Annotated in this window: 106 protein-coding genes, 6 pseudogenes and 1 riboswitch; of the genes and pseudogenes, 63 read left to right on the top strand and 49 right to left on the bottom strand. The window is 66.1% G+C overall.

The window, feature by feature from the left end:
- Nucleotides 1-146 precede the first annotated feature (146 nt).
- On the bottom strand, nt 147-677 hold the full coding sequence (locus tag AWC14_RS10005) for an alkyl hydroperoxide reductase (protein ID WP_045378709.1): 531 nt from the start codon (nt 675-677) through the stop codon (nt 147-149).
- On the bottom strand, nt 674-1,261 hold the full coding sequence (locus tag AWC14_RS10000; protein ID WP_045378706.1) for a peroxiredoxin: 588 nt from the start codon (nt 1,259-1,261) through the stop codon (nt 674-676). The genes AWC14_RS10005 and AWC14_RS10000 overlap by 4 nt, the downstream gene beginning before the upstream one ends.
- Nucleotides 1,262-1,369: 108 nt before the next feature.
- On the opposite strand from AWC14_RS10000, the gene AWC14_RS09995 reads away from it, so the two are divergent.
- The 4 genes from AWC14_RS09995 (at nt 1,370) to AWC14_RS09980 (ending at nt 4,528) form a co-directional block, all read left to right on the top strand.
- Complete coding sequence (locus AWC14_RS09995) at nt 1,370-2,305, top strand: hydrogen peroxide-inducible genes activator (protein WP_045378703.1); 936 nt, start codon at nt 1,370-1,372, stop codon at nt 2,303-2,305.
- Between the two features lie 48 nt (nt 2,306-2,353).
- Nucleotides 2,354-2,983 carry a PaaI family thioesterase gene (locus AWC14_RS09990; RefSeq protein WP_045378700.1) on the top strand — a complete coding sequence of 210 codons (630 nt, stop codon included), beginning with the start codon at nt 2,354-2,356 and terminating at the stop codon, nt 2,981-2,983.
- The gene (locus AWC14_RS09985) at nt 2,983-3,678 is read left to right on the top strand and encodes an EthD domain-containing protein (protein WP_045378697.1); all 696 of its coding nucleotides are present in this window, start codon (nt 2,983-2,985) and stop codon (nt 3,676-3,678) included. The genes AWC14_RS09990 and AWC14_RS09985 overlap by 1 nt, the downstream gene beginning before the upstream one ends.
- A 94-nt stretch (nt 3,679-3,772) precedes the next feature.
- On the top strand, nt 3,773-4,528 hold the full coding sequence (locus AWC14_RS09980; protein ID WP_045378693.1) for an enoyl-CoA hydratase/isomerase family protein: 756 nt from the start codon (nt 3,773-3,775) through the stop codon (nt 4,526-4,528).
- Nucleotides 4,529-4,535: 7 nt separating this feature from the next.
- On the opposite strand, the gene AWC14_RS09975 is transcribed toward AWC14_RS09980, so the two are convergent.
- Nucleotides 4,536-4,718, bottom strand: coding sequence for a (2Fe-2S)-binding protein (locus AWC14_RS09975; RefSeq protein ID WP_081968140.1), 183 nt, complete (start codon nt 4,716-4,718; stop codon nt 4,536-4,538).
- Nucleotides 4,719-5,065: 347 nt separating this feature from the next.
- On the opposite strand from AWC14_RS09975, the gene bfr reads away from it, so the two are divergent.
- From bfr to AWC14_RS09935, 8 genes are all read left to right on the top strand, one after another.
- Nucleotides 5,066-5,548 (top strand): bacterioferritin, encoded by a 483-nt coding sequence (bfr, locus tag AWC14_RS09970; RefSeq protein WP_045378690.1) that lies wholly within the window; start codon nt 5,066-5,068, stop codon nt 5,546-5,548.
- 16 nt (nt 5,549-5,564) lie between these two features.
- On the top strand, nt 5,565-7,652 hold the full coding sequence (locus AWC14_RS09965; protein ID WP_045378687.1) for an MDR family MFS transporter: 2,088 nt from the start codon (nt 5,565-5,567) through the stop codon (nt 7,650-7,652).
- Entirely contained in the window at nt 7,627-8,121 is a 495-nt protein-coding gene (locus tag AWC14_RS09960; protein ID WP_045378684.1) for a carboxymuconolactone decarboxylase family protein, read from the top strand. Before AWC14_RS09965 ends, AWC14_RS09960 begins: the two co-directional genes overlap by 26 nt.
- 10 nt (nt 8,122-8,131) lie before the next feature.
- On the top strand, nt 8,132-9,484 hold the full coding sequence (locus AWC14_RS09955) for a type I glutamate--ammonia ligase (RefSeq protein ID WP_045378681.1): 1,353 nt from the start codon (nt 8,132-8,134) through the stop codon (nt 9,482-9,484).
- The gene (locus tag AWC14_RS09950; RefSeq protein WP_142281644.1) at nt 9,472-10,590 is read left to right on the top strand and encodes an amidohydrolase family protein; all 1,119 of its coding nucleotides are present in this window, start codon (nt 9,472-9,474) and stop codon (nt 10,588-10,590) included. The genes AWC14_RS09955 and AWC14_RS09950 overlap by 13 nt, the downstream gene beginning before the upstream one ends.
- A 31-nt stretch (nt 10,591-10,621) precedes the next feature.
- The gene (locus tag AWC14_RS09945) at nt 10,622-11,455 is read left to right on the top strand and encodes a lysophospholipid acyltransferase family protein (protein WP_045378675.1); all 834 of its coding nucleotides are present in this window, start codon (nt 10,622-10,624) and stop codon (nt 11,453-11,455) included.
- A complete protein-coding gene (locus AWC14_RS09940) occupies nt 11,455-11,895 on the top strand; it encodes an SRPBCC family protein (RefSeq protein WP_045378672.1) in 441 nt (146 codons plus the stop codon). The genes AWC14_RS09945 and AWC14_RS09940 overlap by 1 nt, the downstream gene beginning before the upstream one ends.
- Nucleotides 11,896-12,152: 257 nt before the next feature.
- Entirely contained in the window at nt 12,153-12,500 is a 348-nt protein-coding gene (locus AWC14_RS09935; protein ID WP_142281643.1) for a DUF3592 domain-containing protein, read from the top strand.
- A 5-nt stretch (nt 12,501-12,505) separates the two neighbouring features.
- Here the strand turns inward: AWC14_RS09935 and AWC14_RS09930 are convergent, their stop codons facing one another.
- Together AWC14_RS09930 and AWC14_RS29960 are read right to left on the bottom strand one after the other, a co-directional pair.
- Nucleotides 12,506-12,949 (bottom strand): nuclear transport factor 2 family protein, encoded by a 444-nt coding sequence (locus tag AWC14_RS09930; protein WP_045378669.1) that lies wholly within the window; start codon nt 12,947-12,949, stop codon nt 12,506-12,508.
- Complete coding sequence (locus tag AWC14_RS29960) at nt 12,939-13,067, bottom strand: hypothetical protein (RefSeq protein ID WP_268811711.1); 129 nt, start codon at nt 13,065-13,067, stop codon at nt 12,939-12,941. The genes AWC14_RS09930 and AWC14_RS29960 overlap by 11 nt, the downstream gene beginning before the upstream one ends.
- Nucleotides 13,068-13,344: 277 nt before the next feature.
- Here AWC14_RS29960 and AWC14_RS09925 point away from each other — a divergent pair, with 277 nt between their 5' ends.
- Nucleotides 13,345-15,108 carry a CocE/NonD family hydrolase gene (locus AWC14_RS09925; protein ID WP_045378738.1) on the top strand — a complete coding sequence of 588 codons (1,764 nt, stop codon included), beginning with the start codon at nt 13,345-13,347 and terminating at the stop codon, nt 15,106-15,108.
- A gap of 100 nt (nt 15,109-15,208) precedes the next feature.
- Here AWC14_RS09925 and AWC14_RS09920 read toward each other — a convergent pair whose 3' ends face one another.
- From AWC14_RS09920 to AWC14_RS09910, 4 genes and pseudogenes are all read right to left on the bottom strand, one after another.
- Nucleotides 15,209-16,525, bottom strand: a complete 1,317-nt coding sequence (locus AWC14_RS09920; protein WP_045378666.1) for a cytochrome P450 — start codon at nt 16,523-16,525, stop codon at nt 15,209-15,211.
- On the bottom strand, nt 16,522-16,695 hold the full coding sequence (locus tag AWC14_RS28610; RefSeq protein ID WP_156419158.1) for a hypothetical protein: 174 nt from the start codon (nt 16,693-16,695) through the stop codon (nt 16,522-16,524). The genes AWC14_RS09920 and AWC14_RS28610 overlap by 4 nt, the downstream gene beginning before the upstream one ends.
- Nucleotides 16,692-17,202: pseudogene (locus tag AWC14_RS09915) on the bottom strand (SRPBCC family protein). The gene AWC14_RS28610 and the pseudogene AWC14_RS09915 overlap by 4 nt, the downstream one beginning before the upstream one ends.
- Before the next feature lie 85 nt (nt 17,203-17,287).
- Nucleotides 17,288-17,716 (bottom strand): DUF6188 family protein, encoded by a 429-nt coding sequence (locus AWC14_RS09910; RefSeq protein WP_045378661.1) that lies wholly within the window; start codon nt 17,714-17,716, stop codon nt 17,288-17,290.
- Nucleotides 17,717-17,940: 224 nt separating this feature from the next.
- Between AWC14_RS09910 and AWC14_RS09905 the strand changes: the two genes are divergently transcribed.
- Both AWC14_RS09905 and AWC14_RS09900 read left to right on the top strand, forming a co-directional pair.
- Complete coding sequence (locus AWC14_RS09905; RefSeq protein WP_069601512.1) at nt 17,941-18,411, top strand: hypothetical protein; 471 nt, start codon at nt 17,941-17,943, stop codon at nt 18,409-18,411.
- Nucleotides 18,412-18,441: 30 nt separating this feature from the next.
- On the top strand, nt 18,442-19,011 hold the full coding sequence (locus AWC14_RS09900) for a hypothetical protein (protein ID WP_193393810.1): 570 nt from the start codon (nt 18,442-18,444) through the stop codon (nt 19,009-19,011).
- Here the strand turns inward: AWC14_RS09900 and AWC14_RS09895 are convergent.
- Nucleotides 19,005-19,232, bottom strand: coding sequence for a DUF1918 domain-containing protein (locus AWC14_RS09895; protein WP_045378658.1), 228 nt, complete (start codon nt 19,230-19,232; stop codon nt 19,005-19,007). The genes AWC14_RS09900 and AWC14_RS09895 overlap by 7 nt on opposite strands.
- Before the next feature lie 148 nt (nt 19,233-19,380).
- The gene (locus AWC14_RS09890) at nt 19,381-20,367 is read right to left on the bottom strand and encodes an esterase family protein (protein ID WP_045378656.1); all 987 of its coding nucleotides are present in this window, start codon (nt 20,365-20,367) and stop codon (nt 19,381-19,383) included.
- A gap of 326 nt (nt 20,368-20,693) precedes the next feature.
- On the opposite strand from AWC14_RS09890, the gene AWC14_RS09885 reads away from it, so the two are divergent.
- The gene (locus AWC14_RS09885; protein WP_142281642.1) at nt 20,694-21,902 is read left to right on the top strand and encodes a DUF7159 family protein; all 1,209 of its coding nucleotides are present in this window, start codon (nt 20,694-20,696) and stop codon (nt 21,900-21,902) included.
- Between the two features lie 14 nt (nt 21,903-21,916).
- On the opposite strand, the pseudogene AWC14_RS09880 reads toward AWC14_RS09885, so the two are convergent.
- From AWC14_RS09880 to AWC14_RS09860, 5 genes and pseudogenes are all read right to left on the bottom strand, one after another.
- A pseudogene (locus AWC14_RS09880) lies at nt 21,917-23,545 on the bottom strand (fatty acyl-AMP ligase); the annotation flags it as partial.
- A gap of 221 nt (nt 23,546-23,766) precedes the next feature.
- Entirely contained in the window at nt 23,767-24,465 is a 699-nt protein-coding gene (locus tag AWC14_RS09875) for a DUF4389 domain-containing protein (protein ID WP_045378650.1), read from the bottom strand.
- Between the two features lie 120 nt (nt 24,466-24,585).
- Nucleotides 24,586-25,143, bottom strand: coding sequence for a YceI family protein (locus AWC14_RS09870; protein WP_045378648.1), 558 nt, complete (start codon nt 25,141-25,143; stop codon nt 24,586-24,588).
- Nucleotides 25,140-26,150, bottom strand: a complete 1,011-nt coding sequence (locus tag AWC14_RS09865; protein ID WP_045378646.1) for an alcohol dehydrogenase catalytic domain-containing protein — start codon at nt 26,148-26,150, stop codon at nt 25,140-25,142. The genes AWC14_RS09870 and AWC14_RS09865 overlap by 4 nt, the downstream gene beginning before the upstream one ends.
- A 9-nt stretch (nt 26,151-26,159) precedes the next feature.
- Nucleotides 26,160-27,422, bottom strand: a complete 1,263-nt coding sequence (locus AWC14_RS09860; RefSeq protein ID WP_045378644.1) for a cytochrome P450 — start codon at nt 27,420-27,422, stop codon at nt 26,160-26,162.
- A gap of 149 nt (nt 27,423-27,571) precedes the next feature.
- On the opposite strand from AWC14_RS09860, the gene AWC14_RS09855 reads away from it, so the two are divergent.
- Nucleotides 27,572-28,006 carry a hypothetical protein gene (locus AWC14_RS09855; protein WP_045378730.1) on the top strand — a complete coding sequence of 145 codons (435 nt, stop codon included), beginning with the start codon at nt 27,572-27,574 and terminating at the stop codon, nt 28,004-28,006.
- Between the two features lie 3 nt (nt 28,007-28,009).
- On the opposite strand, the gene AWC14_RS09850 is transcribed toward AWC14_RS09855, so the two are convergent.
- Nucleotides 28,010-30,004 (bottom strand): YhgE/Pip domain-containing protein, encoded by a 1,995-nt coding sequence (locus AWC14_RS09850; protein WP_081968136.1) that lies wholly within the window; start codon nt 30,002-30,004, stop codon nt 28,010-28,012.
- Between the two features lie 14 nt (nt 30,005-30,018).
- The gene (locus AWC14_RS09845) at nt 30,019-30,711 is read right to left on the bottom strand and encodes a P-loop NTPase family protein (protein WP_045378638.1); all 693 of its coding nucleotides are present in this window, start codon (nt 30,709-30,711) and stop codon (nt 30,019-30,021) included.
- A 99-nt stretch (nt 30,712-30,810) separates the two neighbouring features.
- Here AWC14_RS09845 and AWC14_RS09840 point away from each other — a divergent pair, with 99 nt between their 5' ends.
- Nucleotides 30,811-31,032 (top strand): Rv1893 family protein, encoded by a 222-nt coding sequence (locus AWC14_RS09840; RefSeq protein ID WP_045378728.1) that lies wholly within the window; start codon nt 30,811-30,813, stop codon nt 31,030-31,032.
- Nucleotides 31,033-31,075: 43 nt separating this feature from the next.
- Here AWC14_RS09840 and AWC14_RS09835 read toward each other — a convergent pair whose 3' ends face one another.
- Nucleotides 31,076-32,206 carry a nitronate monooxygenase gene (locus tag AWC14_RS09835; protein ID WP_045378635.1) on the bottom strand — a complete coding sequence of 377 codons (1,131 nt, stop codon included), beginning with the start codon at nt 32,204-32,206 and terminating at the stop codon, nt 31,076-31,078.
- Between the two features lie 121 nt (nt 32,207-32,327).
- Between AWC14_RS09835 and AWC14_RS09830 the strand changes: the two genes are divergently transcribed.
- Both AWC14_RS09830 and AWC14_RS09825 read left to right on the top strand, forming a co-directional pair.
- Nucleotides 32,328-33,401 carry an NAD(P)H-dependent amine dehydrogenase family protein gene (locus AWC14_RS09830; RefSeq protein ID WP_045378632.1) on the top strand — a complete coding sequence of 358 codons (1,074 nt, stop codon included), beginning with the start codon at nt 32,328-32,330 and terminating at the stop codon, nt 33,399-33,401.
- Between the two features lie 11 nt (nt 33,402-33,412).
- The gene (locus AWC14_RS09825) at nt 33,413-34,150 is read left to right on the top strand and encodes a glucose 1-dehydrogenase (protein ID WP_045378629.1); all 738 of its coding nucleotides are present in this window, start codon (nt 33,413-33,415) and stop codon (nt 34,148-34,150) included.
- 13 nt (nt 34,151-34,163) lie between these two features.
- Here the strand turns inward: AWC14_RS09825 and AWC14_RS09820 are convergent, their stop codons facing one another.
- The 5 genes from AWC14_RS09820 to dtd all read right to left on the bottom strand — a co-directional run bounded on the left by AWC14_RS09820 (nt 34,164) and on the right by dtd (nt 38,276).
- The gene (locus AWC14_RS09820) at nt 34,164-34,919 is read right to left on the bottom strand and encodes an HAD family hydrolase (RefSeq protein ID WP_045378726.1); all 756 of its coding nucleotides are present in this window, start codon (nt 34,917-34,919) and stop codon (nt 34,164-34,166) included.
- A 5-nt stretch (nt 34,920-34,924) separates the two neighbouring features.
- Complete coding sequence (locus tag AWC14_RS09815; RefSeq protein WP_235215900.1) at nt 34,925-35,818, bottom strand: class I SAM-dependent methyltransferase; 894 nt, start codon at nt 35,816-35,818, stop codon at nt 34,925-34,927.
- Between the two features lie 104 nt (nt 35,819-35,922).
- On the bottom strand, nt 35,923-36,780 hold the full coding sequence (locus AWC14_RS09810; protein WP_052425578.1) for an MEDS domain-containing protein: 858 nt from the start codon (nt 36,778-36,780) through the stop codon (nt 35,923-35,925).
- Entirely contained in the window at nt 36,777-37,724 is a 948-nt protein-coding gene (locus AWC14_RS09805; RefSeq protein WP_045378624.1) for a sensor histidine kinase, read from the bottom strand. The genes AWC14_RS09810 and AWC14_RS09805 overlap by 4 nt, the downstream gene beginning before the upstream one ends.
- 120 nt (nt 37,725-37,844) lie before the next feature.
- Nucleotides 37,845-38,276 (bottom strand): D-aminoacyl-tRNA deacylase, encoded by a 432-nt coding sequence (gene dtd, locus AWC14_RS09800; protein ID WP_045378620.1) that lies wholly within the window; start codon nt 38,274-38,276, stop codon nt 37,845-37,847.
- Between the two features lie 32 nt (nt 38,277-38,308).
- Here dtd and AWC14_RS09795 point away from each other — a divergent pair, with 32 nt between their 5' ends.
- Nucleotides 38,309-38,608: an MTH1187 family thiamine-binding protein gene (locus tag AWC14_RS09795; protein ID WP_045378618.1), complete on the top strand. Its 300-nt coding sequence runs from the start codon at nt 38,309-38,311 to the stop codon at nt 38,606-38,608.
- Here AWC14_RS09795 and AWC14_RS09790 read toward each other — a convergent pair.
- Nucleotides 38,596-39,093: a macro domain-containing protein gene (locus AWC14_RS09790; protein WP_045378615.1), complete on the bottom strand. Its 498-nt coding sequence runs from the start codon at nt 39,091-39,093 to the stop codon at nt 38,596-38,598. The genes AWC14_RS09795 and AWC14_RS09790 overlap by 13 nt on opposite strands.
- 18 nt (nt 39,094-39,111) lie before the next feature.
- Here AWC14_RS09790 and AWC14_RS09785 point away from each other — a divergent pair, with 18 nt between their 5' ends.
- The 5 genes from AWC14_RS09785 to AWC14_RS09770 all read left to right on the top strand — a co-directional run bounded on the left by AWC14_RS09785 (nt 39,112) and on the right by AWC14_RS09770 (nt 43,652).
- Nucleotides 39,112-40,371, top strand: a complete 1,260-nt coding sequence (locus AWC14_RS09785) for a competence/damage-inducible protein A (protein WP_045378612.1) — start codon at nt 39,112-39,114, stop codon at nt 40,369-40,371.
- A gap of 33 nt (nt 40,372-40,404) precedes the next feature.
- Nucleotides 40,405-41,673, top strand: coding sequence for an HNH endonuclease signature motif containing protein (locus tag AWC14_RS09780; protein ID WP_235215898.1), 1,269 nt, complete (start codon nt 40,405-40,407; stop codon nt 41,671-41,673).
- 358 nt (nt 41,674-42,031) lie between these two features.
- Nucleotides 42,032-42,169, top strand: coding sequence for a hypothetical protein (locus tag AWC14_RS29175; RefSeq protein WP_162267187.1), 138 nt, complete (start codon nt 42,032-42,034; stop codon nt 42,167-42,169).
- A complete protein-coding gene (locus AWC14_RS09775; RefSeq protein WP_045378609.1) occupies nt 42,170-43,015 on the top strand; it encodes a hypothetical protein in 846 nt (281 codons plus the stop codon).
- 43 nt (nt 43,016-43,058) lie between these two features.
- Nucleotides 43,059-43,652, top strand: coding sequence for a sensor domain-containing protein (locus AWC14_RS09770; protein WP_081968129.1), 594 nt, complete (start codon nt 43,059-43,061; stop codon nt 43,650-43,652).
- A gap of 113 nt (nt 43,653-43,765) precedes the next feature.
- Here AWC14_RS09770 and AWC14_RS09765 read toward each other — a convergent pair whose 3' ends face one another.
- Complete coding sequence (locus AWC14_RS09765; RefSeq protein ID WP_045378722.1) at nt 43,766-43,948, bottom strand: YegP family protein; 183 nt, start codon at nt 43,946-43,948, stop codon at nt 43,766-43,768.
- A gap of 76 nt (nt 43,949-44,024) precedes the next feature.
- On the opposite strand from AWC14_RS09765, the gene AWC14_RS09760 reads away from it, so the two are divergent.
- From AWC14_RS09760 to AWC14_RS09750, 3 genes are all read left to right on the top strand, one after another.
- Nucleotides 44,025-44,384: a DUF732 domain-containing protein gene (locus tag AWC14_RS09760; RefSeq protein WP_045378603.1), complete on the top strand. Its 360-nt coding sequence runs from the start codon at nt 44,025-44,027 to the stop codon at nt 44,382-44,384.
- A 90-nt stretch (nt 44,385-44,474) separates the two neighbouring features.
- Nucleotides 44,475-45,029 (top strand): DUF732 domain-containing protein, encoded by a 555-nt coding sequence (locus AWC14_RS30185; protein ID WP_158089882.1) that lies wholly within the window; start codon nt 44,475-44,477, stop codon nt 45,027-45,029.
- Between the two features lie 566 nt (nt 45,030-45,595).
- A riboswitch (SAM riboswitch) is annotated at nt 45,596-45,709 on the top strand.
- A 34-nt stretch (nt 45,710-45,743) separates the two neighbouring features.
- Entirely contained in the window at nt 45,744-46,148 is a 405-nt protein-coding gene (locus AWC14_RS09750; RefSeq protein WP_057003234.1) for a hypothetical protein, read from the top strand.
- Here the strand turns inward: AWC14_RS09750 and AWC14_RS09745 are convergent.
- From AWC14_RS09745 to AWC14_RS09735, 3 genes and pseudogenes are all read right to left on the bottom strand, one after another.
- A pseudogene (locus tag AWC14_RS09745) lies at nt 46,143-47,249 on the bottom strand (alpha/beta fold hydrolase); the annotation flags it as partial. The gene AWC14_RS09750 and the pseudogene AWC14_RS09745 sit on opposite strands and share 6 nt — an antisense overlap.
- Before the next feature lie 9 nt (nt 47,250-47,258).
- Entirely contained in the window at nt 47,259-48,536 is a 1,278-nt protein-coding gene (locus tag AWC14_RS09740; protein WP_081968127.1) for a sialate:H+ symport family MFS transporter, read from the bottom strand.
- A complete protein-coding gene (locus AWC14_RS09735; RefSeq protein WP_045378597.1) occupies nt 48,533-49,447 on the bottom strand; it encodes an alpha/beta fold hydrolase in 915 nt (304 codons plus the stop codon). Before AWC14_RS09735 ends, AWC14_RS09740 begins: the two co-directional genes overlap by 4 nt.
- Before the next feature lie 62 nt (nt 49,448-49,509).
- On the opposite strand from AWC14_RS09735, the gene AWC14_RS09730 reads away from it, so the two are divergent.
- The 5 genes from AWC14_RS09730 (at nt 49,510) to AWC14_RS09710 (ending at nt 54,563) form a co-directional block, all read left to right on the top strand.
- Entirely contained in the window at nt 49,510-50,577 is a 1,068-nt protein-coding gene (locus AWC14_RS09730) for an amidohydrolase family protein (RefSeq protein ID WP_045378595.1), read from the top strand.
- A 90-nt stretch (nt 50,578-50,667) separates the two neighbouring features.
- Nucleotides 50,668-52,155 carry a glycoside hydrolase family 183 protein gene (locus AWC14_RS09725; RefSeq protein WP_057003233.1) on the top strand — a complete coding sequence of 496 codons (1,488 nt, stop codon included), beginning with the start codon at nt 50,668-50,670 and terminating at the stop codon, nt 52,153-52,155.
- Nucleotides 52,156-52,258: 103 nt separating this feature from the next.
- On the top strand, nt 52,259-53,134 hold the full coding sequence (locus tag AWC14_RS09720) for a Rieske (2Fe-2S) protein (RefSeq protein ID WP_045378589.1): 876 nt from the start codon (nt 52,259-52,261) through the stop codon (nt 53,132-53,134).
- Nucleotides 53,135-53,228: 94 nt separating this feature from the next.
- Nucleotides 53,229-53,798 carry a hypothetical protein gene (locus tag AWC14_RS09715; RefSeq protein ID WP_045378586.1) on the top strand — a complete coding sequence of 190 codons (570 nt, stop codon included), beginning with the start codon at nt 53,229-53,231 and terminating at the stop codon, nt 53,796-53,798.
- 48 nt (nt 53,799-53,846) lie between these two features.
- On the top strand, nt 53,847-54,563 hold the full coding sequence (locus AWC14_RS09710; RefSeq protein WP_045378583.1) for a hypothetical protein: 717 nt from the start codon (nt 53,847-53,849) through the stop codon (nt 54,561-54,563).
- A 19-nt stretch (nt 54,564-54,582) separates the two neighbouring features.
- Here AWC14_RS09710 and AWC14_RS09705 read toward each other — a convergent pair whose 3' ends face one another.
- Nucleotides 54,583-55,800: an acyl-CoA dehydrogenase family protein gene (locus AWC14_RS09705; protein WP_045378580.1), complete on the bottom strand. Its 1,218-nt coding sequence runs from the start codon at nt 55,798-55,800 to the stop codon at nt 54,583-54,585.
- An 85-nt stretch (nt 55,801-55,885) separates the two neighbouring features.
- On the opposite strand from AWC14_RS09705, the gene AWC14_RS09700 reads away from it, so the two are divergent.
- Nucleotides 55,886-57,115 (top strand): alpha/beta hydrolase, encoded by a 1,230-nt coding sequence (locus tag AWC14_RS09700; RefSeq protein ID WP_249026325.1) that lies wholly within the window; start codon nt 55,886-55,888, stop codon nt 57,113-57,115.
- Here the strand turns inward: AWC14_RS09700 and AWC14_RS09695 are convergent.
- The 5 genes from AWC14_RS09695 to AWC14_RS09675 form a co-directional block, all read right to left on the bottom strand.
- Nucleotides 57,112-57,792 (bottom strand): alpha/beta hydrolase family protein, encoded by a 681-nt coding sequence (locus AWC14_RS09695; RefSeq protein ID WP_045378574.1) that lies wholly within the window; start codon nt 57,790-57,792, stop codon nt 57,112-57,114. The genes AWC14_RS09700 and AWC14_RS09695 overlap by 4 nt on opposite strands.
- 7 nt (nt 57,793-57,799) lie before the next feature.
- Entirely contained in the window at nt 57,800-58,330 is a 531-nt protein-coding gene (locus AWC14_RS09690; protein ID WP_045378572.1) for an Rv1352/Rv1906c domain-containing protein, read from the bottom strand.
- A gap of 36 nt (nt 58,331-58,366) precedes the next feature.
- Complete coding sequence (locus AWC14_RS09685) at nt 58,367-58,825, bottom strand: STAS domain-containing protein (RefSeq protein ID WP_045378569.1); 459 nt, start codon at nt 58,823-58,825, stop codon at nt 58,367-58,369.
- A 215-nt stretch (nt 58,826-59,040) separates the two neighbouring features.
- Nucleotides 59,041-61,218 (bottom strand): catalase/peroxidase HPI, encoded by a 2,178-nt coding sequence (gene katG / locus AWC14_RS09680; protein WP_193393808.1) that lies wholly within the window; start codon nt 61,216-61,218, stop codon nt 59,041-59,043.
- Nucleotides 61,219-61,253: 35 nt separating this feature from the next.
- Nucleotides 61,254-61,676, bottom strand: a complete 423-nt coding sequence (locus AWC14_RS09675; RefSeq protein WP_081968126.1) for a Fur family transcriptional regulator — start codon at nt 61,674-61,676, stop codon at nt 61,254-61,256.
- A 187-nt stretch (nt 61,677-61,863) separates the two neighbouring features.
- Between AWC14_RS09675 and AWC14_RS09670 the strand changes: the two genes are divergently transcribed.
- Together AWC14_RS09670 and AWC14_RS09665 are read left to right on the top strand one after the other, a co-directional pair.
- On the top strand, nt 61,864-63,105 hold the full coding sequence (locus AWC14_RS09670) for an acyltransferase family protein (protein ID WP_081968125.1): 1,242 nt from the start codon (nt 61,864-61,866) through the stop codon (nt 63,103-63,105).
- An 88-nt stretch (nt 63,106-63,193) separates the two neighbouring features.
- A complete protein-coding gene (locus AWC14_RS09665; protein WP_045378562.1) occupies nt 63,194-63,895 on the top strand; it encodes an Rv0518 family GDSL lipase in 702 nt (233 codons plus the stop codon).
- A gap of 17 nt (nt 63,896-63,912) precedes the next feature.
- Here AWC14_RS09665 and AWC14_RS09660 read toward each other — a convergent pair whose 3' ends face one another.
- A complete protein-coding gene (locus AWC14_RS09660) occupies nt 63,913-64,887 on the bottom strand; it encodes a GlxA family transcriptional regulator (RefSeq protein ID WP_045378715.1) in 975 nt (324 codons plus the stop codon).
- A 116-nt stretch (nt 64,888-65,003) separates the two neighbouring features.
- On the opposite strand from AWC14_RS09660, the gene AWC14_RS09655 reads away from it, so the two are divergent.
- A complete protein-coding gene (locus AWC14_RS09655; protein ID WP_081968132.1) occupies nt 65,004-65,756 on the top strand; it encodes an HD domain-containing protein in 753 nt (250 codons plus the stop codon).
- Between the two features lie 25 nt (nt 65,757-65,781).
- Nucleotides 65,782-66,309, top strand: coding sequence for a cupin domain-containing protein (locus AWC14_RS09650; RefSeq protein WP_045378559.1), 528 nt, complete (start codon nt 65,782-65,784; stop codon nt 66,307-66,309).
- A 7-nt stretch (nt 66,310-66,316) separates the two neighbouring features.
- Here AWC14_RS09650 and AWC14_RS09645 read toward each other — a convergent pair whose 3' ends face one another.
- The gene (locus tag AWC14_RS09645) at nt 66,317-67,123 is read right to left on the bottom strand and encodes a GntR family transcriptional regulator (RefSeq protein WP_045378557.1); all 807 of its coding nucleotides are present in this window, start codon (nt 67,121-67,123) and stop codon (nt 66,317-66,319) included.
- 47 nt (nt 67,124-67,170) lie between these two features.
- Here AWC14_RS09645 and AWC14_RS09640 point away from each other — a divergent pair, with 47 nt between their 5' ends.
- Entirely contained in the window at nt 67,171-68,058 is an 888-nt protein-coding gene (locus tag AWC14_RS09640; protein ID WP_045378554.1) for a class I SAM-dependent methyltransferase, read from the top strand.
- A 205-nt stretch (nt 68,059-68,263) separates the two neighbouring features.
- Nucleotides 68,264-68,701, top strand: a complete 438-nt coding sequence (locus AWC14_RS28955; RefSeq protein ID WP_057003232.1) for a hypothetical protein — start codon at nt 68,264-68,266, stop codon at nt 68,699-68,701.
- Between the two features lie 8 nt (nt 68,702-68,709).
- Here AWC14_RS28955 and AWC14_RS09630 read toward each other — a convergent pair whose 3' ends face one another.
- The gene (locus tag AWC14_RS09630; protein ID WP_045382641.1) at nt 68,710-69,153 is read right to left on the bottom strand and encodes an SRPBCC family protein; all 444 of its coding nucleotides are present in this window, start codon (nt 69,151-69,153) and stop codon (nt 68,710-68,712) included.
- Between the two features lie 74 nt (nt 69,154-69,227).
- On the opposite strand from AWC14_RS09630, the gene AWC14_RS09625 reads away from it, so the two are divergent.
- On the top strand, nt 69,228-70,385 hold the full coding sequence (locus tag AWC14_RS09625) for an LLM class flavin-dependent oxidoreductase (RefSeq protein ID WP_045382644.1): 1,158 nt from the start codon (nt 69,228-69,230) through the stop codon (nt 70,383-70,385).
- Nucleotides 70,386-70,446: 61 nt separating this feature from the next.
- Here the strand turns inward: AWC14_RS09625 and aceA are convergent, their stop codons facing one another.
- Entirely contained in the window at nt 70,447-72,750 is a 2,304-nt protein-coding gene (aceA, locus tag AWC14_RS09620; RefSeq protein ID WP_045382646.1) for an isocitrate lyase ICL2, read from the bottom strand.
- Nucleotides 72,751-73,069: 319 nt separating this feature from the next.
- Here aceA and AWC14_RS09615 point away from each other — a divergent pair, with 319 nt between their 5' ends.
- Nucleotides 73,070-74,086 carry an NADP-dependent oxidoreductase gene (locus AWC14_RS09615; RefSeq protein WP_045382648.1) on the top strand — a complete coding sequence of 339 codons (1,017 nt, stop codon included), beginning with the start codon at nt 73,070-73,072 and terminating at the stop codon, nt 74,084-74,086.
- A 7-nt stretch (nt 74,087-74,093) separates the two neighbouring features.
- On the opposite strand, the gene AWC14_RS29530 is transcribed toward AWC14_RS09615, so the two are convergent.
- On the bottom strand, nt 74,094-74,588 hold the full coding sequence (locus AWC14_RS29530) for a hypothetical protein (protein ID WP_235215991.1): 495 nt from the start codon (nt 74,586-74,588) through the stop codon (nt 74,094-74,096).
- Nucleotides 74,589-74,687: 99 nt separating this feature from the next.
- Here AWC14_RS29530 and AWC14_RS09605 point away from each other — a divergent pair, with 99 nt between their 5' ends.
- Genes AWC14_RS09605 through AWC14_RS09580 form a run of 6 tightly spaced genes read left to right on the top strand, consistent with a single transcriptional unit; the run spans nt 74,688 to nt 80,138 of the window.
- On the top strand, nt 74,688-75,470 hold the full coding sequence (locus tag AWC14_RS09605; protein ID WP_045382659.1) for a hypothetical protein: 783 nt from the start codon (nt 74,688-74,690) through the stop codon (nt 75,468-75,470).
- A gap of 60 nt (nt 75,471-75,530) precedes the next feature.
- A complete protein-coding gene (locus AWC14_RS09600) occupies nt 75,531-75,878 on the top strand; it encodes a hypothetical protein (protein WP_045382662.1) in 348 nt (115 codons plus the stop codon).
- A gap of 21 nt (nt 75,879-75,899) precedes the next feature.
- Nucleotides 75,900-76,541 (top strand): hypothetical protein, encoded by a 642-nt coding sequence (locus AWC14_RS09595; RefSeq protein ID WP_045382665.1) that lies wholly within the window; start codon nt 75,900-75,902, stop codon nt 76,539-76,541.
- Nucleotides 76,541-77,401, top strand: a complete 861-nt coding sequence (locus AWC14_RS09590) for a helix-turn-helix domain-containing protein (RefSeq protein WP_045382668.1) — start codon at nt 76,541-76,543, stop codon at nt 77,399-77,401. Before AWC14_RS09595 ends, AWC14_RS09590 begins: the two co-directional genes overlap by 1 nt.
- Nucleotides 77,402-77,408: 7 nt before the next feature.
- Nucleotides 77,409-78,230 (top strand): SAM-dependent methyltransferase, encoded by an 822-nt coding sequence (locus AWC14_RS09585; RefSeq protein ID WP_045382671.1) that lies wholly within the window; start codon nt 77,409-77,411, stop codon nt 78,228-78,230.
- Nucleotides 78,231-78,290: 60 nt separating this feature from the next.
- On the top strand, nt 78,291-80,138 hold the full coding sequence (locus tag AWC14_RS09580) for a fatty acyl-AMP ligase (protein WP_045382674.1): 1,848 nt from the start codon (nt 78,291-78,293) through the stop codon (nt 80,136-80,138).
- On the opposite strand, the gene AWC14_RS09575 is transcribed toward AWC14_RS09580, so the two are convergent.
- Complete coding sequence (locus AWC14_RS09575; protein ID WP_045382677.1) at nt 80,113-80,712, bottom strand: dihydrofolate reductase family protein; 600 nt, start codon at nt 80,710-80,712, stop codon at nt 80,113-80,115. The genes AWC14_RS09580 and AWC14_RS09575 overlap by 26 nt on opposite strands.
- 154 nt (nt 80,713-80,866) lie before the next feature.
- Here AWC14_RS09575 and AWC14_RS09570 point away from each other — a divergent pair, with 154 nt between their 5' ends.
- Nucleotides 80,867-81,868: a sigma-70 family RNA polymerase sigma factor gene (locus AWC14_RS09570; RefSeq protein ID WP_142281647.1), complete on the top strand. Its 1,002-nt coding sequence runs from the start codon at nt 80,867-80,869 to the stop codon at nt 81,866-81,868.
- Between the two features lie 7 nt (nt 81,869-81,875).
- Here the strand turns inward: AWC14_RS09570 and AWC14_RS09565 are convergent, their stop codons facing one another.
- A complete protein-coding gene (locus AWC14_RS09565) occupies nt 81,876-82,979 on the bottom strand; it encodes an NAD(P)/FAD-dependent oxidoreductase (protein WP_081968250.1) in 1,104 nt (367 codons plus the stop codon).
- A 7-nt stretch (nt 82,980-82,986) separates the two neighbouring features.
- Between AWC14_RS09565 and tenA the strand changes: the two genes are divergently transcribed.
- A complete protein-coding gene (tenA, locus tag AWC14_RS09560; protein ID WP_052425651.1) occupies nt 82,987-83,652 on the top strand; it encodes a thiaminase II in 666 nt (221 codons plus the stop codon).
- Here the strand turns inward: tenA and AWC14_RS09555 are convergent.
- Complete coding sequence (locus AWC14_RS09555; RefSeq protein ID WP_057003237.1) at nt 83,649-84,812, bottom strand: glycosyltransferase; 1,164 nt, start codon at nt 84,810-84,812, stop codon at nt 83,649-83,651. The two genes, tenA and AWC14_RS09555, sit on opposite strands and share 4 nt — an antisense overlap.
- A gap of 58 nt (nt 84,813-84,870) precedes the next feature.
- On the opposite strand from AWC14_RS09555, the gene AWC14_RS09550 reads away from it, so the two are divergent.
- The 4 genes from AWC14_RS09550 (at nt 84,871) to AWC14_RS09535 (ending at nt 88,319) form a co-directional block, all read left to right on the top strand.
- Nucleotides 84,871-85,872: a LacI family DNA-binding transcriptional regulator gene (locus AWC14_RS09550; protein WP_057003231.1), complete on the top strand. Its 1,002-nt coding sequence runs from the start codon at nt 84,871-84,873 to the stop codon at nt 85,870-85,872.
- 104 nt (nt 85,873-85,976) lie between these two features.
- Nucleotides 85,977-87,434, top strand: a complete 1,458-nt coding sequence (locus AWC14_RS09545; RefSeq protein ID WP_057003230.1) for an aldehyde dehydrogenase family protein — start codon at nt 85,977-85,979, stop codon at nt 87,432-87,434.
- 120 nt (nt 87,435-87,554) lie between these two features.
- Entirely contained in the window at nt 87,555-87,833 is a 279-nt protein-coding gene (locus AWC14_RS09540; RefSeq protein WP_045375288.1) for a hypothetical protein, read from the top strand.
- Between the two features lie 192 nt (nt 87,834-88,025).
- Nucleotides 88,026-88,319, top strand: a complete 294-nt coding sequence (locus AWC14_RS09535) for an ANTAR domain-containing protein (protein WP_045375289.1) — start codon at nt 88,026-88,028, stop codon at nt 88,317-88,319.
- A gap of 15 nt (nt 88,320-88,334) precedes the next feature.
- Here AWC14_RS09535 and AWC14_RS09530 read toward each other — a convergent pair whose 3' ends face one another.
- The gene (locus AWC14_RS09530) at nt 88,335-89,159 is read right to left on the bottom strand and encodes an alpha/beta fold hydrolase (protein ID WP_045375292.1); all 825 of its coding nucleotides are present in this window, start codon (nt 89,157-89,159) and stop codon (nt 88,335-88,337) included.
- A gap of 112 nt (nt 89,160-89,271) precedes the next feature.
- Nucleotides 89,272-89,685: a hypothetical protein gene (locus tag AWC14_RS09525; RefSeq protein ID WP_045375294.1), complete on the bottom strand. Its 414-nt coding sequence runs from the start codon at nt 89,683-89,685 to the stop codon at nt 89,272-89,274.
- A gap of 241 nt (nt 89,686-89,926) precedes the next feature.
- Between AWC14_RS09525 and AWC14_RS09520 the strand changes: the two genes are divergently transcribed.
- Together AWC14_RS09520 and AWC14_RS09515 are read left to right on the top strand one after the other, a co-directional pair.
- Complete coding sequence (locus tag AWC14_RS09520; protein WP_081968014.1) at nt 89,927-91,975, top strand: glycoside hydrolase family 172 protein; 2,049 nt, start codon at nt 89,927-89,929, stop codon at nt 91,973-91,975.
- Nucleotides 91,976-92,038: 63 nt separating this feature from the next.
- On the top strand, nt 92,039-92,941 hold the full coding sequence (locus tag AWC14_RS09515) for a lytic transglycosylase domain-containing protein (RefSeq protein WP_249026324.1): 903 nt from the start codon (nt 92,039-92,041) through the stop codon (nt 92,939-92,941).
- 18 nt (nt 92,942-92,959) lie between these two features.
- On the opposite strand, the gene AWC14_RS09510 is transcribed toward AWC14_RS09515, so the two are convergent.
- Nucleotides 92,960-94,489 carry an LCP family protein gene (locus tag AWC14_RS09510; RefSeq protein ID WP_045375298.1) on the bottom strand — a complete coding sequence of 510 codons (1,530 nt, stop codon included), beginning with the start codon at nt 94,487-94,489 and terminating at the stop codon, nt 92,960-92,962.
- 90 nt (nt 94,490-94,579) lie between these two features.
- Between AWC14_RS09510 and AWC14_RS09505 the strand changes: the two genes are divergently transcribed.
- Complete coding sequence (locus tag AWC14_RS09505; protein ID WP_045375299.1) at nt 94,580-95,008, top strand: pyridoxamine 5'-phosphate oxidase family protein; 429 nt, start codon at nt 94,580-94,582, stop codon at nt 95,006-95,008.
- 118 nt (nt 95,009-95,126) lie between these two features.
- Here AWC14_RS09505 and AWC14_RS09500 read toward each other — a convergent pair whose 3' ends face one another.
- Nucleotides 95,127-95,456 carry a type II toxin-antitoxin system PemK/MazF family toxin gene (locus AWC14_RS09500; protein WP_045375310.1) on the bottom strand — a complete coding sequence of 110 codons (330 nt, stop codon included), beginning with the start codon at nt 95,454-95,456 and terminating at the stop codon, nt 95,127-95,129.
- Nucleotides 95,453-95,710: pseudogene (locus AWC14_RS09495) on the bottom strand (type II toxin-antitoxin system antitoxin MazE5); the annotation flags it as partial. The pseudogene AWC14_RS09495 and the gene AWC14_RS09500, both read right to left, overlap by 4 nt.
- Before the next feature lie 116 nt (nt 95,711-95,826).
- On the opposite strand from AWC14_RS09495, the pseudogene AWC14_RS29525 reads away from it, so the two are divergent.
- Nucleotides 95,827-96,156, top strand: a pseudogene (locus AWC14_RS29525) (cellulose binding domain-containing protein); the annotation flags it as partial.
- A 60-nt stretch (nt 96,157-96,216) separates the two neighbouring features.
- On the opposite strand, the pseudogene AWC14_RS09490 reads toward AWC14_RS29525, so the two are convergent.
- Nucleotides 96,217-96,738 (bottom strand): annotated as a pseudogene (locus tag AWC14_RS09490) (peroxiredoxin); the annotation flags it as partial.
- Nucleotides 96,739-97,080: 342 nt separating this feature from the next.
- Between AWC14_RS09490 and AWC14_RS09485 the strand changes: the two are divergent.
- The 4 genes from AWC14_RS09485 (at nt 97,081) to AWC14_RS09470 (ending at nt 102,035) form a co-directional block, all read left to right on the top strand.
- On the top strand, nt 97,081-97,689 hold the full coding sequence (locus AWC14_RS09485) for an LGFP repeat-containing protein (RefSeq protein WP_045375303.1): 609 nt from the start codon (nt 97,081-97,083) through the stop codon (nt 97,687-97,689).
- A 731-nt stretch (nt 97,690-98,420) separates the two neighbouring features.
- The gene (locus AWC14_RS09480) at nt 98,421-99,161 is read left to right on the top strand and encodes a TnsA-like heteromeric transposase endonuclease subunit (protein ID WP_081968016.1); all 741 of its coding nucleotides are present in this window, start codon (nt 98,421-98,423) and stop codon (nt 99,159-99,161) included.
- 97 nt (nt 99,162-99,258) lie between these two features.
- Nucleotides 99,259-101,256 carry a Mu transposase C-terminal domain-containing protein gene (locus AWC14_RS09475; RefSeq protein WP_081968017.1) on the top strand — a complete coding sequence of 666 codons (1,998 nt, stop codon included), beginning with the start codon at nt 99,259-99,261 and terminating at the stop codon, nt 101,254-101,256.
- The gene (locus AWC14_RS09470; RefSeq protein ID WP_045375306.1) at nt 101,253-102,035 is read left to right on the top strand and encodes an ATP/GTP-binding protein; all 783 of its coding nucleotides are present in this window, start codon (nt 101,253-101,255) and stop codon (nt 102,033-102,035) included. The genes AWC14_RS09475 and AWC14_RS09470 overlap by 4 nt, the downstream gene beginning before the upstream one ends.
- Nucleotides 102,036-102,822 lie beyond the last annotated feature (787 nt).

Here is a 102,822-nt window from a genome sequence, read left to right as displayed (position 1 = left end):
CATTCCAACACCACCCGCTCCACCAGCCCTGCGGGCCGCTTCACGCCGTCACCTCACCGTGGGTATTTTCCGGTCAGCGTGCGCGGTTGTACACCGACACGCCGTTCAGCGCGTACAACCACGCACGCTCGCGGCAAAGGAGGACATCAGGCCGCCAGCGTCTGCGCCGTGGTGATCGCCTGCGCCACGCCGGCCACGATCGCGGCGGCCTTGAGCGCTTCGAAAATCGTCTCCCGGTCGACGCCGGCCTCCCGCAGCGTGTGCTCGTGGGCGACCACGCAGTGCGAACACCCGTTGATGGAAGACACCGCAAACGACCACAGCTCGAAGTTGGCCTTGTCGACACCCGGGTTGCCGATGATGTTCATCCGCAACCCGGGCCGCAGGTCGTCGTACTGGCCGTCCAAAAAGCCGCGGCCACGGTAGAACACGTTGTTCATGCCCATGATCGATGCGGCACCCAGCGCGGCCTGGTATGCCTCGGCCGACAGATAATCCGCGGCCTCGGCGCCAATCTCGCTGAGCACCCGGTCATTTCGGGTGGCCGCGGCGCTGGCCAGCAGCGTGCCCCACAGCTGCTCCTCGCTCAGCGCCGTGCTGCGGGTGATCGAGCCCAGGTTGAGCTTGAGGTCCTTGGCGTACTCGGGCAGGGCCTCTTTGAGGTTGTCGATGCTCACGCCGACTTCCTCAGCTCTTCGCCCGCGTCGATCGTCGGGTCGCCCTTGCGCCAGTTGCAGGCGCACAGCTCGTCGGACTGCAGCGCGTCGAGCACCCGCAGCACCTCGTCGACGTTGCGGCCCACCGAACCGGCGGTCACCGAGACGAACTGGATCTCGTTGTTCGGGTCGACGATGAACGTCACCCGGTCGGCGACACCGTCTTTGTTGAGCGCGCCGGTGGCCTCGACGAGCTCGCGCTTGATGTCCGACAGCATCGGGAACGGCAGCTTCTTCAGGTCCTCGTGCTGGGCGCGCCACTGGAAGTGCACGAATTCGCTGTCCACCGAGACGCCGAGCACCTTGGCGTCGCGGTCCTCGAACTCGTCGTTCAGCTTGCCGAACGCGGCGATCTCCGTCGGGCAGACGAACGTGAAGTCCTTCGGCCAGAAGAAGATCACCCGCCACTTGCCTTCGTAGTCGTCGCTGGTGATGGTGGTGAAATAGTCGCCCGGCTGCTTGGCGTCGACCTTCGACAGGTCACCGCCGATGAGGGCGGTCAGCTGGTAGGCCGGGAACTGGTCACCGATGGTCAGCAGTGCCATGTCACTCCTTTGGTCACGATCGGGTCTAAGTGGGACTTCTGTCTCAGAACCATCGTGCCCAAAGTCAACCTAGAATTAAAGGTGATATTTCCCACTATACTAATAGGTATGACCGATAAGAGTTATCAACCGACGGTCGCCGGCCTGCGGGCGTTCGTCGCGGTGGCGGAGAAACAGCATTTCAGCAGTGCCGCAACGGCTCTCGGCGTCAGTCAGTCGACGTTGTCGCAAGCCCTCTCGGCGCTGGAGACCGGACTGGGCGTGCAGCTGGTCGAGCGCTCGACCCGGCGTGTCTTCTTGACAGCCGAGGGTCGGCAGCTGCTGCCGTACGCGCAGACGGCGATCGAGGCCGTCGAGGAGTTCGCCGCTGCGGCGGCGGGCGCGTCCGACCCGCTGCAGGGCACCATGCGGCTGGGACTCATCCCGACCGTGGCGCCCTACGTGCTGCCGACGGTGCTGTCGGGATTGGCCGACCGGCTTCCCGGGCTCACCCTGCGGGTGATCGAGGACCAGACCGAACGGCTGCTGGCCGCATTGCGGGAAGGTTCGGTGGACGCCGCGTTGATCGCCCTGCCGTCCGAGGCGGCCGGGGTGACCGAGATCCCGATCTACGACGAGGACTTCGTGCTGGCGCTGCCGCCCGGGCATCCGCTGTCGGGCAAGCGGCGGGTGCCGCCGACCGCACTGGCGCAGCTCCCGTTGCTGCTGCTCGACGAGGGTCACTGCCTGCGCGACCAGGCGCTCGACGTCTGCCGCAAGGCGGGTGTGCGCGCCGAGCTCGCCAACACCCGGGCCGCCTCACTGGCCACCGCGGTGCAGTGCGTGACTGGCGGGCTGGGCGTGACGCTGATCCCACAGAGCGCGGTCTCGGTGGAGGCGGCCCGCAGCCGGCTGGGGCTGGCGCAGTTCGCCACACCCCGCCCGGGACGACGGATCGGGCTGGTGTTCCGCTCGTCGAGCGGGCGTGAGGCGCCGTACCGGCAGCTGGCCGCGATCATCGGGGAGTTGGTCAGCGCCGACCAGCAGGTACGCCTGGTCCGCTAGCAGCCGACCCGATCGTGGGCCCGCAATGAGAACATGTTCTAGTTGGTCATGCTGGACTTCACACTGGAGAACCTCAGCGCTGCCGAGGTCGAGCGGTTACGGGCCGTCTACGAGCCGCTGGCCTCCTCGGTGCGCGAGCTGATCGACGCCACGGTCCGCACCGAAGTGGACGCCGAAGCGGTCGCGGCGGCCAAGGCCGAAATCGACTCGGCGACAGCACGTTTGCGCCAAAAGCAGCTCGACGGCACATACGGGGTGCGCTATCTGGCCACCGGTGAGCGGATGGCGTGGGGCAACGTCGCGATCGGGGTGCGCAACCCCGTCGCGCCGCCGTTGGTAATGCAGCACGACCCGTCGTCGGGCAAGGTCTGGTGCGACTTCGAGCTGGGTGCCGCGTACGAAGGCCCGCCCGGTCACGTGCATGGGGGAGTCGCGGCCCTGGTGCTCGACCATGTGCTGGGCGAGGCGGCCAGTGACGGCGTCAATCCGCGGTTCACCGGCACCATCACGTTGCGCTATGTGCGGGCCACCCGGCTGGGCCGCCTGCATGCCGAGGCAAGCACCACCCGCGTCGACGGCGTGAAGACGTTCGCGGCGGGCCACCTCGCCGACGACGAGGGCGTCACCGTCGAAGCGCAGGGCGTGTTCATCCAGCCGCGGTGGGCCCGGGAGCAGTAGTGGAAAAGGTCATCGCCCTACTGCGGGCCGCCGAGTGCGACGACGACTGGTGCGCCCGTCAGCGCGGACCGGTCGCCGACGCCATTCTGGCGCTGGGGGTGCCCGGGCTGGCGGTCAACGTCCGCGACAGCGCGGTGCGTGACTCGCTGATGACATTGACCACGCTCGACCCGCCGGTGGTCGCGGTGGTGAGCCTGTGGACGCAGCAGTGCTACGGTGATCAGACCGCCGCCGCGCTCACGCTGTTGGACGCCGAGTGCGACCAGCTCGCCGCGTATCTGGTCACCGAGTCCGTTCCGCTGCCGGCGCCACTCGAACTCGGCGGCCGCACAACGGGTTTGGCTAACGTCGCGCTGCTGCGACGACCCGCCGGGCTGGACCAGGACAGCTGGCTGGCCCGCTGGCAGCGCGACCACACCCCGGTCGCGATCGAGACCCAGGCGACGTTCGGCTACACCCAGAACTGGGTGGTGCGCACGCTGACCCCCGATGCGCCGCCCATCGCAGGCATCGTCGAGGAGCTGTTCCCGGCCGGGGCCACCACCGATCTGAAGGCCTTCTTCGGGGCCGCCGACGATGCCGACCTGCAGGACCGGGTGAGCCGGATGGTGGCCAGCACGTCGGCGTTCGGCGCCAACGAGAACATCGACACCGTCCCCACCAGCCGCTACGTGCTGAAGACACCGTTTGTGTGACCAGTTTGATCGCGAAACAGAAGCTATGGCTGCGATCGCCGCGACATCACAACCGTGGCTTCTGTTTGGCGACAAAGAGGCTTAGGAGGTAGCCGTGATATTGCAGATCGACGACGCCAACAAGGTGCGCACGCTGACGCTGAACCGCCCGGAGGCGCTCAACGCGTTCAACGAAACGCTCTACGCCGCCACCGCCGAGGCGCTGTCGGCCGCGGCCGACGACCCCGACGTCGCGGTCGTCGTGTTGACCGGGGCCGGACGCGCGTTCAGTGCCGGCAATGACCTCAAGGAGATGCAGGCGCGGATCAGCGACCCCAGCTTGGGCGGAGAGTCCAACTTCACTGCGCTGATCGACGCGCTGACCCGGTTTCCCAAGCCGCTGATCTGCGCCGTCAACGGTGTCGGGGTAGGAATCGGCGCCACCATCCTCGGCTACGCCGACCTGGCGTTCATGTCCTCCACGGCCCGGCTGAAGTGCCCGTTCACCAGCCTGGGCGTCGCGCCGGAGGCGGCCTCGTCGTACCTGTTGCCGCAGCTGGTCGGCCGGCAGAACGCCGCCTGGCTGCTGATGTCCTCGGAGTGGGTGGACGCCGACGAAGCCCTGCGGATGGGCCTGGTTTGGAAGGTGTGCGAGCCGGCCGATCTGCTCACCGAGGCTCATCGGCACGCAGAAATCCTTGCCTCGCGGCCGATTTCGAGCCTGATAGCGGTCAAGCACACGATGGTGGAGCCGCTGCGCCCGGGAATCGCCGCCGCGAGCGCCCGGGAAAACGCGCACTTCGCCGAGCTGATGGGTTCGCACGCCAACGCCGCGGCGCTGGCCGACTTCACCGGCCGGCGCGGGAGCTGATCGACGACTACGAGGCGCTGGTTTCGAGTTGGCGGGCCGCCGCGATGATCGCCCGCAGGTTGTGTCTGCAGCGCCCGCAGTCGGCGCCTGCTCCGCAGGCTGCGGCCACTTCCTTGGACGTAGAGGCACCACGGGCGACACACTCGGACACGGTGTGGCTGGTGGCGCCGACGCACAGGCAGACGTACATCAACACACCCCCGGCGCGGTAGCGCGGTGGACTCCGAGGTGAACGGGCCTCATGTTAGTGGAGTCTAACCTAAGTCGGTTAGCGAAGTCTAACCTAAGTCCGCGGCCGGCGAGTCGGCCCGCCCGGGGCGCCCGCGGGCCAACCCAGACCGCCGCGCCGACGAACTTCTACTGAGCGGTCGCGAGGCGATTTCCCGATAATCGGCAACGGGCTTTGCGCGCGTTCAACATAGCCTTGCTTTACTTAGGGAAAGCTGACCGAAGTGAGTATTACCTTGGGTGACAAGGGTTTTGACCTGTTGTAGCGTTAGCCGTCGGTACGCACGGCACGCTGTATGAGGAGTGACAATGCAAGGTGACCCCGATGTTTTGCGCCTGCTCAACGAGCAATTGACCAGTGAACTCACCGCTATCAACCAATATTTTTTGCACTCCAAAATGCAAGAAAACTGGGGTTTCACCGAACTGGCGTCGCACACGCGCGCGGAGTCGTTCGACGAGATGCGACACGCCGAAATGGTGACCGACCGCATTTTGCTGCTCGACGGTCTGCCCAACTATCAGCGCATCGGCTCGCTGCGGGTCGGCCAGACGCTGCGCGAACAATTCGAGAGCGACCTGGCCCTCGAGCTCGAGGTGGTCAACCGCCTCAAGCCGGCGATCGTGCTGTGCCGGGAGAAGCAAGACAGCACCAGCGCCACCATCTTCGAAAAGATCGTGGCCGACGAGGAAGACCACATCGACTACCTCCAAACGCAACTCGAGCTGATGGATAAGCTCGGCGAAGCCCTCTACAGCGCACAATGCGTCGCCCGACCGCCGACGACATGAGGTAAGAAAGGCTGGTATGACGGCACCGACTGCTCCGGCGACGGCCGGCGCAGACGCGGTGCCGGGGGGCGCGCTGATCAGCCCGAAGCGGCGCAATCTGATCTTTCTGGCGATTGTGCTCGGCATGCTGCTCGCCGCGCTGGACCAGACCATCGTGGCGACGGCGCTGCCGACGATCGTCGCCGACCTCGGCGGGGCCGGACATCAGTCCTGGGTGGTCACCAGCTATCTGCTGGCCTCCACGATCGTCACCGCGCTGGTCGGCAAGCTCGGGGACCTGTTCGGCCGCAAGACGGTGTTCCAGGCCGCCGTGGTGTTCTTCGTCGTCGGCTCGATCCTGTGCGGACTGTCGCACTCGATGGTCATGCTGGTGCTGGCCCGCGCCCTGCAGGGCATCGGCGGCGGCGGCCTCACGGTGACCGCCACCGCGCTGATCGGTGAAGTGATTCCGCTGCGCGAACGCGGCCGCTACCAGGGCGCCCTGGGCGCGGTATTCGGCGTCACCACGGTGGTCGGTCCGCTGCTGGGCGGCTACTTCACCGACGACCTGACCTGGCGGTGGGCATTTTGGATCAACGTGCCGGTGTCGGTGGTGGTGTTCTTCGTGGCCGCGGCGACCATCCCGGCGCTGGCCGAGCGCGTCAGGCCCGTAATCGATTATGCCGGAATCGTTTTCGTCGGACTCGGCGCCGCGGGCCTGACGCTGGCCACCAGCTGGGGCGGCACCACCTATCCGTGGGGATCGGCGACGATCATCGGGCTGTTCGCCGGCTCCGCCGTCGCGCTCGGCGTCTTCGTCTGGGTGGAAAGCCGTTCGGCGGCACCGATTCTGCCACTGCGGCTGTTCGCCAGCCCGGTGTTCACCGTGTGCTGTGTGCTGTCGTTCGTGGTCGGATTCGCCATGTTGGGTGCGCTGACCTTCTTGCCGACCTACATGCAGTTCGTGGACGGCGTGTCGGCGACGACGTCGGGTCTTCGCACGCTGCCGATGGTCCTCGGCATGCTGACCACCTCGATGAGCAGCGGTGTGCTGGTCGGCCGGACCGGGCGGTACAAGTTCTTCCCAATCGCCGGCACCGCGGTGATGGTGCTCGCGTTCGTGCTGTTGTCGCGCATGGGGCCGTCGACGTCGACATTGCTGCAGTCGCTGTATCTGGTCATCCTGGGCGCCGGGATCGGGCTGTGCATGCAGGTGCTGGTCCTGATCGTGCAGAACACGTCGAGCTTCGACGACCTCGGCGTCGCCACGTCGGGCGTGACGTTCTTCCGCACGATCGGCAGCTCGTTCGGTGCGGCGATATTCGGCTCGCTGTTCATGAACTTCCTGCACAGCCGGCTTGGCCCGGCGCTGGCGGCCAGCCGAACCTCTGCCGCCGCGGCGAGTTCGCCGGAACTGCTCCACCGCCTGCCGCATGACGTCGCGGCCCCGATCGTCGCGGCCTATGCCGATTCGCTGTCCAAGGTGTTCCTGTGGGCGGCGCCGGTCGCCGCGGTCGGGTTCGTGTTGGCGCTGTTCCTGCGGGAGGTTCCGCTGCGCGATATCGGCAACAGGGCCGCCGACATGGGCGACGGATTCGCGATGCCGACCGCCCAGACGTCTGAGGAACTGCTGGAGTCCGCGATCGGGCGCATGCTGCAGGGGACCCCCGGTATGCGGCTGCGCAGCATTGCCATGCGCCCGGATTGCCGACTCGACGTGGCCGGCCTGTGGGCCGTGTTGCGAATCCACCGGTATGCCCGGATATTCGGCGCGGCGCGGCTGACCGACATCGGCGACGACTTGGGGGTGCCCTACGAAGTTCTCGAGCCGGTCTTCGACGCCGTGGTGCGCGCCGGTTACGCGGCACGCGATATCGACCGGCTGTGGCTCACGCCGGCCGGTGTCCAGCAGGTCGAGTTCGTGTCGAAACTGATCCGGGACTGGGTCATCGACAAACTGGCCCGGGTTCCCGGCTTCGAGGGCCGGCCGGACCGCGCGCAGGTCGAAGCGGCCCTCGATCGGATCGCACACCGGGTTGTCGCCCAACGTGATTGGCATGAGGGCCGCCGACAACTCACCGGTGGCGTACCATCCCGCCATGAGCCGAATCGGAACATTCCCTGACGACGACCTGGCCGGCTGGATCCTCAAATCACCCGAACTCGGCGCCGCCATCGGAGCATTCAGCGACGCCGTGTACAACCGCAGCCGGCTGCCGATGCGCACCCGCGAACTCGCGCGGACGGTGATCGCGCACGACAACGAATGCGAGGTCTGCGTCAACACCCGCGACGCCGACGGACCCACGGCCGGGGTGGACGAAGAGCTGTACGCGCACGCCTTGGAGTGGCGGACCTGGCCGGGATACAGCGAGCAGGAGCGGTTGGCCGCAGAATTCGCGCACCGGTTCGCCACCGAGCACACCGTGCTGCGCGACGACGAGGACTTCTGGCAGCGCTGCCGCGAGCACTTTTCCGACGAGCTGCTCGCCGACCTGGCGTTGTCATGCGCGCTGTGGGTCGGGATGGGGCGTGTGCTGCGAACCCTGGACATCGGGCAGACCTGCAAACTGACGCTGCCCAGCCGAGCCTGATCCGCCGCGCGTGACCACCGCCCCGCTTGCCGCCGCCGCAATCGCGCAGCTGGAGGCCGAAGGGGTGGATGCGGTCGTCGGCACCGTCGTCAACCCGGCCGGGCTCATCCTGGCCAAGGCGGTGCCGATACGTCGCACCAACACATTCGCCGTGCCGGGCATGGGCGCCAGCCTGGTCTGGCATGCCTTCGCCATCGACCAGACCGGCATCGCGTTCACCGACCGCATCGGCGTGGTCGGTGATCAGCGTGTCCGCATCGATCCGTCCGCGCTGCGCATCATCGGCGACGGGCTGGCCTGGGCACCGGCCGGATTCTTCGAGCAGGACGGCACGCCGGTTCCGGCGTGTAGTCGCGGGACGCTGCAGCGGGTCGAGGCAGCGCTGGCCGAGCAGGGCATCAACGCCGTCGTCGGGCACGAAATCGAATTCATGTTGGTCGATCCCGACGGCGGCAGGCTGCCGTCCACGCTGTGGGCGCCCTACGGTCTGGCTGGTGTCCTCGAGCGCGAGGCGTTCGTTCGTGACGTGTCCGCCGCCGCCACCGTGGCCGGTGTGGGAATCGAGCAGTTCCATCCCGAGTACGGCGTCAACCAGTTCGAGATCTCGTTGACGCCGCAATCGCCTGTGGCGGCCGCCGATCAGTTGGTGCTGACCCGGATTCTCATCGGCCGGGCGGCTCGGCGGCACGGGCTGCGGGTCAGCTTGTCGCCGGCGCCGTTCGCAGACAGCGTGGGATCCGGTGCACACCAGCATTTTTCGCTGACAACCAGCGAGGGGCCGCTGTTCTCCGGCGGGAGCGGCGCGCATGGCATGACGGCGGCCGGCGAGAGTGCGCTGGCCGGTGTGCTCGACGGATTGCCGGAGGCACAGGGAGTCCTGTGCGGCTCGATCGTGTCCGGTTTGCGGACCCGGCCCGGCAATTGGGCCGGCGCTTACGCGTGCTGGGGCGCCGAGAACCGGGAAGCGGCACTGCGTTTCGTCGCCGAGGGCCCGGCCAACCCGTACGGCGGGAACGTCGAAGTGAAGGTGGTCGACCCGTCGGCCAACCCGTATTTCGCGTCGGCGGCGATTCTCGGGCTGGCACTGGACGGAATTACCCGCAACGCGACACTGTCGCCGGAAACCACGGTGGACCCGGCGGCACTCTCGGATTCCGACCGCAACCGCGACTGCGTCGTCCAGCTGCCCCAGGCACAACCGGAAGCCATTGCCGCACTGGACAATTCAGCTCGGATGCGGACCATTCTGGGCGACCCCGCAGTCGACGTGATTGTCGCCGTCCGCCGTCTCGAGCACGAGCGCTACGCGCACCTGGATCCCGCGGAGCTGGCAGACAAGTTCCGGATGGCTTGGAGCGTGTGAGCGTGTCTGAGCTGGCGCGGCATGTGGCCGACGTGCCGCTGGTCGATCAGCATGTCCACGGTTGCTGGCTGGCGGCGGGGGACCGGGCGCGGTTCGAGAACGGCCTCAACGAGGCCAACACCGAACCGCTGGCCGATTTCGACTCCGGATTCGACTCGCAACTCGGGTTTGCGGTGCGTGCCCACTGCGCGCCGCTTCTCGGCTTGGCCAAACACGCTGGCGCCGACGAGTATTGGGAGCGACGGTGCCAGTTCAGCGAGCTCGAGCTGGCCGGTATTTTCCTGCGGGCCGCCGGCGTATCGGACTGGCTGGTGGACACCGGGTACGCCGAGGGTGTCGCCGACGTACAACGGCTCGCCGACCTGTCCGCAACACGCGCGCACGAGGTGGTACGTCTGGAGCAGGTGGCCGAGCAGGCCGCGCAGGCGCCCGGCGACTACGCTTCGGCGTTCGAGGAGATCCTGCACCGGCGCACGGTGACTGCCGTCGGCACCAAATCCATCCTGGCTTACCGCGGCGGATTCGCCGGTGACTTGACCGAGCCGTCGGCTGCGGAGGTCAGCGACGCCGCGGCCCGGTGGCGTCAGCGCGGCGGCACCCGACTGCGCGACCGGGTCCTGCTGCGGTTCGGGCTGCACCAGGCGCTGCGGCTGGGCAAGCCGCTGCAGTTCCACGTCGGGTTCGGCGACCGGGACTGCGATCTGCACCTGGCCAACCCGCTGTATCTGCTGGACTTCCTGCGCCGGTCGGGTGACACGCCGATCGTGCTGCTGCATTGCTATCCCTACGAGCGCGAAGCCGGCTATCTGGCGCAGGCGTTCAACAACGTCTACCTCGACGGCGGGCTCTCGATCAACTACCTGGGGGCCCGCGCTCCGGCGTTCATCGCCCGGCTGCTAGAGCTGGCGCCGTTCCGCAAGATCGTCTACTCGTCGGACGGGTTCGGTCCGGCGGAGCTGCATTTTCTCGGTGCGGCGTTGTGGCGCAGGGGTATTGGCCGGGTATTGAGTCGTTTCGTGGCTGACGACGTGTGGAGTGAACGCGACGCGATCCGGGTGGTCGACCTGATCGGGCATGCCAACGCGGCACGCATCTACGGCGTTTGACGTGACGCGAGGCTGGGTATAAACGGCGGTTATGGCCGGACTCGGCGATGTGCTGGAGTGGGTCCGCACGCAGGTGGCGTCGCGAGTGCCCACGGCCGACCTCGACCAGCGCGATCCCGACTACATCCGCGACCAGCTGCCCGGGACCTGGCTGCTGGCGTCGCTGTATTTCCGGGCCGACGTGCGCGGCCTGGACCGCATCCCGGCCGAGGGGCCGGTGCTGCTGGTCGGCAACCACAGCGGCGGCAATGTGCCGCCCGACACGTTCGTGTTCACGCTGGCGTTCTGTTCGTACTTCGGCGTCGAGCGGCCCTTCTACCAGCTGGCCCATAATCTCGTCGTCTCGGCGCCGCCGCTGGGCTGGCTGCGCAAGTTCGGCACCGTCGCCGCCAATCCCGAAAACGCTCGCCTGGCACTGGAATCCGGGGCGGCGTTGCTGGTCTATCCCGGTGGCGACTACGAAGTGTTCCGGCCGTCCTGGGAACGCCACACCGTCGACTTCGGCGGGCGGATGGGATACGTGCGGCTGGCGCGTGAGACCGGTGTGCCGATTGTGCCGGTCGCCAGCGTCGGCGGCCAGGAGACCGCGCTGTTCCTGTCCCGCGGGCAGTGGCTGGCCAAGCTGCTGATGACGGATAAACTGCTGCGGCTCAAGAGCATTCCGATCTCGCTGGCGTTGCCGTGGGGGCTGAACATCAGCGACCTGGCCGGGCACATTCCGCTGCCGGCCAAGATCGCGGTCGAGGTGCAAGAGCCCATCGACGTCGACGGCGACGATCAGGCTGTGCACGACAAGGTGATGGCGAGCCTGCAGGCGGGCGTGGATCGGCTTGCTGCCGAACGTCGATTCCCGGTGCTCGGCTGATGCGTGTCGAACGCCGTTGCGTGATCGACGCCGAACGGGGCGCGGTGTGGAAGGTGGTCAGCGACCCCGACTGCTACCCGTTGTTCATGACCAGCCTGGAGCGCTGGGAGACCGCCAACGAGCAACCGCCCGGTGTCGGCGCCCGCTACACCGTGCACTGGAAGATCGGCTCGGTGCCGGTCGGCGGCCTGGTCGAGGTGGTCGAATTCGACGAGGCCCGCGATCTGGCCTGGGTAGGGATCACCGGGGTGAGCCTGCGCGGCCGGTTCCGGCTGCGCGACGCGGGGCAGGGCCGCACCAAAGTGGTCTTCCGGCTGTCCTATCAGGCGCCGGGCGGGCTCCTCGGCTACATCGCCGATCGGGTCGCGGTGCGGCAGGTGGGCCGCAATGCGGCGCAAACCCTCAAGCGCCTCAAGGAGCTGGTCGAGGCCAAGGGCTAATCGGCCTGGTTGGTGCCCGAGGGTAAGTTATTCAGCGTGGGCCGGATCAAGGATCTTCCGACCGGCTGCGAGGATGCGATCACCACCAGCGGCATGGTCAGCCGAGCCCCGCGTCTGGACGTGCACGGACGGCACGAGAAGTGAGACAGACGTGGCCGCCCTTGCCGCCGGAGCGAGCAGAGATCTCCTCCTTCTGGACGCGGCTGGCGTGGTGCCACAGCTCGCTGCAATGGATGGTCCCAGTCACCCTTTGCAGCGTGTTCCTGTGGCTTGTCGTCGGCAGGAGTTTCTTTTTCCTCCTGCTTGCGCTCCTTTGCGGCGCTCCGTGCCTTTGGACGCTATGGCGAGCCGCGCGCGCGAACTGGCTTGCGCGCCATGGGCAATCGGCTGCGGGTGCAGTCACCCGGATTACGACGCGCCGAGGCGCGACACCGAGCACCACCGTCTATCGCGTCTTCTATTCGTTCCAGGACCAGCAGGGCCGACCCTTCACCGGCAAGCTGTGTTCGACGCGAGCAACCAACTGGATGTTTTATGACGGTAAGCCCGTCGAGGTGCGGTACGCGCCGCGTGATCCGCGGCGAAATACGCTGACCTCAATCTGAGCAGCTCAGATCAGTGCTGTCGCATCAAATATCCAGCTGGTATCCGCCGTCGCCAGATCCTCCAACCAGGTAGGCGGCGCCTGCGCGGTCATGCTGCCCATGTCCCAATAGTCTTTCCACAGCGTCACTTTGCCGTCGTCGACGCGGTGCACGCTGACGAACTTGAGCAGCGCTGTCTCGCCGCTGGCCCATTTCCACGTCTCGGAGTGCTCATACATCGCGTCCACGCCGTTAGATACCAGCAGCCCGTCGTGGTTTTCGTAGTGCGCCAACGGTTCCAGACCGACCTTGAGGCGTTTGACGATGTCGTCGGGACCGCGCGCCGCCAGGGCCGGCCCAACCGGCATGTCCACGTAGATGCAGTCCGCCGACAGGAAGGTCTTGACCGCATCCCAGTCCCGATCCGACAACGCCTGCCACAGCCCGCGTACGGCGTCCTCAACTGGCATGGGCCAACTCACCTTTCGTCGGGGCCGCCACGGTCTTGGCGCGCAGGAAGCTGCCGGTGCGCCGCTTGCCGAGCACCGCGGTGGATGCGCCGTTGCGAATGATCGTGTCGAAGGTCACAGCCGGCAATATAACCAAGCCGCTGGACACGTGTCCATTAATGGGCACGCTCTAGAGTCTGGGAAGCCGACGATGTGGGAGGAAAACGATGCCCAAGACAAGGGGGCTGCGGCTGGCGCGCCGGGCAGGGTTGGCGCTAGCGGCTCTCGGCGCGACGGCGGTGGCCGGCCGGGCCGCTACGGTGCGCGCCCGCAAAGCGAGTCCTTCGCCGTTCTCGCCCTGGACGCCGGGGCCCGCGGTCTACGGGCATGCTGTGCGGCACAACGTCGAAATCCCGATGAGCGACGGCGTCGTGCTGCGCGCCGACATCCATTACCCGACCGACCTCGACACCGGGCGGCCCGCCACCGGGCCGTTTCCCGTGCTGCTGTCGGTGACGCCGTACGGCAAGAAGGCCCCGCCGCCGGCCGCGCAGATCGGCGGCGGCGCGACGCCGTATCTGATCAAACGCGGCTACATCGAGGCGATGGTCGACGTCCGCGGCACCGGCGCGTCCGGCGGTTCGTTCCAGATGTTCGGCGACAAGCAGACCCAAGACGGTGTCGAGCTGGTGAACTGGGCGGCGACGCTGCCCAACTCCAGCGGCCGGGTCGGCATGTTCGGTATCTCCTACCTGGCGATCAACCAGCTATTCACCGCCGCCGCCGTCGGGCCGGATTCGCCGCTGAAGGCCATCTTCCCGGTGATGGCCGCGAACGACTTCTACCGCGACGCGGCGGCGATGGGCGGGGTGCCGCACTTGCGGACCATCCGGGCCTACGGCGCCGTCTACACGCTGCTGAATGTCGTCAACCCGACGCTGGAGCTGTTCACCCCCGGTGGGCATCCCCGGCCCCGATCCGGAGGGCTCACCGCGGTGCGGCAGCGCGGTCGCGACCAGCGCCGCTACTTCGGCCCGCTGGTCGCGGACGCCATGAAGGGCGGCGAGGTGGCGTACGACGGGACCTTCTGGGACGCGATGCGGCCGGGTGCCGTCATCGGGGATATCGCCGCCAACGGTGTAGCGGTGTTCCTGGTCGGCGGCTGGCACGACGCCTTCCAACGGGGGGCCCCGCTCAACTACGCCACACTGCAGAACGCTTTCGCCGGCCGGCCGCAGCGCTCGCCGATGGAACCGGGCCAGTCGGTGTCCGACAAATTTCGGCTGCTGATGGGGCCGTGGTATCACGTTTCGAATTTCGGTGGCCTGCACCTGAATTCACTGCAGCTGCGCTGGTTCGACCACTGGCTCAAGGACGATCCCGACGCGGCGTTGACGGGATCGCCGTTCACCTTCCAAGCGATCGGCAGTTCGCAGTGGTGTCACGCCCGTGAATATCCGGTTGCCGAGGCGACGCCCACTCGCTTCTATCTGTCCCCGGAAAGCCGCCTGACCCGCGAACCCGTCGACGACGAATGCGCCGTGACACTCAACTACAAGGCGCGGGGCCCGCTGGCGGGCCGCAGCCTGGAGCAGTGGACCCTGGGCTTGAACAGCTTCTTCGCGGCCCAGCGCGGCGGGCGGATCCGCTACGACCTGGACAGTCGGCGGCTACAGCGTGGGGCGCTGACCTACACCACCGAGCCGTTCGGCTCGCCCACACTGGTGGCCGGGCCGATCACGCTGACCCTGCACGCGACGGCCAACACGACGGAGACGCTGTGGGTGGCCTACCTGGATGACGTCGCGCCCGACGGCGCCAGCCGGCCGATGACGCAGGGCGCGCTGCTCGGCTCGCATCGTGCGCTGGACCCGGATCGCACCTGGTATCTGGACGACGGCACCGTGCTGCGCCCGCACCACCTGAGCACCCGCGCCGCCGTCGAGCCCGTCGTCCCGGGCGAGGTGACCCGCTACGACGTCGAGATATTTCCCACCGCCGCGTTGATCGCCCCCGATCACCGGTTGTGTCTTACGTTGACCACCTACGACTTTCCGAACCTGGTGCCCACCAAGCCGTCGCGTCGGGCCCTGGCCGGTGGTCGCTATCAGGTCCATCAGGGTGGGGCCACCCCGTCGCACATCGTGATCCCGCTGGCCGACCCGGACAGCCTCGCGTGACGAGGTTGGCCATATCGAGACTGCGCCCACTGCGTCCTGCTCGCGAAAAACCAGCAGTGGACGCAGTTTCGGCGCAGTACGGGCAGTCTCGCGGCGATAGTTAGCGCGCGGCCATCGACCGCGCCGGGCCCAGCGCCACCGGCAGCGACGACCAGCCTCGCAGCACCCGGGTGTCGCGTCGACTGCCCGCCCCGGCCGGCCGCACCTCGGGGAAGCGCTCGAAAAAGGTCCGCAACCCGACCTCCCCCTCGGCTCGGGCCAGCGCTGCTCCAAGGCAGAAGTGGCGCCCACCGGAAAACGCGAGATGCCGGTTGGCATTGGCCCGTTCGAGGTCGAAGCGGTCGGGCTCGTCGAATACCGCCGGGTCGCGGTTGGCGGCACCGAGATAGATCACCACCAGCGCGCCGCGCATGACGGCCGTTTCGGCCACTTCGGTGTCCTTGACGGCCACCCGCGCGGTGAGCTGAACCGGCGATTCCAGCCGCAGGATTTCCTCGACCGCGTTGGGCCACAGGTGCGGATGCTGCTGCAGCGTCTGCAGATGCTCGGGCGCATCAAGTAGCAAACGAATTCCGTTGCCCAGCAGGTTCACCGTGGTTTCGAAGCCGGCCGCCAACACCAGCCCGGCCGTGGCTTGAAGTTCGTGTTCGTCCAAATAGGTTTCTGCTGAACCACTTTCGGCCGTCTGGATCAGTTGGCTCATCAGATCGTCGCCGGGTGATCGCCGCAGCTGGCGCAGATGCTCGGCCAGCCAGCGGTTGAAACCCGCGATGCCCGCCTGCACCTGCCGGTATTGCTGCCAGGAGAGCCCGAAATCCAAACTGGGCGCAGCCAACTCACCGAACTCCAGGATGTGGCCCCGGTCCTGTGCGGGCACGCCCAAGATGTCGCTGATGATCGCGACCGGCAGCTGCGAGCAATACCGCTCGACGATGTCGACGACACCCGGCTCGCCGGCAAGCTGGTCCAGGAGCGCGCTCGCGGTCTCTTCGACGCGATCCCGCAATGCGGCCACCGCCCGAGGCGTGAAGACCGACGACACGGTCTTGCGGTAGCGAGTGTGCTCCGGCGGTTCGACGGCCAGCAACGACGGCGGCCGCAGCGGGTGCAGCAGGTCGTCGCGGGCGCGGCGCTCCAGCCAGCGCAGCGGCGCCGGCAAGTTGGACCCGATCGAGAGCACCCGGAAGTCGTCCGATCGCAGAAGCTCATGTGCCACTGCGTGATCCGCGGTGAGATGGCCGATGCGGGTTCGCACCAACGGGCCGCGCCGCCGGATCTCCTCGTAGAACGGCACGGGATTCGCCTTCACCGCGGGATCGGCGATCAGCCGCGACTGCAGATCACCTCGCCGGGCGGCGACGGAGGCGACTCCGCGGACAAACCCGTGCAGCGCCAGCCAGTGCACCCTGCCTTTCACCTCGAACCTCCGTCGCCGGCAGCGCCGATCCTGGGCAGCGCCTTGACAATCCGGCCGCGCACCAACTCCGGGCTGATGCCCTCGAGACGGTCGATCCAGCGGATGCTCCCGCCTTCACGGCCGATGCCGCTGCCGGCGCCGGTGATGAAGACCGATTTCTCGACCGTCACTCGCTCTCGGCCACTTCCTTGATGCGTTGCAGCGTCTTCGTCATGTCCCGGATGTTGCGGCGCTGACGCAGCCAGCCGCCGAACACCCAGTAGTACACGGTGGTCAGCGGCGACGAAGCGAGCCGGAACGACTCGGTCACGTCGGTGCCGTCCCCGCTGGGCGACAACCGGTAGTGCCAGGTGTTCACGGGCCGGTCACCGACGAGCACCTCGAAGCCGAACTCGCGCCCGGGATCACAGGCGGTGACCCGGCAGGTGGTCCAGTACACCGGCCCAATCTCGTTGCGCCGGACATGTCCGCGGAATCGCGCGCCGAGCGCGGGACCGGTGGCGCCGTCCAGCCACTCGGCTTCGAACGTCTCGGGGGAGAACCGCCCGGTATTGCGGACGTCTGCAATCAGATTCCAGATCTTCTCCGCTGGTGCTGCCATATGAACTGTCGCCGACCCTTGCATGGGGCTGATCCAAGCATGTCTTGCGCCGATCGGCGACCCATTGTGCGGCGATAAAACGTCACCACAAACAAAATGAGGTTTGCGCCGCGAATGTCCACCGGCGCGCTGCCGCGGAGTGCCGACGCAAATCCACCGGGCTACTCCTCGCCGAAATTCTCCGGCATGTCGTGGCGCACTACCCGCACTTTCCCGCGGGCCAGGCAAGCGGCATACCCGTGGTACTTGCCGTAGAGTTCCCACGCGGTCACGGTCTCGTCGGGCGGCACGTCGATCTGGTGGCCGTCGGAAAACTCTAGGTGCAAATCCCCCGCGTCGTCCCAGAGCACCTCGGTGCATGTCGCCCCGGCGAAATCAAACAGCGGTCGCTCCTGCTCAGCCGGGTCATTCGGGTCGATCGAAACGACCTCGCTCGGTGCGGTGGGGGTGGCCGGCAGAGTCAGCCGTAGCGGCGCGGAGATGACGAGTTCGTTGTAATCCTCGAGATTCAGGACAAGACCGTCGCGGAACATGATCCGCTGCACCGTACAGCCCTGAATCCAGTGCTCGATCAATTTCTGGTCCGTCATATATTCACTCTGGCCGCTATAAGGCACCTGCACAAGAGCGGAAATCCGGCCCGAACTTGTAAACAAACTTCTCGGCGTTCGGCGCAATCGCCGGCCGGATAGCGCCCCGGCGGTGCCGACCCTTGTATCGACGCTCCAGACGCGCTAGCGTTTCGACGTCCTCCACCACGCTCAACGTGGAGTGATCACCATCGACACGGAGATTCAGTGAGGCCCCAGACACCATGAATCGATTCAAGGCCGACGGCGCGCTGGATGACGGTGAGGCACCCGTCATTGTCAGCTTGGTCGAGGCGGCAATGCAGATGTTCACCGCGTCGATCGAGGCCCTGCCGGACTCCAGCGATCCAGAGTTCGCCGGCCGCGCCGGGGTGATTCTGTCCGGTCTGCGCAAGCTGCAGACGGCGCTCACCGAGGCGGCGTCCCGAGGCCGGTCGACACCGTCGGTCATCGTGGCGCTCAGCGGGGTTCGCACCCAATACGACGAGCTGATGGAGCGGGTCGCGGAAGGACCCGGCGCGACATTGGGCCAGCAGCTGTACGTCACGCGCCGCCGGGCCAAGCTGTCCGCGCAGGAGACCGCCAACGGCGCCGGGCTGACGGCGGAACTTCTCGACGCGCTCGAAGCCGACGAGCAGCCCACCGACGAAGAGGCGGCCAAGATCAAGGAGCTCATCGCGGCGCTCGGCGGCTAACCGGGTCGGCGATACGAGTTAGCCTGAGGCGTGGCCGCAGTTCAACCCGCATGGCTTCGGTCGCCGGCCGCTCGAGCCCTGCTTGCCGCCGCGTTATCGATTTCGCTGGTGCTGGGCGGAGCATTCCTGGCGATAGGTCGGCTTCATTCGTCGCCTGCCGATCTCGACCGGCCCGCCAAGCCGGTGTCCGACGAGCAAAGCGAGAACGAAGTCGTCGAGCAGGCAAGGCATCTCGTCGACGTCGCGCATTTGCAGAAAGCCACCGCGGGCTACCTGTTGATGTCCTGCAAAGACCGCGACAACCCGCCGTACCAGGGTGCGGTGTACCTGAACTTCACCGTGCCCGCCGACGCGCGCGCCGACACCTACTTCCAGGACATCGGCACGGCGATGGTGGCCCACGGCTGGACCGAAGGACAGCCACCCAACCAGCACCTGTTCGGTAAAACCCTGAACAAAGACGGCGTCACCGCGATCGTGTACCGCGACGACGACTACCCCAACCTCGGGGTCGCGCGTCTATACGGTCAGTGCCGCAACATGCACGACCACCGCCGCGATACGACGGCCTGGGTCGACGTCACCGACCGGGTTCAGTGAACCCGGTGTGCGGCCCGGGTGTCGGCGGCGTCCATCTCCTGTGACGACACGACAAGAGCGTCGGGACCCGGAAACACCGTCGCCACATGGTCGCTGGCCCACTGCACGACGTAGGGCGGCGACCCGTCGGGGGAGCGCACCTCGGTGATCAAGCCACGATGGTCCGGCTGTGCAACTGTCGTTCCCTTGATGACCAGCCAATCGCCAACCTTGGCTTTCATCGCACAGAACCTTCCTTCTTGGTCGAGCATGATTCCTGGCGTATTCCGATTGTGCGCGCCTTGACGGCGTTCGGAAAGGGGAGCGGCGCAACAGAAAAACTGCGCTTGACGGATCACCGTCAAGCGCAGTTTTCAGCTCGCGCGTGGTTTAGCCGCCGCCTCCGCCGGCACCCAGGCTGCTTTGCAGATCGGGCTTCATCGCCTGCAACTGCGCGCCCCAGTACTCCCAGCTGTGTGTGCCGTAAGGCGGGAAGTTGAACACCGCGTTGTGGCCGCCCGCAGCAATATAAGCTTCTTGGAACTTTTTGTTGACACCGATCATGAAGTTGCTCTCCAGGAACGTGGCCGGCAGGTTGGCGCCGCCCAGTTCGTTCGGCGTGCCGTTGCCGCAGTACACCCAGAGCCGGGTGTTATTGGCGACAAGTTTGTCGACATTGACCAGGGGGTCATTGCGCACCCATGCGGGGTCGTTGTCGGGCCCCCACATGTCTTCCTTCTTGTAGCCGCCGGCATCGCCCATTGCTAGGCCTATCCAGCCCTGCCCGGTGGACGGGCTGAGATAGCCTGACAGCGACCCGGCGTAGATGAATTGCCCCGGGTGGTAGATCGCCAGATTCATTGCCGACGCACCCGCCATCGAGATCCCGACCGCAGCGCTGCCCGTCGACTTGACGTTCTGGTTGGCGGCTAGATATCCGGGCAGTTCGCTGGTCAAGAACGTTTCCCACTTGTAGGTCTGGCAGCCGGACTTGCCGCACGCCGGGTTGTACCAGTCGGTGTAGAAGCTGGACTGCCCACCGACCGGCATCACGATCGACAGACCGGACTGGTAGTACCACTCAAAAGCCGGGGTGTTGATGTCCCAGCCGTTGTAGTCGTCCTGGGCACGCAAACCGTCGAGCAGATAGACAGCCGGGGAATTAGGTCCACCGCTCTGGAACTCCACCTTGATGTTGCGGCCCATGGCGGCGGACGGTACCTGCAGGTAGTCGACCGGCAGACCTGGCCGGGAGAAGGCTCCGGCGGTCGCGGCTCCACCCACCAGGCCAACCAGGCCGGGCAGTGCCGCAGCCGCAACGGCGGCGATCGTCAGCCGCCGCGCCCAACCGCGTACCTGCTTGCTCACGTCTGTCATACCGTGCCCCTTGTCGTATGCCGTCGCACCCTCGGCAGAACTTACCGTGTGGTAGTGCATATGTCGATCACGGCGCAACCATGTCCCGATTCTGCATCGGCGAGTACCACCTGCTCAGCGCCCGTGCTAGGCGACGCGCAGCGGCTGCCGTGGCTACACGTGCCGCGCCGCGCTGGGACACCCGTTCGGGAGACGTCTTGGCGCCCGCGTAAGCTCACCCCGGGTACGCCGACGACGACCACATTGCTCCGGTCCCGTTCGGGCGCTGCGAACCACCGCGATTAAGTCGGCAACGTCGCAGGTAGGGGCACGATTGAGGTGCGAATTTGGATACGGTACTAGGGCTGTCGCTGACACCGACGGCCGGCGGCTGGGTGCTGGTCGAAGGCCGCCACGCCGACGGCGCCGTCACCGATCACGACGACTTCGCGGTACGCACCGGCGGCGGGATGCGCGCGGCCGACACCTCGGAGCAAGCGACCGCGGCGGTGTTAGAGGCCCAGGCCGCGGCGGCGCGGCGCGATCAGCGGCTTCATGTCGTGGGCGTCACGTGGACCGACGACGCCGCGGCCGAGGCCGCGCTGCTGTTGGAGTCATTGACTGAGGCGGGGTTCGACAACGTCGTGCCGATTCGGTTGGTCGAGGCCGCTGAGATGCTGGCGCGCGGTATCGCCTCCGTCGTCGGCCGTGACAAGGCCGCGGTGTGCCTCCTGCAGGGCGACTCGACAACCGTGGTGATGGTCGACGACTCCGATGACCAGGGCAAAACCGCCGTCAAACAGCTGGACGGCGGCGCCGAGCGGCTCACTGCGTGGCTGACCGCGATGTTCGACCGGAGCACCTGGCAACCCGGTGGCGTGGTGGTCGTCGGCCCCGACCACGACCTCGATGCGCTCTCATGGCAGCTGGAGAAGGCCCTGCCGGTACCGGTGTTCACCCAAAGCGGCACGCCGCTGGCCCTGGCCCGCGGCGCGGCCCTGGCGTCGGCGCAGACCACCGACTTCACTGATGCCCCGCTGATCGAGTCGATCGAAGAAGTCAGCGCGGCGCCCGTGCCTTCGCGGCCGCGGGGTTACGCCGGCGCGTTGACCATGCTGGTTGCCGGTGCGGTGACGCTGGTGGCGTCGGTGTCGCTGGCGATCGGCCCGCGGCTGCTTCCCGACAAGCCCGCGGCACCGGTGAAGCAGGCGGTCCACAGGACGACACCGGCCCCGGTGGCCAAGGCGCCCGCTCCACCGCCGGCCAAGGTTCAGCCGCCGGCGCCGCACGCGGCGCCGCAACCGGAGCCGCCGCAGGAGCCGACCGTCGCCGCGGCGCCCGCCGAGCCGCAAACCGTGGTGTCGGCAGAGCCGCCGGTCAACGTGCCGGCCGCCGAGCCGGCCCCGGTGCCACCGCCGCCTGTCGCGCCCCCGCCGGAGCCCGATCCGCACCCGCTATTGACAAAGCTGCTCAACCGCCTGCACGGGGTACCTGACGATGCCGCTCCGGCACCTGCCCCGCCGCCGCCTCCCAACCCCGGGGCGCCGTCGCCGTAACCGGCCCATCGACCCACGAGCGAGAGCGCGTAGGACCGACGCAGCTTGCCCGACGGCGTTTTGGGAATGGTTCCCGGAGCAACCACCGCCACCTTGCGTGGCCGCACGTCGACCTCGGCGACCACCTCGTGGGCCACCTGGCGCTCGATGCGCCGCGCCTCGGCGGGCATGTCGTAGGCGCTCGACTCGACAGCGACCGCAAACGTTTCGCGGGCCAGTCCCGCGTAAAGCCGCACCGCGGCCGCGCAACCGGGACGAACGCCGTCGACGCGCTCGGCTGCCCGCTCGATATCGTTCGGGTAGATGTTGCGACCGGCCATGATGATGACGTCTTTGACCCGGCCGCACACCACGATGTGGCCTTTCTCGGTCAGGTAGCCGAGATCGCCGGTGTCATACCAGCCTTGGTCGTCTCGTGCGGCGACAAAACCTGCCGCCGTGGTGTAGCCGGCCGTGACCGGCTGGCCGCGGACCTGGATCACTCCGACACAGCGGGCAGGTAACACGTTGCCGTCGTCGTCGACGATGCGTGCCTCCAGGCCCGCCAGTAACGGGCCCAGACACGCGAGCCGGCGCGTCTTGCCCTTGGTCGCCGGAACTGCGTGGCGCAGAACAGCAAGCAAATCGGCGTCGACCTCGTCGACCTTCAGGCCGGCGCCGCACTCCGAAAACGACACCGCCACCGTCGTCTCGGCCATGCCGTAGGCGGGCACGATGGCCTCGGGCCGCAGCCCGAAGGGCGCTCCGGCCGCACAGAAATCGTCCACGTCGTCCGGTTCGACGTGTTCTGCGCCCGACAGCGCCCACCGCAGGCTCGACAAGTCGAATTGGCCGGGTGTGCTCTGCATGCGTAATCGCTTGGCCAGCAACGAATAAGCGAAGTTGGGGGCGGCTGTCATAGTGCCTTTGTACTTGTCGATCAGCCTGGCCCACAGCAGTATGTCGCGCAGGAAGTCCATCGGGGTGATCTTCACCAGCTCTGCACCGAAATACATTGGCACGGCGAGGAACCCGGTCATACCCATGTCGTGGAACAGCGGCAACCAGCTCACGATGACGTCGTTGTCGAGGTCGTACCGCGCGCCGCTGAACATCGCCTCGGCATTGGACACCACGTTGCGGTGGGAGATTTGGACCGCTTTCGGCAAGCCTGTCGAGCCAGATGTCAGCTGCAGTAGGGCCACGTCCTCGTCACACGTATGCACGGGATCGACCGGATCTGCCGCAAGCAGTTGGTCGACGCGCAGCACCCTCATTCCCAACTCGGTCAGCAGGGGAGCCGCCGCCATGAACGGATCGGAGATGACCACGGCCCGAGCCCCGATCACGCCGATCACCGCCGCCGTCTCGATCGCCCAGGACTGCAGATCGGTGCGCGGCGTGGGCTGGTGGAGCATCGTGAGGCTGGCGCCGCGCATCCACAGCGCCTGCGCCGTTGGCGCGATTTCGACGGGTGCGCCTGCCAATACCGCGACGGCGTCACCATGCCCGACGCCGGCGGCCGCCAAACCGCCCGCCGCCCGGCGCGCCTGCTGGTGTACCTGGGCCCAGGTATGCCGGACCGGCGCAGCGGGTTCGCCGGTCGTCATCCCGTTGCGACTGGTCAGGGCATTGGCGAACATTCTGTCGGTAAAGCTGCTCACGTCGACCTCCCGTGCACCTTGCTTGGCACGCAAAGGTTGTCTGCCATCGGCGACGCTCCATCACTAAGACGCGCTATCGCAGATGGCTGCCCATCGGCGGGCCTCCGACGAACCTACGATCGTCGAACAGTAGCGCCCGAAGGCACTGCATTCGCCCGCGAAACGCGTGTGCCGCGGTTTTGTTGTCAACCTGTCACAGGACGTTGTCTACGGCCTGCGGCTCAAGGGGTTTCGGTCACCGCCGTCGGCTCCACTTCGCGCGCGCCCATGTCGAGGCGGAACGGCGGATACTCGTCGCGCATCAGCGCGCTGTAGGCCCGGACCCGAATGGCCCACCGGTTGATCCCGATCACGAAGTCGTACAAGCCTTTCGGGTAGCGGCCGGTGAACAGCAGGCCCAGCACGGAGATCACCAGCAGTATCGCTATGAGCGGCGGCAGGTCGTAGCCGACGACCTCGTTCGGGTCGACCATGAGAAACCGCCAGCCTCCGGTGAAGAAGGCCAGCAGTATCAGGTAGTGCGGAATGGCCAATAGCCACCATTTGACGAGCACCAGGCCGCGGCTCAGCCGCTGCGGATAGTCGACCTCCAAATCGGCCGGGTACTCGGCGTTGGGCTGCAGGCTGAACGGCGGGTACTTGTCGGTGCCCAGCGCGGTCAGCGCGTAAAACGTGACCCGCCAACGCCACCGCTTGACGCCGACACTGAAGTCGAACAACGCGCGGGGATATTTGCCGGTGATCAGGATCGCGAAGAATGCGATCACCGTGACTACCAAGACGGCGATGTGCAAGAAGAACAGAACGATGTAGTGCGGGATGGCCAGAATCCATTTGACCAGCCATTGCCATCGCGACAGGCCGGGGTCGAGGTCGCCTCGCACGCGGACGGGATAACGGTTGGCTTCGGGTTGCGTCATCGACGGCTCCTCACGCGGGTTCGGCTAGAGAATGAGCCGTCGCCGCCGTTTTGGCAAGCCTCGCCGCCAAATCGGCCGTCGAGCGCTCCAGGTGCTTCGACCGAGGCCCGCATACGCCTCCTAATGTTTGGTGTGCTGTGCGGTGAACGACACGCTGACCTTGTCGGCGACCTTCAGCGAGCCCATGAACAACGAGTACGGCTTGACACCGAAATCGGACTGCCGGACGGCGGCTTGCGCAGACATCCGCCAAGTGTCGCCGAGATCCGTTGTGCCAAGGTCGATTACCTGCTTGCGGGTCTTGCCGTGGATCTGCAGTGGCCCGGTGAGGTGGTAGCCGTCGGTGCTCTTTTCGATGTCTTCGGCGGTGAAAGTGATCTCGGGATACCGGTCGGCGTCCAGCGAGCGCAGTGCGTTGGACCGCACCAGCGACTTCTCCGCTCCGGACAACGGCGTGACGCCCCCTTCGCCGCGCACCACGTCCAGTGAAGACACGTCGACGGCCAGTTCCGCCGCGGCCGGTTCATCGCCGGCCCACCTCACCATGGCCTGCCATTGCCGCATCACGATCGTGAGGCGATGGCCCATCCTCGCGGCGCGGCCGGTGACCCCGGTGTGAACGACCAACTCGCCGTGGGATGCGTTCAGGGTCCAGACGGCTGGATTGTGCTCAGTCACATGGTCAGGACGGTCCGGTAGTGCGCCCGTCCCTGCACCAGGGCCGCGTAACCGTCGGCAGCCTGCGACAGCGGCAGTTCCTCGATCCATGCCCGCACACCCGACAGGACGGCGAATTGCATTGTTTCCTCAACCTCTTTGGCGGTCCCGGACGGATGGCCGACGATGGACAGCCCCGGATTGATCAACTGTAGCGGGCTGATCGGCAGCGGCTCGGGCGTGACGCCGATCGTGACCAGTTCGCCTTGGGGCGCCAAGCCGCCGACGGTTGCGGCCATTGCCTGCGAGTTGCCCGCTGTGGCCAGCACGACCGCAACGCCGCCCAAGGCTTTCAGCGCGTCGGACACATCGCCGGTGGCGTCGATGTAGTGGTGAGCGCCCAGCTCGCGGGCGTCGTCCGCCTTGGCAGTGCCGCGATTGATCGCGATGGTCTCGAAACCCATTGCCCGGGAAAACTGCACACCGAGATGGCCTAGCCCGCCGACGCCGAGGATCGCTACCCGGTCGCCGGGTAGCGCCTTGGTGTGCCGCAGCGCGTTGTAGGTCGTGACACCGGCACACCCCATCGGTGCGGCTTCGGCGTCGGACAGCTCGGGGGGAATTCGAGCCAGTGCGGTGGCCGGTACCGTCACCGACTCGGCGTAGCCGCCGGGATAGTGCCAGCTCGGCACCTTGCCGTTGACGCAGTGGATGAAAAGGCCCTTGCGACACGGGTCGCAGTGGTTGCAGTTGCCGCCGAACCATCCGACGGCGACTCGATCGCCCACCGCGAAGTCCTCGACGCCCGGCCCGATCTCGGCGATTTTGCCGGCGATTTCATGGCCCGGAGTCAGCGGCCAGGACAGGCCGGGGAATGCACCGCCGACGAAGTGGGCGTCGGTGCCGCAGATGCCGCAGGCGCCGACATCGATGCGCACTTCGCCGCGCCCAGGCGACGTTGTCTCGACATCGGCGATCGCCAACGGCGCGCCGGCGGACTTCACGTGGACCGCTTTATGTGAGGGCATGGGCGCAGCTTAATGCGCGACAGGGCATTTCGCGCCAGCGCTGGTGTGATAGTCGACCTGCCAGTGCTTGATGCCGTTGAGCCAGCCCGAGCGCAGCCGCTCGGGCTTACCCAGCGGCGTCAGGTCGGGCATCTGATCGGCGATCGCGTTGAAGATCAGGTCGATCGTCATCCGCGCCAGGTTGGCCCCCATGCAGTAATGCGCGCCGGTGCCGCCAAATCCCACGTGCGGGTTGGGATCCCGCAGAATTTTGAAGGTGAACGGGTCTTCGAACACGTCCTCGTCGAAGTTGGCGGAGCGGTAGAACATCACCACCCGCTGGCCTTCCTTGATCTGCACGCCCGACAGCTCGTAGTCGCGCAGCGCGGTGCGCTGGAATGACGTCACCGGCGTTGCCCACCGCACGATCTCGTCGGCGGCCGTGGCGGGCCGCTCCTTTTTGAACAGCTCCCACTGATCGGGGAAGTCGGTGAATGCCATCATTCCCTGGGTGATGGAGTTTCGGGTGGTCTCGTTGCCGGCGACGGCCAGCAAGATGACGAAGAAGCCGAACTCGTCCTCGGAGAGCTTGTGCCCGTCGACGTCGGCCTGGATCAACGTGGTGACCAGGTCCTGCCCCGGGTTCTTGGCCTTCTCGGCGGCCATCTGCATGCCGTACATGATCAGCTCGACCGACGCGGTGATGGCGTCGTTGCCGGCGAACTCGGGGTCCTGGTCGCCGACCATTTGGTTGGACCAGTGAAACAGCTTCTTGCGGTCTTCCTGCGGCACGCCCATCAGCCCGGCGATGGCCTGCAGTGGCAACTCGCACGAGACCTGTTCGACGAAGTCGCCGGCGCCCTCGGCGGCGGCTGCTTGCACGATGCGCTGGGCCCGCTCGTTGAGCTCGTCGCGCAGCCGTTCGACGGCCCGGGGAGTGAATGCCCGCGAGACGATCTTGCGCAGCCGGGTGTGCTGCGGCGCGTCCATGTTGAGCAGGACGAACTTGCCGCGCTCGATCTGCTCGCCGACGGTGCCGTCCTTGTATCGCGGCAACGCGGTCTTTTTCAGGCTGGAGAAGACGTCGCTGCGCAGCGAGATCTCCTTGACGTCCTTGTGCTTGGTGACCACCCAAAAGCCGCCGTCGTCGAATCCGCCCGCACCGAGCGGCTGCTCGTTCCACCAGATCGGTGCGACGCGACGCATCTCGGCCAGCTCCTCGACCGGCAACCGCTCGGCGTAGATGTCGGGGTCGGTGAAATCGAATCCGGGGGGAAGATTCGGGGTCGGCATCGGCACTCCTCGAGTACGGCCTGCAAAGGACATCCCTGGGTCAGTAAAGCACCGGGACCGCGGAATTGGAACGTGTTCTCACTGGATTGCCGACGGCCGGCCCAGCGAAACCAGCGTGTGCCGTCGTCGCCATGGTTATGCTGCGGATCATGATTCGCCAACTCTGCATCGCCGCTGCGATCACGGGCGCCGCCGTCGGCACCGCGCCGGCTGCCCTCGCCGACCCGCAGCATTACGACGGCGACGTTCCGGGGATGAACTACGACGCGTCGCTGGGGGCGCCGTGCGACAACTACGAGCGGTTCATCTTCGGGCGCGGCCCGGGTGGTCAGGCCGAGGCGTGCCACTTCATCATCAACCAGTTCCCGGCCGCGCAGTCGGGCTACTGGGTGATCACCTACCCGCTGAACGGTGTCCAGCAGGTGGGTGCGCCGTGCCCTAATCCCCGTGGCGCATCCGCGCAGTCTCCCGACGGGTATCCGATGCTGTGCACCGAACACGGCTGGCAGATCGGGCAACTGACCGGCGGCGGGTTCCCGATCGTCGGCGGGGGATTCCCGTCCGACACCGGCGTCACCGGCTAGGTCTCACACTTCGATCGGCGGGTGCAGCCGCTCCATCGTGTACTGCCGGTTGCGCCGGGCCGCCCACGCGCTGGCGGCCAGCGACGCCGCCAGCACACCGCCGAGCACCACGACGGCGATCCACAATCGCGAATCCACGCCGCCGACGATGACCTCTCGTAAGCCGTTGACCGCGTAGGTCATCGGGTCGAGCGGGTGCAGGATCTGGAACGGTTTCGCCGTGGTCTCGACAGGATAGATGCCGCCGGCCGACACCAGCTGGAACATCAGGAACGCCAGCGTGACCACGCGGCCGACCGCGACGCCGAACACCGCGTTGAACGCCTGGATCAACGCCAGGAACGCCGCGGCGATCAAGAGCAGGAACACCACCGTCGCCACCGGATGCCTGGCGTGCAGACCGACACCGGCATGCACGACGGCATACATCACGACCACCTGGCACGCCGCGACGAGCAACCCGGGCCACAACGACGCCAGCACCACCCGCACCGCGCCGAGCCCGTTGACGATGGGACGAGTTTGCAACGGGGTCAACAACATCCAGATGATCAGGGCGCCGATGAACAAGGCCAGCGGCAAGAAGAACGGTGCGAAACCGGTGCCGAACGTCGCGGCCCGATGCATGAAATGCATGTCCAGCGTGACCGGGTCAGCCATGGTCTTGGCGACGTCGTTGCGCTGCCGGTCGGTCCAGGACGGCACCTGGCGGGCGCCCTCGTCGAGCTTGGTGGCCAGCTCGTGCGCGCCGTCGTCCAGCCGCCTGGTGCCGTCGGCCAAGTTGGCCGCGCCGTCGGCCAACCGGGCACTGCCGTCGGTCAATTGGACCAGTCCGCCGCTGAGCTTCTGGGCCCCGGCGTTCAGGTCGTTGGCGCCGTTGCGCAGCCTGATGACGTCGGACTTCAACTCGCCGTTGAGCAACCGGGTGAGAAAGACTCGCAGGTTGCTGTTCGGGTCGCCCAGCTCGTCGGCGAACTGGTCGGCTTTATCGCGCAGCCGGGCCAGGCCCTCGTCGGTGGTGGGATCCATGCCCTTGGATTCGAGGATTCGTTGCGCCCCGGCCAGCACATCGCCGAGGTTGCGCGCCGTCGGATCGGCGTTGGCGCGCAACCCGTTTACCACCTGGTCGACGATCGCGGCCGCCTGCGCGTGGTCGACGTGCAACGCGGCGATCCGGTCCGCGGCGGTCTCGACGGTCTGGCTCAGCCGGGTCGCGGTCTCGCCGACCTGGTCGGGGTCGAGTTGCAACATCTGCACGCGGTCAAGGACTTTGACCACGGGGTCGGTCGCCTGGGTGATCGCCGTCGAGAGCTGGCGGGTACCTGCGGCAAGCGCGGCCGAGCCGTCGCGGGCGGTCACCATGCCCTCGGCGAGTGTCCGGGCGCCGGTGGCCAACTCGTGGGCTCCGTTGTCCGCGGTGTCCAGCCCGGCGGCCAGTTGGCCCGCGCCGGCGGCGGCCTTTTTCAGCCCATCGCCGGCCTGCTGCACGCCGATCAGCACCTGTCCGACGACCTGTTGACCGATTTTGGCGCTGACCTGGTTGAGCACTTCGCGCGCGGTGTTCTGCCCGATGATCGAGGCGAGGTAGTTGTTGGCGTCGTTGAACGTGAACCGGATCTGGGCCTGGCGGGGGTGCGGGCCCGACGGCGACGCGACGGCAGCGCTGAAATCCTCGGGCAGCGTGATCGCGAAGTAATAGCTGCCGTGCGCAACGCCTTTCGCGGCTTGATCGGCCGACATCGGTATGAGGTTCAGTTCGCCGGACTTCAGCAGCGCATCGGCGACCTGGTCGCCGGCGCGCAGGTTCTGCCCCTGCCCGATAGTTCCGCGGTCCTCGTTGACCAAAGCGACCGGGACCTTGTTCACTTCGGCGAACGGATTCCAGAAGGCCCACAGGTACATCGCGCCGTAGAGCAGCGGCAGCAGGACGACGGTCGCCAGCGCGATGCGGGGGAGGGTTCCGCGGGAGTACCGCTTGAGGTCGGTGCCCAGCGACATTCCGGCAAGCATGCTCAGTCGGCGCCTTTCTGCTCCACGGGAATCTCGGCGCGCACGCCCAGACCGGGGGGTATCGGATTCACTGATGCGGTGACCACGGTTTGCCGCGTACCGAGCTCAACCAGGCGGCGCAGCAACGCTTCTCGGTCGGCGTCGCTGACGACCTCGTCGACGCCGCCGACGACGAGGACCGGGGGGCGCCGGGTGTTGGCCAGCGCGATCCGCAGCAGCAGGCCGTCGAGTTGGGAGAGTTCCTCGGCGTATTCGGTGAGCGGGGGTAGCGGCAGCTCCCCGAAAACCGGCGCGCACATCGCCGTCAGGTCGTCCCCGTCGGCGCGGCGAACCAGCCGATACCAGTTCGCATCCCAGCGCCGCTGTTCGGTGATCAGATCCCGGACGGTCACCGACTCGGCGATGTTGTCCAGCTCCTCGATGCCGGCGAGCGCGGACACGGCGAAGATGTCGGCCGCGCGGATTCGGCCCAGCACCGTCACGGTCCCGGCGACCGGTTTCATCCGCCCCGCCAATGTCATCAGCAGCGCGGTTCGCGCGGACCCGGGCGGGCAGTGCAGCACCGTCACACCGCCGGCGTCGACGTCGAGGTCGATCGGGCCGTAGACCGGACCCCACGGGCCCGTCATGGTGATACCGCGTGCCGTCAGCGCAGGTTGTGGCCGGTCCGGCTGCGGCAGACCTGCATCGCCCATGTGCTCACCCCCGTGCGGTCTTCCGTAGTCAAACATGACCAGGGCGGTCCCCGCGGTCTACAGTCGCACGAAAGCATCCGCAACGAACAGGAGATTGTGATGGCCTTCAACCCGAATGAAGCGCTCGGCGCCGTCAGGGACATCGCGGCCAACGCGGTCGAAAAGGCCTCCGACATCGTCGAGAACGCCGGTGACATCATCCGCGGCGACATCGCCGGCGGCACCGGTGACATCGTGCACAACTCGATCGAGATCTTCACCTATGCCGTCGACAGAGCCAAAGAAGTCTTCACCGGCGTCGGCGCCGACGACGTCGAGTAACCAGAAGCGTTGCGGCGGATCGCTTTTCAGCGACCGCCGCTGACTACGCGCTGGCGGCGGCGTTGAGTTCGTCGAGCCGGTTCGTCGCCTCCAGGTACTCCTGCACCCAGCGCTCGATGACGGTGGACGTCTTTTCCACCTTGGTGAATTGGCCGACGACCTGCCCGACCGGGTTGAACGCGACGTCGACGGTCTCGTTCGGGTACTTGTTCGTGGCGCGCACGGCGATGCCGGAGACCATGTACTGCAGCGGCATGCCGAGCGGCTTGGGGTTCTCCGGTTTCTCCCAGGCCTCGGTCCAGTCGTTGCGCAGCATCCGGGCCGGCTTGCCGGTGAACGAGCGACTACGGACGGTGTCGCGGCTAGAGGCCTTCGCATATGCGGCTTGCTGCACCGGGGTGTTCGATGCTTCCTCGACCATCAGCCACTGCGAGCCGGTCCATGCTCCCTGAGCGCCGAGCGCCAGGGCCGCGGCGATCTGCTGGCCGCTGCCGATGCCGCCGGCGGCCAGCACCGGGACCGGCGCCACCTCCTTGACGACCTGCGGCCACAGCACGATCGAGCCGACCTCGCCGCAGTGGCCGCCGGCCTCGCCGCCCTGGGCGATGATGATGTCGACGCCCGCGTCGGCGTGCTTGCGGGCCTGTGACGGTGACCCGCACAGCGCGGCGACCTTGCGGCCTTCGTCGTGGATGTGCTTGATCATCTCGGCGGGGGGAGTGCCGAGCGCGTTGGCGATCATCGCCACCTTCGGGTGCTTCAGCGCGACCTCGACCTGCGGGGTGGCGGTCGCCTCCGTCCAGCCCAGCAACTGCAAGGCATCCTCGTCGGCGTTCTCCACCGGAACACCGTGGTCGGCGAGGATCTTCTTAGCGAAGTCCAGGTGCTCCTGCGGCACCATCTTGCGCAGCGACTCGGCCAGCTCCTCGGCGGACAGGTGCGAGTCCATGCCCTCGTACTTGTTGGGGATCACGATGTCGACCCCGTACGGGTGGTCGCCGATGTTCTCGTCGATCCAGTTCAGCTCGATTTCCAGCTGCTCGGGGGTAAAGCCGACCGCGCCAAGCACGCCGAAACCGCCGGCCTTGCTCACGGCGACGACGACATCGCGACAGTGCGTGAAGGCGAAGATCGGGAACTCGATGCCGAGTTCGTCGCAGATGGGAGTGTGCATGGTTGTTCCTTACTAGGGCCGGTCGAAGAATTGGAACGTGTTCTAGTTTAGTACATCGCACGATACCGTGTCGCATGGCGGCCGCGCCGTATGAGACCCCATAGTCCGCAAGGAGGCAGCCATGACGATCCGCGTCGCGCACATCGGCACCGGGAACGTGGGCCGTCTGGCCCTGAGCCAGCTGATCACCGACCCTCGGTTCGAGCTGACCGCGGTGTGCGTCTCCTCGGCCGCCAAGGTCGGCAAGGATGCGGGGGAGCTGGCCGGGCTCGACGTCTCCACCGGCATCACCGCGACCACCGACATGGACGCGCTGCTGGCCACCCAGCCGGACTGCGCTGTCTACTGCGCGATGGCCGACAACCGTCCCGTCGAGGCGATCGGCGACTGCCTGCGCATCCTGGCCGCGGGCGTGAACGTCGTGGGCTCCGCGCCCGGCGTGCTGCAGTACCCGTGGCAGCTGATGCCCGACAAGTACATCGCGCGCGTGGAAGACGCTGCACGGCTGGGCAATTCGAGCCTGTTCATCACCGGCGTCGATCCGGGGTTCGCCAACGACCTGATCCCGTTGGCGTTCGCCGGCACCTGTCAACGCGTCGAGCAGGTGCGCTGCATGGAAATCGCCGACTACGCCACCTATGACGGCGCGACGGTGATGTTCGACGTGATGGGCTTCGGCAAGCCGCTCGACGAACTTCCGATCCTGTTCCAACCGGGTGTGCTGAGCATCGCGTGGGGCACGGCGATCCGGCAACTGGCGGCCGGGCTGGGCATCGACATCGACGACATCACCGAATCCTGCGAACGCGAACCGGCGCCGGAGGCCTTCGACATCGCGGCCGGCCATATCCCGAAGGGCAGCGTCGCCGCGATGCGCTTCGAGATCCGAGGCATGGTCGATGGGCGGCCGGTCATCGTGATCGAGCACGTGACCCGGCTGCGGGAGGACCTGCGTCCGGACTGGGCCCAGCCCGCGCAGCCCGGCGGCTCGTACCGCGTCGAGATCACCGGCGAGCCGTCCTACGCCGTCGACATCTGCCCGGCCAGCAGCAACGGCGACCACAACCACGCCGCGATCGTGGCCGCGGCGGGGCGGATCGTGAACGCCATCCCCGCGGTGGTCGCGGCCGAGCCCGGCATCCGCACGACGCTGGACCTGCCGCTGATCCCCGGCACCTGTCCGACGCTGCGGTAGCCTGACCCGTCATGGGACGCGTGGACGGCAAGGTTGCACTGATCAGTGGCGGCGCTCGGGGCATGGGTGCTGCCCATGCCCGGCTGCTTGTCGACGAGGGTGCCAAGGTGGTGATCGGCGACATCCTCGACGACGAGGGCAAGGCGCTGGCCGACGAACTCGGCGACGCGGCGCGCTATGTGCATCTCGACGTCACCGAGCTCGAGCAGTGGGAAGCGGCGGCCGCCACCGCGGTCCAGGAGTTCGGCAAGCTCAACGTGTTGGTCAACAACGCCGGCATAGTCGCGCTCGGCCAGATCCACAAGTTCGATATGGCCAAGTGGCAGAAGGTCATTGACGTCAACCTCACGGGCACGTTTTTGGGCATGCGGGTAGCGGTCGAGCCGATGATCGCCGCCGGCGGCGGGTCGATCATCAACGTGTCGTCGATCGAGGGGCTGCGCGGCGCCCAGATGGTGCACCCCTACGTGGCGTCCAAGTGGGCGGTGCGCGGGCTGTCCAAATCCGCGGCGTTGGAGCTGGCGCCGCACAACATCCGGGTCAACTCGATTCACCCCGGCTTCATCCGCACCCCGATGACCAAGCATTTTCCCGACGACATGCTCAAGATTCCGCTCGGTCGTCCCGCCGATTCGAGTGAGGTGGCGACGTTCGTGCTGTTCTTGGCCAGCGACGAGTCGTCGTACTCCACCGGCAGCGAGTACGTGATGGACGGCGGCCTGATCGTCGACGTGCCGCACAAGCTCTAGCGGACCACGCCAGTCACTGCCCGCCGAGTCCGGCCAGCAAGCGCCGGCCCCGCCTGCTGCCTGCGTGGGCGACCCGCAGCACCGGCCAGCCCCGCTCGGCGGACACCGCCGCAAGCCGCGAGCGCGGGTTGACCGGCCGGGGGTTGCCGACCAACGACATCAGCGCCACGTCCTCGTCACCGTCGGCGTAGAAGTAGCTGTCGGACAGCTCGATACCGTTGGCGGCGCAAAAGTCCTGCGCCGCAGCGGCCTTCTTCGGACCCCAGACGATGGGCCGGGTGATGTCGCCGGTCAGCAGGCCACGGTCGTCGAGCTCGAACTGGTTGCACAGCACGTGGGTGATGCCCAGAAAGCGGGCCACCGGCCGCGCGTGGATGGTCAGCGCCGACGAGCTGAGCACCACGGTGTGCCCGCGCTGCTGATGGGCCGCCACGATGTCGCGCATCCCGGGGAAGACCCGTGCCGCGATGCGTTCGACGAAAAGGCGCTCTCCGAGCTGGTCGAGTTCGGCCAGGGACTCACCGCGCAGATAGCCCGCGCCGCGCACGACCAGCCGCTCGAATTCCATGCGCCCGAACCGGTATCGCATCATCGCTTCTGCCACACCGAGGACTTCGCCGATCCTGGCCTGCCGGCTCCGGATCCGGTGGCCGGCGTGGGCGGTGGCGGTGAACCCGGCCACCAGGGTGCCGTCGAGGTCGAAGAATGCGCCCACCTGCGGGCCGGGTGGGCTCGCGGCGATTTCGGCGACGGCCTCGGACGTGTGCATGCGGCTCACCGCCTTGCTGTGACGTATTCGGAGTGCATGATGGCGTCGATCTGCGCGTCCACCTCCGGCGGAGTCCGGCCGTACTCGACTTGCAGCTGGAGCGTGTTACGCACCGGATCCACGGCCCAGCCGTGCTCGGTGAGCCACTGCGCCGGCTTGGTTTTGGCCGCGTCGTCGTAGGTCAGCGCGGAGAAGTCGACGTCACCGGACATGTTCAGTCCGGGGTAGCTCGCTTCCAAAGCCGAGAGCCGGTCTCGGTCGAGACACGACCCCAGCGCGCCGATCGCGATACGACTAGCGGGCGCCGAGAGCTGGTCGACGCGGGTGAACAACGCGTCTTGGGCTTGGCCGGTCAGGTAGGGCAGCAGACCCTCCAACGACCAGGCGGTGGGCTTGCCCGGATCGAAACCGGCGGTGCGCAATGGTATCGACCAGTCGTCGCGCAGATCCGCGGCGACCTCCACGCGCCGCGCAGCCGGCTCGGCGGGCTGCTCGGCAAGCACCCGGGATTTGAACTCGAGTACTTTCGGCTGATCGACCTCGAAAACTGTTGTTCCGCTTGGCCAGTCGAGCCGGTAGGCACGCGAGTCCAATCCGGCCGCGACGATCACGGCCTGACGTATACCGTGGCAGGTCGCCGCGACGAAGAATTCGTCGAAGAACCGGGTCTGCACCCCGTAGAGCCTCGGAAACGCGGTCGCGGTCTCCGACGTCGGCGGATTCGCCAGCACCCCGGTCAGATACGGATCCGCCGACGCGGTGATGAAGAGCTTGGCGTAGTCGTCTCGCGCCAGCGGGTCGGGACTGGTGGCATGAACGGCGCGCCAGCCGGCCACCAGCAGCGCGGTGTAGCCCACGCTGCTGACGATGTCCCACTCGTCGTCGTCGGAGCGGGTCACCGGTCGCCCCACCGGCTACGAAGTTCAGCGGCGCAGGCGTCGCGTTGCTCGGCTGGCTCACGAGTGTCGCGCAGCATCCGGCTCCCTTTCGGTCACCGGCAAGCCTACGATGCGGCGTCCGCCCGCACATGGGTGAGACCGAGCACCTCGATCAGCCGGATGATCGTCGGTCGATTGGTCGTCAGCACCACTTTGCGATCGTCCTCGCGGGCGCGCTCCTCGAGCGCGCACAGCTGTCTGTGACTGAAAAATTCGAGCTTCTTGGCGCCGATCCGCACCGTATTGCCACGCTGCAACGGCCAGACGCGTCGCAGCGTCAGGTCGAACAACTCGTCGGAGGCGGCGTCGACCTCGCCGGCCAACGCGAAATCCAGCTCGGCGTCGGGGTCGGCGTAGATCCGAAACATCGCCGATTTGTTGCTGACGAACGGGTGCAGGCAGATCAATTCGCCTGCCGCGCCGCCAAGTTGGTCGATGTCGTAGGCGCACAGGGCCGAAAACGGCAGCACCGCCATCTGCTGGTCGACGAGATACTCCAAGCGCGCCAGGGCGTCACGCTGTTCGGGGGTTCGGGCCGCCGGTGTGACATCGCTGACCGCGCGAAACCCGCTGTAACCCTTGGCAATTGCCTGCTTGACGGCGTCGAGGTATTTGGCCACCGCGCTGTCGGCGTCGATGATGTCGGTGCCCGGACAATAGACGTAGTAGTCACTGGTCGGCCACGCCTCGATGCGACCGGAGTCCAGATACTGCCCGACGCCGGGCATCGCCGCCAGTTCCGCGCGCAGCTCGTCGCGGCTTCTGTCGGCGGCGTAGGCGATGTACTGGTTTTGCCGCAGACCGTCGGCGATGTATTCCGCTGCGCGGCTGAGCAATTCGGCCCGGCTGTGGTAGCCCCAGGCCAAATGTCCGAAGGGGACCAGGCCGGCGGCCGAATCGACCACGGCATGCCGCCGCATCATGCCGTCCCTTCCACCCTGATGTAGGCGTGGATGGTTGTCTCGCCCGGACAGCTGTGTATGCGCACCAAATCGGCGACGGCGTTGACGACATACAGGCCTGGGCCGCGGCCGGAGTCGCGGTCATAGGGTCGCCGCCCGGCGAGCGGGTCGTCGAGATGCCCGCCGTCGCGGGCTTCACAGACCAGGTGGCCGTCCTCGTGCCACAAGGCGAGCTGGCACGGTCCGCCGGAATGCATCAGGCTGGAGGTGGCCAGCTCGTTGATGACCAGTTGCAGATCCGCGATCCGGCCGGACGGCAACCCGAACCACCGGCCGTAGCCGGCAACGAAATTGCGTGCACCGCTGAGGTCGGCGAGTTTGCGCGCCGTGTACCGCACCGCGGCATCATGCGTCGACAATGGCTGGTTGTAGCGTGCCCACACCGCATCCGGGGCGTACGCGGGGCTTTGTTGCTCGGGCGATCCGGGCTGCCAGAGCACCGGGTGGGTACATCGGGCGTCGGCGATGACGTCGGGGGCAAGGTGGGCGACGTCGTAGGGACAGACCACGGTGACGTCGCGGCCGGTGAACGCGTGGTTGATCAGCGCCTCGTGCTGCACGCAGGCGGGATACTCGACGTGTGATCGGGTCGGCCAAATCGGTTCGCCGATCATGCGAACCGGCTCGCCGTGATGCTTCTCGACGAAGCTGCCGAGGACTTCGCCCAGGATCCGACCGGGATTGCGCCCAGCTTCGGTCATGTCGGCCATCACCACGTGTGCCGCCGACCGGCCCAACCCATCACACAGCGCCGCCAGATTCGGTCCGGGCACGGCAACCAGCACCGGGTTGCCCGCGTCCAGCGCGTCCGAGATGAACGGCAGCAGACAATCGAGGTACTCCTGCTGGGTGCGATAGAAGAGCGCAGGGTGGGCGAAGGCGCCCTGCTCCAGTGCATCGGTCATCTCAGCCGCTCCATCACTTCCCGGCGGATACTGAGATACCCGCGCTGGTAGTACCCGAATCACCGCAGCCCCCGAGCCGGTACCCGGACAGGCTACAACCGGGCGCGCCGGCCCCCGTAGTCACACTTCGAGCAGAAGAGTCACCGGGCCGTCGTTGATCAGCTCGACCTTCATGTGCGCGCCGAAAACGCCGGCTTCGACCTGCGCACCCAATTGCCGAAGATCGTTCACAAACGCCTCGACCAGTGGTTCTGCCACCGCGCCGGGGGCGGCGGCATTCCAGGACGGCCGCCGGCCCTTAACAGTGTCGGCGTACAGGGTGAACTGGCTGACCACCAGGATCGGCGCGCCGATGTCGGCGGCGGATTTTTCGTCGTCGAGTATGCGTAGCTGCCAGAGCTTTTCGGCGAGCCGGCGCGCTTTGCCGGCGTCGTCGTCGTGGGTGACGCCGACGAACGCGACGAGCCCCTGACTTTCCGGTCGAATCGCTCCCACTACCCGGCTGTCCACCGACACCGTCGCCGAGGAGACCCGCTGCACCAGAACTCGCATGGACCGATGCTGCCACCCCTTATGGTCGAGCTATGTCAGTGCTGGTCGCCTTCTCGGTCACGCCGCTGGGCGTGGGCGAAGGGGTCGGCGAGCTGGTCGCCGAAGCGGTGCGGGTGGTCCGCGCCTCCGGCTTGCCGAACAAGACCGACGCGATGTTCACCGTCATCGAGGGCGATTCCTGGGACCAGGTGATGGCCGTCGTGCAGCGCGCCGTCGAAGCCGTGCAGGCCCGCGCGCCCCGAGTCAGCGTGGTGATCAAGGTCGACTGGCGCGCCGGTGTCACCGACGCGATGACCCACAAAACCGAATCGGTGGAGCGCTACCTGTCCTGAACCGCGGCTTCGAACGCCCGCTCGGCGTCGTCGCCGTGGACGGCGAACACCACCCGCTGCAGCGAGCTGGGCTGGTGCTGCCGAACGGCGTCGACCATCAACCGGGCCGCCTGGTCGAGCGGGAAGCCGCCGACGCCGGTGCCGAACGCCACCAAAGCCAGTGAGCAGCAGCCGAGTTCGTCGGCCTTACGCAATGTGGATCGGGTTGCGTCGGCGATGATTTCGGCCGACGTCGGGCCGCCGAGTTCCATCGTGGCCGCGTGGATCACATAGCGGGCGGGCATGTCGCCGGCCGTGGTCTCGACGGCTTCGCCGAGCCCGATCGGCGCCTTTTCGTTGGATTCCCGCTGCACTTGTGGGCCGCCGGCGCGAGAGATGGCCTTGGCGACGCCGCCGCCGTGCTTGAGTTCGGTGTTGGCCGCGTTGGTGATCGCGTCGACCTCGAGCTTGGTGACGTCGGCCTGAAGCACTTCGATTTCGATCATGACCTTAGTGTCGTACCAGTGAGCGCACGCGCGGGCATTGTTGTCACCGGGACCGAGGTGTTGACGGGGCGAGTCGCCGACCGCAACGGGCCGTGGCTCGCCGATCGGCTGCTGGAGCTGGGGGTCGAGCTCGCGCACATCACGATCTGCGGCGACCGGGCGGGCGACATCGAGGCGCAGCTGAGGTTCATGGCCGATCAAGGTGTGGACCTGATCATCACCAGCGGTGGGCTGGGCCCGACGGCCGACGACATGACGGTCGCGGTCGTGGCGCAGTTCTGCGAGCGGGAGCTGGAGTTGGACGCCGAGCTGGAAGGCAAGATCGCGGCGATCCTCAAGTCGCTGATGGCGCGCATCGGCGGCGACTTCGACGCCGTGCGGGCCGCCAACCGTAAGCAGGCGATGGTGCCGGCCGGGGCGGTGGTCCTCGACCCGGTGGGAACAGCGCCGGGCGTCGTCGTGCCCGGCACGCCGACCGTGGTGGTGCTGCCCGGACCGCCGCGCGAGCTGCAGCCGATGTGGCGCACCGCGGTGCAGACGCCCGCTGTCCAGGACGCGATTGCCGGGCGGACCGTGTATCGCCAGGACACCGTGCGGATGTTCGGGCTACCGGAGTCCGGGCTGGCCGACAGTTTGCGCGACGCCGAGGAACGCCTGCCTGGTTTCGAGTCGCTGGAGATCACCACCTGCTTGCGGCGCGGGGAAGTCGAGATGGTCACCCGCTATGAGCCCGACGCCGCCGACGTGTACCGGCAACTGGTCGAGTTGCTGCGCGAAAAGCACGGGGAGCACGTCTTTTCCGTCGACGGCTCGAGTGTGGACGATCAGGTGGCGCAGCTCTTGACCGGCCGCCGGATCGCAACGGCAGAGTCATGCACCGCCGGGCTATTGGCGGCGCGGCTGACCGATCGGCCCGGTTCGTCGGACTACGTCGCCGGGGGAGTGGTTGCCTATGCCAACGAGGCGAAAATCCAACTGCTGGATGTGGATTCGGCGTTGATCGAGACCCACGGGGCGGTGTCAGAACCGGTGGCCGAGGCGATGGCGGCGGGCGCGTTGCGCCGCTTCGACGCCGACACCGCAGTAGCGATCACCGGGATCGCCGGGCCCGGTGGGGGAACCGAGGACAAGCCAGTTGGCACGGTGTGCTTCACGGTGGCGCTGGCCGACGGAAGGTCGATGACCCGGACCATCCGGTTGCCCGGTAATCGCGCCGACATTCGCGAGCGCTCGACGACGGTGGCGATGCACATGCTGCGGCGGATGCTGACCGACTAACCCCTGTCGGTGGAGCCCTGTAGTATCAAAACTATGTTCGATATAGGCCCATCGCTTCAGGTCACAGGCTGTTTTGCCGATGCGGATGACGCCGCTGTGATTGATGCGATCACGTCGGCGGCGCGGGCGCAGAACGCGATGTGTGGGCGGGAGTTGGCTGCGATCGGTGAGTTGTACGCGCGGCGGGCGCCTGAGGACGATGTCGACCGGCAAAACTGGGCCATCGACGGGCATGAGAACGTGGTGGCCGAAGTGGCCGCGGCGTTGGGGATCAGCCGTGCCGTGCCCGTGGGCGGCTGCGGTACGCGATTGTGTTGCGTGAGCGGCTGCCTCTGGTGGCTGAGGCTTTCGCGGCGGGGTGCTATCGATTTTCGGGTGATGGCGGCAGTGGTCTGCCGCACTGAGTTGGTTGAGGATCCAGTGTTGATCGCCAAGATCGATGCTGCGATCGCCCGTCATGGACACAGGTGGATGCGCCTGTCGGAGCCCAAGCTGTTCGAGCGCATCGACATGTGGGTCGCCCGATTTGATCCGGCCGCGCAGCGGGTGCCTGGGGAGCGCAACCAGGATCGTTATGTCGAAATCGGGCCCGTCCAAACGGGGTTGGCCGGAATCTGGGCCCAGGTTCAGGCTCACGACGGCGCCGCGTTGGATCACAAGCTGGATGCACTGGCCTCCACAGTGTGCCCGAATGACCCGCGCACCAAGGCGCAGCGACGTGCCGATGCGCTGGGTGCCCTGGCCGCCGGACTCGACGTCATGCGGTGCGAATGTGGGTCAGTGGATTGTGCTGCGGCAGCGCGGAACCCGGGCGCGGACGTGATGATCCATGTGTTCGCCGATCAGTCCTCCGTAAAAGGTGAGTCGCAGGCGCCGGGCTTTCTGCCGGGGTTTGGACCAGTTCCCGCACCGGTGCTGCGCAACTTGGCCGCTACCGCCAAACTCAAGCCGGTCGTGAAGCCTTCCGCAGATCCGGAGCCGGGTTATCGCCCGTCGGCGGCTTTGGCCGAGTTCGTACGGCTGCGGGATTTGACCTGTCGCTTCCCCGGTTGCGATCTGCCAGCCGAATGCTGCGACATTGACCATACGGTCCCATTTCCGCTTGGGCCCACGCATCCGTCGAATCTCAAGCTGCTGTGTCGTTACCATCAACGATTGGCTAGAGAACACTTCAGAGTCTGGGCTGGTCAGAGCTGGTCAGCGCCACCGGCCCGCCACCGTGCCACCAGGCCGCAGTATCTGATAGCTGAAGTCGTACTTCACCGTCGTGCTGCTGAGGTCGGTCGCGACGCCTGGACCTAACTGCAAGGCCTCGACACTCTCACCCTCCCCTAGGTTGGCTTCGGCCTCAGCGTTCGCCAGTGCCCGCCGCCTCACTTCGTTGTGGGGCGTTCCATGGGGCACCAGGATCGTGCCATGTCGGACATCGGGTTCTGTCATGGCTGTAAGGCTAAGCGTCACTGCGGATAGTTTCCGCAGTTCAGCCCCACCCGATCCCGGTAGACTCCCGCTCATGCAACCGCTGCGAGTGAGCACCGACGACATGCGGTCACGGGCCACCGGGTGCGCGGAGTTGGCAGCCAAGCTGAACGCTACCGATTTACCCTCGGCAGACTCAGGATTGCCGTGTCAGCCCAGCACGGCGGCAATAGGGGCACTGTTGACCGATGCCGAGGCGGCACGGGCAGCCGTAGCCAACCGGATAAAGGACACATCGGTGGAAGTCGCTTCTGCCGGTACTGCGTATGCGAATGCCGATGCTGACGGCGCAGCCAAGCTTGGTGGTCAGGTGGTGTAGGTGGGCGCGACCGTCGCCGGTGATTCGGCACTGCCCAGCCTCTCGGAGTTGCGGGCATGGCCCACCGATCACTTCAACGCGATTGCAGATTGGTGCGACGCCGAAGCCGACCGGTGGGAAAACAGTTTCACCGAAGCCCATAAGCAAGTTCGCGAGGCCGACTGGGAGGGTCAGGCTCACGACCAAGCGATGCAGCGCATGGAAACCGACTTGGCAAAGGCTCGCGGCGGGGGCAGCGCATTACGTGACACGGCGAAAATCCTGCGTATTGGTGGTGAGAATGAGGGCTTCGCCAAAGCCGCTTTACTGCGGGCGGTCAACGAGGCTAAGGCAACCGGATATGTTGTGGGAGAAAACCTTTCGTTCACCGACACGGTGAAGTACACGTCGTGGGATCAGGCCCAGGCCCGCCGTGCCTTGGCTCGTGAGTTCGCCGCCGAGACCCACGCTCAAGCCGCCTCCCTAATGCGGATCGACCAAGACATCGCCAAGCGCTTGCCGCCGATTTCAGCTGCGTTGCGGGGGGTTAGGTTTGCACCGTTGACTCCGACAACAACGACCACGACTCCGACGCCTCCGCTGCCGAAATGCGATCCACAGGAGGAGATTCCGAAGCTCACCAAGGAACTGGCGGAAGTCAACAAAGAGATTGAGGACCAAAAGGCGAAGCTCAAAGAGATTGAGAAACTGCCGCTTACCGATCCGCGACGGTTGGAGTTTGACCGGGAGTCGGCCCGTATCAACGCGAAGCTGGCCGGGATTATCAATAGTGCGCTGGAGTGCGGCTACAAAATTGTCTACGACCCTGACCACGGTTGGGAGATCGTTCCGGGGCCAGGACGCTGAAAAGGGAGGGGACGCACCGCAATTGCGCATACTAACTAGGACGTTGGCCGTCATCTGGTGTTGTGTTGCGGTGTCGGCGTGCGCCCACAAAACCAGCAACGGGCCATCGCATATTAATGCCGATGCCTTGATTGTCAGCGTCGACGATGTGCGCCGCATCGCTGATTTCGACGGACTGGCACCGGAGCCTGCGTTGGATTTGCACCAGCCGGGCCACTCTGATGCTGACGCACCGCCGCCGTGTCGGGCAGTGTTCGACCAACAAGCCACGTTTGGCGGCGGCTGGACGCAGTTTCGTTCGGTGACCTACAACGGGCAAGCCAACCAACCGGGTCAGGCTCCGGTGCTAAACGGGGTCGATCAAGCTGTCGGCGTCTACACAGACGACGCAGCGGCGCGCAGCGCGTTTGATCGACTGGTTCCGTCGCTGACAGCATGTTCTGGACTCCACGACGAAAACTACGCCTTCACCGTGAACAGGCCCGACCCTTCAACGGTAGCTCTGGATAGTGAGCAGTTCGCTTCGATGTACCGGGTGAAATCATCTGTGCTGGTTGAAGTCAGCGTGTCGGAGTTTTCGCAACGAGACCGTATCGCCGGTTCTGTGCTGCAAACGATCACCGAGCGCATCAAGTAGTGCCGCCGGATTCATCACCGAAGGACGGCGCTGCTGCACGCCGCACGCTATCGCATTCTTTGGTGCGTGATTCCCGCCGTTCAAAGGGTGACATGCGGGCTGGGACTGCACCGTTACGCTTCGGCATCCACCACCGTGGCACCAGGCGCATTGGTCTGTACCGATTTGATGCCGTTCTCCGCGCTGGCCTTCGACTTGTAGCCCTCACTGGTGGCGATGACCTCCCCATTGGGCGCCTTGAGGTGGAAGCGGAACTCGCCGCGCTTGTCTTTGAACAATTCAAACTTGCCCGCCATCTCCGTCTCCTTCGGTTCCAACGGTGCGAACGGTCCTCACGGTAACTCACCCTGTCGGAATTTCACCGAATCCCCAGTGATCAAGGGCGTAGGTGAGCTACGCTCCCGTCACCCGGCTGGCTACTGGGACACCTTAAGGGCTGCGAAGGTGAAGATCTGGATAGCTGCCGCGATAGCGGCGATAACTCTCGTCGCGGCTACGCCCCAAGCGCGCGCCGACGATGATGCGTTTCTTGATGTGCTTTCGGACACTTACTTCTACCAGAAGTATGGGCCGAAAGTGCTGCTCAACGAAGGTTACAAGGTATGCAACGCCATTGATGAGCAAGGCGCCAGCGAAGAAGAGGCCATCGACATGGTCCAGTCTGATTTGGATGTATCACCCTTTGCGGCAGGGGAGATTGTCGGCGCGGCGATGGCCGGCCTCGGCTGCTGAGGCCGTACTGAGACGAGCGAACCGACCGAACCTGCCGAACCCGCCACCGAGGCAGCCGACACCGCTATCACGCCTAGCGGCAAGCCAACGGTGCCAGCGGATTTGGCATGGTCGCTGGACACCGAAGAAACACCGACGCACGATCGCCGCTGGCGTGGGCCGGTGACATCGGCGGTACTGGTCACCCTGCTATGTCTGATTGTTGCTGTGGTTACGTGGTTTTCGATAACCCTCTACCACGAGAACGACTCGCGGCCACCGGCATCTACTCCGGCATCGTCGGCTGTACCCAAGGCGGCACCACCACCGCCGCCGCCAGTCACCGTCACCGCTACCCCTGCGCCGCCACCGACGCCAGCGCCGACAACAACGCCTGTATTGTCCGACACTGACCGGCAATTCCTGGACACGCTGCGCCATAGAGGTGTCAACTACCCCTATTCCAACCCTGAGTACCCGATAGTCCACGCTCACGCGGTGTGCGACTACATGAACACGCATCACTTTGAATGGGGAGAGGACCATGAGGCCTCAGTGGATAAATACGTTGAGACAACGACGATTTGGTATGGCGACGATGCGGTGAATTTTCAAGGCGCTGCACGTGCGAGCTACTGCCCATCCACAGTGAATCCCGAGTACTGAGACCGGCCATCGCTGCCCCAGGGTGGGAGCTAGCGCTTATTGCACCGCCGAGTCGTGCGCCTGGCCCAACGATTCACCGGCTTCCCGGCGCGGGGGTGGGTGGCCAGATGATCCACCGGCTATTGGTGCACCGAACCAACTCGCCGACTGCGGGCATGACTCCAAAGGGTGGGCACCAGTTTGCTCAGGCGTCAGACTGTGTGGGTCTTACACCCGGCGTCGGAGCACTGCGGCGCGTACCAGGTGGGCGCGCTCTTTTTTACCCGGCCACGGTACAACATGGTGAAGTAATAACCGGACTGCTCCATAGGCTTGTCGCACTCTGGGCACATCTCACCGGTAGGGTGCGGCGGGATCAGCTTCATTGGCATGGGTCAACCGTAGGTCCTCCACCCGACGCTCACGGGCCTGTGACACGCCGGACAGCATGGTCAGCTAATCAGCGCCGCAGCAGTGCCAGGTGGACATCGCGCAATGTGCCCTCAGCAACCACGTAGCCCTGAGTGTCCAGCAATTCATATCTGCCGAACGTGACTGCCAGCGGATCGCGAGTAGATTGGACTCTGCTTCATGAGATGCCGTCGCCAAGCTCCGACTGGATGGCGCGCCAACCCCACGCTCGTGGGTGGCTCGGATGACGAAGCGGCCTGGCACCAACCGGTGTCCGGCAAGAGCGCCTCCATTGTGGAGGCCCGATCTTTCGGGAGTACTGCAATGCCTCGGAACCAAGGCAAGCGCGAATTGATCTTCATGATCCCCGCAGAGGACAAGACCGAGGAGGAACTGGCTCACGAGGCATGGCTTGCCATCCAACGGTGGCGGGCGAAGCAGGAAGCCGACCTCGCCAATGCCCTGCGCAATCAAGCCTTGCAGTCGCTGAACGACACCGACCTTGTAACGGCGCGAGAGTTACTGCAAGAGGCCGCATCTAAGGCCACCGACGCGAAAAACCTACTGCAAGACGCCAGCCCAGAAGAGATACGCGACCTCGACGACTTCATTCGCCGCTGCAGCAGTACTGCCGGGTGGCTGTCAATCAGGACCGACGATGATGATGCCGAGTCAGCACGGTACTTGGAAGGCTGGGACTACGAGAATGATGCGCCACCACCGGACTGAGCGTACGGCGTCGACAATCGCGTCCGCACAAGCGATCCCTGCGCTCGGGCTGGTGAACGTCGCGACGAACCCGTCGCCCGCGGTGTTCACTTCTCGGCCGCCGAACCGCTCCAGCTCATGGCGGATGATGGCGTCGTGGTTGTCGAGCAGATCGCGCCACCGACCGTCGCCGAGCGCCGCGGCGTGTTCGGTTGAGCCGACGATGTCGGTGAAAACGATTGTGAGAAGCACACGTTCGGTGTCGAAGCCACTTCGCACGCCGGTGATGAACTCCTCGATCTCGTCGAGCATCGGCGCCGTCTCGCCCACCCAGTACAGGGAATCGGCACCGGGCAGCTCGACAAAGCGTGATCCCGCGATGTGCTCGGCGAGGTAGCGGCCGTGGCCGATCGGAATGAAGTCGACGTCTCTGCGGTGCAGGATCAGCGTCGGCGCGGCGATGCACGCGAGCCTGTCGCGGACGTCGGAGTCGAGCACCACCTTGGTCGCGGCGCGGGCCATGCTCGGCGACGCGGCACGGTTGCCGGCAAGATCCCACCAGGCGCGAAAGGCGCCGTCGCGGGCCACACTCGGCGCGACGATGCCCAGGACGTCGAAGCCTTGCTCGACGGCGTCGGGCTCGATGCCCACTGTCATGAACTGACTAGCGGCACCCAGCTGCGCGCCGACCGGATAGTCGGGTGCCTGAAGCGCGCGCGCTGCGCCGTTGACGATCACCAGACTGCGTACTCGCTCCGGGTAATCGGCGGCGAGGACGATACCGACCATCGCGTTGAAACTCGGCGCGAAGATCGCCGCCTGCTCGCACCCGGCCGCGTCCATCACCGCGATCGCATCCTCGGCCCAGAACTGCGGGCCCAGCATGTCGCGCGACGGGATGCGCGACGACAGGCCCATTCCGCGGAAGTCGAAGCGGATCACCCGGCCGAACGCCGCCAGGCGCCGGTGGAAGCGGTACATCGACGGCTCGCTGTCGATGGTGTCGATCGGGATGGACGGCCCCGGAACCACCAGCAGGTCGGTCGGGCCGTCGCCGAACACCTGATAGGCGATGTCGATCTCGCCGCAGTTGGCGTAGCGAGTTCGCGGACCCTGCACCACGGCCTCAGGTTAGGCCAGTTCACCGACAGAATCGTCGCCGGTGCGGGCGACGGGCTCTGCGAAGGTCTGCTCAGTACCGAACCGGATGCCGGTGGCGTCCCTGCCGACCATCGTCAGCAGCGCAACCGCGATCAGTACCGGCACAATCGTCGCCGCCAAGGCAAACGGGTAGCCATGGGAATCGGCCAGCCGTTCCTGGATCGGCAGGTTGAAGGCGGCCAGCAGGTTACCCAGCTGGTAGGTGACGCCGGGGTAGAAGCCGCGGATCGCGTCCGGCGACATCTCCGTCAGGTGCGCCGGGATGACACCCCAGGCGCCCTGCACGACGACCTGCATCAGGAATGCGCCGAGGCACAGCATGGCCGCGGTTCGCGAGTACGCGAACAACGGCACAATCGGCAGCCCCAGCACCGCGCAGAACACCACCGTGTAGCGCCGGCCCAACCGTTGGGACAGTGTGCCGAAGGTCAGGCCGCCGACGATGGCGCCGACGTTGTAGATCACCACGATCGACTTGGTCGTCGCGGGGGACAGGCCTGCGCCGGTCGACAGGAACGTCGGATAGACATCCTGGGTGCCGTGGCTCATCCAGTTGAACGCCGTCATCAACAGCACCAGATAGACGAACCGGCGGACGATCTTGGCGTCGGCCAGGACGTCGCGAATCCTGGTACGGGTCAACCGCATTCGGTCCTGCGTTACTTCCCACACCTCAGATTCCTTGACCCGGTAGCGGATGATCAGGCTGACCAGAGCAGGGATGATGGACAGCCCGAACAGCCAGCGCCACGACAGCCCCAGCCAGTTCATCACCACCAGCGACGCCACCGTCGCCAGCAGATAGCCGAAGGCGTAACCCTCTTGCAGCAGACCGGAAAAGAAGCCGCGGCGCTGCACCGGAACCTTCTCCATCGCCAGCGCGGCCCCAAGCCCCCATTCGCCGCCCATCCCAATGCCGTACAGCAGCCGAAGGATCACCAACACGGTGAAATTGGGTGCGAACGCACACAAAAAGCCGACGACGGAATAGAACGTGACGTCGACCATCAGCGGCAGCCGCCGTCCCACCCGGTCCGCCCACAGCCCGAACAGCAGCGCACCCACCGGGCGCATGACGAGGGTGGCCGTCGTCAGAAACGCGACTTCAGTCTTGGTGTGGTGGAACGTTTTTGCGATGTCGGCGTAGACCAGCACCACCAGGAAGTAGTCGAACGCATCCATCGTCCATCCCAGCAACGCCGCGATGAATGAATTGCGCTGGTCGGCGGTGAGCCGTTGGGCACTCACTTCTTTTCGGCGTCGTCCCACACCTCGATGACGGTGCGCAGAATCTCCTCGGCGCGGCCCAGCCCGGCCAGATGGCTTTCGCCGGGCAGGTGATACAACTCGGCGTCGGGCAGCCGGGAAACGACGTGTTGACCGTGGGCGAACGGAACGATGTGGTCGCGGTCGCCGTGCCACCACCGCACCGGAACCTTGACCTGCTCGAGCCGAAATCCCCAGTCCCGGGCGAACACAACGACGTCGGCGAACGGGGCGGCGAGCTGCTTTCGGCTGCCGTTGAGCAGATCGTCGAGGAACATCGCCTTGAACTCCGGCCGGACCAGCAGCCGCCGATCGGCTTCCGGTGAGATGCGTGCGTAGGCGTACAACGCAGGCTCGGCCACTGGGCGAATCATCCAGATCAAGGCGACCGCCGCCAACCTGATGGGCAGACCGACCCGCTGGAGCAGCGGCGCCACCAGAGTTCCCAGCGCCATCACTCCACCATGGGCGGCATCCGTGCCAGTGGTCGGCGCAACGCCCCCGAGAACCCCGGCCACCACGACGCGATCCGGCATCGCCGCCGCGCACCCGAGCGTGTAAGGACCGCCGCCGGACAGACCGATGACCGCCATCTTGTCGATGCCGAGCGTGTCCGCGACCGTGCGCAGGTCGTCGGCGAACGCGACGACGGTGTCGTACTGGTAGGGCGTGGAGGAACCGATCCCGGGCCGGTCCACGCCGATCAGCCGGATGTTGTTCTCTTCGGCGTAGACCCGTGCCTCGGTGGGGATCTGCCGGCGGGCGCCCGGAGTGCCGTGCAGCCAGAAGACGGCGCGACCCTGCGGGTCGCCGAATTCGGCGAACCCGAGTTGGCGGTCATCGCCGACGGCGATGTTGCCTTCCAGCTTGGGCCGAGCGATAGCGATAACCATGACGAGAGTGTTTCATGTGCGGTGTACGTCGAACCGCAGATTGCCCTAGGAGCGGAGCAAACATGCGCATCATCGACGCCGACGCCCACGTCGCCGAGAGTCCGTCGCTCGCGGTCGAAGCGATGCAACGCTGGCCCGCACACGTCACCACGAGCACCGACGGTCGGCCCCGATTGCGCATCGAGGGCCGCTACTACCCGGAGGACCACGGGCCGGGTGCCGGAGTGCCCGTCGAGCACGGGCTGAGCACGGCGGCGGGCCTCAATTGCAGGTCGGCCGACGGCGTCCTCGGCGACGCCGACCGCGACCACATCGACACGATGGTGCTCTATCCCAGCCTCGGCCTGTGCACGCCGACGCTCGAGGACCCCGAGTTCGCCGCCGGGTTCGCGCGGCTCTACAACGAGTGGGTGGCCGACTACTGCGGCCCGACGGACGGCCGGCTGCGCGGCGTGGCGGTGACCCCGATCGAGCACGGGCAGGTGGCCATCGACATCATGCGCGAGGCCAAGGGGCTTGGGCTGGCAGCCACGCTGCTGCCGCCGGCGCTGAAGACCCGCAACCTCGACCACCCCGACCTCGACGCGTTCTACGCCGCCGCCGTCGACCTCGAGATGCCGCTCGGCATCCACGGCGTGCCGGGCTTCCACTTACCGAAGATCGGCGTCGACCGTTTCACGAATTACATTCAGGTGCATTGCGTCAGCTTCCCGTTCGACCAGATGACGGCGATGACCGCGCTGGTCTCCGGCGGCGTCTTCGACCGGCACCCGGGTTTGCGGGTGGCGTTCCTGGAGGCGGGGGTGGGCTGGGTGCCGTTCTTCATCGACCGGCTGCACGAGCACTTCGAGAAGCGCGGCGACTGGATCAAGGGCGGCTGGCAGCGCGACCCGCAGGAGTACGTGCAGGCCGGCAACATCTGGGTGACTTGCGAGCCCGAGGAGCCGATCCTGCCCGGAGTCATCGAGGTGCTCGGCGCCGACTTCATCATGTTCGCCAGCGACTACCCGCACTGGGACGGCGAGTGGCCGGAGAGCACCAAGCCTCTGCGCACCCGGGCCGACATCAGCGACGACGCCCGCGCCAAGATCGGCGGCCTCAACGCGCAGCGTTTTTACGGGCTCGGTTGACCACGGTTGCGACACGGTCACGGATTCATACCTATCGCGGCTCAGCGGTCACAGGAACCACATTGATCACTATCGTCACATGAGCCAGCTGTGGATGCCAATTCGGCGTCCTGCCACGCGGAAAGGTGTGACGTGTCGCCGGTTCCTCGAATCGTGTCGCTTTCGGTGGTGTCGGCGGCCGTAGTCGGACTCATTCTTCCGGTCGGCCTCGCGCCACCGGCGGCCGCGTTGCCGTGCAGCGCGCCGGAAGCGAACGTCGAGCCTCCTCCCATGACCCCGGTGGTGCCGATGCCGGGGCCGGTCGTGCGGCCGCCGACGGGACGCAAGCCGCGCGGCGCCAATGAGCAGGCGCCGCTGCCCAGGCTGGGACCGCTGATTTCGTCGTTGCTGCACCCCGGCGGCCGCGCGCCGGTGCGACAGCAGGCGGCGGTGGTGCCACCGGGACCCGGCACCCCACAGCCACCGCCCAATGCGGCTCAGCCGGTTCCGAATGCGGCCCCCGAGCAGGCGCCGCCGGACGCCGGACCGCCCGCCGGGATCGCAGGGGCGCCGACATCGCTCGTCGAGTGGGTGACCGGGCCGAACGGCCCGAACCAGACCCTTCAACGTTTCGGCATCTCGGGGACCGATCTCGGAATCCTTTGGGACAACGGCGATCCCGCAAACCATCAGGTGCTGATGGCGTTCGGTGACACGTTCGGCTATTGCAGCGTGAAGGGCCAGCAATGGCGGTACAACACGTTGTTCCGCAGCCCGGACCGCAATCTGTCGGACGGAATCAGCGTGGCACCGGGCGTGGTCAACGACCGATACTCCGGATCCCCGGTATGGCAAACGGGCATGTCCAAGCAGGTCATCAACAGCATCAAGGCGGCGCCGCACGAGACCGGGATCATCCCCACCGCCGGCATCTCGGTCGGCCGCACCCAATACATCAACTTCATGTCGATCAGGGAATGGGGCCGCGACGGCGAATGGTCGACGAACTACTCGGCGATCGCGATGTCGCCCGACAACGGCCAGAGCTGGGGGGTCTACCCGGGCACCGTCCGTTCCGTCTCGCCGGAGAGCGTTCCGGGCGCCCGGTACGTCCCGGGGAATGAGAATTTCCAGATGGGCGCGTTCCTGCGTACCGGCGACGGTTATGTCTATTCGTTCGGGACGCCGTCGGGCCGCGGCGGTTCGGCGTATCTGGCCCGGGTTCCGCAGGGGTTTATCCCGGACGTGACCAAATACCAATATTGGAACGGCGACTCGAACTCCTGGGTCCCCAACAACCCGGGAGCGGCCACGCCGGTTATCCCCGGGCCGGTCGGCGAAATGTCGGCGCAATACAACAACTATTTAAAGCAGTACTTAGTGCTTTACACCAACGGCGCCAACGACGTGGTGGCACGGACCGCCCCGGCTCCGCAAGGACCGTGGAGCCCGGAGCAATTGCTGGTCTCGTCATTCCAGATGCCGGGCGGTATTTACGCGCCGATGATGCATCCCTGGTCGACCGGCAAGGACCTGTACTTCAATTTGTCGCTGTGGTCCGCCTACGACGTGATGTTGATGCACACCGTGCTGCCCTAGCGAAATCCCTTGTCCCCAAAGAGGTTCAGAAAATAACCAGGAAAAGGTGTAGTCGGCTTGCCGGCGGGGTATTGCATGAGAACCGCTGACAAGAGGAAGTCTCATGGCGCCCGTTTCCACACCAGCACGACCAGTGATCGACGCGCTCGAGCGCGCCGGCATCCTTGACGTCCCGGCACAGGCCCTCGCTAAAAAACTGCGTGAGTTGTTCGCGCCGGAGCCCTTCAAAGACGCGATCAGCGGGACGTGGTTGGGCCACCCGGCCCACCCCCCGATGACAGATCTGGTGATCGGGTCTTTCCTGTCGGCGTCGTTGTTGGACGTGCTCGCACCGCGTGCGGGTGCTCGCGCGGCACGGCGATTGATCGCGGTGGGCATCGCCGTAGCAGCGCCCACAGCGGTGACCGGGTTCAGCGACTGGGCCGACACCGAGCTCTCCGACGACGGTGTCCGCCGCGTCGGATTGGCTCACGCCCAGGCAAATGTCTCCGCGCTGTTGCTCTACTGCGCCTCACTGGTCGCCCGCCGTCGCGGCGCACGCGTCAAGGGCACGTTGCTGGCACTTGCCGGCGCCGGATTGCTTGGCGCCAGCGGCTATCTCGGCGGGCACATGGCCTATGTCCGCGGTGTCGGTGTCAACCAGACCGCCTTCGATCCCGGACCCGGCGAGTGGACCGCGGTCGACGGTGTCGAGCTGGCCGACGGACAACCGCAATCCGCGGACGTCGAAGATACGCCGGTCATGCTGGTTCGTCTCGACGGCCACGCGTACGCGATCCATGACCGCTGCGGGCATCGCGGCTGTCTGCTCAGCGACGGCGACCTGGACGGCCACGTCGTCACCTGCTCGTGCCATGGCTCGCGCTTCGACATTCGCGACGGCACCCTGCTGCGCGGCCCGGCGACGGTCAGCCAGCCGGCGCTCGAGGTGCGCGAAACCGACGGGCGGATCGAGGTTCGCAGGGTCTCTCGCGGCTAGGGATGAATCGGCACCTCATATTGTTGCCTCGGCGTCGTTACCGATACTCTCGTCCGTGCAGTCGACGACGGACACCAAACAGAATTGAGGGGCCATGGGCGAATTCGACCCGAATGTAGGCGAAGCGCAAGTCATTGTCAGTCTTGCCGAAGCGGCGATGCACATGTACCGGGCTGCCATTGATTCGTTGCCTTTTCCCGAGGACAAGAAGTTCCAGAAACGCGCCGAGGTGGTTCTCTCCGGTCTGCGTAAATTGCGCGCGGCTTTGACTGACGCAGCAACGCAAAGCAGGTCCACATCCTCGGTCATCGTGGCGCTCAGCGATGTTCGGCGACGCTACGACGACCTGATGGCACGCGCCGCGTCGGCACCCGGGTCGAGCCTGGGCCAGCAGCTCTACACCGCGCGGATTCGCGCCAAGTTGTCCGCCGATGAAGCGGCCCGCGGCGTCGGGCTCCGTCCCGAGCTTCCCGACGAGCTGGAGGCGGGCGCGACTCCCACCGAGGACGAGGTCGTGAAGGTCCACCAGCTGATCGCCGCGCTGCGCGAGGTGGTCGGCGACGAACCCGTCGAGCAGCCGGTCGAGACGCATCTCAACGGCTGGGACGAGGCGCTGACCGTCAACGGCGCCGAACACGACGAGGCTGAGGCCGCCGCACACTGATCGCCGATTGAACACCGGGGCGCGGCGAATGCGTCACCATGTGAGGTCATGGCTGACGACGAGCTCGACGAACTGTATTCGGTCAAGCCGGACGGCTTCACCGCGCTGCGCAGCAAGCTGGCCACAGCGGCCGGCAAACGCGGCGACGCGAGCGGCGCCAGGCGGATCTCCGCGGCCCGCAAGCCCACCACCGCGGCGTGGGTGGTCAATCGAGTTGTGCTGCGGCACAAGGAAGCCAAGCGCCGGCTCATCGAGCTTGGCGATCGGCTGCGCGGCGCGCACGCCGCACTCGACGGCGGGCGCATCCGCCGCTTGTCTACCGAGCAGCATGCGCTCATCGAGGAACTCGGGCGGACAGCTTTCGAGACGGCAGAGCTGACCAACCCGCCGGCGGCGCTGCGCGAGGACGTCTCGAGCACGCTGCAGGCAGCGATCGCCGACCCGGATGTGGCGGCCAGGCTCGGCCGGCTGACCAAGGCCGAACGCTGGTCGGGTTTCGGCGGGTTCGGCGAAGCGGCGGCGGAACCCGCGCCGAAATCCCGCGACGACGACCGCCATCTCGACGAGCTGAGGGCAGCGTTGGCCGCGGCCGAGCAGGCCAAGTCCGACGCCGAGGAGGCACTGTCGCGGCGGCGGGAGGAGCTCGCCACGGCCGAGCAGCGCCACGACGAGGCCCGCCGAAAGCTGCGGGAGGCCGAGCAGGCCAGCCGCGAGGCCGCGGCGTCGGTAAAGGAAGCCAAGGCGCGCCTGAGGGCGCACAGCTAGCCCAAACGTCGAGGTCGAGTCAGCGAATGGTGAGACCGGTCAGCGCCCTTCCGATGACCAGTCGCTGGATCTCGCTGGTCCCTTCGAAGATCGTGAAGATCTTGGCGTCCCGATGCATCCGCTCGACGGGATAGTCACGGGTGTAACCATTACCGCCGAGAATCTGGATGGCTTCGTCGGTGACGTAGACGGCCGTCTCGCTGGCGTACAGTTTTGCCATCGAGCCCTCGGCTGAGCTGAACGACTTGTTGTTGCGTTGCATCCAGCCGGCCCGCCACACCAACATCCGGGACGCGTCGATGCGGCTTTTCATGTCGGCCAGCTTGAACGCAATGGCTTGGAATTCGGCGATCTTTCGGCCGAATTGCTCGCGCTGGCAAGCATATTCCAGCGCATACTCGTAGGCTGCGCGCGCAATGCCCAACGCCATCGCACCCACCGCCGGGCGCGTGCGCTCGAACGTCATCATTGCAGCCTGGCTGGAAGTCCGTTCGCCCGAGCGGATTTTCGCCAGTCGGCGCTCGAAACGTTCTCTGCCGCCAAGGATCAACTCACCCGGAATGTGCACGTCGTCGAGCACGACCTCGGCGGTGTGCGAGGCGCGTATGCCGTGCTTTTTGAACTTCTGGCCCTGCGACAGGCCTTTCGTGCCGTGCGGCACGATGAATGTGGCCTGACCGCGGGTGCCCAGCTCGGGGTCCACCGAGGCCACCACCACGTGCACGTTGGCGATGCCGCCGTTGGTGGCCCAGGTTTTGGTGCCGTTGAGCACCCACTCGTCGGAGGCTTCGTCGTAGACGGCCCGGGTACGCACCGCGCCGACGTCGGACCCGGCGCCGGGCTCGGACGAACAGAACGCCGCCAGTTTCGGATCGTCCGGAGTGCCGAACATCTGCGGCAGCCACTCGGCGAGCTGCTCCGGAGTGCCGTTGGCCGCCAACGCCGCCGCGGCCAGACCGGTGGCCAAGATGGACAACGCAATTCCGGCGTCGCCCCAAAACGTTTCCTCGAACACCGTCAGCAGACCGAGCCCGCTGCGCTCGGCCGCCATCTGCGCGAACAGGTCAGGGGTGTAGAGCCCGACCTTGGCGGCCTCCTGGATGATCGGCCACGGCGTTTCCTCGCGCTCGTCCCACTCCGCCGCGGCCGGCCGGATGACCGTCTCGGCGAACTCGTGTACCCAATCACGGACGTGCACGACCTCCTCGGGTAGTTCCATCGAGAACGTCGCGTCCATCAGGGCTCCTATCAGGGGGGCGGGCACGCGCCAGTGTAGACCGACCGCGCATACAGTAAACGTTTGTATACTCAACACACAAATCGTGGGGGTGACGATGCAGCGCAGCGACATCCGTGCAGTCGGCGAGCTGGCCGGGGAGGCGTCCGCAGTCGTGACGACGCTGGTGCGCGGGATGCACACCGGGATCGCCGAGCGCGTCTTCGCGTCGATCGGACCGACCGCGGCGCCGACCCGGGCGGTGCACAACGCGCTCGCGCACACCATCTATCGCGGTGTGGACCGCAGCATTCGCGGCGCCGCCCGCGCGGCGAGCACGATTGCGTCCGAGGCGTGGGGCGACGACGGCGACGACGAGCTCGTGGCACGCCGCAGGGTCGCCAAGGCCGTCGCCGCCCTCAACGGGCTGTATGGGGATCAGTTGGCCGAGCACGGAAACAAGTTCGCCGGCGAAATGCAAATCCGGCACTGCGGCAACCCAATTCCGGCTACGGCCGACTCGATCGCCGCCGCGTTCCCGACGGCCACCGGCCGCGTCGTCGTCTTCCTGCACGGCTGGTGTCTGACCGAGTGGTCCTGGGCTCGCGCACCGCGGGACGGCGACGACGGACGCACCTACGGCCAACGCCTGCGCGAAGATCTCGGATTCACGCCGGTTTACCTGCGGTACAACACCGGACTGCACATATCGGCCAACGGCCGCGCGCTCGCCGACGTGCTGGACCGCCTGCACAGCCAATGGCCCGTTCCCGTCGACGAACTCGTGTTGGTGGGCCACTCAATGGGCGGCCTGGTGGTCCGGAGCGCTTGCCATTACGGTGGGCAGCAACGACATCGATGGACCGACGCCGTGAGTCATGTTGTGTGCCTTGGCTCGCCGCATCTGGGCGCCGATCTGGAAAAGGGCGTCAACGTTGCGTCGTGGGCAATGGCCCGGCTACCCGAAACACGGGCGATTGCAAGCTTTTTGAATACCCGCAGTGCAGGGGTCAAAGACCTTCGTTTCGGCTCCTGCCTCGACGAGGACTGGTGCGAGGCCGATCCGGACGAGTTCCTTCGGGATCGCTGCCGAGAGGTGCCGTTTCTTCCCGGCGCCACCTATCATTTCGTGGCCACGACTTCCGCGCCGCCGTTGGTCGGCATGGTCGCCGGCGATTTTCTGGTGCGCCCGGCAAGTGCGTCGGGTCGCGGAAAGTCGCGCTCGATTCCGTTCGAACCCGAGCACGGGGTGACCTTGGCCGGATTGCACCATTTCGATTTGCTGAACCACCCGCAGGTCTACGCAAAGCTGCGGGACTGGATAGCCCGGCGTTAAAACTCGATCCCTGCCGCGGCGGCGATGCGGGCGGCCACATCGGCCGCGACGGCCAGGGTGTCACGGTCCCGGCCGGCCGAATAGCGGTCGGCGACAGGGTCGTAGCTGGCACCGGCGATCGAGCCGTGATCGGCGGCGAGTTCGGCCAATTCCACCGGCCATCCGTTCTGTTCGAGCGCCGACGCGAAATCGCGGCTGGCTTGTAACGGAACGGCGTGGTCGGCAACGCCGTGCAGCAACGTGAACGGCGAGCGGTTCTGCGCATCGGTCAGCCATGCGGCCGGCTGTTTTCCGGTGATCGGGTCCGGCACCATGAATGCGCCGGCCAGACAGACGGTGTGGGCGAAACGCAGGCCGTGGCGGCTTGCCTGTGCCGTCAGCCCGGCCGCTGCGGCACCGCCCAGCGACCAGCCCACGAGCACGAGTGCGTCGGGGTCCGGGGCTTGCTGCCGGGCGAACTCCACCGAGCGCAGCAGGTCGTCACGGCCGCCGTCGGCGGCGTGGGAATTCCAGTCGGGCGCCACCACGGCCAGCCCATGGCCGGCCACCAGCTCGGCCAACGGCCGAACAGCGGCGCGGGCGTTGCTCTGCTGCCCGTGCCATATCAGCACGGCCCGCCGGTCCGCATCGCCGACGAGGTCAGCGAGCCTGCCGGGTGCGTATTCGACGGTTTGCATGCCGCGATCAGGACTTCGGCGGTTGCGCTCCGTTGAGGATCCCGTTCAGGATGTCCATCCCCGCCCTGGTCTCCGCGGGCGACCGGCCGGTATCCGGACTCGCCGAGTCGTTCTTCTGCCAGGGCTGGCAGCCGTCGGTCTTGAATGCTTTGTCACTGGCCTCGATCTGCACAACCTGAGGCTTCTTGGTCATCGCGCTGTCGAGGATCTCGTTGCCGTTGTCGCCGGCGCCGAGGCGCTTCCAGTAGCACGCGCCCTTTTCGACCGGGCCCGCCGACGTGTAGACGCCGGGGGCGATGTCGGTGCCCACGACGTACTTGCCGTCGTGGTCGATGGTCGTCTTCGGCTGCCCCTGCGCCTGCGGTTGCCCCTGCGGAGGCTGTGCCGGGCCGGGGCCCGGTTGCTTCGGACCCGGCTGGTGCGGCTGCGGCGCGGGCGTCGGGTCGGCGGCCGCAACGCCGGAGGTCACGCCCCAACCCGCGAGAAGAAGCGCCGCGGCGGCAAGCGCTATTGGTTTCGACCTCACGACGAGCAGCATACCGAGAAACGCGAGTCGGCGCGGTGGCCTGCGGCGTTACGCGGTCTTGTGCAGCAGCGGCATCAGCAGCCGACGACGCGCGGAGATGGCGTCGGCGAAGTAATGCAGCGCTTCGTGCACCGACTCGGCGGTGGGGAACATGCCGTCGTCGTTGGTGATCTGCAGCACTCGGCTGACCGCCGGACTTGCGATCAGCGCCCATTCGACTCCAGCGGCGCGGCAGTCGTCGTCGATGCGGTACAGCAGGCGAATGCCGTCGGAGGCCAGGCAATCCACGCCGCTCAGATCCAGGATGAGGGGCTTGTCGGACAGAACGAAATGCCGGCTGTATTCACTGACCCGCTCGACGTTCATCGCGTCGACCGCACCGCTGATCGTCACCACGGTCGCCAGGTGACGGCACTGCGCGCGGACGGTTGCGCCGCCGCAGTCGATCACCGGGCTGCCGTGGCGCGGCGTGGGGTAGGAACCTGACGTACCAAGCGATTCGGTCATGAGTGGCCTCACTTCTCAATCAGGTTGCCGGAATACGCGGCTAAGGAATTGCCCTCAACCTGATCGCGACGCTAATGGGCGACTCTAAGGTCACCGGGTGCAACGCTTAATACTTTGCTAAGAAAGAACTTTCGGATCGCCGGCGGGCGGCACCAGCGAAAGCGGCACCCCGCGAGCTGGATCGCTCACGGGGTGCCGTTGGTTGTCAGCGCTGATCAGGCGAGGTCGAACCGGTCGAGGTTCATCACCTTGTTCCATGCGGCCACGAAGTCGGCCACGAACTTCTCCTGTGCGTCGTCGGCGCCGTAGACCTCGGCGAGAGCGCGCAGCTGCGAGCTGGACCCGAACACCAGGTCCGCCGCCGTCGCCGTCCATTTGAGGTCGCCGGTAGCGCGGTCGCGACCCTCGTAGACGTTCTCGGTCGACTGCGACGGCTTCCATTCCGTGCCCATGTCGAGCAGGTTGACGAAGAAGTCGTTGGTCAACGTCTCGGGCCGGTCGGTGAAAACACCGTGCTTGCTTTGACCGTAATTGGCGCCCAAGGCCCGCATGCCGCCGACCAAGACCGTCATCTCCGGTGCCGTGAGGTTCAACATGTAGGCCCGGTCCACCAGAAGGGTTTCCGGCGACAACTTCTCGCCGCGTCGCAGATAGTTGCGGAACCCGTCGGCCTTGGGTTCGAGCACGGCGAACGACTCCACGTCGGTCTGCTCCTGCGTGGCGTCGGTGCGCCCGGGCGCGAACGGCACCGTGATGTCGAACCCGGCCTTCTTCGCCGCCTGCTCGACCGCTGCGCACCCGCCCAGAACGATCACGTCGGCCAGCGAGACCTTCTTGCCGCCGGACAGCGACGCGTTGAAGTCCTGCTGGACCTTTTCGAGAACCGGCAGCACCTTGGCCAGCTCAGCCGGGCTGTTGATTTCCCAATCCTTCTGCGGCGCCAGGCGAATCCGCGCGCCGTTGGCGCCGCCGCGCTTGTCGGTGCCGCGGAAACTCGCCGCCGACGCCCACGCGGTGGACACCAATTGTGGGATGGACAACCCCGATTCGAGCAGCTTGCTCTTCAGGGCGGCGATGTCCTTGTCGTCAATCAACTCATGGTCGACGGCGGGTACCGGGTCCTGCCACAGCTGCGGCTCGGCAACCCACGGGCCCAGGTAGCGGGAGATCGGTCCCATGTCGCGGTGCAACAGCTTGTACCACGCCTTGGCGAACTCTTCTTCCAACTCCTCCGGGTGGTCGAGCCAGCGACGGGTGATCTTCCCGTAGATGGGATCCATCCGCAGCGACAGGTCGGTCGTCAGCATCGTCGGTTTGCGCTTCACCGACTTGTCGAAGGGATCGGGAATCACCTCCTCGGCGTCCTTGGCGGTCCACTGCCAGCAGTCGGCCGGGCTCTTGGTCAGCTCCCACTCGTAGCCGTAGAGGGTTTCCAGGTAGCTGTTGTCCCACTTCGTCGGGGTGGGTGTCCAGACCACCTCCAGGCCGCTGCCGATCGCGTCGCGGCCCTTGCCGGTGCCGAACGAACTCTTCCAGCCCAGACCCTGCTGCTCGATCGGGGCGGCCTCCGGTTCGGGGCCGACCAAATCGGCCGGGCCGGCGCCGTGCGTCTTGCCGACGGTGTGGCCGCCGACGATCAGCGCCGCGGTCTCGACGTCGTTCATCGCCATCCGGCCGAACGTCTCGCGGATGTCGATGGCTGCCTTGAGCGGGTCCGGCTCGCCGTTGGGCCCCTCGGGGTTCACGTAGATCAGGCCCATCTGCACGGCGGCGAAAGGCGGGTGCAGGTCCCGGTCGCCGCTGTAGCGCTCGTCACCCAGCCAGGTGTCCTCTGGTCCCCAGAAGATCTCGTCGGGCTCGTAGATGTCCTCTCGGCCGAAGCCGAAACCGAACGTCTTGAACCCCATGGCTTCATAGGCACAGTTGCCGGCGAAGATGATCAGGTCGGCCCAGGAGATCTGCTTGCCGTACTTCTTTTTCACGGGCCACAACAACCGACGGGCCTTGTCCAGGATCACGTTGTCCGGCCAGCTGTTGAGCGGTGCAAAGCGCTGGGCGCCCTCGCCGCCGCCACCGCGCCCGTCGTGGATGCGGTAAGTCCCGGCCGCATGCCAGCTCATCCGGATGAACATCGGCCCGTAGTGGCCGTAGTCGGCGGGCCACCAGTCCTGCGACGTCGTCATCACCTCGACGAGGTCACGCTTGAGCGCCTCGAGGTCGAGCTTCTTGAACTCCTCCGCGTAGTTGAAGCTTTCGCCCATCGGATCGGCTTGGGGCGCATGCTTTTTCAGAACCGACAGATCCGGCTGGTTGGGCCACCAGTCCCGGTTGGTCAAGGGCCGGTGCGCCTGCGGCGTAGGGGAGGGGATTGCCGGGTTTTCACTTTCTGACACCGGGTGCTTCCTTTCGGGGGTAGGTGAATCGGTGATCAAGATGTCGAGCAGTCGGGGCACAGGCCCCAATAGATGACCTCGGCCTCATCGAGGTCGAAGCCGTTGTCGTCCGACGGGGTCAGGCAGGGCGCCTCGCCGACGGCACAGTCGACGTCCGCGATCGCTCCGCAGGAGCGGCAGACGACGTGGTGGTGGTTGTCGGCGACCCGCGACTCGTAGCGAGCCAGGTGCCCGGACGGCTGGATCCGTCGCACCAGGCCCGCACCGGTCAACGCGGCCAGGACGTCGTAGACGGCCTGGCGGGACACCGTGGGCAGGCCGAAGCGCACCGCTTCGAAGATGGTCTCGGTGTCGGCGTGCGGATGCTCCTCGACGGCCTCCAGAACTGCAAGCCTGGGGCGAGTCACGCGCAAATCGGCCATACGCAGTTGCTCCGCGTAATCCCGACTCGAGGACACAGTAGGAATATTGCCCCTTTTCTGGAATGAGTCAATACTTTGCGGGGTTGTGTCCCGGCGTTCCGACGCGGCATTCGGGGCATCGCACTGATACTCTCCACACGCTGCCGCGTGAGAGGCGGCCCTGTCCGGCCGGCCGACGCAGTGGCGCGAACGAAACCAGCAGCGACGTCCCGGAAAGAGTGTTGTGCGCAGCGGAGACATCAAGGCCCTCACCGGTCTTCGCATCATCGCCGCCGTGTGGGTAGTGCTGTTCCATTTCCGCCCGCTGCTGCGGGAGTCGGCACCCGACTTCAGCGACGCCCTCGCACCGGTACTCAACTGCGGCGCGCAGGGTGTCGACCTGTTCTTCATCCTCAGTGGCTTCGTGCTGACCTGGAACTATCTGGACCGGATGGGCTGGTCGTGGTCCACCCGAGCCACGCTGCACTTCCTCTGGCTGCGACTGGCGCGCGTCTGGCCGGTCTACCTGGTCACCCTGCATCTGGCGGCCGCCTGGTGGATCTTCACCCTGCACGTCGGCCACGTCCCATCGGAGGACGTCAGCCGGCTTACCGCCGTCAGCTATGTGCGCCAAGTTCTGCTGGTGCAGCTGTGGTTCCAGCCGTATTTCGACGGCTCGAGCTGGGACGGCCCGGCCTGGTCGATCAGCGCCGAGTGGTTGGCCTATTTGCTGTTCGGTGCGCTGGTGCTGGTGATATTCCGGATGGCGCACGCGACACGAGCCCGAAGCTTGGTCTTTCTCGCGATCGGCGCATCGCTGCCGCCGGTGCTGCTGCTGTTGGCCAGCGGGCAGTTCTACACACCGTGGAGCTGGTTGCCGCGCATCGTCATGCAGTTCACGGCGGGAGCACTGGTTGCCGCGGCCGTCATGCGGCTACGCCTCACCGACCGGGCGCGGCGCGGCGCCGGGTACGTTTCCCTGCTGCTCACCGCGGCCATCGTGGGGCTGCTGTACCTGCTCGACGCGTTTCCGATACCAGGGGTCATCGACAGCGGCGGCATCGTCGACGTGTTGTTCGTGCCGTTGGTGATGACGCTCGCCATGGGAACCGGCAGCCTGCCGCGGATGCTGTCGGTGCGGGCCATGGTGTTCGGCGGCGAGATCTCGTTTTGCCTCTACATGGTTCACGAATTGGTGCACACCTCGTGGATATGGACCGCGCGCCAGTTCGAGCTGACATTGCAGGGCTTCGGGGGCAAGCTGACGGTCGTCGGCCTGCTCGCGATCGCCACGGTCATTTCGATCGTGCTTTTCCACTTCGTGGAAGAGCCCGCACGCCGGTGGATGCGCCGGATGGTCGACGTCGGGGCCCCGGGAACGGAGCCGCACGTCGACCTGGGCGCCGGCCCGGTGAAGGCCAAACTCCAACCGATCGACGGCGCCCGCGAAGAGCGCAGCAAGGCGATTGCGATGCGTGCTGGCTAGCTGATCGCGTCGAATTCCAAGTTTTTCCTCATACGATGCCGCTAACACGGGGCATTGCTCGACGACGTATTGAACAGTGGAGGTAACGGTGGGTCGCCTGGCCGCGTTGGTCGTCTCACTGACCTTTGCGATCGGCATGATCGGCATGGTCAGCGGATACCGGGCGCCGGCGCCGCCCTACCGAACGCTCACTCTGGGTTCCGCGGTCAACCATGTCGCGGTGATCGGCGACTCGTACACCACCGGGACCGACGAGGGCGGCCTGGGATCGAAGGCGTGGACCGCACGCGCATGGGTCAGCCTTGCCCGGCAGGGAGTGCAGATCGCACCCGATGTGGCGTCCGAAGGCAGAGCCGGATATGCGGTACGCGGCGACCACGGCAGCGTTTTCGAGGACCTGACCGCCAGGACGGTGCGGCCCAACGACGCGCTGGTGGTGTTTTTCGGGTCCCGCAATGACCAGGGCGTCGAGCCCGAGCTGCTCGGCCAAATGGCCCACGACACACTCGATCTGGCGCACCGCACTGCCCCGGCGGCGAGACTTCTGGTGATCGGCCCGCCCTGGCCGACCGCCGATCCGCCCCAGGCAGTGCTGCAGGTTCGCGACATCATCGGCGACCAGGCCCGGGCCATGGGCGCCACGTTCGTCGATCCGATCGCCGAACACTGGTTCGTCGGCAAACCCGACCTGATCGGCGCCGACGGCATACACCCCACCGACGCCGGGCATCAGTACATGGCCGACAAGATCGCGCCGCTGATCCGCGCGCAGTTGCCCCGACTGACCTGAATTACGCTGTCGCGCAGTCACTCTCGCGCTGCCGTGCGGAACCTGTCCCGGTAGGCCTTCGGTGATACGCCGAGCCGGCTGACGAATACCCGGCGAAGCGTTTCGGTGCTGCCGAAACCGGCCATGCCGGCGGTCTCGCCAATGCTGCGACCCGCGTCCAGCGCGGCGCGTGCGGCGTCGATGCGCACCATCTCGACATAGCGGGCCGGGGTGGTGCCCAGCTCCGACTGAAACAGTCGGGTCAGCTGCCGCGTGCTCAAAGACGCCCGCGCGGCAAGGGCTTTCACGTCATGGTCGGCAGCCGGGTCGGCGGCGATCGCGTCGGTAACTGCGCGAAGCGGCGACTTCGCCGGCGGATGCGCCTCGACCAGCGCCGAGAACTGCGACTGCCCGCCCGCGCGTTTGAGATACACGACCAACCACCGGGCCACGTCGCGGACCAGCTCTGTGCCGTAGTCCATTTCGACCAGTGCCAGTGCAAGGTCGATGCCCGACGAGATTCCGGCCGAGGTGAAGACATCGCCGTCGCGGACGAAAATCGCGTCCGGTTCGACGGTGACATCGGGGAAGGCGCGGGCAAGTAACCGAGCGTCGCGCCAATGTGTGGTAGCGCGTCGGCCGTCGAGCAGGCCGGCCTGCGCGAGGACGAATGACCCGGTGCAAATGGACGCCAGCCGCCGGGTTCGGCCCGCCACCACTCTGACGGCCTCGACGAGGCCCGGATCGAGCGGCTGCCTGGCCAGATCGTCACTGCCGGCAACCATCACGGTGTCGGCGGATTCGATCGAGGCAATGCTGTCGGTGACGCCCAGCCGGGTCCCGATCGAGGTCGTCACATCGCGCCCGTCCAGCGACGCGACCTTGATGCGGTAGTGGCCGCCGAAGCGGTTGGCTTCGGCGAAGACTTCGGCCGCTCCTGCGACATCCAGCAGCGTCACCTCGTCGAAGACGACGATCACCACGACCCGCGACTCGGTCCGGACATCCGCCACCAACTCATTGTGTCGCTTTTTGTGGGATAGACGGCTCATCAGTGATGGTCGGCCAGTGCTTGGCGACGCCAGACTGGCTCCAACGCGACCGCCACCACAATTTCGAGGAGTCCACCATGTCGTCGCGACGGGTATTGAGCAGCGGAGCATCGAGGGGCATCGGGCGCGCGGTGGCCGACCCGCCGGCCGACGACGGCCACGAACCCGTCGGCCTGGCCCGCACAGCGCTGTCGCAGAGCCGGATAGCCGGCATCACCATTCCCGATACGGCACTGGTACGTGAGACCACCGAATTCATTCGTGAGGCCGAAGACGACTTGCTGTTTCATCATTCTCGCCGGGTGTTTCTCTTCGGCGCGCTGCATGGCCACCGTCGCGGACTGCAACCGGATCTGGAATTGCTCTACGTCGCGGCAATGTTCCACGACCTGGGGCTGACTCAGCGCTACCGCACCTCCACTCTGCGCTTCGAGGTCGACGGGGCCGATGCGGCACGAGAGTTCTTGCTGCAGCGTGGCGTCGACGAGGCCGATGCCGACAAGGTGTGGCTGGGCATCGCTCTACACACCACACCGGGCATACCCGAGTGTCTCGATCCCGAAATCGCCTTGGTCACAGCGGGAGTCGAGACCGACGTGCTTGGTGCCGGGCTCGACGAGCTGTCGCCGGATGACCTCGCCGCGGTCATCTCCGCTCACCCGCGTCCGGACTTCAAAAACCGTATCCTGCGGGCATTCAACGACGGAATGATGCACCGCCCGCAAACCACCTACGGCACCATGAATGCCGACGTGCTCGCGCACTTCGACCCCACATTCGTCCGCGACAACATGGTCGCAGCCATCCTCAACAGCAGCTGGGCCGAATAGCAACGCCACAAAGGAGGGACCCGAGATGACCGATGTGTTGCGTCGCCACGTCACCGTGGTGCAACCAGGGCAGGGAGAAACGGTGGCGTTGCCCGGGTTTGGCGCGGTGTTCAAGCTGTTCAGCTTCGACAACGGCGGCGACGTGGCAATCGTCGAGCATCCATTCGAGGTTGGATCCATCACCGCGCCGCACCGGCACACCCGCGAGGACGAGCACTCGATCGTCATCGCGGGCAAGGTCGGCTTCCGCTCCGACGCCACCGAAGTTGTCCTTGGTCCCGGTGGCTACATCACGAAGCCGCGCGGGGAAATGCATGCGATGTGGAACGCGGGCAACGAGCCCGGTCGCATCATCGAAGTCATCACGCCAGGCGGGTTCGAGAACTACTTTCGCGAGCTCAGCGAATTGATGGCCGCACATCCGGCCGACGCCAAGCTGCACGAGCTGCCCGAATTCCTGGCCCTCGCGGCAAAATACGGGATCACCTACGGAACGCCGGACTGGCTGGACGATGTCATAGACCGATACGGACTCAAGCAGCCCACCCACTGACTCGTGGTCAGAAGGCGCGCAACAACTTTCCCAGGTGCTCGAGCGCCACGGGGAATTCGGATTCCGACGGCGTGCCGTAGCCGAGCACAAGCCCTTGTGCACCTTGGCTTTCGGAATGCCGGAACGGCGCCAGGCCGCTGAGCACGATGTGCCGCTTTTCCGCGGCCGCCAGTACCTCGGCCTCCGTGACGGCTTCGGGTAACGACACGACGGCATGCAGGCCGGCGGCGACGCCATGTACTGGCATCGCGGGCGCATGACGAGCGAGGTTGGCCAGCAAGGCATCCCGGCGCTGCCGATAGTGCCGGCGCATGAGCACTCCGCGCGCCCGGCCCAGGTACTGGGGCAGCACGGTGCGCAGCCGCAGTGAGCCCCGCGGATCCAGCGGCCCCAAATCCGTATGCGGCGTGACCTGGAAGGCCCGGCGCAGCGCGCGCAGCCATTCCACCCGGGGAAACATGCTCAGATCGGGGCGACCGAGGCGGAAATCGGCGACGATGTGCGGCGGGATCGGCGCGGCGACGCCCGGCGTGCGCAGCGCCGGGCCGCGGGCGACTTCGGTGGCAGCGCCTGCGCGGCTGCGCAGGTAACCCTCGGCTGCCAGTTGCGCGTAGGCCTCGACGACCGTTCCGCGCGCAACGCCGAGCTGAGCCGCGAGTGCCCGCGAGGACGGCAACCGTTCGCCCGCGGCTAATCGACCGTCCCGGATCGCTTGGCGCAGCGCATCCTCGAGCGCCGCGCGCCGGCCACGGCCCGGCGGCAGCTCGAGGTGCAAGTCGACGCCACCGAGCCAACTGGTCCACGAATCCGGCATCAAATTGGACCATACATCTGAACCGGTGATGTCGTAGCGTCGAGTCCATGGCCGGCCGTCGTCTGGACCGCAGGGCGAGTTTGACCGCACAGATCAACGCTGCCCAGCGGGCCGCGGAAACGCTGCAGCCGCGGGACCGGCGGCTTCTCGACGACCCGTACTCGCGCTATTTTGTCCACCACCCGGTATTGCGGGCGATGTTGGCGCACCGACTGCCGGCCGACGTCGGACTCCGGGTGTTCGATCGGCGGTGGGGCGGGCTGCACGCGCACATCGTGTTGCGAGTGCGCTATGCCGACGAGGTGTGCGAGGCGGCTATCCGCGACGGCGTCGACCAGATCGTGCTGCTCGGCGCCGGATTCGACACCACCAGCCTGCGGAAGGCCGACGCGTCGGTGACGATCTTCGAGGTCGACGCTCCGGCAACCCAAAAGGACAAGCGCCCGGTGACCGAACGATTGCTTCCGGCGTCAGCGGTTGCCGAAACCGTCTGGGTACCAAGCGATTTCGAAGAGAGCGTGCTGCAAAAGCGACTCATCGACAGCGGCTTCGTCCCGGCACGGCCCAGTGTCGTCGTGTGGCTCGGCGTGAGCCCATATCTGACCCGGCACGCGATCGACACCACGCTGGGCGACCTGGCCGCGCTGTGCGCGCCCGGCAGCCGGCTCGTCCTCGACTACATCGATGCCAACGTCGTGGCGGCACGTCCCCGCTGGGAAAGTGCCCGTCGAGTGGCCCGCTTGGTGGCGCGACGCGGCGAGCCGTACCGCAGCGGCTTCACCGCCACCGAGCTGGATGCGCTGTTGGCGGCCCACGGGTTCAAGGGCGCCGATCACGCGACGGTGTCTTCGCTTTTGCGGCGTTACGACCCCCAGAGCAAGCGCAGGCTCGCCGACGACGACTGGCTTGGAATCGCTACCGCCCAGCGCATCTGACGCCACACCTGGCGAATTTGCTTGTGGCACAAGGCTCACGGGTCAGCGTTTGCTGACCATCATTGAACGTGGTTGATCGGCAAACAGCGCAGCCAAAGTGCGATAGAAACAGATCGCCGGTATCACGTTTTGTTCTCGCACATCGCGGGTACAGACAGCCCGGCTTGAATTGACAGTGCGAGCTACAGACGAGAGTGAGGGCCTGATGAAATCCCAACCGAGAATCGCATTCGCGCTGTTCGGCGGTGCCGCCGTGCTTTCGCTGGCAGTCGGATGTGGCGGCGGCGAAAAGGGTGGGCCGACATCCACCACAACCACGACAACAACGACGACGACGACGAGCGTGAGCTTGATTCCGCCGTCGTCGGCACCGGCACCTGCCCCCGGCGGTCCCGGTGGCGGCGGAGGCGTCCCCGGTGGTCCGACCGGTGGCGGCGGCCCAGGTGGCGGCGGCGGAAGCATCCCCGGCGGGCCCACCGGTGGCGGCGGCCCAGGTGGCGGCGGCGGAAGCATCCCCGGCGGGCCGACGGGCGGCGGAGGCCCCGGCGGTGGCGGCGGTCAGATTCCCGGCGTCGGTGGCGGCGGTGGCGGGCCGGGCGGCGGCGGCGGTTGCATCGGCAACGTCTGCGGCGGGTGGCCGTGATCGGGGCGCTACTTGTTCTTCTTGACCTCGAGGACGCGCTGACGTAATCCCTCCGTCGCGGTGTCCATCAGGCCCTTCGACCCCTGTTTGACCAGGAATCCCGGCACCGGTATGACGGGATCGACGGTGAGCTCGAAGCGGACGCGGGTCGAGTCGCCCTGCGGCGTGAGGGTGTAGCGCGCGTCTTGAGCGCGTTGCTGTTTCGAGCTGGCCAACGTCCAGCTCACCCCGTCGTCGTGCACGGTGTAATCGAGCACCTGCTCGTCACTGATGCCCACGATCTTCACGACCTGCCGGGACTTGGTGGGATGCCCTTGGTCGTCGCGCTCGAGTACTTCCACTTCCTGATGCGTCGGGGACCACTCGGTCAGCGACTCGAGGTCGAACAACACATCCATGATCTCCTCGGGCGTCGCCTCGATGACAACCTCACGGGACTCGGTGATAGCCATCCCGAGAACATAGCCGCCGCCGCAGTTTCCGAAACGGCCGCCCGGGAAGCGGGCACCCGGTTTAGGGTTCGGCCATGGCCAAGCTCAGGTTCGGATATTTCATCGCACCGTTTCACCGCGCCGGCACCAACCCCACACTGGCGCTGCAACGTGACCTGGAGTTCATCGAACACCTCGACGCGCTGGGCTTCGACGAGGTGTGGATCGGCGAGCACCACTCGGCGGGCAGCGAGATCATCAGCTCACCGGAGATCTTCATCGCCGCGGCCGCGCAACGCGCACAACGGATCCGGTTCGGCACCGGCGTCATCTCGCTCGCCTATCACAATCCGCTGTGGGTCGCCGACCGGCTCATGCTGCTCGACCACCTCACCCACGGCCGGGTGATCGGCGGAATGGGACCGGGCTCGCTGCCGACCGATTCCGCGATGATCGGGCTGAATCCCACCGACACCCGCGAGCTTCTCGAAACCAACCTCGACATCGTCGTGCGGCTGCTGGCGGGGGAGACGGTCAGCGCCAAGACCGCCACCCACGAGTTGTTCGACGCCCGGCTGCAGCTCGCCCCGTATTCCGACGGCGGCATCCCGCTGGCGGTCGCCGCCGTCGCGTCGCCGACCGGCGCGCGGTTGGCCGGCAAGCACGGCATCGGCCTGTTGTCGATCGGCGCGACGCTGACCATCGAAGGCTTCGACGCCCTGGCCTACCACTGGGGCATTGTCGAAGAGCGCGCCGCGGCCTTCGGGACGCACGTCGACCGCGGCAACTGGAGCCTCGTCGGGCCCTTCCACATCGCCGAAACGGACGAACAGGCCCGCGCCGACGTGAAATTCGGCATCGAGCCCTGGTTCCACTACTTCCAGAAGGTGGCAGCGTTCCCGCAGATGACCATGCCGGGGGATCGGCTCGACGAGATGATCGACATCATCAACGATAACGGCGCGGGGGTCATCGGCACTCCGGAGCGGGCCCGGGCCCAGGTGCAGCGGCTGTGGGACCAATCCGGCGGATTCGGCTGCATGCTGCAGATGGGCCACGAGTGGGCGAATCCGGCGGCGACCAAGCGTTCCGCGGAACTGTTCGCCGCCGAAGTGATGCCGCATTTCCAGGGTCAGGCGCAACCGACCCTCGATGCCGCCGCGCGAGCCAGCGATGTACGAGAAGGCTTGGCCCAGACCCAACTTCAGGCCATCGACCACATGACCAAGAAATACCAGGACGAAATCCGCTGAGCAGACGCAGAATCGCACGAGCTGAAGCCCGTGCGTGCGATTCTGCGTCTGCTCGCGCTGGCTAGTCTTCCTTGCGGATCAGCCGCCACAGCGCCTCACGGTCGGGCGCTAGCAGCTCTTCGATGCGCGGATGGTTCACCTCGGCGACGATGATCTCGCCGACCTCTTGGTGAACGTCGCTGAAGATGCCGTGCGACTTCATCTTTTCGGTCTGGTAGAGGTTGTCCTCGGTCGGCGTGACGTAGTGCACCCAGTCGGCCTTGAATCGGGTCACCAGCCAGAGATGGATCAAGGTCATCAAGCGCTTCTGGCGCAGCTTCTCTTCGAAGGTGTTCTGGTCGCGCACCGTCAGGATGTTGACCTCGCGCCGGTCCTGGAACTGGCCGAAGATCACGTTGGCGAGCCGCTCCTCGGCGTCGCTTCCTTCTCGGTAGATGACCAGCTCGAGCAGCTCGGAGCCGGCGCGCTGCGGGCGCAGCTGTACACGCAGCTTCTCGCCGAGCTGGTAGTGCTCGCTCCACATCGCCAGCCACTCCTCCAGCAGCTTCTTCGGCACCTCGGTCTGCACGAGGTGCTGGTGCTGGGTGGAGCCCTTGCCCATCGCCTTGGTGGTGGCCGTGCGCCCCGACGAGGCGAGTAGCGCCGCGTCGCTGCGCGGCCCGCCGACCAGGGTTTGCGGTGTGCGGTACGGCGATTCGACCAGACGCAGCTGGCGCTGCAGGCGGGCCAACGCCAGCATGCCGTCCTGGCGCAGCGAGGTGGCGAACTCTTCGGCGGCGAGGCCGTCGATCTGGTGGCCGCCGTAGGTGATGAAGTTGAAGACGAACCCCAACTTGCCGAGTTCTTCTGGGAAGGCCCGCATCTCCTCGTCGGTCATGCCGGTGGTGTCCCAGTTGAACGACGGCGAGAGGTTATAGGCGAGCATCTGGTCCGGGTAAACGGCGTGGATCGCCTCGGCGAACTCCCGGGCGTCGGCCAGGTCCGCCGTCTTGGTCTCCATCCACAACAGGTCCGCAAACGGCGCTGCCGCAAGCGATTTGGCGATCGCATACGGGATGCCGCCCCGCACTTGGTAATAGCCTTCGGGGGTCTTCGCCAGCTCGCAGTCCCACCGGGCGTCGGCGCCCAATTCCCTGGCCTTCTGCCGCGCTGTGTAAAGCGAGGCAGTAGCAGCGAACTCGCGCCATTCGGCGGCGCTCATGTCGCGGGCTTCGTCTTCACTCTCGGCGAATTCGAGCACCTCTGCCACGGCCTCGCCGTAGGTCATCAACCCCGCGTCGTCTTCCCAGACGTCGACGAAGCGCGCCTCGACCTTGTCGTAGAGGGCGTCGAGCGATTGGTGGGTGCCGTTCTGCTGCCACTTACCGGCCGCCTCGGCGATCAGGTCGGCGATGCCGCGGCGTTCCAGCCAGGCGTCGGCGGCGGCGTACTCGCCGTCGGGCAGCGCGTAGAGCAGGTGACCGTTGAGCTCCTTGACCCCCAGCTCGTAGAAGCGGCGCATCATCGCCAGGAAACACGCCTTGTACGAGGGAATCTTCACGTTGGTGGCACCGAGCAGGAACGGCTGATCGCGCTCGTCGGCGCGGCTGTCGATCAGGTTGCCCGCCTCGGCGTCGGTGCGCGCGACGATGATCCCGGGCACCCGCATCACGTCGAGCTGGAAGCGGGCGGTGTTGAGCCGCTTGATCTGTTCGTCGGACGGCACCAGGACCTTGCCGCCCTGATGGCCGCACTTCTTGGTGCCGGGGCGCTGGTCTTCGATGTGATATCCGGGCACGCCGGCCTCGACGAAGCGGCGGATCAGGTTGCGGACATGTGGATCGCCGCCGTGGCCGGTGTCGGCGTCGGCGATGATGAACGGCCGGAAGTCGACGGCGGGGGTGGCGGCCCGCTCGGCTTCGCTCATCCGCTGGCGCAGGTACTCCTGGTTGCGGTCGGCGGTCAGCAGGGCGCGCACCAGGCCGGCGGCCTCCTCCGGCACCTGGCTCAGCGGGTAGCTGGCCAGGTCGGGCCCCGGGTCCTCGGTCGTGGAACCCTTCGCGGACGTCGCCCAACCCCCGAGGTAAATGCCCTCGATGCCCATCCGCTTCATGGTCACGGCCTGCCCCGGCGAATAGGGGCCGAACGTGGTGATGCTCTTGCGTTGGGCGAACAGCTCGCGCAGGCGCTGGTAGAACGCCTCCGCTGCCCGTCTGGCGACGGTGTAGTCGGTGGGGATCGTGCCGCGCTGCTCTACGACCTGGCGGGCGGTGTAAAGACGAGTGATGCCGTCGAAGCGCGGGCTGTCGAAGTACCGCTGGGTGGCTGCGACATCGTCGTCGAACGGGGTGCGGGTCTCGGTGTCCGCTTCGATGGTGGTGGCCATGGTTTTACGCTCCTGTTCAGCGCGATTCCCCCCAGACGACACGAGTCTAGCCCCGGCGGGTTGTCCTGCCTGTTGTTTCGTCGGATACCCGCAAGCGCCGCGGATTTCACGGTTCCGCCTCAATCGGGTTCGCTATAAAGCCCGCCCACCAAAATCGCCGTGGGCCTGCAAAACCTTTGGCGTACAAGCGAGTAGACCTATCGGGTGCTCTCCCCGCAATACCGTTCACCGCTGGGGCAGTACCCCGATGTCAGCGCCGCAACACTAAGAAAATCCTGGCTTTTTACGGGTCGCGCTGCGCCTTGGGTAGGTTCGCAGCGTGCCCGACCTCACCAACCGCCAGATCCTGCTCCGCCGCCGCCCGACCGGTCTGGTACTGCCCGAGGACACCGAGCTTGTCAGCTCGCCGGCGCCCGAACCGGCTGACGGCGAGGCGCTGGTCCGCACCACCTACGTGGGAATCGACGCCGCAGCCCGAACGTGGCTCAACGACCAGCCGGGCTATCTGCCGCCGGTCCAGCTGGGCGAGGTCATCCGGGCGGCCGGGATCGGCGAGGTGGTGAAGACGCGCTGCGACGCCTATGCCGTCGGCGACGTGGTGACCACGCTGACGGGCTTTCAGGAGTACGTGATCGTGCGCGACGACGTGTTCACCACACCAGTCCCGGGGCCGGACGTCGACCAACTCGCGGTGATGTCGGTCTACGGCCCGACCGGCGCTACCGCTTACTTCGGCATGACCGGTATCGGCCGGCCCCAGCCGGGCGAGACGGTGGTGGTCTCCGCCGCAGGGGGCGCCACGGGCTCGGTGGCGGGGCAGATCGCCAAGATCGCCGGCGCGCGGGTGGTCGGTATTGCGGGCGGCCCCGAGAAGTGCCGGGCGGTGGTGGAGGACTTCGGGTTCGACGCATGCATCGACTACCGCGCGGGCGACCTGCCGGCGGCACTCAAGCAGCACTGTCCCCGGGGCGTCGACGTCTACTTCGACAATGTCGGCGGGCCGATCCTCGACGCAGTGCTGGGCCGGCTGGCGCCCAAGGCGCGAGTCGTGCTGTGCGGCGTCATCTCCAGCTACCTGACCGGTGAGCATCCGGGCCCGGCGAACTACGTCAACCTGCTGTCCAAAACGGCGCTGATGCAAGGGTTTAACGCGCTCGACGAGTGGGGCCGCTTCGACGAGGCCTTCGCCGCGTTACGGCAATGGGAGCAACAAGGCCTGCTCAAGCACCGCGAGACCGTCTACGAGGGCATCGAGTCGTGCGTCGACGCCCTCAACGGTCTCTTCACCGGGGCCAACATCGGCAAGATGCTCGTCAAGGTTGGCGAGCCGGGCTGACCGGCGCTCAAATCCACACGTAGAGGCGGGGATTGGCGCCGCGGCGCGGTTCGTCGCGCGCGAACGAAACCGGTTTTTCGAGCCCGGCGAGTTTGACGCTGATGGCCCCCGAATCGGCCGACACGGCGACGATCGTGCCCAGGTCGTATCTGCGCTCGTCGTCCCACCGGATCGCCGCGCGATGCCCCAGATGGTGCACCGAGACGTCCTCGGGTGCGACTTCGGTGGGCCCTGCCGGCAACGGCTCAGCGCTCAGCTGGTCGACGGGCGCTCCCGCTTCCGAATCGTCGGACCACGCCCGGTCATTGCCGAAGTACTCCACGTCGTCGCTGCGTTGAAGTCGTTCCAGCCGGGACTTGGTCTTCTGCGAGTCGGCGGGATCTTCGACCCAGAGCTTCCAGCCTTTCGGCGGCGGTGGCCAGGACGGATCCGGCGACCAGTCGGGTGGCGGCACCCAACCCTCGGGCGGCATGGGCCAGTTCGGCGGAGGGTTGTATCGCATCGACAATCGCCCTCCCGGGTAAAGAGTTCGAACCCCACCAACGATAGCCGAGCGCGGACGCGGCGCCGCTCATCAGGAGCCGCCATACACTGACCCATCGTGGGAATTCTGGTCGGCCTCGCGCCGTGGATCGTCTATTGGGTACTTGTCGCCAACGTCCCGTTCGCCGTTTCGGCGTTGGTCGCATTGGCGGTCGCCGTCGCCGGCTGGGCGCTCGGGCGGGCAGCAAGAGGCCCTGGAGGCACGCTTGAAATCGGGGCTGTCGGAACGTTTGTGGTGCTAGCGGCTCTCACGTTCACGATGAGCCAGTCTTTCGATGAGCGATGGCTGCAGCCGCTGAGCAACGCAGCACTGTTCGCCGTAGCGCTGGCCGGAGTGCTGATCGGCAAGCCGCTCGTCGCCGAGGCCGTCCGAGTAGACCAGTCTGCCGACGCGGTGACAACCGCGGCATTCGGCCGGGCCGGCGCGCTGCTCACCTGGATGTGGGTTGCGGTGTTCGCCGCCATGACGGTGTCGACAGTGCTCCCGTCGCTTGTCTCGGCAGACGCCACGATTGTCGACTCGACGCGGCCCTTGTCCTTCGTCTGGTACTGGGTCGTCCCGCTCACGCTCTTGGCGCTGGCGGCCATTGCGTCGAACATCCTGTTCACCAGAATGACCAGCGTGTCCGGCGATGTCGCGCGTAAGACGACGTTCGTGGCCTATGACGAAGCGACGATCGACGAGCTGTATTACCTGGCTCAAGAACACGTCAAGCGTGAAGTCGGCGCCGGCAAGGAGGCCTACGACATCAAAGTCGGGGGATTGGGGACACCGTTGGTGGGGGACGACTCCAAAAAATCGTGGCCGGCGACCTACAAGGTCCGCGAGCGTCGGGGCTGACCAGCCGACGCGGCCACTACGGCTGTTCCGCGACGGCCCTGTCGCATTAAAGTGATCGCTATGACGGCCTCGTCCAACCTGTGGGACGGGGGACACGCGTCACTCAGCCGCAGACGGGCTCGACGGATGAGTCGGCGTTTCGCCGGGGTCGGCGTCGGAATTCCGGCGTCGCGGCTCCAGGAGATCGCCGCCGGTGCGCCCTTCCTCTCCGACGAACTGGTCGACGTCAACTTTGCGCTCGCCGCGACCGAGCTCATGCGCGAGCAGCGTCATGCGAGGTTGAAGCGCAGGCGACGCGACGTCATCCATTGGCTGATCGTCGTCGGTCTGGTGCTGGCCTCCCTGAACCTGCTCATGTGCATGGCCTACGTCTTCATCACTCTGGTCATGCACGAGTCGCCGTTGTGACGTCGGTGGCATCCTGGCCATGTGGGTTTGCTGTTCCGGTTGGCCGAGTTCCTCATTCTGGCGCTGCCGCTGGCCGGGATGATCATTGCGGCGGTCAAAGCGTTCACCCGGGCACGAGAACAAGGCGGCCGGCCAGAGCCTAGGGAACCCGGCACTGCCAACCCGGCAGCCCGGTGGCGGTCGCTGACCCGGGTCATAGCGGAGCACGACCGAACGGATACGCGCTGGCTGGAATACGAACTGGACTTCGCCAAGCTTCTGGAATTCCCACTCATGACCGACATGCGCCACCCGCTGACGATCGCATTCCACAAGGCGAAGCTTCGGGCTGATCTGCTGCGACCGGCCAAAGCCGAGGATCTGCTCGACGACAGCGACACGGCCGGCCGCTACCTGGCCGCTGTCGAAGACTACGTGACCGCGTTCAATATCGCCGAAGCAGAGGCAAAACGCCTGCGCCGCAACAACTTTTCCCGAGACGAGCAGCAGCGCATTGCGCGCGCCGAAAACCTGTTGCGGGTGGCATCGGACGCCGCCGCGACGCCACAGGAGCGCCAGAACGCCTACGACGTTGCCCGCAAGGAGCTCGACGGTCTCATCGTGTTGCCGGCCTCGACTCAGGCGAGCATCGAGCGCGGAATCTCCGGGCAGATAGACGGTTGATGACCGCCGGACCGCAGCTGCATCGGCCCCGGCCGCCCCTGACCGACTACCTCGACTACTTCGGGTACTGGGCGCGCGACACGGGCGGCCCGCACCGGAGTCGGGCGCTGCCACGCGGAGCGGCCACCATCGTCGTCGATGTCAGTGGCCGCTCGTGGGTCGACTTCTATGCCGCCGACGGCCACACCAGGCTGGACGTGCCGCCGGCGTTCATCGCCGGCGCCGGCGTCGCCTCGTATGTGACCCGCATCGACGCCGCACAGACGGTCATGACGGTCCACTTCCGGCCCGGTGGTGCGCTACCGTTCACGGGAATCCCGTTGGGGGAGTTGGAGAATTCCTGCATCGGTCTGTCCGAGCTGTGGGGAAACGACGCAACGGTGTTGCGGGAGCGGCTGGTCGAGGCTTCCTCGGCAGTGTCCCGGATTGCATTGTTGGAGTCGTTCCTGCTGGGTTGCATGCTGTGTGACGGTCGTCAGCACCATCCGGGTCTGGCCGCCGTGCTGGGCCGAGTCGAGCACAACCCGTCGCTGCGGGTCGCCAATGTCCTTGAGCTGACCGGACTTTCACCGAAGCGGCTCACAGCTCTGTTTCGCACGGAGGTAGGTCTGGCGCCGAAGGCATATCTGCGGGTGCGACGATTGCAGGCCGCTCTGAAACGGCTCAATGCCGGCGAGGCGCGGGGCGCGACTATTGCGGCCGATCTGGGCTACTTCGATCAGGCGCACTTCGTGCGCGAGTTTCGGTCCTTCACTGCGCTGTCCCCCAGCCAGTACGCGCACCGCCGGTCCTGGTTGCCCAGCCACGTCGAACTCGCCGGACCAAAATTTACAAGCCAGACAACGGTCAAACCCAGATGATTGCCGCATGGACACCACACGCAAGGCAGTGGCCGATACGGCGCTATTGGTAGCAGCCATCCGCGCCGACGAATCCACCCGCGACGACAGGCTTTTCAGCGATCCGTTCGCAGCCAAATTGGCGGGGGAGACGGGGCGCAAGCTGCTCGAAGCAGCGCTTGCCGCATCCGGTGAACAGTCCACCATGCAGATCGTGGTCCGCACCCGGTTCTGGGACGAGGCCGTGCTGCGGGCCGCGCGGGAGGCCAGGCAGGTCGTCATCCTGGCGGCGGGAATGGATGCCCGCGCCTACCGATTGCCCTGGCCGGACGACACGACGGTCTACGAGGTGGACCAGCCCGAGGTGATCGCGGCCAAAGCGGAACTGCTTGCCGACGACCAGCCGCGCTGTCGGCGGGTGGCCGTCGGCGTCGACCTGGCCGACGATTGGCCCGGCGCCCTGCAGTCGGCGGGCTTCGATCCGGAGACGCCGACGGCCTGGTTGATCGAAGGCCTGCTGCAATACCTCGACGAAACCGCCGTGCGCACACTGTTCGAGCGCGTGCACGCGTTGTCTGCGCCCAATTCTGTGTTGCTGTATGACGTGGTCGGCAAGACCCTGCTGGACTCGCCGATGATGGCGCCGGTTCGCGAGGCTATGGCGCAACAAGGTTCGCCGTGGCTGTTCGCCACCGACCAGCCCGCCGAGTTGGCCGGCCGCCTGGGCTGGTCTGCCACCGTGACCGACGTCGCCGAGCCGGGCAATAAATGGAACCGGTGGTACGCGCCCGTCACGCCGATGGATGTGCCGGATGTGCCGCGAGGCTATTTCGTCGAAGCGCGGCGGTGATTCGCGCCACGGCTTCCCCTGAGCGAGCTCAAAGTGGCTGTGCGTCAATAAACTGCTGGTATGGGTCGAGGCATCCCGCGGCAATCCGTGACCGGTCAGGGCTTGCTGCAGATCGAGGACTGCCTGGACGCCGATGGCGGCATCGCGCTGCCGGCGGATGTCAACCTGATTTCGCTGATCGACCGCAACATCGCCAACGTCGGGGACGCGGTCGCGTACCGCTACCTCGACTACACCCGCTCGAATGAGGGACAGGCCGTCGAACTGACCTGGACTCAATTCGGTGTGCGACTGCGAGCCATTGGTGCACGCCTGCAACAAGCCGCCGACCAGGGCGACCGGGTGGCCGTCCTCGCGCCGCAGGGCCTCGACTACGTGGCCGGGTTCTACGCCGCGGTCAAGGCGGGAACCATCGCGGTGCCGTTGTTCGCGCCGGAACTTCCCGGCCATGCCGAACGCCTCGACATCGCGCTTCGCGACGCCCGGCCGACCGTGGTCCTGACGACAGCCGCGGCGACCGACTCCGTCGAGGCGTTTCTGGCGACGCTTCCGCGCGGCCAACATCCGCAAGTGCTGGTCATCGATCAGATACCCGACTCGGCGGCCGAGGCGTTCGTTCCTGTCAGCCTCGAAATCGACGCCATTTCGCACCTGCAGTACACGTCCGGGTCGACGCGGCCGCCGGTTGGCGTCGAGGTCACACACCGGGCGGTGGGCACAAACCTGATACAGATGATCCTGTCGATCGACCTCTTGGACCGAAACACCCACGGCGTCAGCTGGTTACCGCTCTACCACGACATGGGCCTCTCGATGATCGGCTTCCCGGCGGTGTACGGCGGGCACTCGACACTGATGTCGCCGACTGCGTTTGTCCGTCGGCCGCAGCGCTGGATTCATGCGATGTCGGCCGAGTCGCGGCACAGCCGAGTGGTCACCGCGGCGCCGAACTTCGCCTACGAGTGGACCGCACAGCGCGGCTTGCCCGCCCCGGGCGAGGACGTCGACCTGAGCAACGTCGTGCTGATCATCGGCTCCGAACCGGTCAGCATCGAGGCGATGACCGCGTTCAACGAGGCGTTCGCGCCGTACGGATTACCGCGCACCGCGTTCAAGCCCTCGTACGGGATGGCGGAGGCAACGTTGTTCATCTCGACCACCGATCCGGATACGCAAGCGTCGGTGGTGTATCTCGACCGCGAGCAATTGGGCGCCGGTCATGCCGTGCGAGTCGCGGCAGACGCGCCCAACGCGGTGGCGCAGGTGTCCTGCGGCCGGATCGCCCGCAGCCAGTGGGCCGTGATCGTCAACCCGGACACCGGCGAGGAACTGCCCGACGGTGAAGTGGGCGAAATCTGGTTGCAGGGCAACAACATCGGCCGGGGTTACTGGGGACGACCCGACGAAACGCGGGCGGCCTTCGGTGCCACCCTGCGGGCCCGGCTTCCACAAGGCAGCCACGCCGACGGCTCACGCGACGACGGCACCTGGCTGCGCAGCGGGGATCTGGGCATGTATCTCGACGGGGAGCTCTACGTCATCGGCCGAATCGTCGATCTGGTGACCGTCGACGGCCGCAACCACTATCCGCAGGACATCGAAGCCACCGCTGCCGAGGCGTCGCCGACGGTGCGGAAAGGTTACGTGGTGGCCTTCACTGTGCCGGCGAACGACGACGACAGCGCCACTCGTTTGGTGATCATCGCCGAACGCGCGGCGGGCACCGGGCGCGGTGATCCGCAGCCGGCAATCGAGGCCATCCGGAAAGCGGTGACACACCGGCACGGCCTGACCGTCTCCGACGTGCGCATCGTTCCCGCCGGTGCAATCCCTCGCACCACCAGCGGCAAGCTGGCCCGCCGGGCCTGCCGCGCCGAATATCTCAGCGGCGCACTGGGCGTGCCGTAGTCAAGGTGTTACGAGCGGGCCGGTAGGTCAACAGGACCATCTGGTCGTCGACGGTCCGGATGCCGGTGAGGCGCATGGGTTTTGGGTCTCCGATCCGTGTGAAGAGCCGCTCTCCGGCACCGAGGACCACCGGCACGATTGTCAGCCGCATCTCGTCGACGAGGTCGTGCGCGAGCAGCGTGTGCAAGAGCTGGAAACTGGCATAGACGACGATGTCCCCGGCGACTTCTTGCTTCAGCTTCGAGACCGCTTTCGCCACTTCACCCCTGAGCACGCTGGTGTTGGTCCATTCCGGATCGTGCAAGGTCGACGACACGACGTGTTTGGGCAAGCTGTTCAGCCGGTCTGCCAAATCACCACGCCGCCGTGGCCACCGCTGCGCGAACCACTCGTAGCTTCGCCGCCCGAACAGCAGGGCCTCGGCAGCCAGCGCCTCGTCGAACTTGACCTTGCTGAGCTCGTCGTGATCCAAGACCTTGCCGACCCAGCCGCCGACTACGAAGCCTTCTTGTCCGTCAGGGTCCTGGATGACCCCGTCGAGCGAGACGAACTCGCTCATGACGAGCTTTCCCATTGGGGGCGCCTCCTTCTGCTGGGTTTGTCCGACTACCGATGTAGACACCGCGAGATCGGGGTGTTGGGCGCCGCCCGATCGCCCAATTCACCTCTCGGCCGGTGTCCATACGAGGTAGAAGTAGCTGGCGAGCGGCGGGACGGAGGTCATGCGGGTGGTGCGCGACGACCTGATGTCCATGGCCCGAGCCGGTGACCGCGATGCATTCCGCGAGGTGACCGAGCCGCACCGCCGAGAGCTGTTGGTGCACTGCTACCGGATGCTCGGCTCCTTCCAGGATGCCGAGGATGCGCTTCAGGACACGCTGGTTGCCGCCTGGCAAGCCCTGGCAGGTTTCCAGGAACGGTCCTCGTTTCGCACTTGGCTCTACCGGATCGCCACCAACCGATGCCTGAACATGCGCCGGTCTGCTTCCCGGCGCCCGGCCAAGGAGTGGAACGTGCCCGGTGTCGTGCCGCCCGAACCGACCCGGCTGGGCGAGATCGTCTGGCTTGAGCCGCTGCCGGACGTCATGCTCGACTTCGATGTGGCGGGCAGCCCCGAAGCCCAGTACGAGCAGAGGGAATCGATTTCGTTGGCGTTCGTGACCGCCCTTCAGTCGCTGCCGCCCCGGCAGGTCGCTGTGCTGATCCTGCGCGACGTCCTCGGATTCGGGGCGGGCGAGGTGGCCCAGATGCTGGACTCGACCGTCGACGCCGCCAACAGCGCACTCAAGCGGGCGCGCGCCGGTCTGCGCCGTCGACAGCTCGGGGGTGATCGCGAACCACCTCCGGCGGCGCACTCGGCCGCGGAGGATGCGGTCGTCGCGAAATTCGTCCGTGCCTGGGAGTCAGCCGATCTCGAGGCGCTGGTGGAGCTTCTGACCGACGACGTTTTTGTCTCGATGCCACCGATGCCGTTCGAGTATGAAGGCCGCGGCGTCGTTACGTCGTTCTGCGCCAGCATCTTCCGCTCCGAGCGGAGGTTCGACCTGGTGCCGACGCGCGCAAATGGACAGCCGGCGTTCGGGGCCTACTTGCGCGGCGGCAACGGCATCAGCCACGGCGTGGGCCTCTATGTCCTGACACTTGCCGGCGAGCGGATCTGCGCGATGACCCGCTTCGAAAACAATGTGCTCCGGTCATTCGGGCTACCGCGCTGGATCCGCAGCCGATAGCCCGGGCTCAGCGGGCGCCCAGCTTGGCGTCGGGCCGCAGCTCGTCGAGCAGGCCGTCACCCGTCGCTGCGGCCGCAAGCGCGCGGCCGAGCGCCGGTGCGTGCTTGTAAAGATTATGTCCTGCAACGAAATACATCCCGTCGGCCTCCCAGACGCCCACACCGTCTGAGCCCCAGGGCAATTCGGTGACCCAGCAATGCCGGACGTCGACGGGCCTGGGATCAAGGCCGGGCAGAGCACGTTCGACGTAACCGGTTGCCCGCTCCGCAAGCTGGGCCAGGGCCGCCGGATCCAGCAGGCCACCGTCGGGCGCATCGACATAGTCGCTGAGCCCGACGGCGTAACGGCCGTTGCCGGGCTCCGCCGCCGCGTAGATGCCGGTCTCCCCGAATGCGCCGCTGCCGTCCTGCAGGCATGCCAGCGTGGGCGGTGGTCCGCCACGGACGTCATAGGTCAGGCGCACATGGGCGCCGGTGCGGACCGGCAAGGCCAGCCCGACCCCGCGGGCAAGCGCAGCGGTGCCGCGCCCGGCGCACACCACCACGCTGCCGTGTTCGGCGGTCACACCGCCGGCGCGAACCTCGACCGTGCCGTCCGGCGTGGGGCGCACGAGTAACACCTCGTCAGCAACCAACTCGCCGGGGAGCGCGGCGGTGAGCGCAGCGATCGCCGCCGTCGTGCGAATCGAGCCGCCGCGCTCGTCGAGAACCGCGGCACCGTCGAAGTCGCCGAGAATGGGCAGCCGCTCGCGCAGCTCGCCGGCGTCGATGCGGCTAACGGCGAGCCCACCCACGTCGTGCATGACGTCGAGGCGGCGCTCGGCGGACGGCCCCATCGCCACCACGCCGTCCCCAGAGACCAATTCGACCCCGAACCGATCGCCCCACTCGTCCCAGATCAGCCGGCTCGACTTGGCGAGGGCAACCAGGCGGGGATCGTCGTGGGCATGCCGGAAGATGCGTGACTGGCCGCCCGATTGACCCTGCCCTGGCACGCCGCGCTCGTAGACGGTCACCGAAACCCCGCGCTCGGTCAGCGCGGCGGCGGTGGCCAACCCGACAATTCCGGCGCCGATCACCCCGACATCGCTGCGGTGCACACCTGGAATCATCGCAGGAGTGAGGCGAGATGGCTGGACCGGACGACTGTGGGCCGAGGCAGCCGGCATATACGCCGCGATCCGGGATCACCCATTCCTGGCCGGCCTCACCGACGGCCGGCTCGACCCGGCGGCTTTCGCCCACTACGTGGTGCAGGACGCGTACTACTTAAATGATTTCGCGCGGACGCTGGCGGTCGTCGGCAGCAAGGCGCCCACCCTGGCGGGCGTCGGCATGTTCGCGCGGCACGCCGCCGCCACCGTCGACGTCGAACTGGCGCTGCACGAATCGCTGCTGCCCGAACTCGGCATCGACAACCCCGATACCGTTCCGGTTGCGCCGACGACCCGCGTCTACACCAGTTATCTGCTGGCCACCGGGTACGGCGGCAGCTTCGCCGACGGGCTGGCGGCGGTGTTGCCGTGTTACTGGATCTACGCCGAGGTGGGTACGGAGCTGGTCACCCGGGGCTCGCCGGACCCGCGCTATCAACGGTGGATCGACACGTATGCCGACGAGCAGTATCAGACCTTGGTTGACGAGGTGCTGACCCTGGCCGACGGGGTCGGCGCGACGTTGGGTGCCGCCGAAGAGGCTCGCGCGCGGGAGCATTTCGCCACCGCCGCACGCTACGAGTGGATGTTCTTCGACGCCGCATGGCGACGCGAAGTGTGGCCCGTCTAATGCTGGCGGGCAGCGCGTTCCAGGAGATCGGCGGCCCGGGCGACGCTTTCGGCAGGCGTGCTCATCTGGCTGGCCACCTCGGCAGCCCGGCTGGCGTATTGCGGCGTGAGGACGGCACGCAGGTCCGCGACCAGCGATTCCTTGGTGGTGGATGAAAACTGGCGCGCCAAGCCAATTTTCAGCTGTTCGACACCAGCTGCCCACATGGGCTGATCCAGCCAGTGCCAGAGGATCAATGTCGGAATTCCCGCCCGCACGCCGGCGGCCGTGGTGCCGGCACCCCCGTGGTGAACGACGGCGCGGCAGACGGGAAGCACGGCAGCGTGATTCACTGCGCGCACGATCTGCACGTGTTCGGGATGCGGAATATCGCTGAAGTCGTTGGCGCCCCCGCATATCAACGCCCGTTCGCCCAACTGCCTGCACGCCGCGCCGATCATGTCGACCAGGTCGGCGGGGGAGGCGATCGGCGTGCTGCCGAAGCCGAAGTAGATCGGCGCCGTTCCGGCCGCAATCCAGGACAAGACCTTGTCGTCCTCGTCCGTCGGCAACCCCAGCGTCAGCGCGCCGACGAAGGGCCGTCGGTCGTCGCGTTCCACCCATTCGGTCGCCGGCCCGGGCAGACAAAGCTGGTCGTAGGCCTGGATTTCCAGCGATATGCGTCCTGTCGCTTCCGCCAGCCCCAGCGCACGGCGTTGGGCCTCTTCGGCCGCCTTCGTGATCGGCGCGTACAGCGGGCCCGACGACCATATCCGGGCCGGGAAGAAGTGCAGCGCAGCCAGCGGAATGCCTTGGTACTCCGCGACATTGGCGGCGAGAGCTTGCTCGTTCATTCCCGCCAGGAGCAGGTCGGCGCCGTCGGCCAAGGACGTCAGCGTCGTGCTCTTGTCCAACCAGGCCCGGGTAACCCGCTCGGCAACGTCGGCCAACGCAATGATCGGATTCTGTACCTGGCGAAGGAAATCCGTGGCCGCGTTGGTCTGCTCCCGGGTGTCCTGCCCGTAGGCGACCGTGGCAAGCCCCACCGACGCGGCGAAGCCGAGCATGTCGGGCGGAACCGCCATACGGACGTCGTGACCGCGCCGCGTTAACTCTGTGCCGACGGCCAGGCAGGGCTCGATATCCCCGCGACTCCCGTAGCCGGCCAGTACGAATCTCATCGGGCGCAACATAACCCGCGGTGGTGCCGGATGGCATGTCGGCGTGCCACGATGAGGCATGGCTGATCCGGACGGTGAGGCACCGAATGTAGCCAAAGCCGCGCGCCCCACGCACGCCGACGTGGCCCGTCTGGCGAGCGTGTCGACCGCGACGGTCAGCTATGTCCTGAACAATTCCGAAGGCCGGCGCATCTCCTCGCGCACCCGCGAGGCGGTCTACCGGGCGGCTGAGCAGCTGGGCTACCGGCCCCACGTCGCCGCGCGCAATCTCGCCAGCGGCAAGAGCGGGGTGGTCTTGTATGTGGTGCCGCGGGTGGCGGTGGGCGAGATGCCGATGCAGGCGGGCAGCCGGATGACCACCGAACTGGCCCGCCGCGGTTTGCTGCAGGTGCAGATCTTCGAGACCGAGGACGATCAGCACGTCATCGACGCGGTCGACAGCCTCGACCCGATTGCCGTCACCAGCCTGTTCCCGCTGAGCGAGGATGCACGCGGCGCGGTGGACGCCGCCAATGTGCCCTTGATCGAGATCGGGACGCTGCCCGCCCTCGGTGATCCTCATTTGTCGGTCGGCGCGCTTCGCGTCGAGCACTTGGTCTCCCGTGGGCACCGCAAGATCGCGTTTGCTTACACCGCGATCGCCAAATGGCGTGCGCTGGGCGACTATTGGCTGGAGGGTGTTGCCCGCGCCGCGCGAGCGCAGAAACTTCCGCCGATCAGCGTCGACGATGTCACCGTCGACAATGCGGCCGACGTCGTGACGCGCTGGGTAAGTGCCGGCGTGACCGCGGTGTGCGCGCAAAGCGACGAGATCGCCTGCCTGGTGCTCTACGGCATTCGTGAGGCGGGACTGCGCTGCCCGGCCGACCTCGCCGTGATGGGCGTGGACGCCAATCCCGTGGGGGAATTCAGCACGCCGCCGCTGACCACGGTGGAGTTCAACCCAGTTGCGGTGGCCGACGCCGCCATCGCGGCTGTCCTCGCCAAACTGGGCTATCCGGCCCCGCCGGCTCCGCAGCCCACCGACGTCGCTCACCTGATCGTGCGGTCATCCACGTAGCCTGGACATCCGTTGGTTAAGCGCATAACCTACGGCCTGGCGATCCCCGATAGAACGGGCGCCCCGAAACCAAGACATCGCAATGACGCGAGAAGGGGAGACCTATGACGGTCCAGGATGTGCTCGACGAGATTCGTAAACGACCGGGCACCGGCGAGGTAATTCCGGTCATCGATCCCGCCACCGAAGAGCAGCTCACCGAGTTCACCGATTGCGGCCCCGAGGCCGTCGACGAGGCGGTGGCGCGGGCGAAGGCGACCGCCGAATCGGGGGTGTGGTCGGGCATGGCCGACTACGACCGGGCCCGGGTGCTGTGGCGGATCGCCGACCTGATCGACGAGAACGCGAACATCCTCGCCGAACTGGAATCCGTCAACGCCGGCATCCCGCCGGCCCAGGCGCAGATCATCACCAAAGTCGGGTCCGAATGGTTCCGGTACTACGCCGGCTGGTGCACCAAGATCGACGGCATCGCACGCGACGTGAACACCGGCGGGCTGACCGGCATCGAATCGCACCAGCACGTCTACACGCTGCGCGAGCCCTACGGGGTGGTCGGGCTGATCTTCCCGTGGAACGGCCCAGTGTTCAACTTCTGCGCCAAGCTGGCGCCCTCGCTGGCCGCGGGCTGCAGCAGCGTGGTCAAACCCGCCGAGGAGACCCCGCTGTCGGCGCTCGTGTTGGACCGGATCCTGGCCGAGGCCGGCGTGCCGGAGGGCGTCGTCAACTTACTGCTGGGCTACGGGCACACCGCGGGTGCGGCGATCACGGCGCACCCCGACGTCGAAAAGGTCGCCTTCACCGGGTCGACCGAGGTCGGCCGCGAAATCGTGCACGCCTCCGCCAGCAGCAACCTCAACAAGGTCACGCTGGAGCTCGGCGGCAAGTCACCGGTGCTGATCTTCGATGACGCGGACCTGGATATGGCCATCACGGTGGCGTCGTTCGGCACGTTCATCCACTCCGGCCAGGCCTGTGTGTGCGGATCTCGCGTGTTCGCCCAGCGTGGCGTCTACGAGCGGGTCGTGGAAGGGATCGCCAACATGGCCAACACCATGCAACTCGGTGGCCCCAAGGAAGAGGGCGCCGTGATCGGCCCGCTGATCAGTCAAAAGCAGCTCAACCGCGTCTTGGGCTACCTCGACCAGGGCAAAGCCGACGGCGTCGAGCTGGTCACCGGCGGGCACCGGCTGGATCGGAAGGGATACTTCGTGCACCCGACCGTCGTCACCAACGTCGACCCCGACACAAGCCGGCTATTCCAGGAGGAGATCTTCGGCCCCGTGGTCACGATCCTGCCGTTCGACGACGACGACGAAGCGGTGGCCCTGGCCAACAACAGCACCTACGGGTTGGCTGCGACGGCATGGACGCGCGACCTCGGCCGGGCGCACCGGTTGGCCAAACGGCTCAAGGCCGGAACGGTCGGGCTGAACTGCCAGATGCAGTTCGACCACTCCATGCCCTTTGGCGGATACAAGCAATCCGGTTGGGGGTACGAATCGGGCAAGGCGGGTATCGAGACCTACCTGCAAACCAAGATCGTGTGGGCGCAAATGTAGCCCGGCTCGGGTGAAAGCCTTCTGAATCAACGAAGTTCGTCCCTGAACAGGCGAAGCGCGTTTGTAATCAGGCGCATCGGTGTATAAGTGGTTACCACGTCGATTCAGGAAGGCCCCACGATGAAGCCAATTGCAGCCGTTGCGATCGCGATCGCCGCGCTCTTGTTCAGCGGGTGCTCTGCCTCGCAGATCGTCAACACCGGTGGCGATACAAAATGCAAGGACTTCACCACGCAGGACGAGAAGAAGCAAAACGAAGAGATCAGCAAAATGCTCAAGGACAAGAACGGCACTGATCCGACCGGTATAGAGCTCACGGCGACGCGCCTGTCGGCGACGACGTACTGCCAGACGATCGGCAAGCCGGACAGCAAGATATCGGAAGCGCCCCACGGCTGAGCGCCATTGCTCCACTTCGCTAGTCAGCTAGCGGATTACGTATCGAGATGATCACAGGTGCATACCGATGCGAACGGTGATCTGGCGCAGCACGGCGGCCGCACAAATCATGGCACAGTGCGCAACTCGCGAAGCCGTTCGCAAGTTTTGTGCACCCCAGCGGAATTCCTTGTCCAAGGGAGGTAGCACGGCATGATGGCGGACTGGGTGCACGCCCAGATCTCTTCCGACCCGCAAAATGGTCGCATCCTCGATACGGCACAAGGCATTCTGATCGGCCTTCGTCGGTGCAGCTCGGAGTCGGCTTTGCATGAGCTGCTCGGCGCGGCGCAGCGTCACAGGATGCCGGTGTTCGCGATGGCCTGGGCGCTGGTGCATCTCGCGGGCAGCGGCGGAAAATCATCCCGCACGTTCACCGACGCACAGTCGGCGGCACGCCATGAATGGGGAAAGCTCTTTGCGCAGCCTGCCGTGTCGCGGTGTTGACCGGCGGTTCGTAAGCTAAGCGATTGCGTCGATCACTGCCTGCGGCTCATCAAGGGCGACAAAGGTTTTGGCGCCCGGCAGCTCGATCAGCTTTGCATTGCCGAACAATCCGGCCAGGCGTCGACCCAGCTCGGGGGTGAAGCAGCGGTCCCGCTGGCCCCACACGATCGTGACGGGCTTGGCGAACTCGGGTAGACGGGTAGCCACACCGGTGAGGTCGGTGGTGGCCACCTGACGCAGCAGCGTCGCCAGATCGCGGCAGATGCGGGAGTCCCTGAGGCAGGGCTGCAGCCACGCAGCGGTGAGGTCCGGATCGAGCTGGTTGGCCAGCAGACCGAAGCCGAGTGGCGAGTGACGCAGCGTGCGCCACCGCATTTGCCCGAAGAGCGCCTTGATCGAAATGGGGCCACGAAGTAATCCGAACACGACGTCGAAGGGGAACGGCGGGCACTTGTCGAAGGCGTCGCAGTTGGTCAGCACCAGCCGGCCAATCCGGTCCGGGTAGGCGTCGACGAGCAGCTGGCAGATCCCGCCGCCGGTGTCGCTGCCGACCAGCGTGACATCGGAAAGATCGAGGGCGACGATCGCGTCGTTGATCATCTCGGCGACACCGGCCAGCGAAAGCACGGCGGCTTCGTTGACCGGGATGGTGTGGGAGCCCAGCGGCCACGTCGGCACGACGCACCGAAAACCGAGGCGCGCCAGCCCTTCGGCGACCTCCCGCCACAGTCGTCCGTCGACCAGAATGCCGTGGACAAACAGGACCGGCGGGTGGGGTGAATCCTGCGGGCCCAGCTCCAGGTATTCGATGGTTGCCTGCTTGAGTGCAAGTTGTGGCATGTCGGTGGTTCCTCCTCGAATAGTCGGTGCAGGTCCGACATCATCGAAGGTCAGCGGCCGCTGCCCGGTCCATGCCGAGCACTGCCAGATACTGCCAACGCGCTCGGATCAGTCAGGATCCCGGGCCGGTGCCGCCGCCGCTGTGCCGACCCGGTTTGTCGGGGGAATCGAAGGCGGCGGCGATCACATCGGCCAGGCGTTCCAACGCCGCGGCGATGGCCCACAGCGCATCGGGCTGCTCAGATGCGGGCGCGGGGGACACGTGGGCAATGGTCGGCATCGCCGGTGGCGGCTGAGGCGGTGCGGGATCGCCGACTGTGTCGAGGCGGGGTTTTCGCCGTTCGTCCCAGTGCACCCAGTAATCCTGCCCACCGCCGCGGTAAGCCAGGGCCCGGTGGTCACCGTCATGGCCATGCTCGAGGGTGCATCCATGCACCCAGGGCACCTGGTGGTCTGCACCGACCGCGGCCAGCGAGCGCCACAGTTCGTCGTCGAGCATCACGCTGGCAAAACAGCGGTCGGTCACCGATTGCCTCTCGATCGGTCAGGAGTGGGGGATCTGCCTGGGTCCGGATGCAGTATCCGCCCTTGTCCGTGGCATGTCGCGGATTCACTAAACCCCGACGGCCGGCATACGGCGCCGATCGCGCGTCTCCCGCTGGTGCTTGGCGCGTTGTCCGTCGCACAGTCCTTGGCTGCCAACGGTTTCCGATTGGCGTACCGGAAATCGAGTTCGTCACCGTGCCTGAAAAGTAACCTTTGTCGCTATGCGGTTGGCCGCTCAGGTGTTGTCTGCAGTGTTCGTACTGTCGGGGGTGGTCGCAGTTGGTGCCGCGGGCAGCGCATCGGCCGAGCCGGTTGTCGCAAGCTTCGGAGCCCGGTTAGTGGGCTGGGACACCTATCGGCGGTTGGATCGGTTGCCGTACCTGAGCGCCCATACGCAAAGCCTGCAGGTTTCGAGCTTCGATCGGAGCGGCGGCGATTTCGACATCTCCACCGGTAACAAGAATGGCAGCGGGGGATGTCTGGCTTCTGGGGGTGCCGGGTGCGTCATCGCGGAGGATCGCGGTGCGGGAGAGGTTGATTCGATCTGGTTCACCCGCGACGGCGGCAACGTGAGGGCGCTGGGAACGATCCGCATCGAGCTGGATGGGCAGACCGCCGTCGACGCACCATTGCAATCGGTGGTCGACGGAGGCCTGGGTGCGCCGTTCGTGTGGCCGCTGGTAGCCAATGCCGCCCAATCGCCGGGAGGGGTCTACGTCAAGGTGCCGATGCCGTATCGGGAGTCGATGCGGATCAGCGTCGCATCGAATTTGGAGTACTACCACGTCGATTATCGCCACTTCTCGACAGCCGACGGCGTGGCCACTTTCTCGCGCTCCGATACCGCGCTCGACGTGCTGGCCATGCTCCGCGCCGCGAGCACCGCCGACCCCAAACCCGCGGCACCCGCAGCGGCGCATATCGATCGCGTCGTCGAGCTTCCCGCCGGAGATGGCCTGACCATCGCGGAAGCGCCTGGGCCGGGCAGCATTTCGGCATTGCACCTGTGGTTACCGGGACCGACGGATCAACTCCTGACCGGGTTGCGGCTGCGGATCGAGTTCGACGGCCAAACACTGGTCGACTCGCCTCTCGGCGAATTCTTCGGTGCCGGGCTGGGCGCCAACGACGTGCGTTCGCTGATGTTCGCCGCGATCCCGCAGCCCGGCGGGCCGCTGTCGTTGTCGGCGTGGTGGCCGATGCCGTTCGCCCGCTCAGCGCATGTCGCCCTGGTCAATACGACCGGCAATCCCGTAGCAGGCATCGACAGCGATGTCGTGATCACGCCCGACCCACAGTGGGCGCCGGCATTGGCGAGTGGTCGCGCCGGCTACTTCACCGCACGCTCGCACGCCGGACCAACGATCTTGGGTCAGGACTGGTTGTTCGCCGATGAAAATGGCCACGGCAAATTCGTCGGCGTCAGCCACACCATCCGCGGTTCTCGGATCAAGACGGCGTTCAGCGACGACGCCCCGTACTTTCTGGAAGGAGCCGAACGCGTCTACACCGACGGTGCCGCATCGCCTCAGTGGTACGGCACCGGCACCGAGGACTTCTACGAGGGCGGTTGGTACTTCAAGAACGGCACGCACTTCAGCGATCCGCTCACCGGCCAGCCGGATCAACGCACGGCCGCCGGCGGCTGTGCCGATTACTGCGTGGCCGCCTATCGGCTCATGCTCGCCGAGGCTATCGACTACCACTCGGCAATCCGATTCGGCATCGAGCACGGAAAACGCAATATGGTCCAACCCGACTACAGCTCAACGGCTTTCCTCTACACACAACCGACCAACACCGCCACGCCGAGCGACGACGTCAACCCCACCGACCCCGTCGGCCGACTCCTGCACGGCTACGGCGACGCCGATGCCACCGATCAGCTAGTGGTCAGCCAGTACGAGGGCAGCGAGGACAGCCGCCCTGTTGTGGGATCGGTCCACGCCACCCGAGCCGCGATCACATTCGATGTCGCAGTCGCCCCCGATAACCACGGCGTCTTGCTGCGCCGGACATCGGACCAAGCAGCGGGCTATCAGTCGGCCGAGGTTGCCATAGACGGCATTCCCGCCGGCACCTGGCTACAGCCGCGCAGCAACAATTCACATCGTTGGCTCGACGACACGTACGTCGTGCCCGACGCGCTCACCGCGGGCAAAGCGCGGGTCACGGTCACACTCACACCTACCGCCGACTCACCGCCGTGGACGGCCAGCCGGTACCACGTGGACTCACTGACGGGCGCGCAAATTGGTGAATCGGACTAGTGGTAAGCCTCTCGGTCGTCGAAAATAGCGGTGGTGGTGTGCCGAGCTAGGGGATCTCGCGTCATGTATGGCGCCATGTGGGCCGTGGCGGTGACGGTCTTCCTTGTCGCGTGCTCGGGGCCGACCAGGCCGGCGACCGCCTCGACGTCGACTGCGGCGCAGCCCGCCTCCGCATCGACTCTCCCGCCGCCGCAGCTGCGACTGGCATCGGACCCGGTGCAGCTGGCCGACGACCTGGTTGCCGACGACCGGGCGCTGCGCGACCCGACGTCCCCGGAGGCCGTGCTGTCAGGGGCCCCCAGCCGAGAACAGAAGGCCTACCGGGCGCTCGGTTGGCATCCCGAATGGGACGTGGTTGTGCGGCCGCGGATCCCGCCGTCGCTGCTAGAGGTCTACGACCGCAACGTCGATGCTCGACGGCAGCTCGGCGCGTTGGTTGCGAGCCAACCGAACGACACCCTGCCCGCGTGGCGGGTCGACGCTCCGGCGCCGGCGGACGAACTTCTCGGCTACTACCGGGAAGCGGAGACCGCGACCGGTGTCGGCTGGAACTATCTTGCGGCGGTCAACCTGGTCGAAACCGGTTTCGGCCGGATCGCGGGGATGAGCAGTGCCGGTGCGCAAGGGCCCATGCAATTTCTGCCGTCGACGTTCGCCGCGTACGGCGACGGCGGCGATATCCTTTCGCCGCACGACAGCATCATGGCCGCAGGTCGCTACCTGGCCGCCAACGGTTTCGTCGACGACCACGACCATGCCCTCTTCCGGTACAACCACTCGAACCAATACGTCCGGGCGATCGACGACTACGCCGCGGTGCTCGCGATCGATCCCGCGAGATTCGCGGATTACTGCCGGTGGGACATCTACTACCACACGACGGCCGGGGACGTGCTCCTGCCCATCGGCTACGTCGCAACCGCGCCGATCCCGGTCACCGACTACCTGGCAACCCATCCGCAGTGAAGTAGCTTGGCTGCCTTGTTATTTCACGCAGGGGATGTTGCCGGCGGCCATGCGGGTGAGGTTGGTCGGTGATGGTTGCTGTGTGCCGGTGGCGGTAGCCGACACCGTGGTGACGGACGTGGCCGGCGATTCTGATGAGTGGTTCGGGAGGTCAAAGTTGACACTATCGGCGCCGACGGTCAGTCGCACCGTGTTGGGGGTGACGCTGTCGGATGCGCTGGCGCTGATGCCCAATTCGTCGGCGAGCCGGTCGGCGGCTGCTTTAGCGCCAGGTCCGTAGACGATTGCGCTTGTCGGGCTGATGGCGTCGGCGGTGCTGACCGCTCCTTCTGTGAAAGGCTTTGTGGCCAATGACTTCTCGAGGTAAGCAGCTTCACCTTGCCTGCCCGAGGCATTGACAACGTCGAGCGTGATGGTGTCTGCGGTGGGCTGTGCGGCGTTGGCTGTCTGCGGAGCCGCGGTGGGTGAGCCCGAGGCTAGTAATTTGCGCACGATGGAGCGGATCGTCGACACGTCGATGAAGTTGACGTCTTCGCCGTCCGAGATTTCGCCGAAATCGGTAACCGGCAATGTGTAGAGCGTGACAGGTCGGTTGGGGAACGCCGACGCGTCGCGCAGAAAGCCTTCGAGGTCGAAACCGGCGTCGACAGCGACGTTTTGCTTGGCGACATCCAGCAGGCTGTGCAGCCGCACGGGGCTCGTCAATGTCCCATTGCGACGCAGGGCGTTGACCAGCGAGACGATGAACGCCTGCTGGCGGCGAGTTCGGTCGAGGTCGGTGAACAACTCGTTGTCGGCGTCGCGGCGTTGCCGCACGAACGCCATCGCTTGGTCGGCGTTGATCTGCTGGGTGCCTCGATGAAAATCCGCGCCGGAGTAGTAGGTGTCCGAGGTGTTTTCGTTCAGGCACACCGTGATGGGCTGGACGATACGGGCAACCTGGAAGAAGCCGACCAAGGTGACCTCTATGAAGTGGTCGATCGGGATTTGCAAAAGCTTTCTGACTGTGTTGATTTCGGCTTTGCGGCCGGCTTCGCGGGCCGCCTGTTCTTTTGTGGCGGGGTCCTGCGACGCGGTGCCGCGGTCCATCACGCGCTGGTAGGCGAACCGGTAGGCCTCTTTGACCTTGCCGCGACAGTCCGAGGTCGGGCACCCGGCCAGTTCGACATAGTCGTCGCGGGGGATCGAGATCGCGGTGGCCGGCGCGTCCCCTGCGGGCAGGTGCAACACGATGAGTGCGTCGGCGTCGCCCTCACCGGAGTCTTCACCGCCTGCATGGAGCGCGTCGTAAATCTCCGGCGGCAGGGGACGGCCCCGCTGGTCGCGACGGCCATCCAAACCCATGATCAGGATGTTTTGGTCGGTTCCGGTGCGAACGGGTTGGTTGGCCAGCGCGTCAGATGTGGTGATACCAGTCGACGCGGTGCGGTAGATGTGCCATCCGATGCCGGTGACGACGACCACCGCAGCCGATCCCAGCAAGGCGAGCGCCTTGGCGACGGCCACGATCCGGTGGTGGCCGCCGAGAGCATCGGCTCGATGCGTCATGACAGAAGCGAGAATAGCCAGGTCGCCGTACGTCCAACCACTTTTGCGGGGGGAGGGAATAGAACTTCAGGGTTTGCGTTCTGGTTCGGCGTGAAAAGCCTCAGCGAAACCGAACGTCAGGAATTCCTCGCCGCCAAGCATGTCGCAGTGTTGTCCGTGGCAGCCGCCGACGGACGACCGCCGGCCAGTGTGCCGATCTGGTACGACTACACGCCGGGAGGGAACATCCGAATCGGCACCTCGCCGTCGTCGCGCAAGGCTCGGCTCATCGAGCGCGCGGGTGCGGTAACGCTGGTCGTCCAACGCGAAGAGCCGCCATACCAGTACGTGGTCGTCGAGGGCACCGTGGTCGAGACCACGACACCGGCCCCGAAGGATGTGCGGGAAGCCATCGCCATCCGTTATCTCGGTGAGGAAGGTGGGCGAGCATTCGTTCGCGACTTCGAAACGTCGGACAACGTGTTGTTCACTGTCCGACCGGACCGGTGGCTCAGCGCTGATTTCACTGGCGACCTTTAGCGGGTAATGCCTGTCGTGCTTGGGCGTCGTGTGCCTGCAGGCTGATGAGCGGTAGGTAGCAGAATCATTGCGGCCGAAATGAATTGGGCCAACGACCGTGTCGCCTTGTCACGGTGTGTCAGCCGGAACAGTCAACTGCGACTTCAAGGGCCGCGCAAATCGCGCGCATCCGGGTATCGGAAAGCCGGCCAAGCCGGCTGACCAATACCGCGACCGAGACACTTTCGACCGAATCCATGTTCACCGCCGAACGCCGCGGGATCGGGTCGAGACCCGGTTCGAGAACAACCTCGCTTGCCAGCCCTCGGATGGTGGTGGTGCATGGAGCGACGAGTGTGCGCCGAAGCCGAGGGATCGCCGCGTCACGCGACAACACCACAACCGGGCGGCGGCCGGCCCCCACCATCTCGCACCACCACACCTCTCCGCGTGTCGGCAGCGCGGTCACGAGGCGCCAGCGGCTCGCCGCCACGACGCCAGGTCGCCCCACTCGTCGGGCTCATCGGCGGGGTGTTCGTCATAAGCGGCGTAACCCGCATCTACTTCAGCCGATCGATGACGAGCGAGCAAAGCATCGAGAGCCTCGTCGATGAGGGCGGCGTCGGTGATGCCCGCCCGCAGGCCGCGCGCACTGTTCAATAAGTTGGCATCGACAGTGGTGCTCAAGCGTATGCGGTTCATGCCACAATTATGCCACAAGCCGGCATTCATGCTGCGGCGCGGCGAAAATTTCATGACGGTCTCGGTTGAGCATAGGTACTGCAGCGTACCGCGATGCGAAGGCCGATATCGCATGCTTGGTTTTAGGGTTGGCTGCTATGGCCGGACTGAAGGACTATGTGAAGCGTTGGCGCACAGCGCTTCACATAACGGTGTCGGCATTGGTAGTTGCCATGCTCGGACTTGCTTTCGCGCCCATGGCTCACGCGGCTGCGGTCACGGCGAGGTTGTCGGTGGAACATACCTGGCAGACCGGTTTCATCGCCCGCTTCGCCATCACCAACGCGAGCACGGCGCCGCTAAACGGTTGGAAGCTTGAATTCGACATGCCGGTGGGACAATCCGTCTCGCACGCGTGGAATAGCACCGTTAGCCAATCCGGCACGCACTTTGTCGTCACCCCCGCGAATTGGAATCGTGTCATTGCCGCCTTGCGGCGGCTGATGCGCATCGGTCTGCTTTTTTCGGACAGTTGGCACGTTGTGGTTCCGCAGGAACCGCAAAGCCTGGTCGGCGTGCACCGACGCGCGCACCTCGTTGGAGATGACCTTGAGGATGGTGCGGTCGGTGTCGATGACGAATGTGACCCGTCGGACCGGCAACAGCCGGGCCAGCAGGCCGCGGCGCCGAGTATGCCGGCCACCTCGGACGGCCTGGCGCGCCTCGACGGATCTCCGCAGCTTGGCGAGCCGGCCTCGGCGCACCCCGAACAGCTCGGACACCACGCCGTCCACGTCGGAGAGCAACGGATAGTCGAACGAGCGCTGCTGGGCGAAGTGGGCCTGCCTGTCGACGGTGTCGGTGCTGATGCCCACCCGCTGGGCGCCCACCGCGGCGAATTCTTTGCTCAGGTTCCGAAAATGACAGCCCTGGACCGTACAGATCGGTGAGGACGCAATGGGGAAAAAGAACAGCACAACCGGCCCTTTGGAAAGGAGCGTGGACAGTGTCCGAGGCCGACCGGTGTGATCATAAAGAGTGAAGTCGGGCGCCTTCTCCCCGGCGATCATCGCCAAAGAGTAACGCTGGGCAGCTCTAGGCGACACAAGACTCGGATAATCGGGCATCACCGAGCCAGCTACCAGGCCGCAAACCTCCGGCGGGTACGGAATCGTGAAGTTGCACGCGACGTGCTGAGGAGAATGCCATGGAATTCGGCCCGCAGAGCCCGTGGTGGATTCCATCGAGCACCCGTGGTCCTTCCTCAGGTGGTCGGCTCACCGTCTATGACCGCGTTGTAAGTTCGTCCGGAGCGACGAAGATCGGGCCATTCATTGGTTCGGTTACATGGCCGGCCGGGCGAGAAGGTCTGCCGCGACTTGACCCACTCAGGAAGACGCGAGAGGAAGGCGATGAGAACGATCGCTCGCGGCCAGGCGGCAGTTGTCGGCCTGGCTGCCGTCGCACTGATCACCGGGGGCTGCAGCAATGGCAACGGCGTCGACGCATCGGCACCGCCTCAGGTAAGAGTGAGCGCCGCCTCCACGCCTAAACCCTCAGCGCAGCCCACTGAGGTGAAGCTCATCGGGGAGAGAGACGTCGAGGTCATTCTGACCGGCCCGATCGCTGCCAAGTATTCATCGGCAACAGAGAGTCAGAGACAAGCTCTCGGCAAGCCACTGACGGGTGACCGCAACGCGGGAACACGGGAGAGCGGCTTGGTATTTCAGCAGTTCCAGGGCGGTGTGATTACCGCCAAGAACGACGAGGCCAGCACACCCGCATATATCACCACGGGCAAGATCCGGGAGGCCTGGAATATCCCACGCGACCCGGAGGGCGTGCCTGCGGTCACCGGCAACAACGGTTCGGCAGGTCCGCTGGGCTTCCCGACCAGCGACGTGAACGCCGACGGCGATCTGCTCGTGTCGACCTTCGAGCATGGACGGATCGCATATAACCAGAAGACCCGCCAGGTCGAGGTGACGGTAAACGGCAAGGTCGTACCATCTGGGCTGTAGCCCGAATCTAGTGTTATCAACTGCAGCACTATCGCGGATTTGATGCGCGACGCGATCACGCCGTACGCACATCGATTGCCATTGGGGCCAAATCGTGCATCGCGTGATGTTAACGAGGTGACTGCAGTTGCCGATAGACCTGTGCCAGCCGAAACGCGGATGCGTTTCAAAATGGATATAGAGCGGTGACCGTTTCGACCGTCCGCAATCCGACGGCCGCTAGATTCATTGCGAGGACCGCCAGATGCACTGAGACCGAACAGGTTGTCCCACAGACAGTTAGGGAGCATGGCGTGGGGCGGTGTTACCTGACATAATGTCGCTTATCGGTAGTTAGCTACCGTGGGCTTATGGCGAAGCGCTTGCGACTCAAGCTGGTTGAGCCATCATCATGCCCAGCGCTTCCAGGCTCGTTCGGTCGTTTGTGCATTCCTCAGTATCCGGGCGACTACATGAACGATCACACCGTTGACTGGACGGAGGGGGCCCATGGGCGGACTCTCGACGAGAGGCCGCGCGGCGAAGCGCTCCCGACATCCCGCCCCTTCCCGCCACACCGCTGCAATTCGTCACAGTGACGGAATAGCTTGGGGCGCAGTGCTATTCGTCTGCCGCAGCACCGGTTGCTCTGGACTTGTCCGTTTTCATTTGACCTGGGACGTTTTCATTTGACTTGAGGCATCTGCGTGTCGTTTTCACTTGATCTGAGGCATTCCCTCTAACATTGATGCGTGCGGGCCGCTTCGGCGCTGCTGGCGCCGCAGGGTGTGAGTGACATTGACTTAGAGTTCTTCGCCGATGGTCAACGCCAACGAGTTCCGCTGCAGCGATCCGCCACGCTCAGGTTCGAATCGGATTGCCGCCCTGTCCGCGAGTTCCCCTGTTTCCGTGGTCAGCGAAACTATCCGGGCCTGTGGTGGTTCGCCACGACAGGTCAACACGTCGGTCATGAATCGTGGTTGGAGCGGGACCATTTGATGCTGCTGGACGCGGATCCTGAGGTGGTTGGTGTGGCCTCGCAACCGTTTCGTTTCTGCTGGGACGACGGCAGTCGGCATGTTCCCGATTTCTTTGCTCGAAACTCTGATGGTTTGGGCGTTGTAGTCGATGTGCGGGCCGATAACCGCATCCGGCCCTCCGATGCGATGGTCTTTGAGAAAACTGAAAGCGCTTGTCGCTCAATTGGTTGGCTGTATCGGCGGGTCGGGCTAATTGATCCAACTCTGCTGGCCAACGTCCGGTGGTTGTCGGGTTATCGACATTCACGTGTCTGCCGCATCGGTGTTGTTGAAGAACTTTTGGCGGCGTTCGCGCAACCAAGGCCGTTGATGGCAGGAGTTCGTTTGGTTGGCGACACCGTGCGCGCGTTGCCCGTCTTGTTTCATTTGCTGTGGCATCAACGGCTGATTATTGATCTCCGGAGGGCGCCGTTGTCGGAGACAACGGTGGTTTCACCGGCCGGGGCACGGTGATCAGGTGCGGGCCGGAATCGTACGAGAAGGCGATGAGATCCGGCTCGGTGGAGAGGTTTTCACTGTACTGGCGTTGACGGGTGGGACTGCTCGGCTCATGAACGCAACCGGCGGGCGTTGCACCGTGCCCCTATCGCAGCTAGGAACTGACCCGACGCTCGCATTGGTGTCGTCGGCATGGCCCCCGCTGTGTTCGGAAGAAACGCTAAGCGGCGTGCCGCAGGAAGTGGCTGATCGTGCGCGCTGGTGGGAGCGGCACCTCATCGAAGTCTTGACCGGCAATAGCGGCGCCGGAACTGGCGTGGGGCGGCCGGAGTTCGACGTATCTGTTACGACGCTGAGACAGCGGGAGCTGGCCAAGGTTGACGAGCTGCGCGCCGCCGGTCATGCGGTGAGTTTGAAGACGCTGCAACGGCAACGCCGGACCTACGAACGTGATGGTCTGTTGGGTGTCGTCGATCGGCGTTATCTGCCGCGCCGTGCCGTGTTCGGCCGGGTGGATCAGCGGGTTGTCGCGGTGGCGCGCCGATTGGTCGACGCCGAGACTGATCTATCGACAGGGACGGTGCGGCGGTTCCGTCGCCGGGTGGCCAAAGAGCTCGTCGCCGAGTATGGGCCCGATGCTGGCGATGCGATGCCCTCGGAAACCACGTTTTATCGACTGATGTGGCGCTTGTCGGCCGGTAAGCACACGTTCGGGTCCGCTCGCACCCGCAGGTCGCTGGCTAAGCAGCCCGAGAAGCCGTTTGGGGCATTGACGGTGGCCCGTCCGGGCGAGTTCGTCGAGATCGATTCCACGCCCTTGGATGTGCGGGTGGTCCTTGACGACGGAACGGTGGATCGGGTTGAGCTGACCGGCATGGTTGACAACGCGACTCGCTCGGTCCCAGCCGCCGTCCTGCGCCCGACGACCAAAGCGGTGGATGCGTCGCTGCTGTTGGCGCGGGCTTTGACACCGGAGCCGATGCGCCCCGGTTGGGTGGACGCGTTGCGCATGTCGCGGTCGGTGCTGCCGCACCACCGCCTCACCGAGATCGATCTACGCCTTGAAGATGCCGCGGCGCGACCGGTGATTGCGCCGGAGACGATCGTGGTTGATCACGGGAAAGCGTATCTGTCGCAGACGTTTCGGCAGGCGTGCTGCACTCTGGGGATCAACCTGCAGCCAGCGCATCCGGATACTCCGACCGACAAACCCAAGGTGGAGCGGACACTTCAATCGGTGGCGACGCTGTTCGCCCAAGAGGTCGCCGGCTATGTCGGATCCTCGGTGGAGCGTCGCGGCAAGAACGCCGAACGCGGTGCCGTGTGGTCGATCATGGCCCTACAGGAGTTGTTGGATGAATGGATCGTGGCGGTATGGCAGAACCGTCCTCACGACGGCTTACGTGATCCGGTCACGCCCGGAAAAGCCTTGACACCGAACGAGAAATACGCCGCCCTGGTCGAATTCGCTGGTTATGTGCCGGTACCGCTGTCGGGTGAGGATTATATCGAGCTGCTGCCCGCAAAGTGGCGCACGATCAACTCGTACGGGATTCGGATCAACAACCGCACCTATGACGCCAAGGCGTTAAACCCCTACCGCCACCAGAATTCGGGGGTGCAGGCCCATAAGGGCCAGTGGGAGGTGCACCACGACCCGTATGACGTGTCGAGGATCTGGGTGCGCAATCACCATGACGACGGCTGGATCATGGCCACATGGACCCATCTGCGGACCACGCCGATTCCATTCGGCGAGGGGATCTGGCAGCAGGCCCGTGTAGCACTCGCAAACCGGGGACAGGAAAAGCCCACCGAGGCGGAACTGGCCCGTGCGGCCTCGGATTTACTCGATCGTGCGGCCAGCGGCCCGCCAGCCAACGCTGACCAATCGGGCGCAAAACCGCGACGTGTGGCTGGCCGGAACCGAGTCACGGCCGAGCCGACGTGGCCGCGCCCGGCTCCCACTCGCCCGGACGACGGCCAGCAGGAACAGGCACCGCAGGCCGATGCTCAAAACGACCAGGATGACACCGAAATCGATGTTTCAAAGGTGATTCCGCTGCCAGTGTTCGATGCGCGCAAGGAGGCCAAACTGTGGCGACTATGACCGAGGCCGCGGCGGTCAGTCAGCTTGAAGAACGCCGCCAGCCCACCACTACATTGGAGGGCTGGCGGCGTTTTGTCGATGCCGATCCTCCGCAGTTCACGCTGCTCGACGATCGCGATTGGAGCAGCCTCAGCGATGCAGAGCGCACCGCCTACGACGAGGCTCGGGTAGCGCATCACTCAGAGCAGCGCCGATCTACTTCGGCTTCGGCATTCGCCCGCTTTTTAGGGCTGCCGACCTTGAATCCGCGGATGAACGTCACCGACATCTCCGACGCGGTTTGTCAGGTGCTCATCGATGCGCGGACGGACATCGTTGTAGTCGACGAAATTCACAACCTGAACCTGGATACCCGTGCCGGAGAAGAGCTTTCCGACCACCTGAAGTATTTCACTGAACATCTGCCCGCGACCTTCGTCTACGCCGGGATCGACGTGGAACGCTCCGGTGTCTTCACTGGCACCCGAGGACGTCAGCTTGCCGGTCGCTGCGCAGTTATCCACACCAGTCCGTTCCCGTTCGGCGACGAATGGACGTCGCTGGTCGCCGCGATGGAAGGCACTCTTCGGCTGCATCGCCACCAGCCGGGAACCCTTGTCGCTGATACCAAATACCTGCACCGGCGCACCAACGGCATGATCGGCAGTCTTGCCCATCTCATTCGTTCTGCTGCGATCCAGGCCATGCTCAGCGAAACCGAACAGGTCACTCGAGAACTGATGGACACCGTGCTCATCGACTACGCCGCGCATACCGCCGCCCAGCGCAGCGCCAGCTGACCATGGCGCGCTCAACCGCGGCGTGGCCCGCCGGCCCCAATTGTCAGCTCCCGAGAACCGTCGCACCGTTTCGCGCCGAGACCGTTGTGTCCTACCTGGCCAGGCTGGCGCACGCTAATCACCTCAGCCCGCCGCAACTTCGGCAATATGTGGCAGGAAGGGCAGGGGGTTATCCACACGTCGACTGGCTGGCGATTGCCAGTGGCCAACCGCAGCAAGTGCTGCGATCCCGGCTGCGCGGACTATCCGCCGGCGACCGCGACTTCAGTCGCCAGACATACCAGTCCCGACCCATGTGTCGATTTTGCATGGCCCGCCGTGGAATTCGCGAACCGGTCTACTGCTGGCTTCCGCTGCACGTCACGGTCTGCCACCATCACCAGCGGTGGATCGGGCCGCCGGCGCGCACCCTCGACGACCAGGAAGACCTCCACGACCATCCCCAAGTACTTGATGCCGCCCGCAACCACGGCGCGCTGATGCGCCGGTATGGCACGCAACGCAGCCTGAGAGCCCTACGGGACGCCCGCCACATCCTGATCTACTGGGCGAACGCCGAAAAACGGGCCACGACCCCTATCCTGGCGAGCACTCTGGCTAGCTGCATCGCCGCCTACCCCGACCTAATTGGGGTCGCCTTGCTCCTAGCAGCTCACAGGGACGACGTTCAGCAGCGAGTCATCAGAGAAGGAATCGATTGGGCCACCTACCCCGGATTTTTCGCGGAATGTCGCTTGTTGCGGTGTGTAGATAAGCGAAAGTGCCTGTCCTGCAAGGGATAATTGGA

The organism is Mycobacterium kyorinense (assembly GCF_002101735.1).
Lineage (GTDB): Bacteria > Actinomycetota > Actinomycetes > Mycobacteriales > Mycobacteriaceae > Mycobacterium > Mycobacterium kyorinense.
This window is presented reverse-complemented; position numbering and strand designations above follow the sequence as displayed.

Coding starts and splice junctions, on each gene's coding strand:
- AWC14_RS10000 (WP_045378706.1), bottom strand. CDS start 1,261: ATGGCACTGCTGACCATCGGTGACCAGTTCCCGGCCTACCAGCTGACC.
- AWC14_RS09995 (WP_045378703.1), top strand. CDS start 1,370: ATGACCGATAAGAGTTATCAACCGACGGTCGCCGGCCTGCGGGCGTTC.
- AWC14_RS09990 (WP_045378700.1), top strand. CDS start 2,354: ATGCTGGACTTCACACTGGAGAACCTCAGCGCTGCCGAGGTCGAGCGG.
- AWC14_RS09975 (WP_081968140.1), bottom strand. CDS start 4,718: ATGTACGTCTGCCTGTGCGTCGGCGCCACCAGCCACACCGTGTCCGAG.
- bfr (WP_045378690.1), top strand. CDS start 5,066: ATGCAAGGTGACCCCGATGTTTTGCGCCTGCTCAACGAGCAATTGACC.
- AWC14_RS09965 (WP_045378687.1), top strand. CDS start 5,565: ATGACGGCACCGACTGCTCCGGCGACGGCCGGCGCAGACGCGGTGCCG.
- AWC14_RS09960 (WP_045378684.1), top strand. CDS start 7,627: ATGAGCCGAATCGGAACATTCCCTGACGACGACCTGGCCGGCTGGATC.
- AWC14_RS09945 (WP_045378675.1), top strand. CDS start 10,622: ATGGCCGGACTCGGCGATGTGCTGGAGTGGGTCCGCACGCAGGTGGCG.
- AWC14_RS09940 (WP_045378672.1), top strand. CDS start 11,455: ATGCGTGTCGAACGCCGTTGCGTGATCGACGCCGAACGGGGCGCGGTG.
- AWC14_RS09930 (WP_045378669.1), bottom strand. CDS start 12,949: ATGCCAGTTGAGGACGCCGTACGCGGGCTGTGGCAGGCGTTGTCGGAT.
- AWC14_RS09925 (WP_045378738.1), top strand. CDS start 13,345: ATGAGCGACGGCGTCGTGCTGCGCGCCGACATCCATTACCCGACCGAC.
- AWC14_RS09910 (WP_045378661.1), bottom strand. CDS start 17,716: ATGACGGACCAGAAATTGATCGAGCACTGGATTCAGGGCTGTACGGTG.
- AWC14_RS09905 (WP_069601512.1), top strand. CDS start 17,941: ATGAATCGATTCAAGGCCGACGGCGCGCTGGATGACGGTGAGGCACCC.
- AWC14_RS09895 (WP_045378658.1), bottom strand. CDS start 19,232: ATGAAAGCCAAGGTTGGCGATTGGCTGGTCATCAAGGGAACGACAGTT.
- AWC14_RS09890 (WP_045378656.1), bottom strand. CDS start 20,367: ATGACAGACGTGAGCAAGCAGGTACGCGGTTGGGCGCGGCGGCTGACG.
- AWC14_RS09875 (WP_045378650.1), bottom strand. CDS start 24,465: ATGACGCAACCCGAAGCCAACCGTTATCCCGTCCGCGTGCGAGGCGAC.
- AWC14_RS09865 (WP_045378646.1), bottom strand. CDS start 26,150: ATGCCCTCACATAAAGCGGTCCACGTGAAGTCCGCCGGCGCGCCGTTG.
- AWC14_RS09860 (WP_045378644.1), bottom strand. CDS start 27,422: ATGCCGACCCCGAATCTTCCCCCCGGATTCGATTTCACCGACCCCGAC.
- AWC14_RS09855 (WP_045378730.1), top strand. CDS start 27,572: ATGATTCGCCAACTCTGCATCGCCGCTGCGATCACGGGCGCCGCCGTC.
- AWC14_RS09850 (WP_081968136.1), bottom strand. CDS start 30,004: ATGTCGCTGGGCACCGACCTCAAGCGGTACTCCCGCGGAACCCTCCCC.
- AWC14_RS09845 (WP_045378638.1), bottom strand. CDS start 30,711: ATGGGCGATGCAGGTCTGCCGCAGCCGGACCGGCCACAACCTGCGCTG.
- AWC14_RS09840 (WP_045378728.1), top strand. CDS start 30,811: ATGGCCTTCAACCCGAATGAAGCGCTCGGCGCCGTCAGGGACATCGCG.
- AWC14_RS09835 (WP_045378635.1), bottom strand. CDS start 32,206: ATGCACACTCCCATCTGCGACGAACTCGGCATCGAGTTCCCGATCTTC.
- AWC14_RS09830 (WP_045378632.1), top strand. CDS start 32,328: ATGACGATCCGCGTCGCGCACATCGGCACCGGGAACGTGGGCCGTCTG.
- AWC14_RS09825 (WP_045378629.1), top strand. CDS start 33,413: ATGGGACGCGTGGACGGCAAGGTTGCACTGATCAGTGGCGGCGCTCGG.
- AWC14_RS09820 (WP_045378726.1), bottom strand. CDS start 34,919: ATGCACACGTCCGAGGCCGTCGCCGAAATCGCCGCGAGCCCACCCGGC.
- AWC14_RS09810 (WP_052425578.1), bottom strand. CDS start 36,780: ATGATGCGGCGGCATGCCGTGGTCGATTCGGCCGCCGGCCTGGTCCCC.
- AWC14_RS09805 (WP_045378624.1), bottom strand. CDS start 37,724: ATGACCGATGCACTGGAGCAGGGCGCCTTCGCCCACCCTGCGCTCTTC.
- dtd (WP_045378620.1), bottom strand. CDS start 38,276: ATGCGAGTTCTGGTGCAGCGGGTCTCCTCGGCGACGGTGTCGGTGGAC.
- AWC14_RS09795 (WP_045378618.1), top strand. CDS start 38,309: ATGTCAGTGCTGGTCGCCTTCTCGGTCACGCCGCTGGGCGTGGGCGAA.
- AWC14_RS09790 (WP_045378615.1), bottom strand. CDS start 39,093: ATGATCGAAATCGAAGTGCTTCAGGCCGACGTCACCAAGCTCGAGGTC.
- AWC14_RS09780 (WP_235215898.1), top strand. CDS start 40,405: ATGTTCGATATAGGCCCATCGCTTCAGGTCACAGGCTGTTTTGCCGAT.
- AWC14_RS09765 (WP_045378722.1), bottom strand. CDS start 43,948: ATGGCGGGCAAGTTTGAATTGTTCAAAGACAAGCGCGGCGAGTTCCGC.
- AWC14_RS09750 (WP_057003234.1), top strand. CDS start 45,744: ATGCCTCGGAACCAAGGCAAGCGCGAATTGATCTTCATGATCCCCGCA.
- AWC14_RS09735 (WP_045378597.1), bottom strand. CDS start 49,447: ATGGTTATCGCTATCGCTCGGCCCAAGCTGGAAGGCAACATCGCCGTC.
- AWC14_RS09730 (WP_045378595.1), top strand. CDS start 49,510: ATGCGCATCATCGACGCCGACGCCCACGTCGCCGAGAGTCCGTCGCTC.
- AWC14_RS09720 (WP_045378589.1), top strand. CDS start 52,259: ATGGCGCCCGTTTCCACACCAGCACGACCAGTGATCGACGCGCTCGAG.
- AWC14_RS09715 (WP_045378586.1), top strand. CDS start 53,229: ATGGGCGAATTCGACCCGAATGTAGGCGAAGCGCAAGTCATTGTCAGT.
- AWC14_RS09710 (WP_045378583.1), top strand. CDS start 53,847: ATGGCTGACGACGAGCTCGACGAACTGTATTCGGTCAAGCCGGACGGC.
- AWC14_RS09705 (WP_045378580.1), bottom strand. CDS start 55,800: ATGGACGCGACGTTCTCGATGGAACTACCCGAGGAGGTCGTGCACGTC.
- AWC14_RS09695 (WP_045378574.1), bottom strand. CDS start 57,792: ATGCAAACCGTCGAATACGCACCCGGCAGGCTCGCTGACCTCGTCGGC.
- AWC14_RS09690 (WP_045378572.1), bottom strand. CDS start 58,330: ATGCTGCTCGTCGTGAGGTCGAAACCAATAGCGCTTGCCGCCGCGGCG.
- AWC14_RS09685 (WP_045378569.1), bottom strand. CDS start 58,825: ATGACCGAATCGCTTGGTACGTCAGGTTCCTACCCCACGCCGCGCCAC.
- AWC14_RS09655 (WP_081968132.1), top strand. CDS start 65,004: ATGTCGTCGCGACGGGTATTGAGCAGCGGAGCATCGAGGGGCATCGGG.
- AWC14_RS09650 (WP_045378559.1), top strand. CDS start 65,782: ATGACCGATGTGTTGCGTCGCCACGTCACCGTGGTGCAACCAGGGCAG.
- AWC14_RS09645 (WP_045378557.1), bottom strand. CDS start 67,123: ATGCCGGATTCGTGGACCAGTTGGCTCGGTGGCGTCGACTTGCACCTC.
- AWC14_RS09640 (WP_045378554.1), top strand. CDS start 67,171: ATGGCCGGCCGTCGTCTGGACCGCAGGGCGAGTTTGACCGCACAGATC.
- AWC14_RS28955 (WP_057003232.1), top strand. CDS start 68,264: ATGAAATCCCAACCGAGAATCGCATTCGCGCTGTTCGGCGGTGCCGCC.
- AWC14_RS09630 (WP_045382641.1), bottom strand. CDS start 69,153: ATGGCTATCACCGAGTCCCGTGAGGTTGTCATCGAGGCGACGCCCGAG.
- AWC14_RS09625 (WP_045382644.1), top strand. CDS start 69,228: ATGGCCAAGCTCAGGTTCGGATATTTCATCGCACCGTTTCACCGCGCC.
- aceA (WP_045382646.1), bottom strand. CDS start 72,750: ATGGCCACCACCATCGAAGCGGACACCGAGACCCGCACCCCGTTCGAC.
- AWC14_RS29530 (WP_235215991.1), bottom strand. CDS start 74,588: ATGCGATACAACCCTCCGCCGAACTGGCCCATGCCGCCCGAGGGTTGG.
- AWC14_RS09600 (WP_045382662.1), top strand. CDS start 75,531: ATGACGGCCTCGTCCAACCTGTGGGACGGGGGACACGCGTCACTCAGC.
- AWC14_RS09590 (WP_045382668.1), top strand. CDS start 76,541: ATGACCGCCGGACCGCAGCTGCATCGGCCCCGGCCGCCCCTGACCGAC.
- AWC14_RS09585 (WP_045382671.1), top strand. CDS start 77,409: ATGGACACCACACGCAAGGCAGTGGCCGATACGGCGCTATTGGTAGCA.
- AWC14_RS09580 (WP_045382674.1), top strand. CDS start 78,291: ATGGGTCGAGGCATCCCGCGGCAATCCGTGACCGGTCAGGGCTTGCTG.
- AWC14_RS09575 (WP_045382677.1), bottom strand. CDS start 80,712: ATGGGAAAGCTCGTCATGAGCGAGTTCGTCTCGCTCGACGGGGTCATC.
- AWC14_RS09565 (WP_081968250.1), bottom strand. CDS start 82,979: ATGATTCCAGGTGTGCACCGCAGCGATGTCGGGGTGATCGGCGCCGGA.
- AWC14_RS09555 (WP_057003237.1), bottom strand. CDS start 84,812: ATGAGATTCGTACTGGCCGGCTACGGGAGTCGCGGGGATATCGAGCCC.
- AWC14_RS09550 (WP_057003231.1), top strand. CDS start 84,871: ATGGCTGATCCGGACGGTGAGGCACCGAATGTAGCCAAAGCCGCGCGC.
- AWC14_RS09545 (WP_057003230.1), top strand. CDS start 85,977: ATGACGGTCCAGGATGTGCTCGACGAGATTCGTAAACGACCGGGCACC.
- AWC14_RS09540 (WP_045375288.1), top strand. CDS start 87,555: ATGAAGCCAATTGCAGCCGTTGCGATCGCGATCGCCGCGCTCTTGTTC.
- AWC14_RS09535 (WP_045375289.1), top strand. CDS start 88,026: ATGATGGCGGACTGGGTGCACGCCCAGATCTCTTCCGACCCGCAAAAT.
- AWC14_RS09530 (WP_045375292.1), bottom strand. CDS start 89,159: ATGCCACAACTTGCACTCAAGCAGGCAACCATCGAATACCTGGAGCTG.
- AWC14_RS09520 (WP_081968014.1), top strand. CDS start 89,927: ATGCGGTTGGCCGCTCAGGTGTTGTCTGCAGTGTTCGTACTGTCGGGG.
- AWC14_RS09515 (WP_249026324.1), top strand. CDS start 92,039: ATGTATGGCGCCATGTGGGCCGTGGCGGTGACGGTCTTCCTTGTCGCG.
- AWC14_RS09510 (WP_045375298.1), bottom strand. CDS start 94,489: ATGACGCATCGAGCCGATGCTCTCGGCGGCCACCACCGGATCGTGGCC.
- AWC14_RS09485 (WP_045375303.1), top strand. CDS start 97,081: ATGAGAACGATCGCTCGCGGCCAGGCGGCAGTTGTCGGCCTGGCTGCC.
- AWC14_RS09475 (WP_081968017.1), top strand. CDS start 99,259: ATGAACGCAACCGGCGGGCGTTGCACCGTGCCCCTATCGCAGCTAGGA.
- AWC14_RS09470 (WP_045375306.1), top strand. CDS start 101,253: ATGACCGAGGCCGCGGCGGTCAGTCAGCTTGAAGAACGCCGCCAGCCC.